General features: G+C 33.3%; 112 protein-coding genes and 2 tRNA genes (2 of these 114 cut by a window edge). 51 read left to right on the top strand and 63 right to left on the bottom strand.

From position 1 onward, the window contains the following. From mraY to mraZ, 6 genes are all read right to left on the bottom strand, one after another. Positions 1-1,084, bottom strand: the 5' portion of a protein-coding gene (gene mraY, locus BT156_RS08740; RefSeq protein ID WP_072409215.1) for a phospho-N-acetylmuramoyl-pentapeptide-transferase. Its footprint begins 158 nt before the window's first position; the window shows 1,084 of its 1,242 coding nt (coding positions 1-1,084); its start codon is at positions 1,082-1,084; the stop codon falls past the left edge of the window. Positions 1,085-1,163: 79 nt separating this feature from the next. Next, positions 1,164-2,624 carry a UDP-N-acetylmuramoyl-L-alanyl-D-glutamate--2,6-diaminopimelate ligase gene (locus BT156_RS08735; RefSeq protein WP_072409213.1) on the bottom strand — a complete coding sequence of 487 codons (1,461 nt, stop codon included), beginning with the start codon at positions 2,622-2,624 and terminating at the stop codon, positions 1,164-1,166. 18 nt (positions 2,625-2,642) lie between these two features. Continuing rightward, positions 2,643-4,634 carry a penicillin-binding transpeptidase domain-containing protein gene (locus BT156_RS08730; RefSeq protein ID WP_072409211.1) on the bottom strand — a complete coding sequence of 664 codons (1,992 nt, stop codon included), beginning with the start codon at positions 4,632-4,634 and terminating at the stop codon, positions 2,643-2,645. After that, entirely contained in the window at positions 4,618-4,986 is a 369-nt protein-coding gene (locus BT156_RS08725; protein ID WP_072409436.1) for an FtsL-like putative cell division protein, read from the bottom strand. The genes BT156_RS08730 and BT156_RS08725 overlap by 17 nt, the downstream gene beginning before the upstream one ends. An 89-nt stretch (positions 4,987-5,075) precedes the next feature. Beyond that, positions 5,076-5,969, bottom strand: coding sequence for a 16S rRNA (cytosine(1402)-N(4))-methyltransferase RsmH (rsmH, locus tag BT156_RS08720; RefSeq protein ID WP_072409209.1), 894 nt, complete (start codon positions 5,967-5,969; stop codon positions 5,076-5,078). 38 nt (positions 5,970-6,007) lie between these two features. Next, positions 6,008-6,466: a division/cell wall cluster transcriptional repressor MraZ gene (gene mraZ, locus BT156_RS08715; protein ID WP_072409207.1), complete on the bottom strand. Its 459-nt coding sequence runs from the start codon at positions 6,464-6,466 to the stop codon at positions 6,008-6,010. 272 nt (positions 6,467-6,738) lie between these two features. Here mraZ and BT156_RS08710 point away from each other — a divergent pair, with 272 nt between their 5' ends. The 3 genes from BT156_RS08710 to BT156_RS08700 all read left to right on the top strand — a co-directional run bounded on the left by BT156_RS08710 (position 6,739) and on the right by BT156_RS08700 (position 8,630). After that, positions 6,739-7,500 carry an alpha/beta fold hydrolase gene (locus BT156_RS08710; protein ID WP_072409205.1) on the top strand — a complete coding sequence of 254 codons (762 nt, stop codon included), beginning with the start codon at positions 6,739-6,741 and terminating at the stop codon, positions 7,498-7,500. Between the two features lie 64 nt (positions 7,501-7,564). Beyond that, positions 7,565-8,188 carry a ribosome biogenesis GTP-binding protein YihA/YsxC gene (gene yihA / locus BT156_RS08705; protein WP_066754178.1) on the top strand — a complete coding sequence of 208 codons (624 nt, stop codon included), beginning with the start codon at positions 7,565-7,567 and terminating at the stop codon, positions 8,186-8,188. Continuing rightward, positions 8,181-8,630: a GNAT family N-acetyltransferase gene (locus BT156_RS08700; protein ID WP_072409203.1), complete on the top strand. Its 450-nt coding sequence runs from the start codon at positions 8,181-8,183 to the stop codon at positions 8,628-8,630. The genes yihA and BT156_RS08700 overlap by 8 nt, the downstream gene beginning before the upstream one ends. 59 nt (positions 8,631-8,689) lie before the next feature. Here BT156_RS08700 and BT156_RS08695 read toward each other — a convergent pair whose 3' ends face one another. The 14 genes from BT156_RS08695 to BT156_RS21880 form a co-directional block, all read right to left on the bottom strand. Continuing rightward, complete coding sequence (locus BT156_RS08695) at positions 8,690-9,577, bottom strand: hypothetical protein (RefSeq protein WP_072409201.1); 888 nt, start codon at positions 9,575-9,577, stop codon at positions 8,690-8,692. A gap of 10 nt (positions 9,578-9,587) precedes the next feature. Further along, entirely contained in the window at positions 9,588-10,928 is a 1,341-nt protein-coding gene (locus tag BT156_RS08690; RefSeq protein ID WP_072409199.1) for a beta-carotene 15,15'-monooxygenase, read from the bottom strand. A 6-nt stretch (positions 10,929-10,934) separates the two neighbouring features. Then, positions 10,935-11,342: a hypothetical protein gene (locus tag BT156_RS08685; protein WP_072409197.1), complete on the bottom strand. Its 408-nt coding sequence runs from the start codon at positions 11,340-11,342 to the stop codon at positions 10,935-10,937. 7 nt (positions 11,343-11,349) lie between these two features. Continuing rightward, positions 11,350-11,748 (bottom strand): DUF6804 family protein, encoded by a 399-nt coding sequence (locus BT156_RS08680; protein ID WP_139255442.1) that lies wholly within the window; start codon positions 11,746-11,748, stop codon positions 11,350-11,352. Continuing rightward, on the bottom strand, positions 11,745-12,143 hold the full coding sequence (locus BT156_RS21760) for a hypothetical protein (RefSeq protein WP_083582323.1): 399 nt from the start codon (positions 12,141-12,143) through the stop codon (positions 11,745-11,747). The genes BT156_RS08680 and BT156_RS21760 overlap by 4 nt, the downstream gene beginning before the upstream one ends. A 391-nt stretch (positions 12,144-12,534) precedes the next feature. Next, on the bottom strand, positions 12,535-13,059 hold the full coding sequence (locus BT156_RS08665) for an SH3 domain-containing protein (protein WP_072409193.1): 525 nt from the start codon (positions 13,057-13,059) through the stop codon (positions 12,535-12,537). A gap of 11 nt (positions 13,060-13,070) precedes the next feature. Beyond that, positions 13,071-14,141: a type I restriction endonuclease gene (locus BT156_RS08660; protein ID WP_072409191.1), complete on the bottom strand. Its 1,071-nt coding sequence runs from the start codon at positions 14,139-14,141 to the stop codon at positions 13,071-13,073. 11 nt (positions 14,142-14,152) lie between these two features. Beyond that, positions 14,153-14,485, bottom strand: coding sequence for a YegP family protein (locus BT156_RS08655; RefSeq protein WP_072409189.1), 333 nt, complete (start codon positions 14,483-14,485; stop codon positions 14,153-14,155). Beyond that, entirely contained in the window at positions 14,436-14,783 is a 348-nt protein-coding gene (gene yidD, locus BT156_RS08650; RefSeq protein ID WP_072409187.1) for a membrane protein insertion efficiency factor YidD, read from the bottom strand. The genes BT156_RS08655 and yidD overlap by 50 nt, the downstream gene beginning before the upstream one ends. Further along, entirely contained in the window at positions 14,755-15,018 is a 264-nt protein-coding gene (locus tag BT156_RS08645; protein WP_072409185.1) for a hypothetical protein, read from the bottom strand. Before BT156_RS08645 ends, yidD begins: the two co-directional genes overlap by 29 nt. Positions 15,019-15,145: 127 nt before the next feature. Then, a complete protein-coding gene (locus BT156_RS08640; protein WP_072409183.1) occupies positions 15,146-15,811 on the bottom strand; it encodes a response regulator in 666 nt (221 codons plus the stop codon). 12 nt (positions 15,812-15,823) lie between these two features. Further along, complete coding sequence (locus BT156_RS08635) at positions 15,824-17,455, bottom strand: tetratricopeptide repeat-containing sensor histidine kinase (RefSeq protein WP_170857287.1); 1,632 nt, start codon at positions 17,453-17,455, stop codon at positions 15,824-15,826. 66 nt (positions 17,456-17,521) lie between these two features. Then, positions 17,522-17,719, bottom strand: a complete 198-nt coding sequence (locus tag BT156_RS08630) for a hypothetical protein (RefSeq protein WP_072409181.1) — start codon at positions 17,717-17,719, stop codon at positions 17,522-17,524. Between the two features lie 62 nt (positions 17,720-17,781). Next, on the bottom strand, positions 17,782-17,970 hold the full coding sequence (locus BT156_RS21880) for a hypothetical protein (RefSeq protein WP_139255441.1): 189 nt from the start codon (positions 17,968-17,970) through the stop codon (positions 17,782-17,784). A 378-nt stretch (positions 17,971-18,348) separates the two neighbouring features. Here BT156_RS21880 and BT156_RS08625 point away from each other — a divergent pair, with 378 nt between their 5' ends. Continuing rightward, entirely contained in the window at positions 18,349-19,137 is a 789-nt protein-coding gene (locus tag BT156_RS08625; protein WP_072409179.1) for a hypothetical protein, read from the top strand. Between the two features lie 72 nt (positions 19,138-19,209). On the opposite strand, the gene msrA is transcribed toward BT156_RS08625, so the two are convergent. The 9 genes from msrA to BT156_RS08580 form a co-directional block, all read right to left on the bottom strand. Further along, entirely contained in the window at positions 19,210-19,764 is a 555-nt protein-coding gene (msrA, locus tag BT156_RS08620; RefSeq protein ID WP_072409176.1) for a peptide-methionine (S)-S-oxide reductase MsrA, read from the bottom strand. A 483-nt stretch (positions 19,765-20,247) separates the two neighbouring features. After that, positions 20,248-21,216, bottom strand: a complete 969-nt coding sequence (locus BT156_RS08615; RefSeq protein ID WP_072409174.1) for an ROK family protein — start codon at positions 21,214-21,216, stop codon at positions 20,248-20,250. A gap of 87 nt (positions 21,217-21,303) precedes the next feature. After that, positions 21,304-22,512, bottom strand: a complete 1,209-nt coding sequence (locus BT156_RS08610; RefSeq protein ID WP_072409172.1) for a PepSY-associated TM helix domain-containing protein — start codon at positions 22,510-22,512, stop codon at positions 21,304-21,306. Between the two features lie 105 nt (positions 22,513-22,617). Then, the gene (locus BT156_RS08605; RefSeq protein WP_072409170.1) at positions 22,618-24,729 is read right to left on the bottom strand and encodes a TonB-dependent receptor; all 2,112 of its coding nucleotides are present in this window, start codon (positions 24,727-24,729) and stop codon (positions 22,618-22,620) included. After that, positions 24,729-25,934, bottom strand: coding sequence for a PepSY-associated TM helix domain-containing protein (locus BT156_RS08600; protein WP_072409168.1), 1,206 nt, complete (start codon positions 25,932-25,934; stop codon positions 24,729-24,731). The genes BT156_RS08605 and BT156_RS08600 overlap by 1 nt, the downstream gene beginning before the upstream one ends. A 40-nt stretch (positions 25,935-25,974) precedes the next feature. Next, a complete protein-coding gene (locus BT156_RS08595; RefSeq protein WP_072409166.1) occupies positions 25,975-28,152 on the bottom strand; it encodes a TonB-dependent siderophore receptor in 2,178 nt (725 codons plus the stop codon). A 149-nt stretch (positions 28,153-28,301) separates the two neighbouring features. Then, positions 28,302-31,373 (bottom strand): preprotein translocase subunit SecA, encoded by a 3,072-nt coding sequence (secA, locus tag BT156_RS08590; RefSeq protein ID WP_072409164.1) that lies wholly within the window; start codon positions 31,371-31,373, stop codon positions 28,302-28,304. 126 nt (positions 31,374-31,499) lie between these two features. After that, positions 31,500-31,721 carry a DUF2795 domain-containing protein gene (locus tag BT156_RS08585; RefSeq protein WP_034756280.1) on the bottom strand — a complete coding sequence of 74 codons (222 nt, stop codon included), beginning with the start codon at positions 31,719-31,721 and terminating at the stop codon, positions 31,500-31,502. Positions 31,722-31,863: 142 nt separating this feature from the next. After that, positions 31,864-32,886: a GDP-mannose 4,6-dehydratase gene (locus BT156_RS08580; protein ID WP_072409162.1), complete on the bottom strand. Its 1,023-nt coding sequence runs from the start codon at positions 32,884-32,886 to the stop codon at positions 31,864-31,866. 89 nt (positions 32,887-32,975) lie between these two features. On the opposite strand from BT156_RS08580, the gene BT156_RS08575 reads away from it, so the two are divergent. Then, positions 32,976-33,773: a DUF2797 domain-containing protein gene (locus BT156_RS08575; protein WP_072409160.1), complete on the top strand. Its 798-nt coding sequence runs from the start codon at positions 32,976-32,978 to the stop codon at positions 33,771-33,773. Between the two features lie 36 nt (positions 33,774-33,809). Continuing rightward, complete coding sequence (locus BT156_RS08570) at positions 33,810-36,473, top strand: AsmA family protein (protein ID WP_072409158.1); 2,664 nt, start codon at positions 33,810-33,812, stop codon at positions 36,471-36,473. Positions 36,474-36,490: 17 nt separating this feature from the next. On the opposite strand, the gene BT156_RS08565 is transcribed toward BT156_RS08570, so the two are convergent. After that, on the bottom strand, positions 36,491-36,841 hold the full coding sequence (locus tag BT156_RS08565) for a hypothetical protein (protein ID WP_072409156.1): 351 nt from the start codon (positions 36,839-36,841) through the stop codon (positions 36,491-36,493). A 173-nt stretch (positions 36,842-37,014) separates the two neighbouring features. Here BT156_RS08565 and BT156_RS08560 point away from each other — a divergent pair, with 173 nt between their 5' ends. Both BT156_RS08560 and BT156_RS08555 read left to right on the top strand, forming a co-directional pair. Beyond that, the gene (locus tag BT156_RS08560; RefSeq protein ID WP_072409154.1) at positions 37,015-37,209 is read left to right on the top strand and encodes a hypothetical protein; all 195 of its coding nucleotides are present in this window, start codon (positions 37,015-37,017) and stop codon (positions 37,207-37,209) included. A gap of 123 nt (positions 37,210-37,332) precedes the next feature. After that, positions 37,333-38,379 (top strand): PA0069 family radical SAM protein, encoded by a 1,047-nt coding sequence (locus BT156_RS08555; protein ID WP_072409152.1) that lies wholly within the window; start codon positions 37,333-37,335, stop codon positions 38,377-38,379. Positions 38,380-38,652: 273 nt separating this feature from the next. Here the strand turns inward: BT156_RS08555 and BT156_RS22055 are convergent, their stop codons facing one another. Further along, positions 38,653-38,814 (bottom strand): bacteriocin-like protein, encoded by a 162-nt coding sequence (locus BT156_RS22055; protein ID WP_164463259.1) that lies wholly within the window; start codon positions 38,812-38,814, stop codon positions 38,653-38,655. 71 nt (positions 38,815-38,885) lie between these two features. Next, a complete protein-coding gene (locus BT156_RS08550) occupies positions 38,886-39,836 on the bottom strand; it encodes an isopenicillin N synthase family dioxygenase (protein WP_072409150.1) in 951 nt (316 codons plus the stop codon). 86 nt (positions 39,837-39,922) lie between these two features. Here BT156_RS08550 and menD point away from each other — a divergent pair, with 86 nt between their 5' ends. Further along, positions 39,923-41,599: a 2-succinyl-5-enolpyruvyl-6-hydroxy-3-cyclohexene-1-carboxylic-acid synthase gene (menD, locus tag BT156_RS08545; RefSeq protein ID WP_072409148.1), complete on the top strand. Its 1,677-nt coding sequence runs from the start codon at positions 39,923-39,925 to the stop codon at positions 41,597-41,599. Here the strand turns inward: menD and BT156_RS08540 are convergent. Together BT156_RS08540 and BT156_RS08535 are read right to left on the bottom strand one after the other, a co-directional pair. Next, positions 41,596-42,222: an aminotransferase class IV gene (locus BT156_RS08540; protein WP_072409146.1), complete on the bottom strand. Its 627-nt coding sequence runs from the start codon at positions 42,220-42,222 to the stop codon at positions 41,596-41,598. The two genes, menD and BT156_RS08540, sit on opposite strands and share 4 nt — an antisense overlap. Beyond that, complete coding sequence (locus tag BT156_RS08535; RefSeq protein ID WP_072409144.1) at positions 42,206-43,183, bottom strand: aminodeoxychorismate synthase component I; 978 nt, start codon at positions 43,181-43,183, stop codon at positions 42,206-42,208. Before BT156_RS08535 ends, BT156_RS08540 begins: the two co-directional genes overlap by 17 nt. A 47-nt stretch (positions 43,184-43,230) precedes the next feature. On the opposite strand from BT156_RS08535, the gene BT156_RS08530 reads away from it, so the two are divergent. The 4 genes from BT156_RS08530 to BT156_RS08515 all read left to right on the top strand — a co-directional run bounded on the left by BT156_RS08530 (position 43,231) and on the right by BT156_RS08515 (position 46,127). Next, positions 43,231-43,953 (top strand): hypothetical protein, encoded by a 723-nt coding sequence (locus BT156_RS08530; RefSeq protein WP_072409142.1) that lies wholly within the window; start codon positions 43,231-43,233, stop codon positions 43,951-43,953. A 70-nt stretch (positions 43,954-44,023) separates the two neighbouring features. Further along, positions 44,024-44,761 carry a beta-carotene 15,15'-monooxygenase gene (locus BT156_RS08525; RefSeq protein WP_072409141.1) on the top strand — a complete coding sequence of 246 codons (738 nt, stop codon included), beginning with the start codon at positions 44,024-44,026 and terminating at the stop codon, positions 44,759-44,761. Position 44,762: 1 nt separating this feature from the next. After that, positions 44,763-45,854, top strand: a complete 1,092-nt coding sequence (locus BT156_RS08520) for an AI-2E family transporter (RefSeq protein WP_072409139.1) — start codon at positions 44,763-44,765, stop codon at positions 45,852-45,854. Between the two features lie 18 nt (positions 45,855-45,872). Further along, entirely contained in the window at positions 45,873-46,127 is a 255-nt protein-coding gene (locus BT156_RS08515; protein ID WP_072409430.1) for a DUF3820 family protein, read from the top strand. Positions 46,128-46,182: 55 nt separating this feature from the next. Here BT156_RS08515 and uvrB read toward each other — a convergent pair whose 3' ends face one another. Further along, positions 46,183-48,174 carry an excinuclease ABC subunit UvrB gene (gene uvrB / locus BT156_RS08510; protein ID WP_072409137.1) on the bottom strand — a complete coding sequence of 664 codons (1,992 nt, stop codon included), beginning with the start codon at positions 48,172-48,174 and terminating at the stop codon, positions 46,183-46,185. A gap of 289 nt (positions 48,175-48,463) precedes the next feature. Between uvrB and BT156_RS08505 the strand changes: the two genes are divergently transcribed. Beyond that, on the top strand, positions 48,464-49,681 hold the full coding sequence (locus BT156_RS08505) for a PQQ-dependent sugar dehydrogenase (protein WP_139255440.1): 1,218 nt from the start codon (positions 48,464-48,466) through the stop codon (positions 49,679-49,681). Between the two features lie 49 nt (positions 49,682-49,730). Here BT156_RS08505 and BT156_RS08500 read toward each other — a convergent pair whose 3' ends face one another. From BT156_RS08500 to BT156_RS08450, 11 genes are all read right to left on the bottom strand, one after another. Beyond that, positions 49,731-52,172: a TonB-dependent receptor plug domain-containing protein gene (locus tag BT156_RS08500; protein WP_072409132.1), complete on the bottom strand. Its 2,442-nt coding sequence runs from the start codon at positions 52,170-52,172 to the stop codon at positions 49,731-49,733. 235 nt (positions 52,173-52,407) lie between these two features. Then, positions 52,408-53,784, bottom strand: a complete 1,377-nt coding sequence (locus BT156_RS08495; RefSeq protein ID WP_072409131.1) for a tryptophanase — start codon at positions 53,782-53,784, stop codon at positions 52,408-52,410. 89 nt (positions 53,785-53,873) lie between these two features. Continuing rightward, positions 53,874-54,491: a DUF502 domain-containing protein gene (locus BT156_RS08490; RefSeq protein ID WP_072409129.1), complete on the bottom strand. Its 618-nt coding sequence runs from the start codon at positions 54,489-54,491 to the stop codon at positions 53,874-53,876. 21 nt (positions 54,492-54,512) lie between these two features. After that, complete coding sequence (gene miaE / locus BT156_RS08485; RefSeq protein WP_072409127.1) at positions 54,513-55,091, bottom strand: MiaE family protein; 579 nt, start codon at positions 55,089-55,091, stop codon at positions 54,513-54,515. Between the two features lie 85 nt (positions 55,092-55,176). Beyond that, positions 55,177-56,187 carry a grasp-with-spasm system SPASM domain peptide maturase gene (gene gwsS, locus BT156_RS08480; RefSeq protein ID WP_072409125.1) on the bottom strand — a complete coding sequence of 337 codons (1,011 nt, stop codon included), beginning with the start codon at positions 56,185-56,187 and terminating at the stop codon, positions 55,177-55,179. Next, positions 56,180-56,359: a hypothetical protein gene (locus BT156_RS08475; protein WP_072409123.1), complete on the bottom strand. Its 180-nt coding sequence runs from the start codon at positions 56,357-56,359 to the stop codon at positions 56,180-56,182. Before BT156_RS08475 ends, gwsS begins: the two co-directional genes overlap by 8 nt. After that, positions 56,356-57,285, bottom strand: coding sequence for a grasp-with-spasm system ATP-grasp peptide maturase (gene gwsG / locus BT156_RS08470; RefSeq protein WP_072409122.1), 930 nt, complete (start codon positions 57,283-57,285; stop codon positions 56,356-56,358). Before gwsG ends, BT156_RS08475 begins: the two co-directional genes overlap by 4 nt. Next, positions 57,282-58,202 (bottom strand): hypothetical protein, encoded by a 921-nt coding sequence (locus BT156_RS08465; RefSeq protein ID WP_072409120.1) that lies wholly within the window; start codon positions 58,200-58,202, stop codon positions 57,282-57,284. Before BT156_RS08465 ends, gwsG begins: the two co-directional genes overlap by 4 nt. Positions 58,203-58,258: 56 nt before the next feature. Further along, positions 58,259-58,402 carry a hypothetical protein gene (locus BT156_RS22050; RefSeq protein WP_170857286.1) on the bottom strand — a complete coding sequence of 48 codons (144 nt, stop codon included), beginning with the start codon at positions 58,400-58,402 and terminating at the stop codon, positions 58,259-58,261. Positions 58,403-58,535: 133 nt separating this feature from the next. Next, on the bottom strand, positions 58,536-59,627 hold the full coding sequence (locus tag BT156_RS08455) for an acyltransferase family protein (protein ID WP_072409116.1): 1,092 nt from the start codon (positions 59,625-59,627) through the stop codon (positions 58,536-58,538). A gap of 115 nt (positions 59,628-59,742) precedes the next feature. Further along, positions 59,743-60,630 carry a neutral zinc metallopeptidase gene (locus tag BT156_RS08450; protein ID WP_072409114.1) on the bottom strand — a complete coding sequence of 296 codons (888 nt, stop codon included), beginning with the start codon at positions 60,628-60,630 and terminating at the stop codon, positions 59,743-59,745. A gap of 183 nt (positions 60,631-60,813) precedes the next feature. Here BT156_RS08450 and rplU point away from each other — a divergent pair, with 183 nt between their 5' ends. The 3 genes from rplU (at position 60,814) to BT156_RS22295 (ending at position 62,268) form a co-directional block, all read left to right on the top strand. Further along, the gene (rplU, locus tag BT156_RS08445; protein WP_072409112.1) at positions 60,814-61,389 is read left to right on the top strand and encodes a 50S ribosomal protein L21; all 576 of its coding nucleotides are present in this window, start codon (positions 60,814-60,816) and stop codon (positions 61,387-61,389) included. A 12-nt stretch (positions 61,390-61,401) separates the two neighbouring features. Continuing rightward, on the top strand, positions 61,402-61,659 hold the full coding sequence (gene rpmA / locus BT156_RS08440) for a 50S ribosomal protein L27 (protein WP_034701234.1): 258 nt from the start codon (positions 61,402-61,404) through the stop codon (positions 61,657-61,659). A 423-nt stretch (positions 61,660-62,082) separates the two neighbouring features. Further along, positions 62,083-62,268 carry a bacteriocin-like protein gene (locus BT156_RS22295; RefSeq protein WP_072409108.1) on the top strand — a complete coding sequence of 62 codons (186 nt, stop codon included), beginning with the start codon at positions 62,083-62,085 and terminating at the stop codon, positions 62,266-62,268. A gap of 43 nt (positions 62,269-62,311) precedes the next feature. Here the strand turns inward: BT156_RS22295 and BT156_RS08425 are convergent, their stop codons facing one another. The 4 genes from BT156_RS08425 to BT156_RS08410 all read right to left on the bottom strand — a co-directional run bounded on the left by BT156_RS08425 (position 62,312) and on the right by BT156_RS08410 (position 67,580). Further along, positions 62,312-64,837: a DUF5686 family protein gene (locus tag BT156_RS08425; protein WP_170857285.1), complete on the bottom strand. Its 2,526-nt coding sequence runs from the start codon at positions 64,835-64,837 to the stop codon at positions 62,312-62,314. A gap of 175 nt (positions 64,838-65,012) precedes the next feature. Then, complete coding sequence (locus tag BT156_RS08420) at positions 65,013-66,494, bottom strand: hypothetical protein (protein ID WP_072409106.1); 1,482 nt, start codon at positions 66,492-66,494, stop codon at positions 65,013-65,015. A gap of 201 nt (positions 66,495-66,695) precedes the next feature. Beyond that, positions 66,696-66,769, bottom strand: a tRNA-Asn gene (locus tag BT156_RS08415). Between the two features lie 259 nt (positions 66,770-67,028). Further along, positions 67,029-67,580, bottom strand: a complete 552-nt coding sequence (locus tag BT156_RS08410; RefSeq protein WP_228430058.1) for a GNAT family N-acetyltransferase — start codon at positions 67,578-67,580, stop codon at positions 67,029-67,031. Positions 67,581-67,959: 379 nt separating this feature from the next. On the opposite strand from BT156_RS08410, the gene BT156_RS08405 reads away from it, so the two are divergent. The 5 genes from BT156_RS08405 (at position 67,960) to BT156_RS08385 (ending at position 73,585) form a co-directional block, all read left to right on the top strand. Continuing rightward, positions 67,960-69,210 (top strand): tyrosine-type recombinase/integrase, encoded by a 1,251-nt coding sequence (locus BT156_RS08405; protein ID WP_072409104.1) that lies wholly within the window; start codon positions 67,960-67,962, stop codon positions 69,208-69,210. After that, complete coding sequence (locus tag BT156_RS08400) at positions 69,207-69,740, top strand: transposase (RefSeq protein WP_072409102.1); 534 nt, start codon at positions 69,207-69,209, stop codon at positions 69,738-69,740. The genes BT156_RS08405 and BT156_RS08400 overlap by 4 nt, the downstream gene beginning before the upstream one ends. A gap of 136 nt (positions 69,741-69,876) precedes the next feature. Then, a complete protein-coding gene (locus tag BT156_RS08395) occupies positions 69,877-70,227 on the top strand; it encodes a helix-turn-helix domain-containing protein (protein ID WP_072409100.1) in 351 nt (116 codons plus the stop codon). A gap of 344 nt (positions 70,228-70,571) precedes the next feature. After that, positions 70,572-71,879: a BT4734/BF3469 family protein gene (locus BT156_RS08390; RefSeq protein ID WP_072409098.1), complete on the top strand. Its 1,308-nt coding sequence runs from the start codon at positions 70,572-70,574 to the stop codon at positions 71,877-71,879. A 173-nt stretch (positions 71,880-72,052) separates the two neighbouring features. Beyond that, positions 72,053-73,585: a DUF5131 family protein gene (locus BT156_RS08385; protein ID WP_072409096.1), complete on the top strand. Its 1,533-nt coding sequence runs from the start codon at positions 72,053-72,055 to the stop codon at positions 73,583-73,585. 41 nt (positions 73,586-73,626) lie between these two features. Here the strand turns inward: BT156_RS08385 and BT156_RS08380 are convergent, their stop codons facing one another. Further along, on the bottom strand, positions 73,627-74,583 hold the full coding sequence (locus BT156_RS08380) for a hypothetical protein (protein ID WP_072409094.1): 957 nt from the start codon (positions 74,581-74,583) through the stop codon (positions 73,627-73,629). A gap of 325 nt (positions 74,584-74,908) precedes the next feature. Here BT156_RS08380 and BT156_RS08375 point away from each other — a divergent pair, with 325 nt between their 5' ends. Genes BT156_RS08375 through BT156_RS08360 form a run of 4 tightly spaced genes read left to right on the top strand, consistent with a single transcriptional unit; the run spans position 74,909 to position 76,530 of the window. Further along, positions 74,909-75,331, top strand: a complete 423-nt coding sequence (locus BT156_RS08375; RefSeq protein ID WP_072409092.1) for a hypothetical protein — start codon at positions 74,909-74,911, stop codon at positions 75,329-75,331. A 7-nt stretch (positions 75,332-75,338) separates the two neighbouring features. Continuing rightward, entirely contained in the window at positions 75,339-75,686 is a 348-nt protein-coding gene (locus tag BT156_RS08370; RefSeq protein WP_072409090.1) for a hypothetical protein, read from the top strand. Further along, positions 75,686-76,297: a hypothetical protein gene (locus BT156_RS08365; protein WP_072409088.1), complete on the top strand. Its 612-nt coding sequence runs from the start codon at positions 75,686-75,688 to the stop codon at positions 76,295-76,297. The genes BT156_RS08370 and BT156_RS08365 overlap by 1 nt, the downstream gene beginning before the upstream one ends. 8 nt (positions 76,298-76,305) lie before the next feature. Then, entirely contained in the window at positions 76,306-76,530 is a 225-nt protein-coding gene (locus BT156_RS08360; protein WP_072409086.1) for a hypothetical protein, read from the top strand. 83 nt (positions 76,531-76,613) lie between these two features. Here BT156_RS08360 and BT156_RS08355 read toward each other — a convergent pair whose 3' ends face one another. Next, entirely contained in the window at positions 76,614-78,806 is a 2,193-nt protein-coding gene (locus tag BT156_RS08355) for a peptidase domain-containing ABC transporter (protein ID WP_072409085.1), read from the bottom strand. Positions 78,807-78,812: 6 nt separating this feature from the next. Further along, complete coding sequence (locus BT156_RS08350) at positions 78,813-81,794, bottom strand: thiopeptide-type bacteriocin biosynthesis protein (RefSeq protein WP_072409083.1); 2,982 nt, start codon at positions 81,792-81,794, stop codon at positions 78,813-78,815. Between the two features lie 70 nt (positions 81,795-81,864). Here BT156_RS08350 and BT156_RS08345 point away from each other — a divergent pair, with 70 nt between their 5' ends. The 5 genes from BT156_RS08345 to BT156_RS08325 all read left to right on the top strand — a co-directional run bounded on the left by BT156_RS08345 (position 81,865) and on the right by BT156_RS08325 (position 86,172). Then, positions 81,865-82,080: a hypothetical protein gene (locus BT156_RS08345; RefSeq protein ID WP_072409081.1), complete on the top strand. Its 216-nt coding sequence runs from the start codon at positions 81,865-81,867 to the stop codon at positions 82,078-82,080. A gap of 68 nt (positions 82,081-82,148) precedes the next feature. Further along, positions 82,149-83,324: a lanthionine synthetase LanC family protein gene (locus BT156_RS08340; protein WP_072409079.1), complete on the top strand. Its 1,176-nt coding sequence runs from the start codon at positions 82,149-82,151 to the stop codon at positions 83,322-83,324. A 16-nt stretch (positions 83,325-83,340) separates the two neighbouring features. Then, complete coding sequence (locus tag BT156_RS08335; RefSeq protein WP_072409077.1) at positions 83,341-84,168, top strand: carboxypeptidase-like regulatory domain-containing protein; 828 nt, start codon at positions 83,341-83,343, stop codon at positions 84,166-84,168. Further along, positions 84,158-84,931 (top strand): hypothetical protein, encoded by a 774-nt coding sequence (locus BT156_RS08330; RefSeq protein ID WP_072409075.1) that lies wholly within the window; start codon positions 84,158-84,160, stop codon positions 84,929-84,931. Before BT156_RS08335 ends, BT156_RS08330 begins: the two co-directional genes overlap by 11 nt. Before the next feature lie 710 nt (positions 84,932-85,641). Then, entirely contained in the window at positions 85,642-86,172 is a 531-nt protein-coding gene (locus BT156_RS08325) for an antirestriction protein ArdA (RefSeq protein WP_072409073.1), read from the top strand. Positions 86,173-86,316: 144 nt separating this feature from the next. Here the strand turns inward: BT156_RS08325 and BT156_RS08320 are convergent. The 3 genes from BT156_RS08320 to BT156_RS08310 form a co-directional block, all read right to left on the bottom strand. Further along, positions 86,317-86,390, bottom strand: a tRNA-Asn gene (locus tag BT156_RS08320). 80 nt (positions 86,391-86,470) lie between these two features. Next, positions 86,471-87,826: an RIP metalloprotease RseP gene (gene rseP / locus BT156_RS08315; protein ID WP_072409071.1), complete on the bottom strand. Its 1,356-nt coding sequence runs from the start codon at positions 87,824-87,826 to the stop codon at positions 86,471-86,473. 104 nt (positions 87,827-87,930) lie between these two features. Continuing rightward, positions 87,931-88,371, bottom strand: coding sequence for a DUF6646 family protein (locus tag BT156_RS08310; RefSeq protein ID WP_072409424.1), 441 nt, complete (start codon positions 88,369-88,371; stop codon positions 87,931-87,933). A 103-nt stretch (positions 88,372-88,474) separates the two neighbouring features. On the opposite strand from BT156_RS08310, the gene BT156_RS08305 reads away from it, so the two are divergent. Then, on the top strand, positions 88,475-89,227 hold the full coding sequence (locus BT156_RS08305; protein WP_072409422.1) for a nitrilase-related carbon-nitrogen hydrolase: 753 nt from the start codon (positions 88,475-88,477) through the stop codon (positions 89,225-89,227). A 148-nt stretch (positions 89,228-89,375) separates the two neighbouring features. Here BT156_RS08305 and BT156_RS08300 read toward each other — a convergent pair whose 3' ends face one another. The 3 genes from BT156_RS08300 to BT156_RS08290 are packed head-to-tail and all read right to left on the bottom strand — an operon-like array spanning position 89,376 to position 91,492. Then, entirely contained in the window at positions 89,376-89,675 is a 300-nt protein-coding gene (locus BT156_RS08300; RefSeq protein ID WP_072409069.1) for a thioredoxin family protein, read from the bottom strand. A 31-nt stretch (positions 89,676-89,706) separates the two neighbouring features. Further along, positions 89,707-90,072, bottom strand: a complete 366-nt coding sequence (locus BT156_RS08295) for a rhodanese-like domain-containing protein (protein WP_072409067.1) — start codon at positions 90,070-90,072, stop codon at positions 89,707-89,709. A gap of 10 nt (positions 90,073-90,082) precedes the next feature. Beyond that, the gene (locus BT156_RS08290) at positions 90,083-91,492 is read right to left on the bottom strand and encodes an MBL fold metallo-hydrolase (RefSeq protein WP_072409065.1); all 1,410 of its coding nucleotides are present in this window, start codon (positions 91,490-91,492) and stop codon (positions 90,083-90,085) included. A gap of 307 nt (positions 91,493-91,799) precedes the next feature. On the opposite strand from BT156_RS08290, the gene BT156_RS08285 reads away from it, so the two are divergent. The 11 genes from BT156_RS08285 (at position 91,800) to BT156_RS08235 (ending at position 104,566) form a co-directional block, all read left to right on the top strand. Then, positions 91,800-93,326 (top strand): helicase HerA-like domain-containing protein, encoded by a 1,527-nt coding sequence (locus BT156_RS08285; RefSeq protein WP_072409063.1) that lies wholly within the window; start codon positions 91,800-91,802, stop codon positions 93,324-93,326. Positions 93,327-93,642: 316 nt separating this feature from the next. Continuing rightward, a complete protein-coding gene (locus tag BT156_RS08280) occupies positions 93,643-94,866 on the top strand; it encodes a 3'-5' exonuclease (protein ID WP_072409061.1) in 1,224 nt (407 codons plus the stop codon). A 259-nt stretch (positions 94,867-95,125) separates the two neighbouring features. Continuing rightward, the gene (gene lysA, locus BT156_RS08275; protein WP_170857284.1) at positions 95,126-96,325 is read left to right on the top strand and encodes a diaminopimelate decarboxylase; all 1,200 of its coding nucleotides are present in this window, start codon (positions 95,126-95,128) and stop codon (positions 96,323-96,325) included. A 122-nt stretch (positions 96,326-96,447) separates the two neighbouring features. Next, on the top strand, positions 96,448-96,933 hold the full coding sequence (locus BT156_RS08270) for a hypothetical protein (protein ID WP_072409057.1): 486 nt from the start codon (positions 96,448-96,450) through the stop codon (positions 96,931-96,933). Between the two features lie 55 nt (positions 96,934-96,988). Beyond that, positions 96,989-97,744 carry an energy transducer TonB gene (locus BT156_RS08265; protein ID WP_083582320.1) on the top strand — a complete coding sequence of 252 codons (756 nt, stop codon included), beginning with the start codon at positions 96,989-96,991 and terminating at the stop codon, positions 97,742-97,744. A 98-nt stretch (positions 97,745-97,842) separates the two neighbouring features. Further along, entirely contained in the window at positions 97,843-99,291 is a 1,449-nt protein-coding gene (gene miaB, locus BT156_RS08260) for a tRNA (N6-isopentenyl adenosine(37)-C2)-methylthiotransferase MiaB (protein ID WP_072409055.1), read from the top strand. Between the two features lie 61 nt (positions 99,292-99,352). Next, a complete protein-coding gene (locus BT156_RS08255; RefSeq protein WP_072409053.1) occupies positions 99,353-99,784 on the top strand; it encodes a hypothetical protein in 432 nt (143 codons plus the stop codon). Between the two features lie 125 nt (positions 99,785-99,909). Beyond that, positions 99,910-101,202 (top strand): sigma-54 interaction domain-containing protein, encoded by a 1,293-nt coding sequence (locus BT156_RS08250; protein WP_072409051.1) that lies wholly within the window; start codon positions 99,910-99,912, stop codon positions 101,200-101,202. Positions 101,203-101,209: 7 nt separating this feature from the next. Beyond that, complete coding sequence (locus tag BT156_RS08245) at positions 101,210-101,908, top strand: DUF4013 domain-containing protein (RefSeq protein ID WP_072409049.1); 699 nt, start codon at positions 101,210-101,212, stop codon at positions 101,906-101,908. Between the two features lie 8 nt (positions 101,909-101,916). Beyond that, positions 101,917-102,432, top strand: coding sequence for an LptE family protein (locus BT156_RS08240; RefSeq protein ID WP_228414837.1), 516 nt, complete (start codon positions 101,917-101,919; stop codon positions 102,430-102,432). A gap of 1 nt (position 102,433) precedes the next feature. Continuing rightward, positions 102,434-104,566, top strand: coding sequence for a hypothetical protein (locus tag BT156_RS08235; RefSeq protein ID WP_072409045.1), 2,133 nt, complete (start codon positions 102,434-102,436; stop codon positions 104,564-104,566). 58 nt (positions 104,567-104,624) lie between these two features. On the opposite strand, the gene BT156_RS08230 is transcribed toward BT156_RS08235, so the two are convergent. From BT156_RS08230 to BT156_RS08215, 4 genes are all read right to left on the bottom strand, one after another. Then, the gene (locus tag BT156_RS08230; protein ID WP_072409043.1) at positions 104,625-105,233 is read right to left on the bottom strand and encodes a DUF4126 domain-containing protein; all 609 of its coding nucleotides are present in this window, start codon (positions 105,231-105,233) and stop codon (positions 104,625-104,627) included. A gap of 223 nt (positions 105,234-105,456) precedes the next feature. Continuing rightward, entirely contained in the window at positions 105,457-105,840 is a 384-nt protein-coding gene (gene rnpA, locus BT156_RS08225) for a ribonuclease P protein component (protein WP_072409041.1), read from the bottom strand. 149 nt (positions 105,841-105,989) lie between these two features. Next, positions 105,990-106,715 carry a tRNA threonylcarbamoyladenosine dehydratase gene (locus tag BT156_RS08220; RefSeq protein WP_072409039.1) on the bottom strand — a complete coding sequence of 242 codons (726 nt, stop codon included), beginning with the start codon at positions 106,713-106,715 and terminating at the stop codon, positions 105,990-105,992. After that, positions 106,708-107,334 (bottom strand): TatD family hydrolase, encoded by a 627-nt coding sequence (locus BT156_RS08215; protein ID WP_072409037.1) that lies wholly within the window; start codon positions 107,332-107,334, stop codon positions 106,708-106,710. Before BT156_RS08215 ends, BT156_RS08220 begins: the two co-directional genes overlap by 8 nt. A gap of 97 nt (positions 107,335-107,431) precedes the next feature. Between BT156_RS08215 and BT156_RS08210 the strand changes: the two genes are divergently transcribed. From BT156_RS08210 to BT156_RS08175, 8 genes are all read left to right on the top strand, one after another. Continuing rightward, complete coding sequence (locus BT156_RS08210; protein WP_072409035.1) at positions 107,432-108,061, top strand: TetR/AcrR family transcriptional regulator; 630 nt, start codon at positions 107,432-107,434, stop codon at positions 108,059-108,061. Positions 108,062-108,164: 103 nt separating this feature from the next. Beyond that, positions 108,165-109,160, top strand: a complete 996-nt coding sequence (gene bamD / locus BT156_RS08205) for an outer membrane protein assembly factor BamD (protein WP_072409033.1) — start codon at positions 108,165-108,167, stop codon at positions 109,158-109,160. A gap of 42 nt (positions 109,161-109,202) precedes the next feature. Then, on the top strand, positions 109,203-109,526 hold the full coding sequence (locus BT156_RS08200; protein ID WP_027378789.1) for a DNA-directed RNA polymerase subunit omega: 324 nt from the start codon (positions 109,203-109,205) through the stop codon (positions 109,524-109,526). Positions 109,527-109,646: 120 nt separating this feature from the next. Then, entirely contained in the window at positions 109,647-110,849 is a 1,203-nt protein-coding gene (gene coaBC / locus BT156_RS08195; protein WP_072409031.1) for a bifunctional phosphopantothenoylcysteine decarboxylase/phosphopantothenate--cysteine ligase CoaBC, read from the top strand. 36 nt (positions 110,850-110,885) lie between these two features. Then, positions 110,886-111,797, top strand: coding sequence for a type IX secretion system protein PorD (gene porD / locus BT156_RS08190; protein WP_072409029.1), 912 nt, complete (start codon positions 110,886-110,888; stop codon positions 111,795-111,797). Between the two features lie 75 nt (positions 111,798-111,872). Further along, a complete protein-coding gene (locus BT156_RS08185) occupies positions 111,873-113,522 on the top strand; it encodes a DNA repair protein RecN (RefSeq protein ID WP_072409027.1) in 1,650 nt (549 codons plus the stop codon). A 50-nt stretch (positions 113,523-113,572) separates the two neighbouring features. After that, complete coding sequence (locus BT156_RS08180; protein WP_072409025.1) at positions 113,573-115,039, top strand: DUF5687 family protein; 1,467 nt, start codon at positions 113,573-113,575, stop codon at positions 115,037-115,039. Position 115,040: 1 nt separating this feature from the next. Next, on the top strand, positions 115,041-115,343 hold the start of the coding sequence (locus tag BT156_RS08175; protein ID WP_072409023.1) for an ABC transporter ATP-binding protein. Its footprint extends 420 nt past the window's final position; only the first 303 of its 723 coding nucleotides appear in the window; it begins with the start codon at positions 115,041-115,043; its stop codon lies beyond the right edge, outside the window.

Raw genomic sequence — 115,343 nt, 5'->3', positions numbered from 1 at the left:
CGTATTTTCTTTTTCTAAATTTGAAAACCCAAACCTGAAGTATAACAGAAAGTAATTCAATTAAGAAAACTCCGCATAAAACGGGAATCATTAATTCTTTTCTTAAAATAATAGCTAAAACTGCAATGACTCCTCCCAGCATCAAACTTCCTGTATCTCCCATAAAAACCTGAGCAGGATAGGTATTGTACCAGAAAAATCCGATCACGGCTCCTACCATGGCGACCACAAAAATGGTGGTTTCACCCATGTTGGGGAGGAACATGATGTTGAGATAATCAGCAAAAATAATGTTCCCGGAAACGTAGGTGAAAAATGCCAATGCGAGCAGTATGACTGTACTTGTACCTGCTGCGAGACCATCAATTCCATCGGTGATATTGGCTCCGTTTGAAACGGCTGTTACAATAAAAATTACGATCGGGATGAAAACGATCCATGCCCATTCGTGAGCGTCTTTGTCATTCATCCAAAATAGAATTCCGCTGTAGTCGAACTCGTTATTTTTAGCAAAAGGAACGGTAGAAACGGTGATTTTTTCTGTAGGCATAAAGTTTTGCTCTACATTATTTCTGTTCACCACTTTCGCATCTGCATATTTTCTTTTAACGGTAATGTCAGGATGAAAATACATTGTAACTCCGACAATTAGCCCTAATCCGACTTGTCCTACAATCTTGAATTTTCCACTTAAACCATCTTTATTTTTCTTAACCTTTTTTAGATAATCATCTAAGAAACCAATTGCACCCATCCAAATAACAGAAACAATCAAAAGGACGATATAGACATTAGTAATTCTCGTGAATAGTAATACAGGAATCAATGTCGCCAAAATGATGATAAGACCTCCCATTGTAGGAGTTCCTTCTTTTTGTTTTTGTCCGTCCAATCCCAAATCACGAACCAATTCGCCCATCTGTTTCGCTCTCAGATAATTGATAATTCTTTTACCATAAACAAGAGCTATCGTCAAAGACAATAAAACGGCCATTCCGGCACGGAACGAAATGTATTTTAACATTCCGAGTCCCGGGATGTGAATTCCATGGTTGGTAAGATATTCGTATAGATAGTATAACATGTTTCTATTTTTTATAAATGATAAATGATGATCGATGAATGATAAAATCAATTATCATTTATTAATTATCGATTATAAATTACTTACTCATTAACTTCCAAAGCTCAATAATTACTTCTTTGTCATCAAAATGATGCTTTACACCATTTATCTCCTGATATGTTTCGTGACCTTTTCCGGCTACCAAAACAATATCTTTAGGTTCTGCAAACTTTATGGCCATCTTTATGGCTTCTCTTCTATCCGGAATTGAAGTGTATTTGCTGAAGTATTGAGGTTCAACGCCTGCTTCAATTTCCTTTATAATTGCTGTCGGATCTTCTGTTCTCGGGTTGTCTGAAGTGATGATCGCCAACGTTGATTTTTTGCTGGCAATATTTCCCATTTCAGGTCTTTTGGAGTGATCTCTGTCGCCTCCGCAACCGAAAACCGTGATCAGTCTTTCGTTTTTTGTTCTGATGTTGTTAATGCTGTCCAAAATGTTTTCTAAGGCATCCGGAGTGTGTGCATAATCTACGATGAAGAAGATTCCGCCATCTGATTTGAAGGTTTCAAATCTTCCGGAAACTCTTTTTAATTTACTGATGGCCTGAAGAATTTCGTCTTGTTCAAAACCAAGTTCAGAAGCAATTCCGAAAACCAATAATAAATTGTAAACATTAAACCTTCCCGTCAATGTTGTCCAGAATTCTTTTCCGTTAAAATTCAACAGCATTCCGTTGAAATCAATTTCCAATGATTTTCCATGGAAATCTGCCATCGTCTTCAAAGCATAAGACTTTTTCGCAGCCTTTGTATTTTGAAGCATCACCATTCCGTTTTTATCATCAATGTTGGTGATGGCAACGGCAGTATCCTGAAGTTCATCAAAAAATCTTTTCTTCGTTTTTAAATACTCATCAAAAGTTTTATGATAATCTAAATGATCGTGGGTAAGATTCGTAAATCCTGCCACTTTAAAATGCAGACCTTCAATTCTGTTTTGAGAAATTCCATGAGAACTTACTTCCATGAAAGCAAATTCGCAACCTTCTTCAACTGCCTGAGCTAATATTTTATTAATGGTAATAACATCTGGAGTTGTATGCGTTGCCGGAATTATTTTTTCTCCAATTCTGACTTCAACCGTTGAAAGTAAAGCGGAATCATACCCTAAATTTTTAAATACATCAAAAAGTAGAGTAGAAACAGAAGTTTTTCCGTTGGTCCCTGTAACGCCGATTAATTTTAATTTTTCAGAAGGATTTCCATAGAAATTAGAAGCCAAATGACCTAAAGCTTTAGAAGAATCTTTTACTTTAACGTAAGTGATATTTTCATCTAAATTTTCAGGGAACTCTTCACAAACGATTGTTTTTGCTCCCTTTTCAATTGAAGATGCAATAAATGAATGCCCATCCGCAACTGTTCCTCTCATTGCAATGTACAACGAGTTTTCCGTAACCTTTCTGCTGTCGAAAACCAATTCTGAAACCTCACGGGTGTTTTCACCGTGAATTTCTAAAGTTGGTATTCTATTTAATAATTCAATTAATTGCATTTTTTGATGCTTTATATTTTAATTCTGCAGAGACAAATAAATTCTCTGGTTTTTACTAATTGTTGTGCCTTCTAACGGGAATTGTTCTTTAATTCGCCCAACTCCTTTATAATCGACACGATATCCTAAATTTTCCAATTGTGGGATGATATTTTTACCGATCAATCCGACTACACTTGGCATTTGTTTATTGTTAACTGCTATTTTAACATTCGGTTCAACCATTTTATTAAGGTCGACCTTTTTGTTAACAAGCATTTCTTTTTCAACGTTTTGAGGTGTTTTTAAGAAAGTTTTCCCTGCAATTTCTTTAAACACTGGCGCTGAAACCGTTGCTCCGTAAAACCCTTTTGCCGTGTTCGGCTCACTGATCATCACATAGCACGTATATTTCGGATTATCAGCCGGATAGAAGCCTGCAAATGATGCACGGTATTTCATTGGGCCAGGCAGCCAATATTCAAACCTTGCTGTTCCTGTTTTTCCTGCCATTTTTAAATTTGGTGTGAAAATACTTTTCCCTGTTCCTTTTTCTACGGCTTTTGTCAATGCGCTGGTCATCATTTTAATCGCTTTTTCAGAAGCCATTTTATTGACGATAACCTCAGGTTTTGCATTGTACATTATCTTTCCGTCTTTCATGATCTTGTCGATGAATAGGGGTTTTAGCATTTTACCACCGTTCGCAACTCCGTTATAGAAGGTTGTTAATTGTAATAAATTGATGTTTGATGAGTATCCGTAAGCAATTGAAGCCAATGTTGCCGCATTCCATCTTTTATTATCAGGAGTTACAATCTTTGGTTTTGCGATCCCCGGAAGCTCGATGTCCATTTTATCAAATAATTTCCAACGTTTTAAGTGGTCAAGAAAAATTTGAGGCTTCTGTGCGTAATATTTTGTGATAAGCTTCGCTGTTCCAACGTTGCTTGATTTTGCTAACACATCACTGATATCATAAGTTCCGCCACCGTGACCGTCTGAAATTCTTTGTTTTGCGTATACCCAAACTCCGTTTCCTACATTTACAGTTGTATTTTCATCGATAAAACCGTCGTCCATTGCCGCCAACAGTGAAATGGTTTTGAATGTAGAACCCGGTTCGATGTTATCTTTTAAGGCATAATTGTAAGAATCTTCATAATCACCTTCTTCAGTTCTTCTCAAATTAACCATTGCACGAACTTTGCCTGTTTCAACTTCCATCACAATTACGGTTCCGTGTTTTGCTTCAAAATTTACAAGCTGCTTCTCCAAAGCGGAGTGTGCAATATCCTGAATTCTAAGATCTAAAGTCGTATAAACATCTTCTCCGTCAACAGGTTCCTGAACTTTCCAGAAGTCGATTGGTTTCCATTGAGAAGAATTGATTCTCTGTTCTAATCTTTTTCCGTCGCTTCCTGTCAGATATTTTGAAAAAGCACCTTCCAGACCTGCTTTAAGCTCGCCATTATCAATCCCGATAGTTCCGGCACCAATTTCTGAGGTTGCTAATTCTCTTTTATAATTTCTGTCAACGATGAAACCTCCTTTGTTTTTTCCTTTTTTGAAGATTGGGAAATTTCTTATTCTGTCGTATTCGTCAAAATCAAGACCTTTAACTAAAGCGTAATATTGATTTTTCTTTTTCTTCTGTTCGTCGAATTTTTGTCTGAAATCACCTCTCGATTTTCCAAACATTTTGCTTAAAGAATCTGTTAAAGCTCCGATGTTGTTGCTGTAGATCGTGTCTTTCATCGTTTTGAAATCCAGATAGATATCATAACGCATCACGGTTGTTGCAAGAATAGAACCGTCGGAAGCAAATAAATTTCCACGCGCAGCTTTTAGAGTTGCTTCGCGGTAATTTTTGTTAATGTAATCGTCTTTAATTTCCTGAACATTAGTGTTTTGAAGAATAACGATCCTTGTCAAAAACATTACAAACACGCACAAAGCTACCACTGCGAAGAGGTAGCCCCACCTTAAGGTTTTTTTACGTTTGTTGTCGTATTCATTTTGCTTTTGCATCTGTACTATCCAATTTTATTAATAACTTGTGAGGATGGTTTTCCAGTGTCATCAAAGAATCCCGGGCAACTTCTTTTCCCAATTGAGATTCCATTTTTACTTTAATCAGCTTACTTTGTGCGTAAGCGTTTCGAGATTTATATTCTTCTGTTTCTTCTTTTAATGCGTTGACAATTTTAATTTTCTTATTGACGAGATGATTACTGTAAATCATTGCCATCATTAAGATAAACAACAACAGAAAATACTTGTAATGTACTTTGATCTCATCACGGTTCAGGAAATTCCCTTTTATAATATCTATAAAAGTTAATCTCTTCTGAGGACGATTTGTTGTTGTTCTTTTTGTCACTTTATAATCAATTTGCTTTGCAGTGAATTCACTTTGTTCGTCAATTGTCAATTTTAAAAATTCACTATTGACAATTCACTCATTCACTTTTACACTTTAATTCCTGTTCTCATTTTAGCACTTCTGGCTCTTGAGTTTTCTTCAATTTCCTTTTCATCGGGAATAATTGCTTTGCTCTTTACCAATTCAAATGCTTTTTTATAATTTCCGTAGATGTCTCTTTGAGGTTCCCCTTCAAACATTCCGTTTTTCAAAAACCTTTTTACCAAACGGTCTTCCAGAGAGTGATAAGAAATTACGACCAGTCTTCCATCGGGTCTTAAAACATTGTATGCCTGAACAAGCATTTCTTTTAAAACTTCCAATTCCTGGTTTACTTCAATTCTTATCGCCTGAAAAAGCTGTGCATAAAATTTATTGATCTTATGCGGCGGAAGAAAATTGAAAAGCTTTTTCAAGTCTTCCGTTGTATTGATGGTTTTAATTTTTCTGTGGTGAACGATGTCTCTAGCTAATTTTCTGGATTCTCTTAATTCGCCATAGTAATAAAAAATATTCGCCAACTGCTCTTCTTCATAGTCGTTGATCACTCTTTTAGCATCAAGACCCTGCATTACATTCATTCTCATATCCAAAGGAGCATTGCTTCTTGTGGAAAATCCTCTTTCTGCTTCATCAAACTGATGAGAAGATACTCCAAGGTCGGCAAGAACTCCATCAACCTGAGAAACTCCATACATTAATAAGGAGTTTTCTAAGAATCTGAAATTCTGATTGATCAGAGTAAATCTCGGATCATCAATTGTATTTTTAAGAGCGTCTAAATCTTGGTCAAAACCGTACAGCTTCCCTTTATCAGAAAGTCTGCTCAGTATTTCTTTTGAGTGGCCACCGCCGCCAAAAGTACAGTCCACGTATGTTCCGTCTGGATTCGTCACCAAATCATCAACACTTTGCTTCAACAAAACGGGGTTATGATACATGTTTAATTGTGTTTTTTGTCGCTTTTTTAATTTAGCGGTTATTCTTCATCTAAAGAGCCCATTACGTCTTCGGCGAGGCTGGCAAAATCTTCTTCGTTGGTAGAGATCACTTTTTCGTAAGCGTCTTTGTCCCAAATTTCAAATAATTCTCCGGCGCTTGTAATCACAATATCTTTCTGAAGATTTGCGAAATGCGTCAGGTCTTTTGAAATCTGTAATCTACCGGCATTATCCAATTCTACAGTTTTTACTCCTGCCGTAAACATTCTAATGAAATCAGCATTCTTTTTAATGAATCTGTTTAATTTATTAATCTTGCCCATCAATTTATCCCATGCATTCATCGGGTAAACTTCGAGGCAAGTTTGGAACACGGATCTTTTGACTACAAATGCCTTGTCATCAAAGTCTTCCATCTGTTTGATCAGAGAAGAAGGTACTTTTAAACGGCCTTTGTCGTCAATTTTACACTCATATGTTCCAATGAAACTTTTCATTTGGGACAAATTTATATAATAATTTCCAATATTTCCCACTTTTTCCCACTTTTTGACTTAATGTTAATAAGTTTTATTAAAGATTTAATAATGTAGGTTTAAGTTATTGATATGTTGAGCCTTGTGAATTGTATTATTCAGGCCATAATAAAGAGATTTTCAAAAAAAGAGTTAAAAAGAGCTTTATTATATTATTTTTATTTTAAATTAGGCATATCAAAATATTTTTGAGGTTTAATTTGTATTTTTGCAAGGCTTTATTAAGGCGTTTTATGATATTTAGTACAAAAAAAGAAAAGAAATATACCTTTGTAGAGGCGGGAGAAGGACATCCATTAGTGCTATTGCACGGTTTAATGGGTGGTTTGAGCAATTTCGATAAGATGGTGAATTTTTTTTCAGAGAGAGGATTTAAGGTCTATGTACCTCAATTGCCTATCTACGATTTGCCGGTGCTTAATACTAATCTTACCACATTAGCAAAATATATTATAAAGTTTATAGAGAGTCATATTGAAGAACCTGTAACCATTGTTGGAAACTCAATGGGAGGTCACATTGGGCTTATACTAACTTTGGCAAGACCGGATCTGGTCAATAATCTGGTTTTAACCGGGAGTTCAGGATTATATGAAAGAACATTCGGAGACAGTTTTCCAAGAAAAAATGACAAATCCTATATAAGGAAGAAAACTGAAGAGGTTTTTTATGACCCTGCTGTGGCAACTGAAGATCTTGTAGACGAGGTTTTTGGGGTGGTGAATGACAGAATGAAGGGAATAAAAACCGTAATGCTTGCAAGAAGCGCCATCAAACACAATATGTTGCATGATCTTCCTAAGATTTTAACCCCGACTTGTTTGATCTGGGGGAAACAGGACAATGTAACACCTCCTGAGGTTGCGATCGACATGAATAAATTTATTCCGAATTCGGATCTTTTCTGGATTGATAAATGCGGCCACGCAGCAATGATGGAAAAACCGGATGAGTTCAATGAGATTCTCTACAGTTGGTTAAAAGATAAAGTTTAAAAAAATAGATTAAACCATTAAGAGCTTTTCTTAATGGTTTAATTTTCTAAAAAATATTCGAGAAATGGTTATTAAAACAGCAGAGTTTGTAAAGAGTAGCGGAAAATGGCAGGAATGTCCGGAACCGACGATCCCAGAATATGCTTTTATAGGAAGATCAAATGTTGGGAAATCTTCATTGATCAATGCGATGATGAACAGGAAAGATTTGGCTAAAACTTCCGGAACTCCAGGGAAAACTCAGCTTATTAATCATTTTATCGTCAATGAAAACTGGTATCTTACCGATTTACCGGGGTATGGTTATGCAAAGGTCTCAAAGGTTTTGAGAAGGGATTTTGAGAAACTGATCAACAATTATATTCTGAACAGAAAAAATCTTGTGAATCTTTTTGTTTTGATTGATTCAAGACACAGCCCTCAAAAAATAGATCTTGAGTTTATTGAATGGTGCGGGGAAAGCGGTGTTCCGTTTTCAATTGTTTTCACTAAAGTTGATAAGCTGAAACCCAATATCGCCATAAAAAATGTAGAAGACTATAAGGCTGAGCTTTATAAGACATGGGAAGATCTTCCCGAGTTATATGTAACTTCTGCTGAGAAGAAAGAAGGATGCGATGAAATCCTGGACTTCATACAAACAACCAACGACTTTTTAAATAATAATAACGTTAATTTCGATGAGTAATATTATCTGGAAAATTAAAACATTTGAAGAGTTTACAGTTCCTGAGTTATATGCAGTTTTGAAAGCTCGTATCGATGTTTTTGTGATCGAGCAAAATTGTCCTTATCCTGATCTGGATAATTACGATCAAAAAGCAATTCATATTTGGGCAGAGGAAGATGGTGATGTATTGGCGTATTGTCGCGTTTTCGATAAAGGAATTAAATATGATGAAACTTCTTTAGGCAGAGTTTTAACAACAGAAAAAGCAAGAGGAAAAAGCTTAGGAAAACTGTTGATAAAATATGCTGTTGAAACGATAGAAAACCGTTTTCATACTTCTGAGATCAGAATTTCTGCACAGGATTATCTATTGAAGTTCTACGGAGAATTTGGTTTTGTAGATACCGGGAAAAAATATTTGGAAGATGACATTCCGCACACGGAAATGATCAGAAAATAAAGAAAAGCGAAGAAATTACTCTTCGCTTTTTTTGATAATTAAATATATGGAGTGTTTTTTTATTTTCCTGAAATGGCTTTTAAAATAATAGGTTCAAGATTAGACGGCAGATCTGCTGATTTTATCTGATAGTTTTTAATCTTCATTTCTTTGAACCAGCTTTCCCAGTATTCTTTGATGACACCCTCTTCAAAAGGATTCCCTTTTTCGGGATTGATTCCTAAGACAACGACTTCTAGATTACTCAAATTATCATTAGCTTTCACAAAACCCAGCTTATTTTTTTCAATCGTATTTTTAAAATCAGAAGTTGTAAGATTGTTTGATTTTATCAATTTTGAAGTTAAATAGGATGTCTTTTTTTCCTCTTCAAACTTAGTGTTTTGGTGATACATATATCCGTCAGTCAAAATAAAAAGAATATTTCTGTGATCATCTTTGATGCAATAGTCTTTAACTTTATTTTTGAAAAATTCCCAAATATCCGAGCCAACATATTTCCCATCTTTAATAGCAGATTGATAGATATTTGAGGGCAATTCAGAATATTTTTTTTCAACAGAGCTGAAATAATCTTTACCAGTATTTTTATCAAAAGAGATTTTAAGTTCTCTTGTAAATTCATTCATTTTAGGATCAGAGGGTTCCGGATTAAAGAAAACCTGCATCTGATCATTAAATGTGATGATTCTTTTTGTTTTAATATGATTCAAAAAACCTTTTTCTATGGCTTTAATGTATTCCGTATCTCTTTGGAAATATTCCATTGTAGGATTAGGATGAGTTTGAGGATCAATCCTGTCTGATAAATCAATTAAAATGCTGACATTGATGTTGTTCGGATCAGGAGTAATTGAATCTGCTTTAATGGGATCTATTTTTTCAGGTTCTTTTTTACAACAAGAAACCAAAGATATGATCAATAATAAATAAAATATTTTTTTCATTAGAAGAGATTTATAGTGCAGATAAATAAACAAGATTTTGATTGTCCGAATTGGCCCCAACGTTTTCCAGATTGGTAGTATAGGTTTCAATACAGCTGTCGATCATGGTTTGTTTCTCGGTTCTTGAAACTGCTATTTTTTCGCCAATAAATGTCACCCAGCCCTGAACATATTCGGAAGCATACAATTTGTAATCTTTTGTTGGAATGATCACTCCGTCAATGATATTTTGAAGTTCTTCAATTCTTCCTCGTGTTTTTATAACAAGTTCTTTTGTGCTTCCGATGTTTGCGAGGATCTCTTCAATTTCTTTTTTAAGAACATTGATTTTTTCTAAAAGAAAAAGAACGTTTTTCTGCCTGATTTCCTGTTCGTTTTTGATCTTATCTTTTTCTCTGTGTTCCTTCATTACAAAGTCGAACACCAATCCCCAAATAATATAAACGATGAATCCTGCGAAAATAATTCCCCAAAACTGGTTTTTAGTAAAGGCAATTTTAAGGTCGAATGGGGGAGATTCAAAAGTTTTGTTTAGCTCATATAATTTAGATTCGATTTCATAGGCTAAAATGGCATCAAAAATAAATGTTACAACAAATAATACTCCTAGTTTGACATAATTTACCCAGCTTTTATTTTCACTAAACATATGGATCAGAAATCCTAATCCTAAGAATACAAATGGGATGAGTGTAACAAATGCGCCTTCAATTAAACCTTCATTCCATGCTTTATTAAGAGCTTGCGCATCCAAAACACTTTGTATAACAGTAATTTTGGCATCAAAACTTTTAAAAAAAGCTGAGTAAGAAGTCGAAATATAAAATGTAAGCAGATACAATGTTATAGGAACTAAAAGAATTGCGCCGATCCAAAACTTGGTAGAAGCTCCCTTCGTTGCTTTTACATTATGTTTTTCCGGATTCCTCGGGAGATCAAGAATTTCAGCTTTTAACATTTCAATCGTATTTTGATGATTTTCAATGTCTGTGTTTTTGTTTTTTAATTGTTCTTCCTTGGTCTCCAATGAAACAGTCAGGGCTTTGATCTCAGTTTCCCTGTTTTTTTGCTCGTTGACGTAGGATTCTTTGAGTTTCTGCTGTTTTTCAACCATTTCTTTTTCCTCATTCTGGAATTTTGAATAAACGGCATCAAGACAAATAGATAATGTGGTATGATTTCCGTTATTTCTGGAGCTGTCTCTGTAACCTCCTTCATGGTAGGTGCGTTTTCTACTTTCTTCGGGAGATTCTTCGTTGGAGTCGATCTCCGCTTTAGGAGATTCTTCTTTCGGAGTTTCAATCGGAATTGACTTTAATTTAAATAAGTTTTTTATACTTGTGGTATCCATAGTGTGTTAGTTTTTTAATTCATATAAAATATCTGTTTTGTTCTTGCCGATTTTTACAGCTTCGATGAGATAATCGACGATCGCTTTTACGTTTTCATCTAAAAAACCGAACATTATAACATATTTTTCCATTGCAGAATATTCATTTGGAGAAACAATGCCGTCTGCCCAGATCATCACCGTGAGATCGTACAGATAATCTACTTTTTCTTCAATAGTTTGAGGAACGAGAGACTTAATATTGATGGGATTTAATAGTATTTCGTCCAGATTTTTAGATGAAATACCTCTTTCTTCTGCACATTTATAAAGCATCTTCAGTTCTAAGGCGCTGAAATCATCATCACAAATCGCCATTTGATAAAGTCGTAGAAAATGAGCTTTAAGATTTTCCGTAATTTGAATATTTTCCATGGTTGGCTTAGTCTTCTTTTGGTTTTTTAGGATTAATAATGATGTCTCGAGGGTATGCTCTCGGTTGTTTGAAGTGTGTTGAAGTTTCTTCTGTATTTTCTTCTTCCTCCTTTTTTTCTTCCGGTTTTTGGGCAAAGGCAATCAGTAAAAACAAAATTCCTGTAATGGTGTCGACAGGGATCCATAAGCTTTTTCTGTATAGATAAACGGGAAAAATGGGGTTGAAAATGATAAGTATGATGATGAATATTGTACTCCAGTTATATTGTTTATTGCTTAAAAAATTATAAATAATAATGAGTGCTCCAACGGAAACCAACACTCTGAGAAAAGTATAATATTCTATAGGAAGTCTGAAAATACCAACGAAACAACTTATAGCACAGAATATAAGGAAGGGTTTCACTGTATTCTTTCTTTAGCTTTGATCTGTTCTTCGTACCAATATTTCTGTGTGCTGAAATCCAATGGCCAATCTCTTTGAGCTTGTTTTTTTATTGAATTGTCATCTATTGTTTCCATATAATCATATGCCTCAATTTCTTCATTAATCCAATACTCTTGAGTGGAATAATCATTTGGCCAATCTTTTTTAGCTTTTTCTTTTAGTTTAGCAATTACAGCATCTTTTTTAGGATCTGTTTTTACTTCTATTTCTTGAGGATGAATATCAGAAGCTTCCTGAGCTTCTATACCTGTATAAGATGGAGTTTTATTTTTTTTATCATCCATACTGCCGAAAGCAATGAGGATGAAAAATAAAAATAAACCGGCTGAAATTATGTGTTTAAAGTTTTTCATAGTTTTTAATGTTTAAATTTTTTTTTGTTATATAAAGAGAGGGAATTATCCCAATTAAATAAAAACCAACATCAATGACATCAAAAGTTCCCGGAATAATTTTAAAAAGTTGGAAAAATTCTGATAAAATTGCGGCTAATGGAATATCTCCAAATCTCTAATGAGAGTGTGGTGTAAGAAAATATCCAAAGTCCATCTGGAAGACTATAAACAAGCCAAGGTGGAAAAGAATAAATATTTCTTAAATTCTGTATGATATTAATTTCATTAGAAATACTTAAATATTTAAACCAACGGAACATTATAAGACTTTCAGGTCTGAAAATAATATAAATAAATCCACCCAATATTACTGGAAGAAATAAAATAATTATTCTTAAGTTTCGAATCATTATTTCACATCTTTATAATAAACATATCCTGTTTTTCCGGATTTCTGGATCTTTATTTTATACCAGGGTGCTTGCGTTGAAAGCTGAATTAATTTTGAATTTTTGGAAACTTTCTCTATTATTTTAGAGGTAAGAGAAGGTTTTTCATATACATTGGTGACTGAAATTCCTGCGATATATCTGCCAGAATTGATATTTATTTCATTAACAAAAACTGACGGAGCTTTGTTTGATCTTCCTTTTTTTGAAATGTAAGAATCTGATTCTCTTGATTTTTTAGCTTTACTTTTCTTCGGGGATGATCGATGTGAAGATGATTTATTTTCGGAAGATCCACCTCCACAGACTCCGCAGGTTCCGCCACCACTGCAATGTCCGCAACGAGAACAGTTTGAGCAAGCTGTGCAATAGGCAGAACCTGTGCATCTTCCGCCATGGTCTGCATCTGGAGTTTTTGAGAATGAGAAAGAATCAGAAACAAATGCGCCGATGCAGATTATTACTATAGAAATGAAAGTTTTCATGGTTTTTAGTTTTAAGAATAATTTTCTAATGTTTTATGAAGCTCTGATTTGTAATTGTAAATTTCATCAAGGTTATTGAGTAAAACTTTTTCTCCTGCTTCTTTGCCATTGTGAAATGTTTCCAGATATTTATTTGCGGTATTAAAATGGAATCTACATAGAGGTTTTCTATTATTGTCGTCCAATAAAACGCCGAAATAAGACAGGGTATCTCTATGCGCAATCCTTTCAGAAGGTATTTTCTCTCTTAAAATAGCTTTTACAATTTGGAAAGCTTCCAATTCCTCTTCAGTTGTAACGATCTTGGAATCATTGTTTTCGTCAATAGGCTGAGAGCTTTTTGCAGTATCATCTTGTTTTTCAATTTGTTCGTTAATGCTTAAAGCCGATTTAAGTCTGAAACTGATTGATTCATTGATAGATGTGGTTAGGGCTTTCTTCGTATATTCTTTAAAAGAAACCATTCTGTTGGCGGTCATTGGCTTCTCAAAAAACCTGCTTACTAAAAGTTTTACCAATTCGTCAGATGGTGTTTCAATTTCTTTTTCAAATTCTTTTCTGATGGCTTTGATATATTTTAATGCCTCTGCAGAATCTAAAATACTTTCAAGATTGTAGTCTTTTTTAGTAAAACTTTCAAGAATTTTAATCGAACTGTCTTTCAGATCTTCAATATTAATAGAGAAAAAAGGCTTTTCATCCATAATATTTGGCTTTTCCAAATCAGTATAAAAGTTGTAAACAATACCGTTCGTAAGTACACCAAACCTTGTTTTTGAAACATGATAATAACGGTGAAGCTGTGAATTATGTGCATCGGCACTTTCTTTCCAGTGTTTGCATTCAATTATGAAAATCGGGTTGTCATTATGCTTAATCACGTAGTCTACTTTCTCTCCCTTTTTCGTCCCGATATCACAAATATGCTCCGGAATAACTTCGGTTGGATTGAAAATATCATAACCTAGAATCTGTATAAAAGGCATGACGAATGCATTTTTCGTAGCTTCCTCGGTGCTTATCTGATCTTTTAAGCCGACTACTTTCTGATGTAATTGTTCAAGTTTAATTTTAAGATCCATAGTGTTGGTTTTTAAAGAGTTTCATCAATGGTTTCGGAGGTTGGAGCATTGTTTTTAAGAGAAGCAATTCCGCTTTCCATAGACGATTTTGAACTGTAATATTGGCTTTTACCAATAATTTCTCCGTTTCTTGCCTTTAAGACAAAGTAATCTTTATCATTCACCGCAACTCTTCGGTCATATCTTGCATCATCTTGTGAATTAATTTTTACAGATTCTATTCCCTTTTGACACGATGCTTTTTGAACATAACCTTCGCTGGTTAAAATAATTTCGCCATTTCCGGCTTTAAGATTAAATTGATACTCGCTGTTTTTTCTTTTTGTGATAACAAATTTCCCCATGATTAATTTTTTTTTCCCGATTAATTAAATGTTTTGAAATTTCTTCTTCATTAAGAATTTGATTTCCAGGTAAAATGATTTGATACTTTCTTGTTATTGGATTTTCAATAAGATGGGCTCCGGATCTGCAATTTTGAAATCTATATTTGAATGCTTTTAATCCTGGAATAAAACCTTCATTTATTGTTTTTTCGTAAACATATTTAGAGCAACTTATTCTGAAAATACATTTCCTCCTTTTTTGTGCAGGAATAATGATCCAATAAGTTCTAATTAATAGAATCAGTATATGTTTCATTTTCTTCTTTTGTAAAGACAGCCATTTGATATGATGTCATATAACCTTTTTGGGTTTCAGTACCAAAACAACCTTTAATGGGTTGAACATAAGTAGAAACACTTTCTAATCTTACATAATTCCAGCCTTGATCGGTCTGAACTTTTATTAAATTTTCTAATTGTTGAGCAATATTGCTCGAACTCATATTTTGCTGGTTTGCAGTTGCAACAAACGGGATTACTTTATATTCCATAATTGTTTTTGTTTAACACTCCAAAAGTAGGTCACTAATAAAAACGAGCATTACGGCTTCCCGTAAAACGCAAAAAAACCTTCCAAAAAAATTGAAAGGTTTGATGAAATATGTTTTAGAAATCTCGTTAAATAATCCCTAAGTCCTTACAAAAAGCAACCAATTGCTCATTGCTGGTAACTTCGAGGGCTTCTTTTAGGCTGTTTAATCTTTTTTCAACACTGCTTAAACTATTCGGTTTGATGTCGTTGTTTTGAAGATACACAGGGATGTTTTTTTGTAAAACGCCTTGAGAAAGAAGAGAGACTAGAGTAATGTCATAAGCAGAAAACTCATAATTATTCAGTTTTTTTACCTCTTGTTTAAGGTCTAATGACAAGTAATTTTCATTAACGTAAACGGAAGCAATAGCCTTTTTTAATTCTTTTGAATCATTTCTAGCCTTACGGACATAGCCGTTGATTTTAGATTCTGTGAAAAGAGAATCAATAATTCCCGATCTGTGTTCGGCGGAAAAAACGATCACTTTTAACGAAGGCTGAATTTCGCGCAGCTGCTGTACCAGTTCTATTCCGTCTTTAATGTTTTGCTGACGATGATCTTCCTCATAATAAAGGTCGGTGATGAGCAGATCATAAGTGTCATTTTCGCGGACAGATTTTTGAACTTTGGCTAAAGCATCATCACAATACGAGACGTAATCAACAGTCGGAACATTCAGTTCTTCAAGCGTTTTTTGTACAGAAATACTGATGCTTTCGTGGTCTTCGGATATTAAAATTTTTTTGAACATTGTTTTCTTTTTTTAAATAGGAAATGAAATGGTGATCTTCAGTCCTTTTTCGATTTCGGTATCAAAAATAATTTCTCCGCGGACATTCTCAATACGGGAAACCGTACTCGTGAGCCCATTTTTATAAATTAATTCTCCAGAGATGCCTACACCATTGTCTGTGTAATGAATTGTGATAAAATTATTTATTCTTTCAAACTTTAATACAACTCTGTCTGCCTGACTGTGTTTTTTCATATTAACCAAAAGCTCTCTAATGATCTGATAAACTTCTTCCTGACCAGATGATTTCAGATCTTTCCAAATGGTCTCATCATTTCCGGCAACATAGGTATTTACTGTTTCATTTTTAAAGGTGGCGATAAGCTTAGATATTTTCTTGCCGAAATCTTCCTCATCTTCTTTTAAATCTATTTTTTCATAAGAAATGTCTCTTGATTTTTCATAAACGAATTCCAGCTCATCCAGCATTTCATTTTTATCAATATTTTCCTGATTTTCAATTTTGGTTATTACCTGATAAATACCATTGGCAACCACATCGTGTACTTTTTTTGAGAGTTTGAGTTGGTTGTTTTTTATTTTTAATTCGTTTTCTTGTTTTAATCTTTTTTGCCTTCTTCGATACCAAACTATAATGATTATTAATGCTAAAGCTAGTAACGCTACGAGAAAATATTGTTTTAATATTTGATTTTGATTTTGAGCATTTTCGGTTTTAAGTTTTTCTGAATCAAACCTGATAAGAGCAAATTGGTTTTTTGAATTATTCCGAGCTGTTTGTAAGCTGTCACTAAGTGATTGATATACTTTAAAATAGTATAAGCGTTTATCAGCATCTAAATTAATTAACTTTTTTAAAGCTTCTGCCTGATCATCGGCACTTTTATTAAGTTTAGACAGTTCAAGCATTTTCTTAGAATGAAATAATGCTTTTTCGGAATTTTTATTCATGAAGAAATCTGCAAGATGAGAATGACTTGAGTTTTGTCCCCATAGATCATTTTGAGATTCTCTTATCTGTAATGCTTTTAAAAGCTCTTTTTCGGGGTTATAAAATGGATTTGATTGCCATTTAGTCGTCGCAAGATTTGTTATTACTGTTGAATAAGTCTTCGGATTTTTAGCTTCTTTTAATATTTCTTCATAAATTTTTATTGCCGGATTATATTTTTTTTGTTCTTTGTATGCGTTACCAATATTATTAAGGGCAATTAATTTATAAGGTGTATCATCTGTAAACTTGATTGCCTCATAATAGAATCTTATTGCATTTTTATAATCTTTCAGATTGTTACTAGCTATTCCTAAATTGTTATAATTTGAACATATATCAGCAAATTGTTGTTTGTCATTTTCGTCAAAAAATTTAGATGCTTCAATTGAAATTGATTGCCCTCCATAATAATCTCCTTTATCGGTTGATATTATAGCCATATTAACAAGACATTTTCCTGCTTTTGCATTATTATTTTTTTCTACAAAAATATCTTTTGCCTTGTCAAAGTAAACATAAGCACTATCCTTGTTTTTTTTCTCTAAAAACTCAAAAGCTTTATCGTAGAAAATATTAGTATCACTATCAATTTTTTTATTGCAATTGAACAGATTAATTAATAGAAATATGGAGAATAACTTTTTCATGGTATTAGTTTTCGAGTGCAAAATAATAAAAAAGAGCAGATTAATATAATCTGCCCTTTTCATTTTTTAAGGATTAGTAAAAGGAGGAGGTAATTGTCCTGTATTTCCTCCTACTGGCCCTCCGTCTTCTCCGGTTCCTGTAATCGGATCAGTCGTTCCGTTTTGCACAGTTACGGGATTTCCGTTGTTATCGTTACACGTTGTCGTATTTGCACTATTGTTGGAGAACGCTAAACCTAATAGCATTAAAATAAAGTTAATCATGTTCTTATTATAATTTAGAACAAAGATATAAAAAGGAGAAATTGCTTCCTCCTTTTATTTAACTATTTTTTAGGTGGGATTTGTATTGTATCTCCTCCCGTGTCACCTTCTAAACATCCAGGATCTAAACTACTTCCCGGATTAGAACTTTGCACAGTTACGGGATTTCCGTTGTTATCGTTACACGTTGTCGTATTTGCGTTGGTATGTGAGAATGCTAAACCTAATAGCATTAATATAAACTGGATCATGTTTTCAAAAAATTTGTTGTTAAAGCATTCGTGTTCTTCCCTGCGAAACAGATCGCAGATAGTTTTACACGTTTAAAATTTCGAAGCGCTTCTTAAATTTTTTGGGAAGTGAACCTTCAAAAACGGAGGAGAAACATCTGCTTCCCAACCCGGAGTTTTCCTCCGTTTTATCTGGTGATTTTGAAATCAGTTTTGTACATTTGTTTTTTGTAATGTTTTGTTTCTCACTGATTTCTATGGCAAATTAACGACGAATGGTAAGGCGAGTGTTAGAAAGTTTTTGGAAAGTTTTTGGAAAGTTTTTTTCGGTGAGGTGTACGGGAAACCGTAATAGATTTAGCTCAAAACTCATTAATTTTCGCAATAATATCCATGATTATGTCAAAATTTTTATCTGAAAAAAAGAAGTTAATAGAAGATGTATATGAAAAAGCATCAAGCCAAACCACAGAAACATCCTTTAATGGGATTATATTGCATCTTGAACAGGTTTTAAATGATGAGTTTGAAGGTTTGAGCTATAAGTCTTTTGAGAATTATTATAAAGCTTTGGTAGAAAATGATGAAGATTACAATATTAAAACTTCTATTTTAGATAATCTGAGTAGATATTTAGGATATGATACATTCAAAGATTATTGTTCTGAATGGAGAACTGTAGAATACTCAATTCAACAAGCAATTTCTAAAATTGTAATAACTATTATTAATAAACCAATTCTTACAATGCCCGAATTCATGAAGAAAAACGGGATGGGAATTATGGAAATGGCTTTGGTGATCTGTCTTGTCACCGGAAGTGTTGTTTTTTCGCATCCAAAGAATAAAACGTATGGTTTTGCCGGAATGTCACCATCAATGGAATGTATGTATTGGGATGGAAGCGAATATAAACTGGTAGATTGCAATGATAAGAATCCTAAATTTGATAAGAAAATTCCTATGGATGAAGATAATTTACAGTTTTTTAAAAGAATTTTGCGAAAAGATACATTGACCTATAAAAATGCAGTTGGAAAGACATGGTATTCGAAGTATAACGGTGAAGTAGAGTTTTTTACGAAAGACGGAACAGATCCCGACACGGGGAGGGAACTGAGAAAATCAACCGCTCTTATGTTGCAAAAATATGCTTTTCAGCAATCAGATTCCATAGAAGTAGAATGATAAATTTTGGACATAAAAAAACCACAAAAGCATTGTAAACTCTTGTGGTTAAAAATAAATTTTAATTAATTTTTATTCTGCATTCAACATTCCCAGTTCTCCGAAATGTTTTTTGAATTTCTGAATTTTAGGACCTACAACTGCGCTACAGTAAGGCTGAGTAGGATTTTCATTATAATATCCTTGGTGATACTGTTCTGCTGACCAGAATTTCTCGAATTTTGTGACTTCTGTAACATAGGTTCCTGACCATCTTCCTGACGCTTCAGAAGTTTTGATAGCTTCTTCGGCTTTTACTTTTTCAGTATCATCTTTATAATAAATTACAGAGCGGTATTGCGTTCCGATATCATTTCCCTGTCTGTTTAATTGAGTAGGATCGTGAAGGAAGAAAAATACATCCATTAATTGCTCATAAGAGATTATTTTCGGATCATAAGTGATCTGTACAACTTCTGCATGACCGGTTTCTCCTGTGCAGACTTCTTCATACGTCGGATTATCTTTATGACCTCCGGAATATCCTGAGATTGCAGATTCAACTCCTTTCAGCATATTGAAACAGCTTTCCACGCACCAGAAACATCCGCCTCCGAAAGTAATTGTTTCTAAATTATTGTTATCCATTTTAGGTTGATTATTGTATTAAAAAAACTAATCAAAAGTAAGAAAAAGTTTTTCATTTTATATTGAAAAGAGGGTTTTAAACACAAATTGCACTAATAGATTTCACAAATAATCACGAGAAAAATATAACATAAACATTCACGTAATTTGGAAAATCAGAGGTAGGTTTTTAAACGCAAAGCTTAATCTTTACAATGTTTTTACTTTAGGGAGCAAAGAAGAATCAACAAGTTGATTGGATTAAGCACAGGTCCAAGCTTCGCGCAGCAAATTTATTTGCCTTTCCTTTCTAGAATTAAAAGTTTAAATAATTAAATCTTTACGTTTAAACTTTAAACACTAGTTACGCAAATGCTTTTCACAAACAAACACAAACCAAATAAAACGCAAACATCTGTGCAAATCTATGAGATCTGCGGGAAAAACGAAACAAAAAAAGCACCCTCAAAAAGGATGCTCAATTATATTTAATATGTTTTTCAATTATTTTTCCCAAACCAAAGCACTTGCTCCTAAAATAGCTGCATCTGCTTCGTCCAGTTCACTGAAAACCAATTTTACTTTATTTCTAAAAATCGGAAGAAGGTTTCTTTCCATATGAAGCTTAGCGGGTTTCAGAATAAAATCTCCGGCTTTAATTACTCCTCCAAATAAAAGAATAGCTTCCGGGGAAGAGAACATCACAAAATTTGCCAATGCTTCCCCTAACTTCTGACCTGTATATCTGAAAACCTCAATAGAAATGGGATCTCCTTTCAAAGCACATTCGTGTACCGTTTTTGAGTTGATTGATTCTTCAGGAAACTGACTCAACATAGATTCCGGGAATTCGGCTCTCATCTTTTTTGCTGTAATTGCGATTCCTGTTGCAGAGGCGTATGCTTCCAGACTTCCTTCAGATCCTGTACTCCAGTGTTTTCTTCCACCTGGTTTTACAATCGTGTGTCCAAGTTCACCTGCGAATCCATCATGTCCGTAGATCAATTTACCACTTGAAACAATTCCGCTTCCTACGCCTGTTCCCAATGTGATCATAATGAAATCTTTCATTCCGCGAGCTGCTCCGAAAAGCATTTCGCCAAAAGCGGCTGCATTAGCATCATTAGTTATTGTAGTAGGTAAACCGAACTTTTCAGTCATTAATTTACCAAACGGGATCACGCCTTTCCATGGTAAATTGGGAGCCTGCTCTATTGTTCCGGTATAGTAATTTCCGTTGGGAGCGCCTACACCAATTCCGTCAAAGTTTTTTTCTTTTCCGTAGCTATCAATCAGCGGATGCACTTTTTCGTACAATGCGTCTATGAATTCTTCAACTGTCGCGTATGCATCAGTGCTTAGATTGCCTTTTTCAAGAACTTCACCTCTGTGGTTTACAACACCGAATTTGGTAGTTGTACCTCCAATATCAATTCCTAGGGCAACGTGTTTTGATAAATCTATTAATGACATTTCTATTCTTATAAATTCTAAAGGGTTAAAAATATAAAAAAGATTGTATTAATGAATTATTAACTCAACATTTATTGCAATTTTTTTTTAAGCAGTTTTTACCGTTTTCTTTTTTCTTCTTCCCCACCAAACAAGGAAGCCAGTAACTGGTAATGAGGCACATATCAAACTTACAACGAAGGCAATGATCTTTGTAGGTAACCCTAAAATAGATCCAACGTGAATGTCATAATTGGCTCCAACCGTTTTTTCTCCAAAATTTTTGTCTTTCATGTCGTGAGTATGAAGCAGTTCACCTGAATTTTCATCAAAAATAAGACTGCTGCTTTTATGATAAGAGTAAGATAAATGTTTTACATAAACCTCGAAATTAGGGTGTTCGTGATCATCCATGTGCGGATGCCCAAGGTCAAGTGCAAAACCATAAGAATCAGGATATTTGGCTTTAACGGCATTACTGATCTTGTCTAATGTGGTTTCTGTTCTCAACTCTATCGGAGCTTTTGTTTTGATATGGGAGAAATCCGGATATTTTGTTTCTCCTCCTGAGAAAATCACATAGATAGCTGCCTGAACGACAAAAAATGCGTAAAATAATCCTGTAATTGAGAAGATTAAAGCAAAAATTGATGCATAAAACCCTAAGATATTATGAAGGTCATAGTTCTTTCTTTTCCAGCTTTTGATATTCTTCCATTTAAATGAAAAACGTTGCTTTCTGGCAGCTTTGTTTTTAGGCCACCATAAAACGATTCCTGATATAAGCATGATGACGAAGATGATAACAGGGATTCCCACGACATATGTTCCCCAATCCTGCTTTAACAAATAACTCCAGTGGATCATTTTTACAATCTGGAAGAATCCGTTTTTTTCGTCGTAAGTTCTTAGAACTTTTCCGTCATAAGGATTGACGTAAGCAACTTTATAGATAGGAAATTCATCAAAATAATTCCACGCATCGGTATTATGCTCGTACCAATAGAATTGATAGGACATCTTTTTGTCGATAGGAATATTTACCCAGTGAATTGGATATTTTTCTTTAACCTGAGCATCCACCGATTTTTCTAATACACGGATCGGAAGAATCTGCTTTTGATCGATATTTTTTTCGTTGTGATAGATGACATCTTTTCTGGTAATATTCTCAACTTCATCTTTAAAAACATATAATGCACCGGTAATGGAGATAATGAAGATCAAAAACCCAATACCTAAACCCAACCACAAATGCAGTTTTCCTGTCCATTTTTTAAATATATTTGGCTTCTTTTTGTGGTGTTTCTTCTTCATAATTTCTTAAAGTTCGGCAAAGACAAGACTTTATTTTTATTTAGAATACTTATAATTAGTGGGCTTTTAATGGAAATTTTCTTAATGTTTAAGTTTTAAACTTAATTAAAATTTATACTCAACCATGAACATCCCTCTCATTCCTAACGAGTTGGTGAAATCAGCATCTCTTGCTCCCCACCATGCAATTGCAGGCTGATAGTTTTTGTTGAAAAGGTTTTCGATACCTAAAGAAACTTTCCAGTTTTGGTTCACTTCATAGCTTGATTTTAGGTTGAAAACAGTGTAATCAGGAACCTTTCCTTCTCCGTAGGCATATAAACCTTTGGCATTAGGCTCGAATCTGTTCTGTGCAAAAGCATGTAACATATCAAGGCCAACAGATAAAGATTGTATTGGTCTTACCTGAACATAGGCTAAAACTTTTGGTGCAGAAATTCTGCTGTTGTTGATTTTAGCTGAATAATCTCCGTCATCTTTTATAGAGGTAATTCCTTCCATCCAACTGTAGCTTCCTCCAAAATTAATCCATTTGGTAGGTGTGAAATGTAAAAATCCTTCCACACCATACACCACTTCGGGTGATCTTTGAATCGTTAACGCTCTGTCCGGACTTTGAATAAATGTAGCGCCCAGTTTTGAAGTACTCACATAAGAAGTGATTTCATAATTGATCCATTTTGAGATCTGTCCTGTAGCCCCAAATTCATAGTTGTTGACAATGATTGGCTTTGTTTCAAGATTTTGGATCGTTCCCTCTGTTGAGGTTCTTAAAATTCTTCCCAATTCGTTGATCGAGTAGGCCTGAGAAAAGCTTCCGAATAAATTGATATAATTTTCGATATTGTAACGGACTCCGACGTTTCCAACTAAGGCATTGTATTTTAGATCTCCGCCTGTTACAAAAATGCTTTTGGTGAAAGTTCCGTCACTTTTAACGGTAGAAAGTGTGTTGAAGTCACCAACTTTTACGGCAATGTTTTCATATCGCAAACCTCCTTTTATCGTTAATTTTTTCATTAAATCAACTTTAACCAAAAGGAAAGGCGCGATGTTGGTCATGTTCATGTCAGGAGTCCAGTAGCGGCCGTCTTCCAGTTTTTGAACGGTTTGATCATTCAACACATCTAAACCATAGATCATTTCACCCTGAGAATTTTTAGCATTCCATAATTGGGTGTCGAAATTGGCTCTTGCTCCTGTTTTTTTTGAAATAACATTCGATTGTCCGCCATTCAGGAAAGTATCGCTGTATCCGTAAACGGTTCTGAAATCCTGTAAGTAAAGGTTTACGTTTAATGAAGTTCCTTTCCACAGGTTTTTATTGTCATAGCTTACTTTGAAATTGTGGTTTCTTGGTGTTCCCTGCGGAGTTGTTTCCAGATTTTTTCCTTCTCCTTCTCCGATGGTTGGGATAACTCCGTATTTTCCTGTTTTTAAACCTAAATTTAAGTCAGATTTTGAAGCATAACCGATGTAGGAAGCTTCAATTCTTTGATTATCATTGATGGAATAACCTAATTTCAACATTCCGTTGTAATTGTTCATTTTGGCTGTGCTGTAGGTCGGGCTCAGATTTACGCCATCTGCGTCTTTCATATACCCTGTTTTTTCATAAGCCAATGAAACTACATAATCAAACTTACTGATCTTTCCTGATAAAAGCTGACTTGCTCTGTAGCCTAATGTTCCTCCATATTGCTGACCGGTAATTCCAAACTGTGAAATTCCCGAGATTTTCTTGTCGGATTTGCTTCTTCTTGTGATATAATTGATAATTCCTCCGTCGGCGCCATTTCCGTAGATGGATGAAGCTCCTTTGATCACCTCAATTCTTTCAATCACAGAAGGATCAATAGATCTTAAATCTCTTGCACCGTTTCGAAGCGGAGTAGACTGTGGAATACCGTCAATTAAAACCAAAACCTGACGCCCACGAAGGGTTTGCCCTGTATTGGAGGTTTGTCCTGAGCTTGTTGCCAAACTCGGAACGGTATATTGTAAAATGCTTGTAATATCTGAATTAACAGTCAATTGTGACTGAACCTGTTTCTCTCCAACGATAGTTATTGAGCTCGGTATTTCTTTAATGTTTTCTCTTTTTCTGGATGCCGTTAAAACAACCTCATCCATATCTTTTGTATTGATGCTGTCTTTTACCTGTCCAAATGCTGAAATGGTAGCTAAACAAGCTACAGATAGCGTTAATTTTCTCATTATAGTGTCTTAATTCCTTTTTTCTTTTGTTTTCCAAGCCATACTAAAAACCCTGTAACAGGCAATGATGTGCAGATAAGTCCTGCGATAAACCAGATAATTTTCCCAAACAGTCCAAAGTATGATCCTGTGTGAATGTCATAGTTGGCGTTGGCGTATTTTTCTGCGTTGCTTAAGTTTTGATGAGGTTTATTGGCTAATAATTTCCCTGAATATTTATCAAAAACCAATTGATTTCTGATGGCAAATTTTCCGTCTTCACCATACACGGAAACCGGAATGTTTTTTAATTCTTTTCCTTTTTTATTTTTTCCGTTTAATGGAATTCTGAAACTTGATGAGGTTGAGTATAATTTTCTTGTTTCCTCTGCAGTAAGATCGAAAACTGCATTGTTTTTTGCTAAAAGCGAGTCGGGAGATTTTATTTCTTTCTCTTTTGGAAGCTCAATGGAGCCGGATAATGCAAAATTGAATGTGTTTTTTATCCAAGGATAGGCAAAGTAAATTCCTGATAAACTTAGTATTAAAGCAATAAACGAAGCATAAAACCCTAAGATATTGTGAAGGTCATAGTTCTTACGTTTCCAGGTTTTTACGTTTTTCCAATCGAAAGAGAAACGTCTTTTTCTCGTTTTTTTGTTCTGCGGCCACCAAAGAATAATTCCTGTGATCAGCATGATGATGAATAAAACGACGGGAATTCCGATTACATATTTCCCCCAATCTGAATTTAACAGTAAGCTCCAATGGATGGCCTTTAAAATAGGGAAGAGGTCATACTTTTCATTATAAATCCCAAGAATCTGACCTGTGTATTGGTTTACGTAGATTAATTTGTTGACTTTTACTTCATCAAAATAATTCCATGCCTTTTTATCCTTTTCGTAATAAAGAAATTCATAAGATTTGTTTTTATCTAAAGGAATTTCAACCGAACTGATCGGATATTTTTCATTGATCTCCAAAGCAACTTTTTCACGAAGAACCTCAATTGACAAAGGTTGTTGAGAAATTGTCTCAGCTTTTACAAAAATGTCATCTTTTCTAAGCTGACTCTGAATTTCTTCTTTAAAAATATACATCGTTCCCGTCAAAGAAACAATGAACACAATAAGCCCAACGGACAAACCAAACCACAAATGCAGTTTGGCAGACCATTTCTTTGTTGAAGAAACCTTCTTCTTATGATGATGTTTTTTCTTCATATCAAAAAGTTAACCTTTTGAGGGGCTAATTTTTGTTTATTTAAAATTTGTATCCTATTGAAAGTCTCCAGTTTCTAGGAGCGTTGTAGATCCAGGCGTATGAACCGTCATCGTTTCTGTATCCACTATATAATTTTCTGTTTAGAACATTGTTTAAAATTAGATTGACATCGAATTTTTTAGCGGTATAAGAAATTCCAAAGTTCGTATCAAAGTAATCTTCAAGAGTCTGATCCTGCTTTGCTGAAGTTCCAAACCAAGATTGTCTTCCTCCCTGATATTGATATCCTGCAGAAATTCCAAATCCATTTAACATACCATTTTCAAATCTGTAGCTTAACCATGTATTTTGCACATTTTTAGCATTTCCCGGAGATTGTTGACCGATTCTTGCAGCATCATTGTCTTTTACCGTTTTTGCGTCTGTATAAGCATAGTTGATGACAACATTTAATCCTTTTACAATCTCTCCTTTAATATCAGCTTCAAAACCTCTTGCTCTTTGTTCTCCGGTTGCTACAGAAAATCCTGAAGTTGAATGTACTGGGTCAGCTGTAAAGATATTTTGTCTTGTGATCTCATAAATAGCAAAAGTTGAATTCCATTTACCGCCAAACCAATCTTTTTTAATCCCAACCTCTAAGTTCTGACCTTTGAAAGGAGTAGTAAGAGGTTCTCCTTTAGGATTAGTATCAGAATATTGTATTGCAGATTGTGGAACAAATGTTTTATCAAAAACTCCGTATGCCGAGAAATTTTCATTGAAAGAATAACTTACCCCAACTCTAGGTGTAAATTCTCCAGCAGTATCAGGTTTAACTTCACCTAGATTAGGATAGCCTGCATATGTTTTACCACTTGTATATCTTCCGGCTAATGTAAGACGCAGTTTATTATCGAACATTTCTATTTGATCCTGAGCGTAATAAGAAGTGTATTTTACTCCCTGGTCATTATAGAAAGGCGCTGCAGTGCTTAATGTGTAGAAACTATCAGCAGGAAGAGTAGACGGATCTACGCCATATTGAGGATTGTGAATATTAATTGGATAAATTGCAGTCTCTACTCCGTCTGCAATTTTTGAATATCCTGAAAAATCTGCGTTGTATTTTCTGTCTCCGTAATCAAAACCGGCAATTACTTTGTGAACAATATTTCCTGTTTTTAAGCTACCTCTTACATACGTTTGGAAAATGTGATTTTTCCCAACAGCCTGCCAGTTGCTTAATGTTCTGTTGAATATGTTGCTGTTATTTGTATCAAAACTTCCCCACCAAGAACCACCGTCGTAGTTCATATCCATGTAGGCATATTGGGTACTCCAAGTCCAGTCTTTGAATAATTTTTGATCTAATGTCAGGAATAAACTTTGATCTTTCACTTCAGTTTCCTTGAAGTTTTTGTCATTAAAGTTGGTATGAACATTTAATGATGCATATCCGTCCTTAGACATTAAATAGGCTCCTGGCTGAGAAAAGTTTAAGAACTGATAATTATATTGAGCCGTTAATGTCGTAGTTTTTGTTGGTCTGAAAGTTAAGGATGGAGCAACAATTATCTTTTTTGTTTTGTCATTTTCTACCCAAGACCCATTTGTGCTACCCATTAAGTTTAAACGGTAATCCAGCACTCCATTTTTTACAATGACGCCGTCTAGATCTGCTTCACCTCTGAAAAGATTATAACTTCCTGTTGTAAATCTTACAGAATTCTGAAATTTCCCTGTAGGTTTTTTAGTTACAATGTTATAGAAACCAGCCGGATCTCCCATTGAACCCATAAAACCTGCCGGACCTTTTACAAATTCTATTCTGTCGATAATTGAAGCATCAGGATTGATCGGACCCCAAGTTGAAGAAACGTTCATCCCGTTCATATAAGTTGCAATACTTGCTCCTCTCATGAATACGTTAGAATATACGTTATCCCAGTGTTCTACTTTTCTGGCTCCACTTACGTTTCTTACAATTCCTTCAGACATATTTAATGTAATCTGATCTGCTAATACTTGCGAACTGATTGATTGTACGTTCTGTGGAAGCTCCATAATTGGAGTCTGTAATCTTAAAGAACCTGAAACTTCATTCAGTTTATATTTTTGATAGTATTTTCCGTTGACTACAACTTCTTCAATATCTTTCGATTTTGTAGAATCCTTTTCCTGCGCATAAGTCAGCATTGAACTCAACAATGAGGCACAGATCAGTACATTTTTCATGAAAGTCTAATTTTCTGCAAATATATTGTTTTTAATTATTCTAAATAAATTATAAGATTGATATTTATCATACCTATATTATCCACTAAATAACAAAAAACCGCTCCAAGCAGTGCTGGAGCGGTTTTTATTCTATAATTAATTATTTCTTAAGCAGGAATTTCTCCTTTGTATAAGAATGAAATAATTTCTTTATTTAATTTATCAATCATTTCGCTGAATAAGTGGAAAGATTCTTGTTTGTAAATTACAAGCGGATCTTTTTGCTCATAAACAGCTCCCTGAGAAGATTTTCTTAGATCATCCATCTCACGAAGGTGAAGCTTCCAGTTTTCATCGATAATTGATAAAGTGATATTCTTTTCAAAATCGTTGATCAGACTTTCACATTGAGTATCATGAGCTTCTTTAAGATCAGCTACGATAGTCATTGTTTTGTGTCCGTCTGTGAAAGGAACCTGGATCATTTTAAACATTGAACCCTGATTTTGATACACATTCTCAATAATAGGGAATGATTTCTCTTTCAATAAGTTCAGTTTCATATTGTAATCTTCCTGAGCAGCTTTGAATAAGATATTCGTTAATTCAGGAACTTGTTTGTTGCCAAAATCACTTTCAGAAACAGGAGAAGCCATTGTGAAATGTTTGATTACTTCAAATTCAAAATCTTTATAACTTCCGTTTGCTTTTCCTTTCGTCACGATAGAATTAGCAACATCGAAAATCATGTTGGTGATATCGTATTTCAAGTGATCCCCGAATAAAGCGTTCTTTCTTCTTTTGTAGATTACGTCACGTTGTTTGTTCATTACGTCATCATACTCAAGAAGTCTCTTTCTTGTTCCGAAGTTATTTTCTTCTACTTTTTTCTGCGCTCTTTCGATAGATTTACTGATCATTGAATGCTGAATAACTTCACCATCTTTATGACCCATTCTGTCCATCATTTTAGCAATTCTTTCAGAACCGAACAGACGCATTAAGTTATCTTCAAGAGATACATAGAACTGAGAACTTCCCGGATCTCCCTGACGTCCCGCTCTACCTCTTAACTGTCTGTCAACACGTCTAGAATCGTGTCTTTCAGTACCGATAATGGCTAAACCTCCGGCTTCTTTTACTTCTTTCGTAAGTTTGATATCCGTACCACGACCTGCCATGTTGGTTGCAATCGTTACAACTCCAGGCTGTCCTGCTCCTGCAACGATTTCTGCTTCCTTCTTATGAAGTTTCGCGTTCAATACCTGGTGCGGGATTTTTCTTAACTGAAGGGCTTTTGAAAGCAACTGAGAAATTTCAACAGACGTTGTACCAACCAATACAGGTCTTCTTGCTGCTGTTAATTTTTCAATCTCTTCAATTACCGCGTTATATTTTTCTCTGTTAGTTTTGAAAACTAAATCCTGTTTGTCGTCTCTTAAAATAGAACGGTTTGTAGGAATTACCACAACATCTAATTTGTAGATTTCCCAAAGTTCTCCTGCTTCAGTTTCAGCAGTACCCGTCATTCCCGTAAGTTTGTTGTACATACGGAAGTAGTTTTGAAGCGTTACAGTTGCAAAAGTTTGCGTTGCAGCTTCAATTTTTACGTTTTCTTTAGCTTCAATCGCCTGGTGCAGACCGTCTGAATAACGACGTCCTTCCATGATACGACCTGTTTGCTCGTCAACGATTTTTACTTCACCGTCAATTACTACATACTCATCATCTTTTTCGAATAATGTATATGCTTTCAATAACTGACTCATTGTGTGTACACGCTCAGATTTTTCAGCAAAATCAGAGAATAGTTTTTCTTTAGCTTCGAATTCTTCTTCTTTCGTTAAATTTTTAGCTTCAACTTCAGCAATTTCAGTTCCGATATCCGGAAGAACGAAGAAGTTTTGATCGGAATTTCCTTGAGACATGTATTCAACACCTTTGTCTGTAAGGTCAACCTGATTGTTTTTCTCCTCGATCACGAAATAAAGATCTTTATCCACGATCGGCATATCACGGTTGTTATCCTGCATGTACTGAGCTTCTACTTTTTGAAGCAATGCTCTGTTTCCGCTTTCAGATAAGAACTTGATTAGCTGTCTGTTTTTAGGCAAACCTCTGTAAGACTGAAGTAATTTAAATCCTCCCTCCTTAGTATTTCCTGCAGCGATTAATTTTTTAGCTTCATTAAAAATTGCAGAAACGGTTTTCTTTTGAACTTCAACGATTCTGTCGATAGAAGGTTTAAGAACATCAAATTCCTGTCTGTCTCCCTGAGGAACCGGACCAGAAATGATCAATGGCGTTCTTGCGTCATCTACCAAAACAGAGTCAACCTCATCCACGATAGCAAAGTTTAATTCTCTTTGTACCAATTCTGAAGGTGAAGTTACCATGTTATCTCTCAAATAATCGAAACCGAATTCGTTATTTGTTCCATAAGTAATGTCTGAATTGTATGCTTTTCTTCTTCCGTCTGAGTTCGGCTGATGATTATCGATACAATCGATGCTCATTCCGTGGAACTGATATAATGGCCCCATCCAGGCGGAGTCTCTTTTTGCAAGATAATCATTCACCGTTACAACGTGAACCCCTCTTTCAGGAAGTGCATTTAAGTAAATAGGTAATGTTCCTACCAAAGTTTTACCCTCACCGGTTGCCATTTCGGCAATTTTACCGCTGTGAAGAATAACCCCTCCGATAAACTGAACATCATAGTGGACCATATCCCAGACTACAGGAGTTCCGGCTGCATCCCATGAGCTTTTCCAAACGGCTTGATCTCCCTGGATTTCAACGAAATCTTTAGTTGCAGCAAGTTCTCTGTCCATTTGAGTGGCAGCTACACGGATCTCTCCGTTTTCTGCCCATCTTCTTGCTGTTTCTTTTACTAATGCAAAAGCTTCAGGAAGAATCTGGCTAAGAACTTTCTCCTCGATTTCGTATGAATCTTTTTTGAGAGACTCAATTTGTGAGAAAAGAGCTTCTTTTTCATCAACATTGGTCGAATTTTTTATCTGCTCTTTAATCTGTTCTATCTGCGCTGTGATGTTACTTGTTGCTGTTTTTATTTTATTTTTAAATTCAGCAGTTTTCTCTCTTAAGCCATCATCAGACAATTGCTGAATATTTGGTTCAACAGCTTTGATTTTTGTTACAACTTTTTTTACTTCCTTTAGGTCCTGCGCTTTCTTGTCTCCCAAAAACCCTTTAAGAACTTTGTTTAAAAAACTCATAAATTTTTACTTTATGCCTAAAGCGATATGCTTTAAGCGTTTTACTAAATACGCTTACTGCGCAAAAATTGATATTATAAAAAGGGAAATAAGCTTTAAGCCTATTGCCTAAAGCTCATGCCTTATTTAATATTCGTCTTCGTTCCAAAGATAATCTTCGTCCGTAGGATAGTCCGGCCAGATCTCGTCGATGGCTTCATACATTTCTCCTTCGTCTTCAATAGCCTGAAGGTTTTCCGTTACTTCCATTGGTGCACCAGTTCTGATTGCATAATCAATAAGCTCAGCCTTTGTCATTGGCCAAGGTGCGTCACTTAGATATGAGGCTAATTCTAATGTCCAGTACATAATATTCTATTTTTTTTGCAAAAGTATAAAATTAGCTTATATTATACGCTTTTTTATACTTGATTTTCAATTCTTTTTATTAATTTTTTACTCATTGCACGTCACAGACTGTATTACAGCTATGTCAGCAACTTGTTCGATGTCATTTTCTCAAAAACCATTCCACAAATTTTTTTATGCCATTTTGGAAGTCTGTGGTTGGTTTATAATCGATTAATGTCTTCGCTTTTCCTATATCAGCATTGGTTTTTTGTACATCTCCGGGCTGCATTGGCAGAATTTTTTTGATGGCAGTTTTTCCGAGAGCCCGTTCAATTGTGGAAAGCATTTCAGTAAGATTAATTACCTGACTTTCCCCAAGATTGATGATCTCGTATACTTTTGAATGAGTTTCTAAATAGCCGATGGATTTAGTAATTCCGTCAATAATATCATCAACGTAAGTGTAATCTCTTGCTGTATTTCCATCGCCGTAGAAAGGGATTTCCTGGTCTTCAGAAATCAACTTTGTGAATTTATGTATGGCAAGATCGGGTCTTTGTCTGGGGCCGTAAACCGTAAAGAACCTTAACTGGATCATGTCAATATGATATAATTGATGATAAACATGACCTAAAATTTCTCCGCATTTTTTTGTTGCAGCATATGGTGAAATAGGATTGTCTACATTGTCTGTCTCTGCAAATGGAATTTTTTCATTATTACCATAAACGCTTGATGAAGAGGCACAAACGAATTTTTTAATATTGAATTCTTTACACAGTTCCCAAAGATTCATTGTGCCACGAACATTCACTTCTTCATATTCCAAAGGTCTTTCAATAGAAGGGCGAACTCCGGCAAGTGCGGCCAGATGAATGATCAGATCAATCTTATGATTTTTAAATATTTCTTCAAGACTGTTTTTATCCCGAATGTCCTGATAATATAAAATGTAATTATTTGATTTTGAAAGAGAAATTAAATTTTTAATATCAGTTTCTTTATCAGAAAAGGTAAATTCAGAATTTTTATTAATTGATTCTAAAGTATTTTTAATTTTTATCTGATAATTGTAGAAATTATCAAAATTGTCAATGTTTATGACAGAATGTCCTTCTTTCAATAATTTTTCAACCAAATGAGAACCAATAAATCCGCTTCCTCCTGTTACAAGATATATCATCAATGTTTTTTTATGAGTACAAAAATATAAATTTCCTTTGGGAAAAATATAATCATTAAATTTACTTAAAATAGTAATATAAAATTAATATGCAGTTTCAAGGGCAAATTTTAAAGATGACGAGTTACGATGCTCAGCCAATTCAGTATTATCTTAACCTTTCGGGTGATCTTATTCACATGAACGAATTGTTTGGAAAAGAATTGACGATAAAGCATACAGGGTTCCAATGTGTGAATTGTGGAAAAAATAAGCCTGTTTACAGAATGGGATTTTGCAAAAGCTGTTTTTTTGAAAGCCCTTATGCCAGTGATACAATCATTCGTCCGGAGCTTTCTACGGCACATCTTGGCGTTGGAGAACGTGATTTGGAAGTGGAAAAGCAAATTCAGCTTCAACCGCACACGGTATATTTGGCGTACACTGGAGATGTAAAAGTGGGGGTTACAAGGAGTTCGCAAATTCCTACAAGATGGATCGATCAGGGAGCAACTTTTGCTTTGCCGATTGCCAGAACAGAAAATCGTTACGAGGCTGGAATGATAGAAGTTGCTTTAAAAGATCATTTGCCGGATAAAACAAATTGGAGAAAAATGCTTCAGGATGATTTTGAAGGAGAAATAGATCTGGCTGATTTTCAACAAAAAATAAAGGAATGTTTTCCTGAAGATTTCCAAAAATTCTACAGCGAAGGTGAAAATGTGTGGAAATTTGATTATCCTTTTGAAAAACCTGAAAAAGTAACGTCATTCACTTTAGACAAAAAGCCTGAGTTTACAGGGAAATTACTTGGAATTAAAGGACAGTATTTAAGCTTCGAAGGCGGAGATTTTATTAATGTAAGAGGGCATGAAGGGTATGTTATAGAATTGGATGTTAAAAATTAGGCATATATTTAGATAGGGTTAAATTAAATCGTAAATATGAAAAAATGGGTTAAAAAGTTACTAATTGGCTTCGGGGTTTTGATGGTGATTTTCTTGCTGGGAAACTTCGGCTTAAATTTCTGGCTTAAAACCCAACTTCCTAATTTTATTAAAAAGAATACTGATTATAAAGTTTCCTATAAAACTTTAGATGTAGATCTCGGTACAGGAAATATCCTTTCAACCGGAATTACAGTAAACAGTAAAAACCCTCAAAATACCAATGTTATAGGTCTTCAGGGGACAATTGATACGTTAAAGATCAATCGTTTTGGAATTTACGATGCCATTTTTAATAAGCAAATAAGTTCATCCGATTTGTTGTTAGGAAGCCCTAATTTGAATATAATTCTCGCAAAACCGGCAAGTAAAAAAGGCGGCAAAAAAAAGAATCCGGTATTGTTTGAAAATATCAGGATTAATAACGGGACTATTAATGTTTTCAGAGATACAAAGCAAAAATTTTTATCTGTTCAAAAGCTTGATCTGTTTGTTGAAAATTTACAGATGACAGAAGAATCTGTAGAAAATAAATTACCTGTTGTTTTTGACAAATATCAAATCAAGGGAGAGAATTTTTTCTTCCGTCCGGATAATGTTTATGCTTTAAAAATCAGTAAAATAACTACAACGAATGGGCAGGTTTCTATTGAAAGATTTAGACTGATTCCGTTGTTGACGATTAATCAGCTTAAAAGATTTTATCCAAAAAAAGCGAAACTTTTTCAGTTTGATATTCAAAAAATGAATTTCAAGGATATTGTTTTAAAAAGCAATGTTGTTTCTCTTGCGAATGCTGATTTTCAGGATCCTAAACTTTTAGTTTATACGACCAATGCAGCTCCTGTTAAAGCCGTGAAACCTCTTAATTTTGAGCTTAATCTTGAAGGTTTAAAATTAAATAATGCGACCGTAAATGTTGTAAAACCTGATGGAAGCAATCTTTTATCTGCAAAAAACCTTAATTTAAATGTCAGTCAATTAAAGTTTAACAAGGATACAAGAGAAGAGGTAATTCCTGTCGGTTACAAGAGTTTTCAGTTCTCCGGAAAGGATATTTTATACTCAAATCATCAGAATTATGTTGTCGGAAGTATTGCCTTGAATCCTAAAAGCGGGGAGTTAAGAAATATTACCGTCACTCCAAATACATCAGATCCGGGGAGGCGATCGATGACTTTAAAAGCAAATCTTGCCGCGTTTAATATCAATAAGTTAGAATTTATAAATAAAAAATTAAATCTTGATATAAAAGACGTTCTGGTTGATAATGTAAACGGAATTATCAGCGCTGGAGAAAATAATATGAAAAAAGCGCCGAAAGAGAATAAAGTAAACTCAATTCTTATCCGGAAATTTTCCTTTAAAAATTCTAATATCACTTACGACAAAGGAAATGAGCCACTTATTTTTAATGACCTGAATGCAACGATCAACGATATTGAAATTAAGTCTAAACCCAATAATCAAGGGCATACTTTTAAAGCAAAAGATTATTTTCTGACGACCAAGAATTTTGCCTACAAAACAAGGTTCTACAACATGAGTGTAGGACTTTTAAAATTAAATAAAAACAAAGTCCAGATCAGTAATTTCGCGATGAAGCCTCTCATTTCGAGAGCTCAGTTTATCAAAATGATACCTGTTGAAAGAGATTTGTATGATTTGAAGGCAAACCAAATAACAGCCGAAGGAAATTGGGACTTATTTTCACAAAATAAATTCATTAATGCTTCAAATGTTGTGATTCAATCTGCGGATGCCAATATTTTCAGAAGTAAAATCCCGAATGATGATCCGAAAGAAAAACCTTTGTATTCCAGACTGTTGCGTTCTATTAAGATTCCGCTTTACGTTAATAATTTAGATCTGAAAAATTCCATTTTAGTATATGAAGAAGATACCCCGGAAAGTGCCGGGCCAGGAAAATTAACATTCGCTAATTTTAATATGAATGTTAAAAATTTAAACTCAGCCAAAACAAAAGGAAAACCCACCAAAGTTGATATTAAAATCAACTGCTCGTTTATGAATCTTGCTCCGCTGTCTGTCAATTGGGGGTTTGATGTTGCTAATCAGAGCGATGTTTTCACGATTTCGGGCAGAGCTGCCAATCTTCCTGCTAATGGAATTAATCCGTTTATCAAACCGTATCTTCATGTGATGGCGACTCAAGGAACAATTCAGGAAATGCTTTTTAATTTTAAAGGAAATCCGAAAGGGTTGAACGGAACTTTTAATTTGAAACATAAAGACTTGAAAATCGCGGTTTTAAATAAAGATAACCAGCAGAAAAAAGGAATTTTAACAGCAATTGCCAATCTTGTTGTGCGTTCAGATTCCGGAAATCTTCCTCAGTCTGTAGATGTGAAAGATGTTGAAAGAGATCCTACAAAATCGTTCTTTAATCTCTTCTGGAAAGGGATTGAACAGGGTTTGAAGAAAACTTTGATAGGAATAAACGTTGATAAAACAGAAAAGAAAGTGAAAAATGCAGTCGCTTCTGTAAAGGAAATGAAAAAATCTGTCAAAGAATTAAAACAGGAAATAAAAGGCTCCGGAACTAAAAAAGAAGAGTCAAAACCCGCTGAAGAGAAGAAGGAAAAGAAAGGATTTCTAAAGAATGTCTTTAAGAAAAAAGAAAAACCCGAAACAGAATAATTTCGGGTTGTATATATTTAAAAATTAAATTCCTCGCTTTCCTGAACCGGAATATCTCTCAAAAATTCATCAAACTTCTCTCCGGTATAATTGCTGTCTGCTCCGTAAGAATCTATAATCATTCCTCGGTTTCCGGCAGCGTCTTTTAAAACGTATAAAACGGCATTGTCGTCAGGATTGCTGTCGCCCTCAAAACGGTATGTCTTTAAGATGGTTAAATCGGCAGGTTGATAGTTTTGTTCAGAATTATCAAGCTTCATTTCACAACTGTCATTCATCCTGAATTCACGGTGTATGCCTCTCTCAGAAAGCTTTGTCATCACTTGGCTTAAAGTCGTCATTTGATCCATGTTGTCTGCGTTTTCCATAATACTATTTTTCTTTGTTAGTACAATAATTAAACCATTAATTTACGAAAAGAGGAAGACTGAGGAATTATATTTTGCTTAAAAAAGAAGTGTAATGTTAACAAAATTTATAATTGAAAAAAATAAAATAGGTACACTTTTTGCAATATCGTCATTAATAAATCGGACAAAATATGAAAAAAGAAGTCGGAGTTTTACTAGCAGGAGGTGTTGGGCTTTTGGCAGTATTAAGTTTTATAGGGATAAAAAAAGTATTAGATAAAAAAAATAAAAAATACAGTGATTCTTACTCAGACCATCACAGACACTTTGATGCTAAAGATCATGAGGATGAGTATCACGGAGTAGAATTTTACGCATTGAAGTAGTAAAAATATATAAATTATGTTTTTGATATCCAACGCTTTTTTAAGTGTTGGTTTTTTTTGTGGAAAACTTTAGTGTTAAAACTAATTTTTTTAAAGCCATTCCATTTTACATTTACATCAGAAATGCAGAACGAAAATATCATAAAAGGTCAGGGTGCTCAGCGAAATGTTATCAACCGTTTCGACCGATACACCTATGAACCTGATGATGAAGATTTTGAATCTGTAAAAACAACGTTTACGGAAATTTTCCCGAAAACAATTGTAAATCAGGTAAAAAGCGAAGATTTACCGATGGAATATTCAATGAATCCTTACCAAGGCTGTGAGCATGGATGTTCCTATTGTTTCGCCAGACCAACTCATGAATATTGGGGATACAGTGCCGGAATTGATTTTGAAAGAAAAATCATGGTCAAGAAAAATGCACCGGAATTATTGGAGAAATTCTTCCAGAAAAGAGGCTATCAAGCTGCTCCAATTTTACTTTCAGGAAATACAGATTGTTATCAGCCTGCAGAACGACAATTTGAGATCACGAGAAAGCTACTGCAAGTTTGTCTTGATTACAGACATCCTGTCAATATTCTGACAAAAAATGCGATGGTTCTGAGAGATTTGGATATTCTGAAACCGCTTGCGGAGCAGAATTTGGTTTCCGTTTCTTTAAGTATTCCTACAATTAATGAAGATTTGCGAAGAAAGATGGAGCCGAGAACGAGTTCTTCCAAAAATAAATTAAAAGCTATTGAAGTTTTATCTGAAAATAAAATTCCTGTGCATGTGATGGTTGCGCCAATCATTCCGGGACTGAACAGTGATGAACCTTTGAATATTTTAAAATCAATTTCAGAAGCAGGCGCTCAAAGTTTCGGGTATACTTTGGTGAGATTGAATGATACGGTTGAACCTGTTTTTGTGAAATGGATCGAAACTCAGTTTCCGGACAGAGCGCAGAAAGTTTTAAACTTAATTCGTTCCATGCGAGGCGGGAAATTAGGCGAAAAAAGATATTTCGACCGACAAAGAGGTGATGGAAATATTGCTGAAATGATTCATAATACTTTTAAAATAGGAAGAAAGAAGTTTTTTGATGGCAAAGAATTTCCAAAATTGACAACCGCTAATTTCACAGGAGCAAAAGATCAGCAATTGAGATTGTTTGACTGATTTTTTTATCCCACAGATCATATAAATGGTTGTTTTTTTTAACGAAAATATTTAATTAATCAATTTTCAGTTTAGAAAGGCAAAGGCAAATAAAATTTGCTTCGCGAAGCTTGAATGATAGCTTCTTCAAATCAACTTGTTGATTCATCTTTGCTCCTTAAATATGTATATTAGGAAATAAGACTTTGCGTTTAAAATTTATAAATTCTTATTTGAGAAACAGAAAACCGCTCCAAAAGGAACGGTTTTCTTATAAATGTTTTTGAATTTCAATTACATCGAATCATCCGGACATGTAAATTTATCACTACACGTTGCGCAAATGACAACTCCATTGCAGTAATACATACAAAATTCAGGTTCCGGAAGTTTAATTCCTCCTGCTCCGGAAATACTTTTTAATTGGCCTTTACTTAGTTTTTTTAAATTTTTCATATTGTTTTAATTAAAAATTTGATAGTAAAGTAAAGATAATTAAAAAAATATATATCAAATTGGGTTTTAAATTATTTTTTTATTAAACCTAATTCAATTAATCTTTCATGTAAAAATTCTCCTGCTGTTGTATCTTCATATAACTTAGGATGGTTTTCGTCAACACAGTTTTCAAGAGCATTCAATGACATTCCGCTTACGGGATGCATAAAGAAAGGGATTGAATATCTTGAAGTTCCCCACAATTCTCTTGGCGGGTTGACCACCCTGTGAATCGTAGATTTCAACTTGTTGTTGGTATGTCTTGATAACATATCTCCAACGTTGATTACTAATTCATCCGGTTCAGCAATCGCATCGATCCAATCACCGTTGTGGTTTTGAACTTGAAGTCCTTTTCCTTGAGATCCCATCAAAAGAGTAATCAGGTTGATGTCTCCGTGAGCAGCTGCTCTTACCGCATCATCAGGCTCCTGAGTGATTGGCGGATAGTGAATTGGTCTTAAAATAGAATTTCCTTCTGCGATCTTGTCGTCAAAATAAAACTCATCAAGATCAAGATACAATGCCAATGCCTGCAAAACAGATTTACCAGTTTTCTCAAGCATTTGGTAAGTTTCTTTACCTACTTCATTGAATTTTGGAAGTTCGTCAACGATCACATTGTCAGGGTACTCTTTTTTGTATTTTGAATCATCAGACACGTATTGTCCGAAATGCCAAAACTCTTTCAAGTCTCCTTTTTTGAAACCTTTTGCAGTTTCTTTACCGAATCCGACATAGCCTCTCTGGCCACCGATTCCTGGAATTTCATACTTTTGCTTCGTTTCTGTGGGAAGTTCAAAAAAGTTTTTTACTTCTCCGTACAGATCCTCTACTAATTGGTCATTAAGGAAGTGTCCTTTTAGGGCTACAAAACCAATTTCTTCGTAAGCTTTTCCGATTTCATTTACAAATTTCTGTTTGCGTTCCGGGTTACCCGAAAGGAAATCACGCAGGTCTACACTAGGTATTTTATCCATTTTTAGAAATTTAACGTGGTGCAAAATTACATCTTTTTTGAATTAAATTTTTTTAGAATTAAGGATTTATAAGTTAAATTTGTAATATGAAAAAATATTCTTCTAAGAGAAGTATCCAAATACTTGCGCATCTTCTTCAGCAGTACGGAATTTTAGATATTGTTATTTCACCGGGATCCAGAAATGCTCCGTTAGCGATTCATTTTTCGGAAGTGGATGGCTTTAATTGTTTCAGTATTGTGGATGAAAGAAGTGCGGCTTTTGTAGGAATTGGGATGGCGAAAAGCGAAAAAAGACCTGTTGCCATTACTTGTACAAGCGGTTCTGCGGTGGCTAATTATTATCCTGCCGTTACAGAAGCGTTTTATCAGAATGTTCCTCTTTTGATTTTAAGCGCAGACAGACCAACGGATTATGTTGATATTTTTGACGGACAGACGATTAGGCAGAATAATATTTTTCATCAGCATTCTTACGGCGATTTCCAACTCTTAGAAGATAGTAAGGATGATGCCGAAGAAATTAATTTTGACATTATTAAAAAAGCAATCGAGCTTTGTTTTGAAAAACAAGGTCCGGTTCACATTAATATTCCGTTGGAAGAGCCTTTGTATGAATTGGTTTCTGAGCTTCCGACTTTTCCTACGGTTGAAAAAACAATTAAGCAGAAAGAATACGAAATTCCTTCCAACTTAGTGGCAGATTGGAATACTTCACAAAGAATTCTTCTTTTGGTGGGAACAAGAGATTATAGCCCTGAATTGGAAAATCAACTTTCTCAATTGGTTAAAAATCATTCTGTTGTGGTTTTAAGTGAAGTGAATTCTAATTTGCATCACGAAAAATTTTTCAAACATATTGATCGATATATTTTTAATTTTACAGAAGAAGATTACAAAACGTATGCTCCGGATCTGTTAATAACGATCGGGCAGAATGTTGTTTCCAAAAAAGTAAAACAGTTTTTAAGAAGTGCCCGCCCAAAACAGCATTGGCATCTGGATGAAGTTTGGCAGCCGGATACCTATTTTTCTTTGACTGAAAAAATAGAAACTAAACCCGAAATTTTCTTTTCTAAATTATTGAAATTCATTAATCTGGAACCTAAACCGTACTTTAATCTTTGGGATGTTTTAAGAGATAAAAAAGATGCAAAACACGATAAATTTCTAAATATGGTGGAGTTCTCTGATTTTTATTTCTTTAATAAAGCTTCCCAAACAGTTCCTGAGAATTATAATATTCATGTCAGCAACAGTTCGGCAATCAGATATGCTCAGCTTTTTGACTTTGGAAAGAGAAAAATCTATTGCAACAGAGGAACAAGCGGAATCGACGGTTCTACTTCTACAGCGATGGGATTTGCCATTAAAAATGCCAATCCAACCTTATTGATTACGGGAGATTTAAGTTTCTTCTATGACATCAACGGGCTTTGGAATCAATATATTCCGCCTTTTGTAAGAATTATGATCTTCAATAACGGAGAGGGAAATATCTTTAAAATTATTCCCGGGCCTGGAAATGCCAACCCGAATACTTTAGACGAATTTATCGCTACAAAGCACAAGAAAAACGCTGAACATCTTGCCAGGCATTTCGGGTTTTCTTACACAAGAGTAGAAGATGAGCCGACGCTTGACAGAGTTTTAGATAATTTCTTCAAGCCGGACGCACAACCTAAAATACTGGAAGTGAATACTCACGGTAAAAATAGTGCTGATGTTTTAAAGGCTTATTTTAATTTCATGAAAGAAAATTAAAGATCCAAATATTCTTCATTACCCGGTAGATTGATAATTCGGTCTATTGGGTAAATGAACATATCATCAAAATCATTCATTGCGTTAATCAATTGAAAATGTGAGAACTGCTTTATGTTTTGTAAAGTAATCTCAGTTTCCTTAATTTTTTTCTGCTTCAAAAGATTTTGTCTTTGAACGCCATTCAAAAGATAAGTTGTGGGAGTGAACCAATCTTTCCCTTTTTGAAATAAAAGATTAGAAAATGAGGTATCTGTGATATGATTATTTTTTACAATAATGATTTCCTCAGCTTTGGATTTCATTTTCATTTTTTCCAGCTCTTTTCGGTCTTCAAACTTGAAAGAATAATCGAAACTGTTGTTTTCAACTAATTGAAAATCTTGTATTTCAGGAATTGCGTAAGGAATCATTTGGGTACGGATCTTTTTGTCCAGATCATAAGAGATTCTTAGTTTGTACATTCCGTCTTCATCATGTTCCAGATGTTTAAAAATTTTAGCCAAATCAATTGAGCCTTCTTTCCCGAAATGGGCAAAGGTTTGATTAACACGCTTTTGGTGAAGATCTAACAAGAAAACTTCCTGATCTTCTACTTTAATACTTTCAATGAATTGGGACATAGATTTTATTTTTCATTTCCTGATACTCGTCTTCTAATTTACTCATGTGTGTTATTCCGCCGCCGCTTTTAAAATAAAGCTGATCTCCTTCCTTCTCAATAAACCGGATCATCACGCAACTGTCGAGATTTTCACCATCAAACCAACCGCAAACTCCCGTGTAGTAACCTCTGTCATATCCTTCGGCTTCGAGGGTAATTTCCAGTGTTTTTGGCTTTGGTGCTCCTAAAATAGATCCTGCAGGAAGTAATTTTTTCATGATACTTCCTATTTTTCCATCAAATTCAGGCTTTAAATTCCCTGAAATCTCTGAACTCATGGCATACAAATTTTTTTGCTGAGTTTTGATGAAATCAATGTGTTGAAATTTATCAACTTTCACATCGTCTGCAACCATGCTGAGATCATTTCGAAGCAAATCAACAACGGTATAATGCTCGGCTTTTTCTTTTTTATCGTTCTTAAGGATTTCTGCTGCATTTTCTAAAGACGCATCAATAGTACCTTTCATAGGATAAGTGAGAATTTTTCCGTCAATGATCTTCACAAAAGTTTCAGGAGAAAAAAATACAAAAAAATCTTTATAAAAAACCTTGTATTTTGCATTTGAATGATAGAAAATTTCTTCGAGTGTTAAATTAGTCTCAATTTTAGTTTTTCTGGTATAATTTACCAGATAAGAATTTCCTAAACGAATATTTTTCTGAACTTGATCAAAACCTGATTTAAAACTTTCTAACGTTTCGGGGGATGATTTCCATTCGATTTTTTTTGTTAGTTTATGCTTGTTTTTTGAGCTTTTAAAATTTTGAAAATCAATTAATAAGCCTGATTTTTGAATTTCATTTTCTCTGTAAATTTCTACATTGTCAACGAGGAAGTCGATGACGAAAAAATAGGGAACCTTCCGGAGAGAAAGTTCGTCCATTTCCATAAATTTTTGATGATTCACTGAAAACATTCGACAAAAGTACTTATTGATGTTTACTTTTGCACAAAATATTTTTAATGCAGAACAAATATCCTCAGAAACCGGGAATTGACTTTATACTAAAACAGGCTTTTTTTTACTGGAATAAAACATTGATTTTTCAATTAATGTTTTCCATCATATACTTTGCTGTATTTTTTACATCAATTACTTTTTTTGCTGCCAAATATGGGATGTTGGAGCAAAATCAGGCTTTGATAGAAGCTTTCAAAATAAGTACGGATGCTTATATGCAAAAGATTGCGGAATTGTCTGCTACAGATAATTCGCGTTATTTCAGTTATGCTTTTTTTGCAACGATTGTTTTTCTGTATCCTTTAAATCTTGGATTTTTTCAGATCTACAGAAAAATTGATTTAAACGAGAAAATAGTAATCGGAGATTTGTTTGCAGGCTATAACGGGCTTAATTTCTTCAAATATATAGGCTATTTTGTTTTCTGGTTCTTCATTTATCTTTTTACGGTTCAAACCATAATTCTTGCTGTGGCTTGGGTTATCATTACGATTTTCGTTGCTCCGCTGATGTTTTTTACGGATAAAAGAATTTTTGAAGCCATTTCATTAAATTTTAAAGCCCTGAAAATGTACTTTATAGAAATATTTGTCTGCGTTATTGTGGCTACATTCTTTAAGTATTTGGGCTTTGGTCTGTTTTTGGTTGGAGGCTTATTTACATTTCCATTTTGGAATGCGATGATTTATGCTCTTTATAAGACTATTTTTGCTGAGAAAAGTTAAATTTTAAATTGTTTACTATTTTTTTATCAAAATAAAGTTAAATTTGGTAAAATCATAAAATAATTTAACCATGTCTGAATTTGACGAGTTTGACCAACAAGGTTCTGTTCCCAGCAAGGAAGCAGGATCCATTATTTCTCATGCTTTTGAAATGTATAAAGGGATTTTTCTCTATGCATTAGTTTCAATGATTATCTATATTATAGGAGATTTTATCCTACAATCTATTACAGGATTTAATTCCTGGAGTGGTTTTAGTGACTTTAGAGATCTTGATGGTGATTATGCGAATTACGAGTATTGGAGAAAGCCAGGGTTTTCATTATACTACTCTTTTTCGAGTATTTTGGGAATTTTACTTTCGCCTATTTATGTTGGATTAATTTATATTGCTAACAAGTTTAATACTAAAAATACGATAGAATTTTCAGACCTTTTTATTGGATATCGTCAGAATGTGGGAAATATTTTGTTGTACAGTTTAATTACAACGATCATTTTTGGAATTGCTGCTGCGATGTGTGGAATTCCGTTCTTTTTTGTATTTCCGCTTTTCCTTTTGGGGTATCCTATTCTTTTGTTTGAAAATGCAACTGCAATGGATGCTGTCAGCAAGACTTTTAATATTGCAAAAGAAAACTATGGTCTGTTTTTGGGAGTAGCATTATTAGGATTATTGATCAGTATTTCGGGACTTGTATTATGTTGTATCGGAATTATCATTACTGCGCCATTCATTATGATCGTAATGTATTCCACGTATTGTGCATACCTAGGAAAGCCGAGACAAATCATGTTTAAAAAATAAAATATTGAATAAAGATAAACAAATAAGCAGTGTAGTAATAAAGCAGGTTTCATTATTGGCTATCATTTTGGTGTTGGCGGGATTGATCTGTTTTAACCTTGCCCTTTTTATACCATCGGTTTTGGGTGCAATTACCCTTTATGTTCTTTGCAGAAAATATAACTTCTATCTGCAGGAAGAAAAAAAATGGAAGCCATGGCTTTCATCACTGATACTGATGCTTGCGAGTTTGATTATCCTTATTTTACCGATCTATTTTATTGGGGATCTTTTAATTGAAAAATTAGGAAATGCACAAGCTTATATGACTAAGTTTAATGTGTTCCTGGAAAAAATACATACTTATATTTTTTCGAAAACCGGTTTCGATATATTAAGTAAGGAAAATATGGATAAGCTGAAGAGCTCCGTAGGTCAAGTTTCGACTAAAGCTGTTAGCGGAACCTTTAATACGCTTACTGTGATCATGTCCATGTATTTTATTCTTTATTTTATGTTGAATAAGCCGAGGTTTTTTGAAAGAATTCTCGCTTTTTCTGCGCCTTTGAAAAGAGCCAATGTGTCTTTGATAGGCGAAAAGATGAGAAAGCTCATCATGGCCAACGCCATTGGAATTCCTGTTGTGGCTCTCGGACAAGGTTTAGTTGCTTTGATTGGCTATTTTATTTTTGGAGCTCCGAGTCCGATTCTGCTTTTTGCATTAACGGCAGTGGGTTCTATGATTCCGATTGTAGGAGCAGCGATTGTTTATATTCCGATCTGTATTTTTATGATTGCAGAGGGAGATACGGGGCACGGTCTTGGTTTAGCAGCTTATTGCTTGGTTGTAGTTGGATTAACAGATAACTTGCTACGATTTACATTACTTAAAAAATTAGAGGATATTCACCCGCTAAATACCGTTTTCGGAATTATTATGGGAATGAATCTGTTTGGATTTATGGGATTGATCTTCGGTCCGATTCTGATTTCTCTTACTCTTCTTTTGATTCAGGTATATAGAAATGAGTTTTCTGATGAAGATACACCTCCGGAACTACAATTGTCTGATAAAGAAAACGAAGCTGAAAATAAAATTGATTTAATAGTTTAAAATAAAATGGTAGAAGGAATAAACCCTGAAATATTAAAAGAAATTTGTGTTATGAAGATGCCTTTCGGGAAGCATAAAGGGATAATTCTTGCAGATCTGCCGGTAAGTTATCTTGAATGGTTTCACAGTAAAGGAATGCCGCCAGGAAAATTGGGAATGCAGCTTTCAACGATTTACGAAATAAAAATAAATGGTTTGATGGATCTGCTGACGCCACTTCGAGGTGGAACAGTGAATTATGATAAGATAAAAAATAAAACGTATAAATTTTAGGATAAAGTTTCGGCGGCACCTTTGGTGCCGCCGAAACTATTTATTTTAGATATAATTACTCTTTTAATGCTGTAATTTCATCTCTCAGCTTGGCTGCTTTAATGAAATCAAGATTTTTGGCGGCAGCTTCCATTTCTTTTTGCTTCTGAACGATCATTTTTTCAACGTCTTCGCTTGCGTAGGTTGCTTTAACTTCTGCAACTTTTTGTAAGATCTGTTTTTGAGTATATTTTTCATCAGGGAAGTCTTTGCTTCGTCCGACTAAATTCTCAGATATTTTCTTATTTAAAGCAGTTGGTACTTTGTTGTTATCTGTGTTATATTGAATTTGTTTTGTACGGCGATACTCTGTTTCGTCTATCGTTGCCTGCATAGATTTGGTCATTTTATCGGCATACAAAATAGCTTTACCGTTAAGATTTCTTGCGGCACGACCAACTGTCTGAATCATTGATCTTCTGCTTCTTAGCATTCCTTCTTTGTCGGCGTCTAGAATGGCAACTAAAGAAACTTCGGGTAAATCCAAGCCTTCTCTTAGCAAGTTTACCCCGATTAAAACATCAAAAAGTCCGACACGCAAATCATGCATGATCTGAATACGCTCCAAAGTTTCAACATCAGAGTGAATGTATCTCGTTCTGATACCGAATTTTGTGAAGTATTTAGTCAGTTCCTCGGCCATTTTTTTGGTTAAGGTAGTTACTAAAACCCTTTCGTCAAGATCTGCTCTTTTCTGGATTTCCTCCATTAAATCATCAATCTGATTTTGGCTTGGTCTTACCTCAATAACAGGATCTAAAAGCCCTGTTGGACGAATGATCTGTTCAATATATGTTCCACCGGATTTTTCTAATTCATAATCAGCGGGAGTTGCAGAAACATAAATTACCTGATTTTGTATCGATTCATATTCTTCAAACTTCAAAGGTCTGTTATCCATTGCTGCAGGAAGTCGGAATCCGTATTCTACCAGGGCTTCCTTACGGCTTCTGTCACCTCCATACATCGCATGAACCTGTGGAACGGTAACGTGACTTTCATCAATTACCATTAAATAATCTTTAGGGAAATAGTCCAATAAACAGAAGGGTCTTGATCCCGGAAGCCTGCCGTCCAGATAGCGAGAATAGTTTTCAATACCAGAGCAATAGCCTAGTTCTTTGATCATTTCTAAATCAAGTTCCGTCCTTTCCTGTAGTCTTTTCGCTTCTAAAGGTTTTCCTATTTCACTAAAGAAATCAACCTGTTTTACCATATCGTCCTGAATAGATTTAATGGCTCCGTTCAAAGTTTCTTTTGATGTAACAAAAAGGTTGGCAGGATAAATTTGAATTTGATCAAAACTCGCCGTAACATTCCCTGAAACAGGGTCAAAGCTCTGAATTTTTTCAATTTCATCTCCAAAAAACTGAATTCTTACTGCATTATCTGCATACGCAGGAAAGACATCAATAACATCTCCCTTTACTCTGAATGTACCTCGCTGAAAGTCTGCTAATGTTCTGGAATATAAAGCATTAACTAAAGAGTGTAAAAGCGATGTTCTTGTTATTTTTTCTCCGATTGCAAGGGAAATTAGAGACTTGTGAAACTCTGCAGGATTTCCCACACCATAAATGCAGGATACAGAAGCTACGATTAAAACATCACGCCTTCCTGAAAGTAAACTGGCGATGGCAGAAAGACGTAATTTCTCAACTTCCTCATTGATACTCAGGTCTTTTTCGATATAAGTTCCGGTTGTGGCAATATAGGCTTCGGGTTGATAATAGTCGTAGTAACTTACAAAATATTCCACAGCGTTGTCAGGAAAGAATTCTTTGAATTCCATAAAAAGCTGTGCGGCCAACGTTTTATTGTGAGCCATAACAATCGTTGGCCTTTGTACGTTTTGAACAACATTGGCAACGGTAAATGTTTTCCCGGAACCGGTAACACCCAATAAAGTCTGGTATTTCTCACCGATTTCGATTCCTTCAGTAAGTTTCTCAATAGCTGTAGGTTGGTCGCCGGTTGGTTTATATTCTGATTGAAGATTAAAATTCATTGAAAATTTAGTGTATATACAAAAATACGAAAGATATTATTAGTCTCAATGAAAGTGGTAGGAATTTCAATGATTAAGATTTTCAATTGATTTACAAATATTTAAGAAATTTTGTCATTACTACTATCAATGTTATTTGATATATTAGATTTTTTATAACAAAATATTGGAAAGTAAAAAAGCACTAAAAATTTAACGTTTTTTGTTGACTGAAAGATCATTGTAATTAAAGTATTGCCTTTTATGGCACTATTTTTCTATTCTAAGTATAATAACTAATTACATGACTATGAAAATCAATAAATTCTATGTGCCGACTTTAAGTTTGTTTTTAATTTTATCCTCGTGCAAGGAGAATAATGCTAATGCTCAACAGGTAGGTAAGGATGGAAGTGTAGAAACAGAAAAGCCAAATTCTAATTATAAACCTGCATTTGCGGGGCAGACAAGAATCAAGGCGGTGAAAACGTCAACAGCATATAATGTAGAAGTATTAAATAAAGACCTCGGAAAACCGTGGGGAATTATCAATTTACCGGATGGAAAATTTTTAATTACAGATAAAAGAGGCTACATGAATGTTGTTTCAACGGACGGAAAACAAATTTCTAAAATCGAGGGATTTCCAAAAGTTGATGACAAAGGGCAGGGCGGAATGCTGGATGTTGCTCTCGATCCCGATTTTAAATCCAACAATATCATTTATTTTAGTTTTTCAGAACCTTTTGGTGATGGGAATTTAACCTCTGTTGCCAAAGGAAAGCTTTCATCAGATTTAAAGAATATATCGGAGGTAAAAGTTATTTTCCGTGCTGAGCCTTCTTATGATGGCGACAAACATTACGGAAGCAGACTGGCATTTGATAAAGACGGTAATTTATTCGTAAGTACAGGAGAAAGATCAGATAAACAGACAAGAGTGTATGCTCAAAAAACAGATAATTATTTAGGTAAAATTTTAAAAATAACAAAAGATGGAAAGCCGGCTTCAGGAAATCCATTCGTCGGAAGGGCCGGATTTAAGCCTGAAATCTATGCTTACGGGATAAGAAATCCACAAGGATTGGCGATTGATCCTAACGGAAATCTTTGGGATGTTGAAATGGGACCGCGAGGAGGTGATGAGATTAACTTAATCAAACCCGGGAAAAATTATGGTTGGGGAGATGTAACGTATGGAATTGAATATTCAGGTGCGAAAATAAATAATGGAACAACAAAAAAGGAAGGAACAGAACAGCCTGTTTATTATTGGGATCCTGTGATCTCGCCAAGCGGAGTGACATTCTATACAGGAAATATCGATGAATGGAAAGGAAACCTAATCATTGGCTGTCTGAGCGGTGAACACATCAACAGAATCGTAATGAAAGATAATAAAGTAATAGGAGAGGAGCGTCTTTTGGCCGATCAGAATGAAAGATTCCGAGATGTTTTGGATGGCGCGGACGGAAGTCTTTATGCAGTAACAGACAGCGGAAAACTCTATAAAATATCTAAAAAGTAAAAACATAATGCTTCTGAATTTCAGAAGCATTATTGCTTAAAATATAATGTTAAAATTTGAAATTAAATTTCGCAAAAGCCTGTCTTCCTGCAAATCCCATCTGTACGGGATCGAAAATTCCGCCAGATTCGGTATTTCCGTCAGAAACAGCAGTCTTTTGTAAAGTAGGATATCGGTTGAATAAATTCTTACTTCCAATCGTTAAGCTAACGTTTTTAGTAAAATCATATCCAAAAGATAAATCGGTGGTCACTTTTGGGTTATAGGTCTGATAATCATCTGCGCCATTATAACCGATCAGAGTCACTTTGTCGAATCTAACGATCTGTAGATTTGCATTAAATTTACTGATCTTATAGTTTAAATTTAAATTGATCTTTGTTTTCGGAGCGGAGGCAAGAATAAAGGCTTTTTCCCTTGCGCTCATGTAAATATCTTCTTTTCCTGCTAACTGTTGAGAGGTATGGATTTTTGTAATTTCCATTTCATTGTAATTTCCGGCTAGAGTGGCTGTCAGTTTTCCGTTGCCAATATTTTCATTATAGCTTAGAATAACATCAACTCCTTTTGTACGGGTATCAATAGCGTTAGAAAAGAATTGAGCCTGATCTATAAAAGGATATTCGTTTTGAGCTTCCAATGGAAGATCAGATTTTGCGAAATTACCAGTCAGAACAATTCTGTCTTTTACTTTAATGTAATATCCGTCAATTGTGGCTGTGAATTTTCCTGTGTTAAAAGTAAATCCGGCACTTCCATTAAGTGAAGTTTCTTGTTTTAATTGTGGAATTCCGGATACTTTAGCCAAATTACTGTCATTGGAAGCAAGTTGAATAGCAACTAATTCTCCTCCCTGAAAATTAGTAAACTGCAGACTATAATATTTCTGAGCTAATGATGGCGCTCTAAAACCTGTAGAAGCAGAAGCTCTAAAAGCAAGCTGAGGGGTAATTGCGTATCGCGTTGCAAATTTTCCATTGAGGGTACTTCCAAAGTCATTATAGTTCTCAAATCTTCCGGCAATACTTATCATCCATTTTGTGGTAATATCCAATTCGGTGTCTACGTAAGCTGCAAAATTGTTTCGGCTTTTACTTACGTCCTGAGAATACCCCGGAAATCCCTGTGATCCTCCCGGTCGGTAACTTATTGGATTTGACCCGGGAACAGTTACTAATAAACTGGGGTCAGTGTTGGCTGTTACAACGTTACCGTTGATGTCATACATGGCGTATGAAGCTTCTTCACCTTTAATAATATTAAATTTTTCATATCTGAATTCAGATCCGAAAGCGATATTTAAACCTTCTAAAACATTAAATTGCTTTGAGGCATTAAAACCTGTAGTATTTTGTAAAAGCGAGTGTCCTCCGGCATTAAAACTTGTCGGAGAATTTACTCCTAATGTTGCATTGATCGTATTATCGATCTGATAAGTAAATCTATTACTGCCAAAAGCGTTGTAAAAATCTACATCCCAGTCGGCTACTTTAAATTTTAAACCATTATCGAATGTAAAATCTGTAATACTTGTATTTTGAATCGGATTGAAACCATTTGGATAAACTTCAGGAATATTTCCGTCCGCATCTGCGGTTCTCGTCCATGCGTACGCGTTGGTTTCTCTGTGTGAAAATCCTTGACGGGAATAGAATTTCAGATTATCAGACAAAGGAACTTCGATGTTTCCAAAGAAATAGATATTTTGAGATTTTGCATCGCCAAAGCGTTGTCTTGGTGCTTCATAAAATTCCGGGTTGGCATTTCTGATAGAATATTCTTTATTGATGAATTCTACAGTAAAATTTCCGAAACCGCCTTTTGAGCCTATTTTAGTTCCTAAATTTCCATTAAAATCAAAAGTAATTCCGTCTACTTTATGATCCGAAACTACATCTTTACTTCCCGGACTTTTAAAAAGATTCATTCCGTAGAAAGCATTTCCTTCAAAGCCTTTGTCGCGGTCGTTCAGAATAACGTTGATAACGCCTGCAATAGCATCGGAACCATATTGTGCTGAGGCTCCATCACGAAGAACTTCCACTCTTTTTATTGCTCCGATCGGGATGGTATTCATATCCGAGCCCGTATTTCCTCTCCCTTTTGTTCCGAAAAGATTGATCAATGATGATTGATGGTATCTTTTACCGTTTAATAAAAGTAAGGTTTGATCGGGCCCCAGACCTCTTAATGTCGCAGGATCTACAGCATCAGCTCCATCTGATCCGGATTGTTTATTAGAATTAAAAGAGGGTGCCGCAAACTGTAAAAGCTGATTGACCTCTACTTGTCCGGTAGACTGACTGACCTGTTTAATATCAATCACATCAATAGGAACGGGTGTATTGGTTACGGTTCTTTTTTTATTTCTACTTCCTGTAATCGCAACTTCCTCTATTTTAGCTTCTTTAGAAATCGTATCATTAATTTCCTGAGCGTAAAAAAATGATGTTGCGCCAAGAAAAAAAGCGCTCACGTATCTTGCTTTCATATGTAATGAGTTTCTTTAATTGGTAATTATTCCAAATGTATTGAATTTTGTTTTTAATCCAATAAAAAAAATCACTATTGTTTGAAAATTTATTAATGAACTTGTGTTTTTGGTGGCTATTAGGAAAAGTTAAATCATAATGTATTATTGAAGGATTATTTTTAACTAAAAAATGAATAAAAACTTTCGTTAGGAGAAATAAAAAAACCGAGAACGAATCTCGGTTTTAATTTTTTTATGCTTCTTCCAATTGCACTGTGAAGTGTCTCAGAAGTTCCGGTTCCCATGTTATTTTGTAGCCTTTTGCGATGTCATCACGTCTTTCGTAAACATTTTTGATCGCAGCTGCAATATAATCCATGTGATTGTTTGTATACGTTCTTCTAGGAATTGCTAAACGAACCAATTCCAACTTAGGATAACGGTTTTCTCTTGTCTCAGGATCTCTGTCGGCCAATAAAGTTCCGATTTCCACAGTTCTGATTCCTGCTTCTTTATAGATCTCAAGACCTAAAGTCTGTGCAGGAAATTCTGAACGGTCAACATTGGGCAAGAAATTTAATGAATCAATAAAAACGGCGTGTCCACCGATTGGTTTCTGAACAGGAATTCCGTATTCAATTAATTTATGACCAAGATATTCAACCTGAGAAATTCTGCCTTCCAAATAAGCAAACTCTGTTGCTTCATCAAGACCAACTGCCAAAGCTGCCATATCTCTTCCTGCCATACCACCGTAAGTGATGAAACCTTCGTAGATAATGGTGAAGCTGGATGCTTTTCTGAAAACCTCTTCGTTATTTAAAGCAATGAATCCTCCGATATTTACCAGTCCGTCTTTTTTAGAACTCATCGTCATTCCGTCTCCGTAAGAGAAAACTTCTTTACAGATGTCTTTGATCGTTCTGTTTTCCTGTCCTTTCTCTCTTTTTTTGATGAAATAGGCATTTTCTGCAAATCTTGCTGAGTCGAAGAAAACAGGAATTCCATATTGATTAGAAAGTTCTCTTACTGCTTTCATGTTTTCAAGAGATACCGGCTGCCCTCCTGAAGAGTTACATGTAATGGTAATTAAACAGAAAGGAATCTTTTCTTTTGGATGACTTTTATAAACTTCTTCCAGTTTTTCAAGATTAATATTTCCTTTGAATGGATGTAAATTATTAATATCAAAAGCCTCATCAATCGTACAGTCTATTGCGTGCGCTTTTCTTAATTCGATGTGTCCTTTTGTCGTGTCAAAGTGAGAGTTCCCCGGAACTACATCGCCATCTTTTACTAAAACCGAAAACAAAACATTCTCAGCAGCTCTTCCCTGGTGAGTCGGTAAAAGATATTTGAAACCTGTGATATCCTGTACTGTTTGGTGTAATTGTTCGAATGAACGAGAACCGGCATAGCTTTCGTCTCCTGTCATCAATGCTCCCCATTGTCTGTCGGACATTGCTCCGGTTCCTGAATCTGTTAAAAGATCAATATAAACCTGCGAAGATTTTAAATTAAATAAATTATAGTTCGCATCTTTTAGCCACTGCTCTCTCTCTTCTCTGGTTGATTGACGGATTTCTTCAATCATCTTAATGCGGAAAGGTTCCGCGTACGGTAAATTCATGAGTTAATTATTTTATTAGATTGTTTGTAAAGAAAAATTGTTTGAAATAAATTCAAATTCATCAAGTATTTTTAAATGGAATAAAAGAATTATTCCGGTGCCTTAAAAATATTATCGTCTGAATGGAAGCCTGCTACACCACCACTTACGGCAAATTTCATTGCCGAAGCTGCGGTCATTCCCACTACAGGTTTGATGTTTTTTTCTTCAGTCACAATTACCCAACCGGAAATAGCGTAAGAATGAGGAAGATATACGGCAACATAATTGTGTTTGTCTACGTCTTCCATTTCTTTTTGCGTTAAAAATCCGATTCTCCAGATCTCTGGGTTTTCATTGGTTTTTACCCAAACAGGATCATTGAATTTCTTCTTGTCTCCTACAAATGAAGACATTACGTCTTTGGTTGGCGTGTAGATATGCTTTACGCCGGGAGTTTTTTCAAGTAAGCGATCCACTAAGTCGAAAAAGAATTTTCCGATAACGAATTTATTCCCTAAGAATCCCAGAAGAGCAGTAATTAAAATCGTTGAAATAAAAACCAATCCCGGAATTTCTTTGGCAACGGACGGGATAATATTATCAACAGACGTGACAACATACCAAATAACAAAGATGGTAAGTCCGATTGGGCCAATAATCACCAATCCCTGAAAGAAATTTTTCAGAAAAAAATTAGTGATATTCTCGAGAGTTAATTTTTTCAACGTTTGTTTACTGTATTTATTTTAACCGTGTATTGTTTCTTTGTTTCCGTATGATTTGATGATGTTGGCTTCATATTCCAGCCATTCTTCCCAGCGTTTGTTTACTTTTTCAGGATCTCCCAATTGTCTTGCAAATCCGATGAATGTTGTATAATGGTTTGCTTCTGAGATCATTAGCTCTCTGTAGAAAACGACCAGTTCTTCGTCTTTAATATTTTCTGTAAGCACTTTAAAACGTTCACAGCTTCTAGCTTCAATCATCGCAGCGAAAAGTAATTTATCAACAATCAGGTCTTCTCTGCTTCCCTGAACGACAAATTTAGCCAATTCATTGACATAATCATCTTTTCTTGCTTTCCCGAAAACAAATCCTCTTTTCTTAATGATCTCGTGAACCTGACTAAAATGGTCAAGTTCTTCCTGGGCAATAGCAATAAGTTCCGTAACAATTTCCGGATGTTCAGGAAGCATATTGATCAGGCTGATGGCGTTTGTTGTAGCTTTTTGCTCACACCAAGCGTGATCGGTCAAAATTTCTCCGAGGTTTCCTTCTGCAATATTAGCCCATCTTGGGTCGGTAAGAAGTTTTAACTTGAACATTGTATAAATTTTTTGTAAAATTAAAATAAATTCAAGAATTCTAATACTTAATTTTAATAAGCTTTATAATATTTGAGAAATAGTATTATAATTCAGCCCAATCATTTGTATATGGGTCATATTCGCATTTAGTTTCGAAATACCATTGTGAGTTTTCAGTTTTTAATGGCCGTCTTTGATCAATACACATATATCTGTGCTCGCAGTCTTTGCAAATAAGGATGTTATCTTTTGCTGTATTCCAATATTTTTGAAAAGAATTTGTTGTGACAATATTTTTCAATTCACAGGTATGGATATTTCCAAAAGATTCATTGTCGTACGGGCTATTTTTTATTTCTCCGTCTTTTCCAATATAGATTTTTTTGTTGTAAAACGTGTTTTTGTGCTGTGCTTCGGTAAATATTTTGGAGTTTAATACGAAGTTTTTTTTATAGTTTTCCTGATGTCTGCCTTGCCTAAAAGAAATGGGATGAACTAAATCATCTTCTGCATTTTTAAATGTTTCCGGAATTTCTTCAACAATTATATTACTTATATAGTTAAACTTTTCAATTAATTTTTTCAGTTTTTCTAATGAAAATGAATGATGATATGTTAATACTAATTGAATAGAGAATATAATATTTCCGTTAAACATTTCTAATGTTTCTTCCAAATAATCTAGATTCGCATCTACCTGAATTCTCAGCAATACATAATTGCAGCTAACGCTTTCAAGTTCTTTTATGATTTTTGGAAGATGTGAATTTGAAGATAGATCAATAACGGCATTTGAAATTATAGAAGGAGAGTCAAATTCCAGGCTCATTGGAGGAAAAAGTTTTTCATCAAGGTTATCGATGGAAAAAATGTATTCTTCTTCCAATAGAAAATCTACATATTCATTGAATGCATCTATTGAATCGGGTTCATTTTTGTAAAGAGAATAATATTCCGTACAGTCAATGACGCCTCGGTTTTGAGTTAAAATAGAATAAAGGTCATTGGGAATATAATTGTAATCGTATCGCATTAAGTCGTAAATAATACTTCTTTTATACCCTTTTACAGGGATACAATTACTGAAAAGCATATACCTTTTGTGCTTAGTCATAGTTTAATATACTTTTGTAGAAAGGATAGCAAAGAAATTTTTTCGTTTGATATTTTTTAATGCTTACTGCTGGTTCTTTCTTTTGATTTATTTCATTTATTACCCAATGCTGGCTTATAAAAGGGAGATTTTTTTTATTTTCAATTATTTTTTTTATTTCTTTTTCATTCATAATAATTCTTCAGCAATTTTTCTTTCTAAATAGTAATTGCAAGGCCCTGAAACCTGAGCAAATTGACCGATAGGATTTACCTCAAGGAAATAATATTTTGAATCTTTTGATAAGATCAAATCATATGATCCTGAGTTGATATTTAATTTTTCATTTAAAGTTTTTAATTTTTCTTCAATTTCCTCCGGAAGCTTGAAGGGGGCAACTCTGTTAGGTTTTGTTCTATTGTAATCTCTGAAATCAATGGTTGTCTGCCCGTCATTCTGAGAAAATATTGCGGATGAGTAAAAGGTGTCATTTATAAAAAAGCTTCTTATTTCAATTTCTTTGTCGATATATTCCTGAAATAAAGAATGACTGAAATTTTCTTCAAAATTAATGATATCTTCTGTTTCTACGATCTTAGTGAGTGCTCCCATCATATAATTTTCAATCTTGAAAAAAGGAAGCCCCTGTATATGTTTAGTGATAATTTTTTGATGCTTTTCTTTGAATTCCAGTAGATCTGATTTATTATTTGTAATAATATAATCGGGAACATCCAATCCGCATTTTTCTGCTAGTTCGGAAACGATAAGTTTATTAACGTTGTCGTATTTGTAATTTCCAATATGTTTTTTATCTAACAATTTTAATTGTAATAATTCAAAAGCATCTTCATTTTCTGTTTTTAAAAAATTATTCAGGCTGTTCTTTTCATTTTCTTTTGTCAAAAAAAAATGTCCTCTTCTATACCAAAATGATTTTATTTTATTGAAATCAACTTCTTCGCCATTCAGCACTAAAATAATATGATGCCTGTCTAATCTTTTTATTTCTACAAAAGTATTGTCATCAAGTCTTAAAAAATCTTCACCAAAAAAAGAGAGCCACTGAATAACACTTTGCGTTGAGGCATCATTGGCACTTGTTTGAATAATAATCATTTAGAGATATAATTTTCCGGAAGTTTTACATTTTTGATTTTCGCATATCTTTTCAAATCAATTAATCCAATGGAAGCTCTCAGACTATCAACTTTTTCGGGATATTTTAGAGGATAGATTTGTTTTGTTTTCCAATTAATATGATAACCATAGATTTGTTTTTCCCCTTTATCTACAACCATTTGCATATTGTCAACAAATTGAGCGTAATTAGTTGGGCCGTATGATGTTCCTGAACATAGCTCTTCTCTAAGTTTTCTTTCGAAGAAGTTGTAATTTACGGTATCTATTGAGTCTTCTCTTGTATGATGCAATAGCATTACTTTTACAGGCATTAATTCTAAACCTAATTGAGAAGGTTGAGGTAGAAGGCCATTGTTTTCTTTTTCAACGTATTCTCTGAGTGATGTAAGGTTATTTTTAAAGATCATTTTCCTTATAGGATGTTGTGCGTTTCTGCCTCCCCCAATATTTTCTTTCGCGAAATATTGATCCGGGTTATACCAATAATATACCTTTTGGTATAAATTATAATCTATTTTACCAAAAAAAGCACCTCTTAATTCATGAGACTTTTTAATTAATACTAAACTATCCTTTTGGGATAGAGAAGAATAAATTTCCTTATCAAAATCATTTATATTATAGCCATTACTCAAAGCCTTTTCTAGAAATTGTAATGCTTTTTTTTTGTTTTCTAATTTTAAGTAAAGTTTGGCAATAGAATAATCTAAATAATCAACATTGTATTGTTTTAGTATTAAATTATACTGTTCAATTGCTTTTTTATAATTCTTTTCTACGGTAGCTTCATAGTTTGCTTCGTTTTCTAAAAAGTATAAATCTTGGTTTTTGCATTTGATTTGAGAAAAAAACGAAGCGGGTAATAATAGAAAAAGTATGATGATTTTATCCATGATAATTAAAAAAGAGGTTATTGCTAACCTCTTTGTACATTTTTAAATGAATATAACTAAGGAGCTGGAACACTCGCCGTATCACCACAAGGATCATTATCTTTTGCAGTACATTTGTCCGGATTATCTACACATCCTGTTTCCGGATCTGTTCCAAGACCAAATGAAGCAGCTAGTTTCCCACCTTTAATTAAACTCATTTTTTCAAATTTCTTTGAATTTAGTTTTTCTAATTTTTTCATGTATTTAGTTTATTTATACTTAGACAAATATAATATTATTGATTAATTATATCTGAAAATGTATAAATTTTAACTATTTTTTGATATTATGTTAACTATTTCTCGTTTTTCTTCTTAAAATCTCTAAAAAATTCCATCCAAAATTGTCAACTTTTTTCACTCCTGCTGAAATAATAAAGGCTAACATAATATTAATAACATAAATTAACACCATCAAAATCCACCAAGAGATGTTTTCTTTCAACGGTACAACGAGAAAATATACGATTGATGAACTTAATCCTTGAGCAAAATAAAAAAAGATGGCATTTTTTCCGATATAAGTAACAAAATTTTCTTTCGTAATTTTTAATCTATTGTAGAAGATGAATAGGGTAGCCAAAGAAAATAGAGTCCATATTATATAAGGAATCTTCGGAGGGAATTTATTTTTATTGATTTTATAAAATACTTCGCTTCCATAATACCAAAACATCCAGGCTAATGCTGCGGCAACAATTCCGTAAAGAACGGGAATCATCTTAGTTGGAATTTTTTTACCACGCATTCTGTTGGCAATTAAGAAAATGGCCATATAAAAAGCGACATAACCAACTTGTCCGGTCGGGTAAAACCACGGGAAAATATTAAATAATAGGGTTAAAGCAATGCAAATCCCAATAAACCAATTAATATGTTTTGGGAAGAATTTTAAAATTAAAACTCCAAAAATTGTTAAAATAAAATACACTTTCAAATACCAGAAACTCCCCATTACAACGGGAAAAGTGTCCGCATTTGTATATTGATGAAGATACCAATTTCCGAGATTTTGCCATTGTGGAACTGTAGAAATACTTGTTGTGGAATATTTTGAACCAAATGTTGAGTAGAATTTCTGTAGCCATTCTAATGAGAAAAAACTCAGCCCCAAAACTTTAAAAAAGTAATCAAGAAAGAATAAAAATGTCACAAAGATCATGTAAGTGATCTGCAATTTTAATAATCTGTAAAAAGTTTTCTCAATATTTGAACCTGAAGTAATTCCACTTAAAGCATAGAATAAGGCAACATCAAAAACCAGAGAAAATACTCTTACCTCGGCCGGAATATAAAACTGGCCAGACCAGAATGCGGTATGAATAAATATAATAGAAAGCGTTGCCAGCCCTTTTGCAAAATCAATGTAGAGATCTCTGTTCATTATAATAGATGGTAAACTTCAAAAGTAAATAAAGTTTAGGAATTATTTCAAATAAATAAAAAGAGGTAAAGCGAATCGTTTACCTCCTTTCTTTAAATATACTAAAAATGAATGTTTACTTAAGATCTTTGAATTCCTCAGCTGAAATTTCTCCAGTCTGAATTTTTCTTAACTCATCAATATATTGACTCATATAAGCATCAATTTCAGGGTTTCTGGTGTTTTTTGCCTGTTTGTAAGTTCCATTTAAAACTCCTTGATAATAATAGAAGAAGTTATAATCGAAGTCGGCGGCTGAAAGATTATACTGTCCTAAGAGAAATCCTAAACGAACTGCAGATCTTCTCTGTGGCGGAGTTCCGTGGTGTCCCGCGCTTGTTGTCTGGTAGTCTCCGATGCTTTGAGCAAATTCATAAGCTGCTGCAATTTGCGCAAATGTTGTTTGATTGTAACCGTTCGGTCTTCTCAGATAGTATCCTGCGAAACCGTCAGCTTCCAGTTCATTTGGTCTTGCAGTAGATTCACTCACAGAAGGTAGATTGTAACGATACTGAAGCTGGTGGCCATATTCGTGGGCAAGAATCATCGCATTTACAATGTCTCCGCCTTTTGCTTTTGCATCATAATAAATGGCGTATCCATAATAGATCTTTCCATTTGAATATGAAATTGCATTGTACGTTGAATTTGGGTTTGATGCATCATCCACAAATCTGAAAGTTAAACTTGTTCCGCCCCAAAGACTGATGATCTTGGTCATTTGAGCATTCATGAAATTGGTGTCAGTTGTAGTTTTAAGTCCTGTTTTCAACACTGCAGTTGAGCTCCAATACTGATCAACGTAAGAACACTGTCTTTGCAAAGTTCCTGGCTGTTCGATTTTTGAAGTTTCGGTTTGAGATTCCGGAAGAACGCTGTCTTCCATTTTGTCGTCGTTACATGCTGTAAGTGAGAATGCAGCAATGGCTCCTGCTATTAAGCAGAAATTAAAGTTCATTTTCATATAAAATATTTTTTGGTGAAAACGAAGGTATAAAATAATCTGTTATGAACGAGCAAATTAATGTTAAAAATTATTCAAAGCATAGTGAAATGATTGTCGTGTAAAAAAGATTGATTTGATTATAAGGTAATTGAAAATTAATTCTTATATTTGCACCTCGAATTAACTAAAAATTTATAAACAATGTTTGCAATTGTAGAAATAGCAGGGCTTCAATACAAAGTTGAGCAAGACCAGAAGTTGTTTGTAAACCGTTTGAAAGGAGAAAAAGGAGATAAAGTATCTTTCGATAAGATTCTTCTTACTGTAAACGGTTCAATCACTGTTGGCGCCCCAGCTGTAAGCGGTATCGTAGTAGATGCTGAAATTTTAGATCATGTAAAAGCTGATAAAGTAATCGTTTTCAAAAAGAAAAGAAGAAAAGGTTATCAGGTAAAAAATGGTCACAGACAATCTTTAACTCAAATTCAAATCACTGGTATCACTGGTTTTGAAGGAGCACCAAAGAAAGCTGCTAAAAAAGAAACTGTGAAAGCTGAAGTTCTTTCAGACAACGCAACTGTTAACTTTAGTGAAGATCACGAGCTGAACTATCACTTGAAGAAAAACAACTTGTCTCAGTCTAAAGAAAACAGAGAAACTTTAATTACTTTAGGTAAAGCAGTTAAAGTTGAATTAGAGAAAACTGTTCTTACTCACGAAGAAGTAGATGCTGCTATCGTTAAGAACATTGATCAATTTAAAGCACTTAATAAATAATACTGTAATAAAATGGCACACAAGAAAGGAGTCGGTAGTTCCAAGAACGGTAGAGAATCTCACTCTAAAAGATTAGGTGTGAAGATCTTCGGAGGACAAGAAGCTATTGCCGGAAACATTATTATCAGACAAAGAGGTACGCAACACCACCCAGGTACTAACGTGGGAATGGGTAAAGACCACACTTTGTTTGCTCTAGTAGACGGTAAAGTAGTTTTCAGAAAGAAAGCAAACAACAGATCTTTCGTATCTGTAGAACCAAACGCATAATTTTAAGCGTTCTATAAAAATGTAATCCTCGGCCTTTGGTCGGGGATTTTTTTTGTTTGAAGATTTTTGGCTTCGTTGAATTGCATCTTCATTTTTTTGAGGATTTGATTATATCGAAAAGCAATTTTATTTGAAGCTTTTTCCTGCTTTCCGCACTCGCTATTTTTAATGTTTCGGCTGCGGCGGCGAAGCCGCCGCAGCCGAAACATTAAAAAATGAGCTCAAACAAATGCTCCAATCAGGGCTAGGGTTGTTGCCGTGTTTTTAAACATTTGTAAAATCTGCAAAATTTGTCATTCTGTAAGAATCCGGATACAAGTACTTTTCAGTTTGTTTTCTAATGTTTTTTACTCAATTCTGTAAAGAATATTTTTCTTAAATTTCCAATGTTTAATTAAATCATCAAACTAAAAATTAATCATTATGAAAAATTTAAAGAAAATCAACAGAGAAGAACTTAAAAATGTAATGGGAGGAGCGCTTCCGGTAAAAGATTGTTTACCATGCGATGTGTATTGCAAAATCCCGGAAGGTGAGAGACCTTCTTGTAATGTTGTCTATATTGTAGCTCATTGTAACAGCTGCAAAGATTATCCGGCAGAATCTTAATGAAATAAAAAACTCCTTGCTCAATGAACAAGGAGTTTATATTTTAAAATCCAACCTGGAATCCTGCTTTGATACCGAATTTGGAAATATCCGGCCGGTCAAGATAATTTCCTCGCCAGTTAAAATCTACTCTGAAAATTCTTAAGTTTCCGAAACCGATGTTCTCGATCCCAAAACCATATTCGTAATAAATTTGTTCACTTGGTGCAGAATATTTGAAACCTTCAACATTGATAGATTTTGAGGCATCACTTAAAGTTCCGTAAGCTCCTCTAATGAAAGCGACTTCTCTCAATTTAAGCTTTTTAATTAAAGGAATATAAGAAAGTATCTTTCCGTTAAAATGATGCTCTAAATGTAGGGTTGTATAAGTATCTGCAACAAATTCATAATAATTAAGCTGTGCAAAAGTATTTCCAACCAAGCTGTAAGACTGGTTTCCCGGAATAACATTCTGTAAAGCCAGCGGTACGGTATCGAAATTTTTACCTGCTTCAAAATTAATTAATGTTTTACCCCAGCTTCCGATCAAAACGGGCTTGTAGAACATGAATTGAAGCTTATTGTAGTTGAAATCTGCATTAAACAGACCTTCGATACCTCTGGTATATTTTAAAACAATCGTTGGTGCTAAAGTTCCGTGTTCGTATCTGTCGACTCCGGTTTGTGAGAATTTTGCTCCCGGCCTTGCGATCAAGCTAATAGTAACATGAGAATCGTTAACGGTTTTTCTCAGATCACCATTTCTGTAATACATCAGGTTAAATCCGTCAGGGTTAGCAGACTTAATACTTTGCATGGTTCCGTCAACGCGAATCTGGAAATTTTTCCAGGGCTCGATAGACGTGAATATATTGGTTTGATTTAATGAACTTAATGAAGCGTTTTCACCTCTCGCAAAAACTGTTGATGAAGCAAATGAACGAGCCATGATGCCGTCATCAGTTGTTAACTGTACTCCAAGCTGTAAGATGTCTCTTCTATTTCCGGCTCCAATCATGAATCTGTTGACTCTGTTGAACATGTATCGACCTTCAACACCATATTTAACCTGTTGATCTTTAAATCCGTAAGCAGTATAAAACTGAACTCTCCAAGGATCATTCTGGGTGAAATAGGTTCTTGCACCTAATCTTATTCTGTCGCCTTCTACTTCATTTTTCCCGTAAATAGAGAATATTGGGCCAATATCTATTCCTTTGGTAACGTTATAATATCCGGAACCTAATGTTTCGTATAATTTTACAAGACGGTTGAATTTTGGTGTTTTTTGAAGCTTATCAAGCATATCATAAACGCCCTGTTCAGATTTGGATAAAGAATCCGGTCGGGCTTTCATCCAATAGGCATCGTCTTTATCTACAAATTTATTGTCATACTCTTCTTCTCTTCGTACAAAGACTTTATCTTCAAGAGGTTTGTTGAAGTCGTAGTCGGAATAATCAACAGATCTTTTAGCAATAATACTTTTTGAAGTCTTCTTTTTAGAAAAAGGAGTCATTTCAATTTCCGTAACAAACTTTTTAGGTAAAAAAGTATTCTCATCGGGATTATCATATTCCAACTCGGTTGAAATAGCGTTAATGAAATTAACGTTGATCTTTTGTGTTGATTTTAATGTAGCCCCTAGAACCGCATAACTGTCGGTGTCAATATAAAGATATCCCTGAAATGCCAAAACCTCAGTTCTTTTTGGCTGATATCTTATTTTGTAGGCATTTTCTCCATTTATGGAAATTGTATCAACAAGATTATAATCGTAAGTACTGAAACCATTTCCTCCAACTGGACTTGGAAATCCGATGTCGAAATAATTTAAAGTATTATCATAAATATTAATATCACGATAGAGGTTTTTAGCCGTTAAAGTTATAATCTGATTATCCTGAAAACCTGATGTTTTTTGGGCAATTAAAAGTCTTTTTGTCTTTTTTGCGGGTTTATTTTCTCCAAAATTGGTGTAAACAGCTTCGTTGAGGAAAATAGGAAGTGCCATTTTTCCGCTTGCTGTAGAATCTGCATAATCAAATATGAAATCTAGCTTATTGAAGATTTTCTTCTTCATAAAGGTGCTGTCCAGGTTGTTGGCATCAAACTGAATTTTTTCGTATTCCTTATAAGTGTAAGTGTCGAATTTATCTAAACCGTTGTTTCTCTTTCTTTTCCAGACCTCTTGCATAATTGCGTAAGCCGGATTTTCTTTTTTATTCTTGTATTTTGTTTTTTCGTTATGAATAACAACTTCTTGAATACTTTCTACTTTTTCCTGAGATAATTTTACGAAAAGACTGTTAGCGTTTTCAGGGGTAACGGTTATGTTCTCTAACGCATAGTTTTTTCTCAGAAATTTTAATTTATAAATAATGCTGTCCGACTGTACACTGAAATTTCCTGTCGTTGTAGTTAAAGCCGGATTGTTGTTATCATTTATGAAAACGTCTACACCTGTGATTTCTTTATTTGTTTTAGCATCTAAAATTTTGCCGTTTGCTGTGTTTTGAGCGCAGATAAGGCTGGTTAAAAACAGAAAAAAAGAGAAAGAGTAATATTTGGAATTATTAATTGACATTTGTTGTTTCTTCAGGCATTAGCATAAACAAAAAGTATGCTGTTTATTTATAAAATAGTAAAATTTAAAAAGATTTCCGTAAATAAATACAAAAGTGCAAAGTTAACAAAATAACACCATCAAAATGACGGTGTTATAGTTATTAATTTGTTAAAATGATAAATACTTAAAAGGCCTATCTTTGAAGCTCTACAAAAATATATCCCAGGGCTCCAAAACCTAAGCTGTCGCCATCTGCAATATTTACATTAACTCTATAAAAAGTTCTGTCTGTATAAGAGAAAAAATTGAATTGTGCGTGGCTGTCCTGTACGCAATTTAATGGAAGTGATGTAATATCGGCAAAAGTTGGTGTAACCGTTATCGGTGTTGTATTAACGAAAGAGGAAGTGTTTTGTGCTGTTAGAAACATTGCGTGCTGTACTCCTAAATTATTAGCTCCGCTTGTGGATCTTACCTGAATATATGTTTGGGTTGTAGTACATGTCGTTGTTGGATATCGAAACTCTAGTGATCCGATGGTAATTAATGAACTTGTAGCAGAGCTTGCATTAATACTGAAAGATTTAAAATTTGTAGTTAAAGGAGCGGTATTCTGTACTACAACATTTCCGGTGGCGTCTACTCCTAAGGCTGCAGCATTCTGTGTAGTGGCTGTTGTATTGTTTATATTGGTGAATTTTAATCCGGAAGTTCCTGTTGTGCCAGATGCTACCTCAAGCCTTGCTGTAGGAGCAGAAGTTCCGATACCTACATTTCCTTTAGGTGTGGCTAAAGTTCCATTTACATCTGTTCCGAAAATAATATTGCCAATATTCATTTGATTATTTGCTGTCTGGTCGGGAAGACCTGTGTTTATTCCTAACATTAGATTTCTGGATCCGGTAGTAATTCCTACGCCAGTTCCTCCTGCGTTTGAATCAAAACCGGCTTGATAGCCTATTCCAATATTGTTGGAACCAGTAGTTAAAGAGCGTAGTGCTAAATAACCTATGCCGGTGTTTGCTCCAGCGGTTGAGTTTGTTAATGATTCGTACCCAATTGCTGTATTTTGATTTCCAAGAATATTACTATTTAAAGCGCTGGCTCCAATGGCGGTATTACGATTTCCTGTCGTATTTGCGCTAAGTGCCTGGAATCCAAAAGCTACGTTGAGCGGACCTGTAATATTATAAGCAAAAGTATTTAGTCCAAAACTTGTGTTAAAAAATGGAATACTACTGAGTGTACCGGCATTTGTATTATTTATTTTAAAAACAACCGGTTGGTTGTCGCTGGTTCCTATGAAGTTGTTGGAGGGATTTGTTCCTGTATTTCCTGTCAAGTGCCAATCATTGTTGTTATTGGATGTTATTACTGCTGTCCATTTTGTGCCGTCAAAGTAGTAAAAGCCTGTGGATGTAATGTCAACAGCAATTCCTGTGGCTGTTCCTATTGAAATGTCATTTACATAAATAAGTGTAGATGTTGGAACTGCTGTCATTAACTGTGCTCGCTGAAGGTTTACTCTGGGAATCAGCATACCGTCTACATTTGTTGTGGCGCCTGTTGAAGCTTGGGCTGTAATGTCTAAGGTAGACGTTGGGGTGCTGTTGTTAATACCAACCTGAGAAAAAATAGCAGAAGGTATTAATGTTAATAAAATTAGTTTTTTCATGAATTCATTTTTTAATTATTCACAAATTAATGATAAAAAAATAATTAAATGCGTTATTTGTCTTTAAATTATCAATATATTTTAGATATAACTTACTGAAGGGTGGGTGTAAACGAATATTGTGAAGAAATCAATAATCAAAACTTGAAAAAGAGAACTATTAGAAACAAAAAAATCCATCAGAATTATCTGATGGATTTGCTCCTCCTCTTGGGCTCGAACCAAGGACCCTCTGATTAACAGTCAGATGCTCTAACCAACTGAGCTAAGGAGGAATTTTCCGTTGTTTTTGGTGATGCAAATATAATATGAATATTGATATGAAGCAAGTGTTTAAAGCAAATTATGGCAGAAAAAATGAATTCCTATTCGATGATTTTTATTTTTTGTAATGATGAAAAAAGTCTGACGTTTTTATCTGTCTATTTTTCAGTATTTTGAAGTTTAATCTAAAGATGAAATTATAAATCAGAAAAAATAAAATATTTTTCAAATTTGCTTAAAAATAATTTTTCAAATCGACTTTTTTGCCAATTAAACGATAAAAACGACCAATTGAAATGCCTCGTCTTTATAATTAAAAGGATTTAAAGGCACCATTCCTAAACCTTCAACATGAGCAGAAAGAGAATGTGGATTTTTATCGTTGATGAAAGCTGCTCCCAGATCATAATTTTTTTTAGTGAAATCTTTCACGGCGGAAAATAGTTTCTTTAAAATTCCTTTTCCTCTCCAATTAGAATTTACTAAAACAGGACCATAAATAAACACTCGATATTCTGGCAATTTTCTGTCATTAAATATTTGTTGAGGAAAACTTTCATACATTGCTTTTACAACAGGATGTCCCGGTAGAGGATTGGTTGTTGCAAGACATACGAACCCTGCTAGTTTACCATCTTCAATAGCAACTAAAACACCTAAGTTTTTATTGATATCATCTAATGTTTCTTCAGTCATACTGGAAACCACGAATCCCTGCTTTTTTTCCTCTTCGGTTAATTGATCCGGTGTGTTGGCGTTTTGTAATTCGATAATAGCTGAATAATCTTTCGGTTCAGCTTGTCTTACAATAATTGAGCTCATTTTTTTTATTTGCAAGATATTGTATTCTAAGATCTTTTAAAAATAAAGAGAAGTGAGTTTGTCTATTTTGAGTATTGAGGAGATTTCAGATATATGCAAAAAAAAGAGTTACAAAATGTTTTGTAACTCTTTTAAGCTTTTGCTCCTCCTCTTGGGCTCGAACCAAGGACCCTCTGATTAACAGTTAGAGGTGATTGAATATTTTATTATGTGTTTATTTATTTAATACTCTTATTTTGTTTGTATTATAGCCTATTTTTAAGTGTTATTATATGTTTGTTATGCTTTTGTTTTATGCAAATTTATATAATTTTTATGCAAATTTTGTGCAAATGGTTTTTTATTTCCATAAATTTGCACAAACAAAATATTAGAAGATATGGAATATAAAATATCAATTGTGCATGATGCAAGGAGGGCAACGGCTGACGGTTCATTTCCTGCCAAATTGAGAGTATATAGTACGTTGCGTAAATCTGCAAAACTTTACAACATCAATAAATATTATACAAAAGAAGATTTTGAAAATATTACAGATAAAAGACCTGCAAAAAGGTATCAGGAAGAAGCTATTGCATTAAAGAGTATAGAAGCAAAGGCGGAGCAGATAGCAAAAAATTTAGAACCTTTTAATTTTCCTGATTTTGAATCCCAGTTTTACGGCAACCTTATAGACAAGAGCAATATATTTGATTACTATAAAGAAGCTATTGAAGGCATGAAAGGAGAAGATAGAATCAAAACTGCAAGTAGTTATAATAGTAGTTTAAAATCATTGAAAAGATTTCTCAACCCCGCCAATCCTGATGCTGTAAATAAGCTCCATATTATTGACATCAATAAAGCATGGTTAAATAAATATGAAAAATATATGCTTGATAATGGTAAATCCTATACCACAATAGGAATTTATTTAAGACCATTGAAAGCTATGTATAATATTGCAATGTCAGAAAATCCTGCTTATGAGAAACATTATCCTTTTGGTAAAGGTCAGTATGAAATTCCTGCCACCGTTAAAGTGAAGAAGGCATTAAAAAAGGACAACTTAAAAATACTTTTTAAAGCTGTTCCTAAAAATAAACTACAGGAAAAAGCAAAGGATTTTTGGTTTTTGTCATACATTTGTAACGGAATGAATATGAATGATATAGCTAGACTCAAATTCAAGGATATATCATTTGAGGAAAATAAACTTACTTTTTACAGAGGGAAAACACAGAGAACAAAAAAAACAAATCTTAAAGAAATTTCTGTTTTACTTACGTCTTTTTCTAAAGTTGTCATAAGTAAATATCAAAAAAAGGAAACAAGCCCTGAAGACTTTGTTTTTAATATTATTTCAAAAGAAGATACAGCCACAGAAAAAGTAAGAAAGATTGAAAACTTTACGAGATTTGTTAATGACCATATTAAAAATCTTGCTAAGGCTAATGAAATTACAGCAGAAATTTCAACTTATTGGGCAAGACATAGTTTTTCTACAATGGCTTTAAATTCTGGGGCTAATATAGAGCTTATAGGAGAGTATTTAGGGCATAGTGACATAAAGACTACAAAGAATTATTTAAGTGGTTTTGATGATGCTAATAAAGAAGCAATCATTAATAAAATCACTGACTTTTTATGATAGTCGGCTATCATTTTATAAAAGTTCCTGATGAAAAGCTTTGTATTAGTTTGTTAAAAGAAATCAAAGAAAAACATGGTATTGTTTGTAGGCGGTGTGACAGTTCAGAGTATTACTGGAAGCAGGATAAAATGGTATTTGAATGCAAAGAATGTAGATTGAGAACATCTTTAAAGGTTGGAACTATTATGAACAGGAGTAGGCTCCCTATTCATTTTTGGGTTGTTGCTGTTAATTGTATTATAAGTGGTTCATTCAAACTCACTATAAAAGATATTCAAAGAAAACTAGAGCATAACAGGTATGAACCCATTTTAGAAATGTGTAATACCATAAAAATGCAGTTGGAAAGGCTAAAGCCTGAAAGAAAATCAGGAACATCATTAATATCTTTTAATGAAATGCCTTTATCTGAACAACATTTTTTTACATGGGCAGAATGTCAAAATGAATCTCATAAGAAAATAGACCAAAAATTGATAATATTATATCTTGAATGGTTGTCAAAAAGTCCTCAAATTTACTATTAGTTTTAGGTGCTTAAACGGATTTAGTAAATTTTTCAAAATATTAATTTTCCCATTTCTATTAGGCTATTTTGTATAGATGTGTTAAAATAATTTTAATGCTTTTTAGCACCTCAAAAATGTGTAATATCTTAGCATTATGAAAGAAATAACAATGCAATTACAGCACAATATTTTTGAAGAATTAGTAGAAAATATTAAAAAGACATTTAAAGAAGAATTGGAAAAAATCAAAGAATCATTGAGCTATTCCAAAGATGAAGAATTATTTTATACACTGGAACAAACCGCAAAGATTTTAGGTATTAAAAAAGAAGCCTTATATGGCATGAACTCCAAAAATGAAATTCCTTACTGCAAGAGATTTGGAAAATGTTATTATCTCAAAGTAGATATATTGAATTATATTCAGGAAGGCAGAATAAAATCTAAATCTGAAATAGAGAAGGAGGCAATAAGCTCTTTAATTAAAACAAGAAAGTATAACTAATATTTTCTTATTGCAAGATCCAACTCTTGCGATCAATCAGGTGACAGTTTGCTTAGAGTGTACATATAAGCTGCTGAAACTATTCTTTTTCAATCCTCAATTTTAACAATAACAAACAAGACATAAACCGTAGTAAAGGTACTAAGGGGAGCTATTGGTATGTCTAAATTTTAAATAAAATATTCAATATTATACAAAAAACAAAAATTCAATGGATAGAAGTCACTTAGAATCTCAAATAACAGCCCAAAAATCAACTAAAATTTTAAAACAATACAAACCCTCAAAAAGTATAGCAAACAAGCTGTATGAGCTATCGCTATACCCTTATTTTAGACAATAAAATGATTAATAAAATAAATAATTGTAAAAACAGAGCTGTCGTAAGCTCATTTAATGACATTGAAGAAGTGGTAAATTTCATTAAATCTCCACCCCAAGAACATATTGAATATGTGGGAAATGCAAGAACCTTAGAAAGAAAATCTAAAGAATACAACTACATTAAAATTCATAAGCTACCTGCAATAACAATTAACTTTAGTTTTTCAAATAATTATATCTCAGGAAAAAACGTTTCAAATCCTACAGGTTATCTTTATTTTGATGTTGACGGAATGACTGAACAGGATTTTGAGATCAATACAACGTATGTATGTGCTTACTGGAGAAGTTTATCCGATACAGGAATGACATTGGTTGTGAAAGTAGACGGATTAACTCCAGATAACTTTAAAGAAGCCACCAAAGAAGTAGCCAGATTGCTAGATATACCTTATGACGAAAAAGCCGTATCAATTGATAGACTGACAATTCTTTCTTATGATTCAAATGCGTATTTTAATGATAATACAGAAGTTATTCCATTATTTCAATTATTATCACCTGATTTGACAGTTTCTGATGAAAAAGAAGCTGCAAAAAATACCCACTACAATAGTATTAACACTAACAATATTAAAAAACTGTCTAAATACGATTGTAATGGGTATAAAATTAGATTTGACAATTTGGATGAACTCTTAGAATCTAAAAATATCAAATATGATGAAAATGGATTTTATGATTTTGGAAAGGACAGCAAATTGAGATATGCTAAAGTCTTTATTCCTTTTACAACTATAGAGTCAGATAGAAGATATTACATACTAGAAAAAATAATTCTTCAATTAGTAGCATTAAATAAAAAAATACCTAAAAAAATTATTCATGCCTGTATTAATAAAATTAACAACAACAGAATGATTCCTCCTATAGAAAGTCAGGCTGTTGAAGATCTTTTAGATAAGACGTATAAAAATATAAAAAACATTGAACCTCATTTTAATGAAGAAAGAAGATTCATTTATGATAAAACAAAAAACCTCACTACAAAAGAAAAAAGAAGTTTAAATATGAAGCAATTGGGAAAAGATAAGTCCAATAAGTCCAAAACAGAATTGTTTAATGTAATGAAGGAATGGGATTTCACCATATACGGCAAAATAACAATCAAAAACCTTTCAAAAACAGCTTCAAAAAACAAAAAGACTGTCCAGAAGTACTATAAAGAATTAAAGGCTAAATTAGCCTTTATAAGCTTAAACACTTTAAAGAATTCTAATACTCTTGAGAAAGAAATAAAATTTAATGATTTAAAAAACTATATTTAATCAAATACTTAGCCTTGACCGAATTTGGTCAAGGTTATTTTTATTGATGAAATGACGAAATCTGAATGAATTATGTTGTTTCTGTACAATATTATAATCAAAATTGAAATAGATTTATTGCTTAAATTAGCCTTTGCCAAATTTGATAAAGGTTAAAATCAAAATAAATAATCATGGAAAAATCAAAAAACAAAACTTTTACAAAATGGAACATTCTTTTTGAATTTTTCAATAAGCAAGGAGGAAAACACAATAAAAAAGAATATGACAACGAAAAATTTAACCAGATTCTTAACGCTCCCTATACATGGGAAGATGACAGATTGGTTTTCATGGACAAAAAATTAGATTTGTTTAATTCTTTACTCGCCCTATTGCCTATTCCTAATGGTAAGATTGATGAAGTAAAAGCTTTCATGGAGATATTTAAGGTGATGAATGATACACCAAAACACACTTATTATGTCATCATCAAACATTTTAAAGAAACCTATTTACAGTACACAGATCTTATTGATTTTTCAGATAATATAATAACAGGATTACTTATTGATAGAGTTGCTTGTCTTCATGATATAGACAGTTTTTTGCAAATACCCTCAAAATACAAATGCTTATATGTCGATTATATAAATTATATTGAACATATTGACTTTGATAAATTTGATAACAAAATAGATTGGGTAGAGATAAATTGGAATGAAAACAAACCAATTACTGAAGATAGTTTGCAAACTATAAAAAAACTAAAGCAAGATTGTGAGAATTATAATATCCCTTTCTACTTTAAAGGTTGGGGAAAATCTGAAAACAATCCCAATCCTGACGATCCAACGTTAAATCCCGCACACAGATATTATAATAAAGCAGGTTGTATGCTTGATGGTAGGATTTATTACTATGATCCCATTACAAAAAAAGCTGCCTCAACAATAAAACTGTTTGAAGATGATTATTACATTATGGAGGAATACAACGGATTACATACCATTTGGGAACTAAAATCATATTTACCTTTAATGAAATCAGAACTATTTGAACTCCTGAAAGAAAATATCTCGAAAAATGGTTTAAATGATCCTATTTTGTACTATCTCACTTCGGACAATAGAAAGATTGTAATTGAGGGGCATACTCGTTTAAAAGTCTGTATTGATCTTAGCATTAAAGATTTTCCAACTAAAGAAATAACAGAGGATTTTAACAGTTTGGAAGACATTCAACTATGGATGCTTAAACACCAATTCCAAAGACGTAATCTATCAAGTATTGAAAGGTTAGAACTAGCATATCAATCGAAAGATATTATTGAAAAACGAGCTAAACAGAATCTCAGCAAAGCAGGTAAAAAAGATACCATTGTTTCTATAGATACTAATTTAGAAATAGCCAATTTAGCAGGTGTAGGAAAAACTACAGTTGTGAGTTACAGTAATGTCATAAAAAATGGTTCTCCAAAAATCATTGACAAAATGAAAAAGGGTGAGCTTACTATATCTGGTGCTTTTAACAGAATAAAGGATAAGCCATCAAAAACAGACAAAATAAATACTGAAATCATCTATTTAAAATCTTTTGATGAAGGTATGGAGTTTATAAACAATAAGATTATTGAAGGAATTATTGTTTTAAAAACAGAAGATCAGATTAATAAATTAACCTCAATCCAGAAGGCTAAATTTGGAATTTTGATATTGCACCAATAAACCTTGACCGAATTTGGTCAAGGCTGTTTATATCAGTATTATTAATTCACAGGAGTGAATTTCTCTTTTAGTCGTTCATATAAATAGGTTTTCTCATAATCTTCTTCACTCATATTCCATTGAGAAATATTACTTTTACCAAAGTTATAACCATGTACAAAGGTTAAAGCATCGGAAGAAAGAATATCAATTATATTATGATCATTTAAAAGATCAATAATATTATTTTTAGGAAAAAAAGAAAATATTATTGAAAGCGCTGTGCTGGTATTATTATTGGAAATGAATATTTTTAATTCATTTTTATATTCACTATAATTATAGTAAGAAAAAAATTTGAGACAGTAGTACATTGTACTGTTTGCTTCTTGAGATGTGTTTAAATATTCAATAAAATATTTTTTCAAATTTTCATTTTTTTCATTGACTATACAACCAAGTAGTTGAACTAAAAAATTTTCATCATTATTATTGTTTATAATATTTATGATTTTTAAGACTTGGTCTTCATTTAGTCCTTGATGACTATTATACGTAAGGAAATTTAAGCTATTGTTTCTTATGTGATTATCTTCACTTTTCAAATTTTCAATAGCATTGTCAATTTCTTTTACTCTCCTTTCCTTTAAAAAATTATTGAATTTAGCTTCGGATTTTTCCTCAAATTCCTTTAAAGCATCTCTGGACGGTTTAATTCCAAACTGATAAGTCAAAATAGGTAATACGACCCCTATAAAGGCAAGAATAATAGTAATGACAGTATATAAAGTTCCAAATGATGAAATCATAGAACTTTGATTTGTGATTGTTTCTGTAGCTTGATTAATTCGCTCTTCTAAGATTTTAGTTTTAACACCATTTTGTTCAGAAATTAAAGAATCAACTTTTTTATTCAATAATTCAATTTTCTTGTTTTGCTGATTATTGGAGGTATCCGTTTGTGAAAAAGAAAAAACAGAGGAAATTAGAAATAATGTCAGTAATATTTTTTTGAACATGGTGTTTTAATAATTTTTCAAATATAATAACTTTGATATTGGAAGGAACAATTTTTGATAGTAAAAAACGGATTGCAAAAATTTATATCTTTGCAATTCAAATTTTATCGAAAAAATAAAGCGTTAGCTTTTATTGTGTTTATAGAAATCTGACAGTTTCATTTGTACTGCACAATAAATAGGTGATGCTCATGCCATAGGCGTGGGCTTCCTATTTGTAGTACAAGGTTTTGTCAGAACCTCTATAAGCAAATATGGTTAAGTTCCACGCTGTTTGCATTTATAACCTTTCACTTTGGGACTGAGTGAGTAAAAATATTCACTTATGAAAAAACTATTATTCACAGTTTTTACAGTATTATCATTTATTGGTTGTTCAAATCACGATGATGAAAATACACAAACAACAAGCAACCCAGTAACAACCCAGTATTTTCACCCTCCAACGTGGATTCAGGGGAAATGGCAGAAAGACGGAACATCATTGTATAAATTTACTAATGATGATTTTTATACTATTGCGGGAAGTATAGAAACAAGCTACAAATCAATATTACAGCAAGGTGCAAGTTTAGGAGCTACTTCCAGTGTTCCCGAAACTATTTCTGAGACAGTCTATGAGTTTACAATAAAGTCAGGTTCTACGAATGCAGAATATAAATTCAAAAAGATCAATTCTACAAAGATTGAGTGGGTAAATTATCCTTATGCTTCGACTGTTGGTGCATTTTATTTAACTAAACAATAATACTATCATGAAAAAGTTTTTAACAGCAGTAGTGATAGTCGTTTCAACAATGGCTTTTGCACAACAAACAGAAAAAGACAGTAAATGCGATTTACCTAAAGATTATCAGGAACCAAAACCAGACAAAAAAATCCAATCTTGGTTAAAACGTGGAGATGCTACAATTGAAGACCTGAGAAAACATATAGCGGTTGAGAATGATTGTAGTGAGAAAGATGTAGTCTTTTTGAGAATTTCGGAACAGAAAGGAAACGGAATGTATTCGGTTTGTGTTTCAGGAAAGGCAATGAAGTATAAGCGCATGGGGACAGTTTTTATGGGTGCAGGAGAAAATCCTTTTGATGTGGCAAAGTAATGGAACATAATGCCGAATTACAGTTAAAGGAAACGATCAGCCAAATGGTTGAGAAGTGTCTTGTAGTGGATCTACAGGAAATTTTTATGGGTAAGAAAAATTATAAATCTATCCTTGAACTCATTTTAGATTATGAGAAGTATTGGAATACCTCGGTTAATGAAATTTCAATGACTGCCAAAATTTCTAAAATCAGAATACAGGCTATTATCAGTGAAACATTTCAAGCTATTAGAAAAACTTACCCTCAACAACCTTTATATAGTGATTTAAGCCATATTAGAGACAAATATGTTAATAAATTAAGCTCAGATCTCTATCATACAGTTTCTGATTATTTAAAAGAAGATACAAAAACAATAAAATATAAGAACTCTGATGATTTGAAGTTTATTTATGAAAGTATGATTAACCATTATTTCATAAAAACCCTGAATGTGAAAGAAAAACTTGCTAAGGGCTATATGATTGAAGAAAATCTTACAGAAAAGGTTATTCACAATGTTTTTTATCAACTTAACAAAACATATACTGAGGAGGGCAATTCAAATAATTTGGATTTACAAAGTCTTCTATTAAAAATGGAAAATTTAAACACTAAAAAGAATTAGAATATAATATGAAAAATCACAAAATCCATTTAAAGCAAACAGACAGCCAATTTCCAACTGATAAAGAAATCAGAATGTCACTCCGAAAGTTAGGATTAAAAGATGTTGTTTTCTCAATATTAAAAACTGTTGAGTTTGCGGAATTATCTGAAAAAGATTTAAAAACCGTCATTACGAGCAAACCCCAAAATCCTTTGGAAGAATTATTGAAAAATTCTTTATTAAAAGAATAAATTGTAAATAAATAATACTTAATCTGGATTATATTACATTTCAGATTAAGTATTGACTAATTCATATTAATAATTCATATAAATTAATTTCCTAATTCTAATTGATTCTTAACTAAATTAAAATAGTCAGCTTTACTATTTACTAATTCGTTGTGATTGCCTTTTTCTACGATCTCACCATTTTTAAGAACAATAATTTGGTCAGCACTCTTTACAGTAGAAAGCCTATGAGCAATAATGATTACAGTTTTACCCTTAAAAAATTCTTGCAGATTGTTATGGATTACTTTTTCGTTTTCAGCGTCTAGCGCACTGGTGGCTTCATCAAAGAAAAGATAATGTGGATTTTTATAAATTGCCCTTGCGATTAAAATACGTTGTTTTTGCCCTCCTGAAAGTCCAATTCCTGACATTCCAATTTTAGTTTTGGTTTTTAAGGGTAATTTCATTACAAAATCTAATATATTAGCAATTTGCATTGCATGTCGAAGTTTATCGAAGTTAATATTATTGTCATTAGTAGCAATATTACGCTCTATAGTATCTGAAAAGATATATCCATCTTGCATTACTACACCGCAATTTTCTCTTAGTGCTTTTGGGGAAATATCTTTAAGATTATCATTATTTATTGTAATCTCTCCAAGTAGAGGTTCATAAAACTTTAATAATATTTTTAATAATGTTGTTTTACCGCTTCCACTTGCTCCTACTATTGCCGTTATTTTTCCTTCGGGAATATCTAAACTAATATTTTTGAGTATATAATCAGAATCAGAACCCTCATATTGGAAATAAACATTTTTTAAGGTAATGCCTTTTTCTTCAACATCATTTCCTACGGAAAGTTTCTTTTGGTTTGTGGATTCTTCCTCTTTATGGTTTTGAACCTCGTCCAATCTGTCTAAGCTCAATCTTGCATCTTGAAGAGATCTAAAAAATGTTATAATTTGATTTATAGGAGAATTCATTTGACCAATAATATAAGATACGCTTAATAGCTCACCAATAGTCATGTTCCCCTTAATAACAAAGTTAGCAGCAAGAAATGTTACAACAATGTTTTTTAATTGATTAATAAAATCAAAACCTGATAGTTGAACTTGGTCAAGTTTTAAAATACGAACATTTATTTTAAATAATTTTTTTTGAATTTTCTTCCACTCTGATATTTTAAAACTTTCATATTGATTGAGTTTCATCTCTGAAATCCCATTGATTATTTCATAAATAGCTTCTTGGTTTTCACTTTTCTGTCTAAATCTAAAATAATCTAAAGACTTTCTTTTTTTCATCCAAAATAAAGACCATAATATAGATAGAACGGTTAATAACAAATAAGTTAAAAGAATAGTGATGTTATAATACCACAAAATTCCGAAAAAAACGGAAAAAGTTATCAATGAAAACAAAGTCATTAGGCTATTGGAAGTGAAAAACTGCTCAATCCTATCATGATCCTGAATCCGTTGATTAAAGTCCCCCAAAAGTTTTGTATCAAAAAACTTAATTGGTAGTTTTACAAATTTCATTAAGAAATCAGATATAACATCAATATTTATTTTTGTTCCAATGTTTAATGCAATCAAATTCCGAAATACTGAAAATACCATATTCCCAATAAAAAGGAATAATTGAGCTACCAAAACAAAAAATATGACATTAACATTCTTTTTGTCAACGCCATCGTCTATAAGTTTTTGAGTTAATATTGGAAAAGCTAATGTAGAAACTGTTCCCAAAAGAAGAAATAAAAACATATAAAATAGTTGTCTTCTATACGGTTTTATATATTTTATCATATCTTTTAAAGAACTTGATTTTTCCCCATGAACTTCTTGTTCGTATAATTTTTCTGTTGGCTCAAAAAATACAGCAATTCCCTTTTCCTCATCAGATAGCCAAGCACCCTTAAACTTATCTTCTTCAAGAGATATTAAGCCGTGTGCGGGATCAGCAATTTTATATGTTTTCTTGTTATTAAAATAACTTTTTGATATTCTATATAAAACAACAAAATGATCTTGATTCCAATGTAATATACATGGCAACATATCATTTTCAAAACTATCTGTTGTTAGTTTTCCAGTAATAACTTCAAATCCTAAATTTTCTGAGGCTTCTCTTATTCCTGAAAGTGATACACCTTCTCTGTTTACAAAACATTTCTCCCGAAGATAATTTACACCAAAGCTTTTACCATAATGATTACATATCATTTCTAAACATGCGGGACCACAATCCATCTGATCACGCTGAAAAACAAAGTTGAACATTAGCTTCTATATTTTGGTTTTATTATAAACTACCTCACTTAATTTTTTATCTAAAATTGAATAAACTAAAAATTCATAAAGTATATTTTCTTTATTGGAAACTCTTGTAATGTGCATGTGAATCATATTCCCAATATAATACTTTGGAGTATAGGTGTTTGAAAACTGAAGCTTTAAAAATTGATTTCTAATTTTTTTTCTAAAGACAACTGGAATAACAGCATCATCCGTAAAAACATTTGTAATATTTTCAGAATTACTCGAATATTTTTCATTTACCCATTTTGTTTTATTTGAAATTCTATCACCTAAATGATTCTCCAAATTATTTTTCATTTCCCTGACAAAGGATAATTTATCTGTAATTTTTTCATATACCAAGTCAATGTAAAAGTCGACTAATTTAATACTATATGTCCAACTTTCTATTTTATTTGTAAAAGAAAGATTAATGAACTTCATTGATTCTTCTGAATCTGTATGGAAAATTGCCTCAATTACATCTATGTTAGTAGCTCCATATCTTTCTATTTCCCGAACATAAGTATCAATTAGTACATTGTTTAAATAGAGTTGTTCAACCAATGAACTAAGGAAATATGACAGTTTTTCATTGACATTACTATAATATTCTCTATTAATATTTATTCTTAACCTTATATGAAACTCAGAATCAATAAACATTAAATAAAAAAACCTTTTAATCTCTCCACTAGTCACCATTTTTCTTAATTTATCTGAAAGAAGAATAAGAAACTTTGTAGAATATTCTTGATTTATGTAAATCTTATAATACAACCATTCAGAACCAGGAATAAAAAATCTTTCTTTCCTACTAATCTTTGAAATATTGAAAACTGGCTTATTATTAGATGCAGTAAAATCATGATTTTTAAAAGGTATAAAAAATTCATTATTATGAGGCTCTCCATTATCAGAATAAATAACCGAATCAAAGCTTTTTGTCAATACCTCATACAGTAGCATTTCTTTCCTTTTATTCAACTCAGTAAGAAATATTCTAATCATTTTTTCATTTTCACTGTCAATATAGGTTTCTATATCATCAATTACAAATTCAAACCAACGAGGTATTCCAATCTTTTCTCTCTTTGTATTAAATATTTTGACTGCGTTGTCTACATCTTTTTTATTGTATTCATTTTTTATATTATTCTCATATAAGAAATCATGTACATTCACCTGCCAACTTTCTTTACTTAGTATTATGTTCTTATACATAATTCTTGGAATGTGCTTATAATATTTATGATATTTTATTATATTAAGGAAACCAATAGTATGATTAAATTGGCTATAATAGTAATCAACCAAAAATTTAATCATTGGTAATATATCTGATTTATCTAAATCTATTGCGGTTGAAAAACAAGGGATTATTATTTTTTTCAATTTTTTAGATACAATTACTAATTCTCCATTTTGTATTTTTAAAAATAAATCATTTATTGGAATACAATACTTTGAATTTTCTTTACTGTGTATAATAATTCTATACTTTCTAAATCTGGATCTGTTTAAGATATTCCCTTGGTAAATATTAGGTAAAAAATCAAGTTCGGCTAATATAGTTTCAGAAAACTCATTATCTTCATAATTAGCTATTTCCGAACATAGTGAGTGTATCTCTTCATTAGAATTTGTAAACCGTGATAAAATTCTTGTAGGACTATGGGGAGACAGGGATTTTATATAAATAAAATCAGAATCAATTTCTTTATACAAACTAACTCTTGCACATCCTGTCGGACTTCTATCTGTTTGATGGGTTTCTTTAAGTTTTAATATTTGGTTTAATTCAGTATCATTTATTTGGGCTATTTTATTACCGAGATTCTTATTTATTTTTTTTAAGAAAAAGCTATCAATTAATTCAAAATTATTTTCATCTGATTTGTTATTTGAATATAAAATACCTTTTTCTGGATCTAAAGCATCTAAAATTGAAACGGGTTCTCCTTCAAACCTTCTTTCAAATTTCTTCTTGAAATCATTAATGTTAATCGCAAAAAATTCATCCTGCTTGAATCTTATTAGAAATTGATTGAGAATATCAATTGACTGTTTTATCAGTGAAGTTTGTTTATTGGAAAAATTACCTTCAGACGAAAAAAAAGTATTAACATATAGCAAATTGTCGTTTTGAGAAATATTCCCCTTTTCTGTTTGCTTTTTTTGTATATTATATTGGATCTTGATCCTATCATTAAAGTTAAGATTATCAATTTTACCCAAAAATTTATTGATTTTATTGTTACTTTTCTGTAAACTATCAAAGCCTATTGTTGAAGGTTCAAAATCGGATATAAGTATTTTACTTTCAATAAGCTCATTTATGAAATCATTAGCATCTTCATACTCTATAGCCTCATCAACTATTGAATAAATGACTTCTTTAATAGTTTTCCCCTTGTTCATTAAAGCAAATATCTTTTTGATATAAGTGTTGCTATCAAATGATGTATAACTATAATTGAGGTTACCATTGGTATCAACCTTAAAATCAACATACCTATATTTTCCTTTATTATATTTAACAGTTGGATTTACACTAAATTTACAATCTACATAATTTGTGTTCGATGATAAATAAATATTTCTTTTGTATGAGAGGCTTAAATCAAGTAATGATTTAGTGTATTTATCTATAATTGTAAATTTTCCGTTATTATTTTTATCATATTTTGTCTTTATCAATCCTACTCCTGAAAAAACACCAAATGGAATGGTTCTATATCCAATTCTACTAATATATTTTGTTAATGTATCTTTCAGTTTTTCATTTTCATTTTTTTCATTGATTAATTGAAAATATAAAGAAGGAGAAGATAAATATATAGAATATGTTAAAAATTTATCATCAATAACGTTATATTGGTTGCTTTTATCCTCTATTAGTGAGTTTAGTTTTAACAAAGAATAAGCTGGTATTCTAAAGATATGATAAGAAAAAAACGATATTTTCATTTATTTTTCTTGCGAATTTAGAAAAATATTATACATTTGTCAAACTAATTTAAACTAAAAATTTCACAAAATGAAACAACAGAAAAAATTAAAAAAATTGGTGTTGAACAAAGAAAAAATTGACACCATTGTAAAAGGAGAAGAAAAATCAATTAAAGGAGGTTTTTTTGGATCAAGAGTGCTTTGTACTCAAACTAATGCAGATGTAGGGTGTACGAGCCACACAAGTTGTAATGGTAGCGGACATAGTCCAGGAAGTGGAACGGTATTTTGCGATGTATTTTAAGTTTACCGCTAAAAATTATGGGGTGCTATATAAATATTGTATAGCACCTTTTTTTTTAATAATTCACAATGGAAAATAATCAGAAAGTAATAGATTCAATACAAATTATTAAAGATTTTGTTATAGATGTACAAGACCCAGATGATTTCTCAATTGGTTCAGGTCTATCAGCTAAAAATCTTTTCTTATATAATTATGCTTTAACTTTTAAAGACGATGACGTATTAGAGTCTGTAATTAGTAGTTTTGAAAAAGTATATGAATCTTTAGAAGATAAGCTTAATAATTCTGGGCTTATTAGTGGTTGTACAGGAATTGTTTGGTTCTATCTGTATTTATGTAAGCATGGAGCCTTCGAACTAGACTCAGATCTTGTAGATTTTTTCGATGAATTTTTTATAAAAAGTACATTGCTCGAAAAAGAAAATGGGAACTATGATTTATTCTATGGCTTTTTAGGGTATGCTGTTTATTTTTTGCAAAAATCTAAAATGGGAGTATCTAAAAATAATAATCACCTTAATTTTTTTGTAGATTCTTTAGAAGAAATTGCTCAAAAAGATGAAAATGGAGTTTTTTGGGTAGATAAATATGATAGTACTACCATAAATTTAGGTTTAGCTCATGGAATCCCTTCCATAATATCCTTCTTGGGAAAGACTTACTTGCAAACAAAATATGAAAAAGCAAAAGTACTAGGTGAGCAGAGTGTAAAATGGCTTCTTTCTCAAAAGACTAGCAATAATGATTATTGCTATTTTCCAAGCAAAATTAAAATAGACAATACTTCTGATACAAATCACAATGGATCACGATTAGCTTGGTGTTATGGAGATTTGAGCATAGCCCATTCTTTAATTACTTTTGGAAAAAACGTTGATAATGGATATATTCAAAAAGAAGGAGAAATTATTTTGCTTAAAACATTAGATCGAAAAGTTTCTGATGAAAATTCAAGTATTAATGATAAAGGGTTTTGTCATGGTACATCAGGAGTTTTCTATTTATATAAAAAAATAAATGAATCCTTAAATAAGTATGATATTACGGAAAAATATTGGAAGGATGAGTTAGTTAAACAAACAGACTTAGAATCTTTTTATAGCTATATTTTTTATGAAAATAATTATAAGTATGCACCTGATATAGGATTAATAACAGGATTTTGTGGTATCGGTCTTGCATTACTTAGTATCATAAATGAAAAGCAAGACAATAGCTGGGAAGATATTTTTATGATATAATTAAATAGTAAAATTTATGAAAATTTGTTTTTTTTCTTTCTTTCTCTGTGTATTTTTAAATGCACAAACAATAACAGGCAAGGTATTATCTCAATACGATAATAATCCTGTTCCTTATGCAAGGATTGGTATTAGCAGTGAAGAAAACGGTACTATTGCTGATGAAAATGGCAATTACACACTTGATTTAAGTAGTGTAAATAAAGATTTAAATTTAAATGTACATGTTGGAGGGTTTGAAAAATTTTCAGTATCAATTAATAACTTTTTACAAAATAGCAGTCATAATATTCTTTTAAAAGAGAAAGTAAGGGATATTGCAGAAGTTGTTATTACCCCTAAACAGTTTAAAGATAAGCATTGGGGAGTAGACTCTAAATCGAAGAAAATTTTGTTTGCGACATATCCTGAAAGAAAAAAGGAAAAAGAAGAGCAATCTCGTGAATTGGCAATTAAATTTTCAAACAACAAAAAGGTAAAGATTCAAAAAATAAACCTGAATATCTCTGATTTTCAAACAGATGTACCTGTTAGGTTGAGAATTAATGTATATGATGAAAAAAATGGTATTCCTAATCAATCTGTTCTATACAAGGATATTACAGCGGTTGTAACAAAAGATTCAATTGTAAATAATACATTTATTCTTGATGTGAGTGATAATGATATTTACGTAAATAGTGATTTTTTTGTTAGCATACAATTTATGAATTTTTTTAAAGGACATATTTTCATTAGTGGAGCGTTCTTTAAAACTGTATTTAAAAGAAAGTACTATGGCAGTTGGGAAAAATCAACGATAGCTTCTCCTGCTATTAATATTGATGTAAAAGTTGAAAAATAAATATCTCATTTTCTTTTGTTTTATATTTTTATGTATTGCAAAAACAGTATATGCTCAATCTTTTGTCAATGGCACAGTATTATCGGAAGATGGTTTTTCTATTAGTAATGTATTAGTCTATAATATTGCCAATCAAAAAAAAACTTATACCGATTCGGAAGGGAAATTTAATATTGAAGGAAATATCAGTGAGGAGCTTAGATTTATTAAAGATGGATATGAACGAAAATCCGAAAAAATTGGGAATTCATTTGCTTTAAAAGTTTTACTTATAAAGATGCCTTTTGAAATAGAAGAAGTAAGACTAAATAATCTTTCAGGCAATTTGCTAACGGATTCCAAACGGATGAAAATTGATAATTCTAAAGAAAAATTAGAAAAAGATATTGGGCTTCCAAAACTCAAAGGAGTCCAAAGGGAAAGAGTGCCTACAGTAAGCAATGATGTTATTGTACCTCTTTTATTTGGATCAATAAAAGTCGATGCTTTATATAAATTAATTAGTGGTGATGCTAGAAGAATGAAATCTTTGTACAAATATCAAGATTTACAAGAAAAGGTTAAATGGATTAGAGAAAGAATTGAAAATGATTATTTTGTGAGATATAAAATTCCAGAAGAGAAAATAGGTGAATTTTTAGAATTTGCTATTCAAACTAATCCTAATATACTTTCAAGCATAAAATCAAATAAAATTGAGACAGTTCGTTTTGAATTGAATAATTCTATTGATTTGTATAGTTCAAGATTAAATAAAAAGTGATGATAGTTTTCGCTAAACTTAATCAAGCTCTTTATCACCATAATAAATATGGCAAAGAGTACTGTTATACCGTACATCATGAGTGTTTTCCTTACAATTTGACAGTTGATTTATACTGATATATAACAATAATCGACTGAAAAGGTATACATCATATTATTTTGAATAAGCAAATAAGATGGTGAATCCCAGTGCTCAAAAGTACCCCCACCTAATCTCTCTAAAAAAATCAAATGCTCCTTATAGTAGAATTTATAACAAATTAACACCAAAAAATATAATGAGTGTACAGACGTAACCTACTATCTCTAGTCAGCATCCCTCCGAAGTTCTTTTTTGGGTAGCCCCTACCAGCTGTCAAACTTTTTCTCATACAGTTGTTTTGCTATGTTTGGTTTTTGTAGATCTGGTTTTATTTTCCGCTTACTCTTTTGTACTGATAATACTCTTCAAACTGTATGTTTTATTGTTAGCTTTTGTGACAGTTTTTTGTTTGTGCGGTTTGTGTTTAAAAATATTTTAAAAACTTTAATTTCAAAGTTAAAATCTCTGTCAATTGGCATGAATATTGACTTTGTTAATATGTCAAAGAATTGTTTCAGGTTCTTTTTTCTGTATAGATTCTCACAATAATATATAAAAAATGCCTAAAGTGCTACGAACACGATAGGCAACATCAATAAATTTTAAAATACCTAAAACTTATCAACATGACAAATTTACAAAATTGTCTTGATTCTTGTAGTATCTATGTAGGAACTTATCAGAAGTACAACAACGGAAGCCTTTATTGCAAATGGTTAAATCTTTCTGATTATTCAGACTATGATGAACTACTTACAGCGATGTATGAACTACATTCTGATGAATCTGAGCCAGAATTTATGTTTCAGGATTATGAACATTGTTCTTTTTTTGAAAAATTAGGATTAATTGGAGAAAGTTATATTTCCAAAGAGATATATGAAATAGCCGAGCAAATAAACGATTCTAGCTATGATATTGAAGTTTTTGAATCTTATGTTGATTGTGTTGGGAAAATGGATTTTTCAAGTGTTTGTGATGGTGTAATGAACTATTATGTGGGTGAGTATTCAGACGATGAAACATTTGCCCAATATATGTTAGAAGAAAGTATTCCAGAAAGCCTGCCGAACTTTATTTATATTGATTGGGAAGCTACAGCAAGAAATTTAATGTATGATTATTATTCGAGTGATGGATATTATTTCCGAGCTTAAACAAAAAGTAAAATTTTGGACTTTGTGCAAGGATTATGCAAATAGAATATGAAGAAAAATATTAAAAATGCTAAATTTTTATGCAAATTTTGTGCAAATAAAAAAGAGTTACAGTTTTCGATTCTGTAACTCTCTGATTTTCAGCTCCTCCTCTTGGGCTCGAACCAAGGACCCTCTGATTAACAGTCAGATGCTCTAACCAACTGAGCTAAGGAGGACTGTCCTTATTTTTAAGTGGTGCAAATATAGGACTGATATTTATACCATGCAAGTTTTTTTAAAAATATTTTAAATATTTCTATAATTTTCCCGTGAATACTTTGAAGATATCACTTCCGAAAATCAGTAACATTAAGCCTAACAGGAAGATAACACCAATCATTTGTGCATTCTCTAAAACTTTTTGTGGTACTGGTTTTCCTACAATAATTTCATATAAAGTGAAAATTACGTGCCCACCATCTAATCCAGGGATAGGAATTAAGTTCAGAAATGCTAACCAAACAGAGAACATTGCTGTAAAACTCCAGAAAGCCGGCCAGTTGATCCCGATACTTCCGTCCGCTGCTTTATTTACAGGCATGTTTTTAACGATTGCAATTGGTCCTCCAACATTTTTATACCCTTGAACCTTAGAGTTAAACATGATTTTGAACTGCTTAACCTGCATTGTTAATGCTTCAATAGTTCTTGTGAATCCTCTAGGAATAGATTCTCCGAAAGAATATTGTTTATTGGTAGTAATTGATTTAGCAAGATTTTTAGCGTCAATTTTTACACCTAGTTTTCCGTTTTTATCAACAGAAACTGTAGGAATTGTTTGAACTGCTCCGTTTCTTTCAACATCAACAGAAATTGTTTTTCCTTTATTTTGACTTAAAACAGAACTTACCTGATCAAAGAAAGAAACTTTTTGACCATTAATTCCAACAACTTTATCACCAACAGCCAAGCCGGATGCTTTAGAAGATGGAGTTGCCAAAGAATCAATAACCATTGGGATTCTTGGGCTGATGTATAATTTTGCTTCTTTTTGTTTAAGAACTTCTGCAACACCGTCAGTATTTACAGGGAAAGTAACTTCTTTACCATCTCTTAAAACAGTTACATTATCACCTAAAAGGATGTTAATAGAAGCATTTTCTAGTCTTTCATTTGGTTTTCCGTCGATACTGATGATTTTATCACCATTTTGGAAGCCCATTTTTCTACCGGCTTCTGTTACTTCAACTCCGTTTTCAAATTTTGTAAGGTCTGTATACGTTTCTCCGTTAAAAAGAGATAGACAGGTGTAAATTAACCAAGCCAAGAAAAAGTTTACCGTAACTCCGCCCAACATGATGATCAATCTCTGCCAAGCCGGTTTTGCTCTGAATTCCCAAGGTTGAGCTGGTTGCTTCAATTGCTCGGTATCCATACTTTCGTCTACCATTCCGGCAATTTTCACATAACCTCCGAAAGGAAGCCATCCGATACCGTATTCTGTTTCACCGATTTTTTTCTTTGCTATTGAGAACCATGGATCAAAAAACAGATAGAATTTTTCTACCTTGGTTTTAAAGTATTTTGCGGGTAAAAAGTGTCCAAGCTCATGAAGAACCACTAAAATAGAGATGCTTAAGATAAACTGGAAAATCTTGATTGCTAATTCCATTAATAAAATTTAGATTTAATTTGCAAAGGTAACAATTATCAAAACTATGCCAAATAAAAAAGCCCCCCGAAACGAGAAGCTTTGTCATATATTCAGACTATTTTCTACAAATTGAGCGAAACTCCGAGACTGCCATTGTTTCCTACTTCTGCAAATACCCCGATTTTCTCTGTGAAAAAGTATCTTGCGCCAATGTGAGCACCGATTCCAAAGTCTTTTCCGAGAACTCCGACATCTACACCGGGATAAATATCCAGTTTTTCTGGCAGATCTAATGCTTCACGCAGGTGAAAATTTAATCTTCCGAAGATGAAAACACGGTTGTCTTTATCATCGTCTTTATATCCATTAAAATAGGCGTTCAAACCTCCCCCAACTGAAATCAGTTTGTTTAAACCATAATCATAAGTTCCTGTAACTCCTGTTCCATATCCCCAAGCACTCAATCCCAATTGGATTTTCTGATCTCCTTTTCCGGTGTAGGCCTGCGCGTTCACTAAGGCTCCACCCAATACTAACATAAACATAAAAACCAATTTCTTCATAAATTTTACTTTTTCGATGTTATTACTAAAAAATATCCGCATCAAAAATAGAACCGAAATCAACGGAAAATCGTATTTTTATGGAAGTTATTTAACAAAGTTTATGAAGATTACAGGGTTAAATTTAGATATCATCTGGAAAAATAAAGATGGAAATTTTCAATTGATTGAAAAGGAATTTGAAAATATTGAAGCCGATTTATTTCTTTTACCGGAAATGTTTCCAACAGGTTTTTGCATGGATGCTTCTGAAGTTTCAGATAGAAATGGAGAATCTTTAGCATTTTTAAAGAAATTGTCTAAAGAAAAGAATGCTGCATTTTGCGGAAGTGCTCCTGTGGAAGAGGACGGGAATTTCTATAACAGGATGTATTTCGTTAAGCCGGATTCTGAGGTTGTTTTTTACGATAAAAGACATTTGTTTTCCTTTTCTGGAGAGGATAAAGTTTATACTCCCGGAAAGGAAAGGATTATTGTTAATTATAAAGGAATTCGATTTTTGTTGCAGGTTTGTTATGATCTTCGTTTTCCGGTTTTTGCAAGAAATAATGATGATTATGATGCCATTTTATATGTTGCGAATTGGCCTGAAAAAAGGGTAGGAGCTTGGGAACATCTTCTAAAAGCTCGTGCTATTGAAAATTTATCTTTTGTTTTTGGTTTAAACAGAATCGGGACAGATGGTAATGATTTGTTTTATCAGGAAAGTTCGCATTGTTTTTTTGCGGATGGAAAAGAAATTTCTGTGAAGAATGGAAATATCGTTTCCGCAGAATTAGATATGAATGAATTAAATGATTTTAGAAAACATTTTCAGTTTTTGAATGATAGAGACTCTTTTTCAATTGAATTTTAAGTTATTATGACCACAGATTTTCACAAATTCACACAGATATTTATGTATATTTTTAATAAACAAATAATTAAATACTAAAGCGCAAACATCTGTGTAAATCCGTGTAATCTGTGGTTTAAAATAAAAAAAACTGTGAAAAGTCACAGTTCTATTCATATTGTTTTAAAAGTTGAGTCAACGTATTCACATCATGCACGCCACTTTCTTTCCAAAGCAATTCTCCGTTTTTGAAGATGGCTAATGTCGGAACTCCACGCACTCCGTATTGAGAGGCAATAGCAGGATATTGATCAACATCTATTTTTATAATTCTGGCTCCTTGGCCTACATTTTCTTTTACCGTATTTAAAACCGAAGACTGAACTTTACATGGTTGACACCAGGTTGCAAAAAAGTCTATCAATACCGGTCTTTCGGATTCAATAAGTTCTTGAAATTTTTGTGACATAGTTTTTGGTTTTAGTTCAACGTTTAAATATTTAAAGACTAGAGTCCTGGATGCCTTTTACATTTTTCCAACTCGTTCCGTCATAAACTTCAACCCCATTTTTCTTTAAGATCTTAACGGCTTCATCGGCTTGTACTCCTTTATTACAGAAAACAACTACTTTTTTGCCTTTCAGAGATGTCGGATTGCTTATAATTTCAGCTAAAGGAATGTTGATGGCGTTGTTTGCTGATCCTCCTGCAAATTGTTCCGGCGTCCTTACGTCAACCAAAGTAACATCCGGATTGTTAATTATTTTTCTGATGCTTGTGTTCGAAACGTCTGCGGTTGCTGCTGTTTTACATGCAGTTAATGCAAAAATTGATATAATAATTAATCCGAGAAATTTATTTTTCATATTTAAAATCTTACAATGTTTTTGATTGACAAACGAAGTCTGAAGTTGGAAATTTTTCAGTTTTTTTGATTCCGTTGAAACCTCCTTCTATTTCAGTAAAGTTTCTGATTCCGTGTGAATTAAGGATGCTTGCTGCGATCATGCTTCTGTAACCTCCTGCACAATGTAGGAAGAAATGTTCAGAATCATCGATTGTACTTACCCAATCACTGATGGTATCTAGTGGTTTGTTGTAAGCGTTGTCAATATGTTCCGCAGAGTATTCTCCAAGTTTTCTTACGTCGATTACTTTTGTTTTTTCATTAAATTGCTCAGCAAATTCGGCAGGTGAAATTCTTGTTACTTCATCAATTTCTTTGTCTGAGTTTTTCCAGGAATCAAAACCTCCTTTCAGATATCCTAAAACGTTATCAAACCCAACTCTGCTTAGCCTTGTGATTACTTCTTCTTCCGTTCCTTCATCAGAAACCAATAATAAAGGATGTTTTACATCTACGATCAAAGTCCCGACCCAAGGCGCGAAATCTCCTTTTAATCCGATATTAATAGAATTTGGAATAAATCCTTTCTGGAAATCGGCAGCCCCTCTTGTATCTAAAATTAAAGCGCCCGTTTCTTCTGCAAAGCTTTCGAAATCTTCTACAGAGACAGGGGTTAATCCTTTATCCATAACATCATCAAGGCTTTCGTAACCTCCTTTGTTTAAGGCTACATTCATTCCGAAATATTTTGGAGGAGCAGTTAATCCGTCTAAAACTTCTCTGATAAAAGATTCTTTATCCGGCTGATTTAGTGCGTAATTGGTTCTTTTTTGATTCCCCAAAATATCAACCGTCTCTTTCTGCATATTTTTCCCACACGCTGAACCTGCTCCATGAGCCGGATAAACTGTAATGCTGTCGTCTAATGGAAGTATTTTGCTGTGTAAACTTTCATATAAAATTCCGGCAAGATCTTCCTGAGTAAGACTGGTTGCTTTTTGAGCCAAATCAGGTCTTCCTACATCTCCTAGAAATAATGTGTCTCCTGTGAAAATTGCAGTTTCAACACCATTTTCATCAATTAAAAGATAGGTTGTGCTTTCCATCGTATGACCAGGAGTGTGTAAAGCCTTGATTTTTACTTTTCCGATCTCGAAGACCTGATTGTCTTCTGCAATGATCGCTTCAAAATTGGGATTAGCAGTCGGGCCGTAAACGATTGGAGCTCCCGTTTTCTTACTTAGATCCAAATGTCCTGAAACAAAATCTGCATGGAAATGGGTCTCAAAAATATATTTTAAAGTTACATCGTCTTTTTCAAGGCGATCCAAATAAGGTTTAACTTCTCTTAATGGATCTATAATTACAGCTTCATTTTCTGATACTATATAATATGCCCCTTGAGCAAGGCAGCCTGTATATATTTGTTCAACTTTCATCTTAATTTTTTAACAATTTTGTTGTTATTATTCAATCTACAAAAATCGTGTTTTATTTTTAAAAAACAGGATAAAATAAAATATCGATAATAATAGAGTAAATCTATAAAGTTTTTATTTAGTCTAATTTATAAAAAATCATAAATGGAAATTTACTTTTAATAAATACTCTGTCTGATTTTCTTCATTAGCATGACTAATTTAAGGAAAATTTACAGAAATTTGAAGCTGAACTAAATCATGAATATTCTTTAGATGATTAAAAGTTTTATAAAAAATTTTATATTTATAAGTTAAAAAAGAACAAATGGCAGATAAAGCAAAATTTATTGAAGAATTAACACCCAGATATACCCCAAAAGGTGAACATATTATACTAGGAAAAGGAATGCTGGAGGGCGAAGTGGTATCAGAAATAAACGTTACCATTCCTTTAAAAACAATCAACAGACACGGACTTATTGCGGGAGCGACTGGTACGGGTAAGACCAAAACATTGCAGGTTTTTGCAGAGCAGCTTTCTCATGCGGGAGTTCCGTCTCTGGTTTTGGATATCAAAGGTGATTTCTCAGGGATTGCAGAAGCAGGACAAATGAATCCTATTATTGAAGAAAGATATGCTAAAACGCAGCTTCCGTATAATCCACAAGCTTTTCCGGTAGAATTGATGACAATTTCAGGAGGAAAAGGAGTGAAGCTGAGAGCTACAGTTACAGAATTTGGTCCTGTTTTATTAAGTAAAATTTTAGAATTAAATGATACTCAGCAAAGTATCATGTCAATTGTTTTTAAATATTCTGACGACAAAGGATTGCCTTTAATTGATCTTAATGATCTGAAAAAGGTTCTGCAATATGTTACAGATAACGCGCAAGGGAAGGCGGAACTAGCTGCTAATTACGGTTCAATTGCTCCGGCTTCTTTGGGTGCTATTTTGAGATCAATTGTTGCTTTGGAGCAGCAGGGAGCAGCAGATTTCTTCGGTGAGCTTAGTTTCGATGTTCATGATCTGCTTGAAACCAGAGACGGGAAAGGTGTTGTAAATATTTTGAGAGTGGCTGATATTCAAAATAAACCGCAATTATTTTCAACTTTTATGCTTTCTCTTTTTGCTGAGATTTATATGACGTTCCCGGAAGAGGGAGACAGCGGGAAACCGAAGTTGGTTTTATTCATTGACGAGGCTCATTTGATGTTTGATGAATCTTCAAAAGCTCTGCTTTCGCAAATTGAAACGATGGTAAAATTAATTCGTTCTAAAGGAGTTGGTATTTATTTTATCACTCAGATTCCGGGGGATGTTCCTGAAAGTGTACTTTCTCAATTAGGGTTAAAAATCCAGCACGCATTGAGAGGTTTTACAGCAAAAGATAAAAAAGAAATATCAAAAGCAGTTGAAAATTATCCGACAACAGAATTTTACAATGCTTCCAATTTAATTCAAAATCTGGGAATTGGTGAAGCGTTTATTACCGCTTTAGATGAAAAAGGAATTCCTACACCGTTGGTTCATACCTATTTAATTTCCCCAGAATCCAGAATGGATGTATTAAGTGATTCTGAAGTTGCTGATTTAGTGAGTAATTCTAGTTTAGCTGCTAAATATCAGGAAGATATAAACAAGGAGTCTGCCTACGAAATGTTGACAAGCAGAATGGAACAGGCTGCCCAAAATTCTGCTCCGACCCAAAAATCAAGACCTGTAAAAGAAGAACCTGGAATGTTCGAGCAAGTCTTACAAAGCCAGGCGGGAAGAACTTTCACCAGTACTTTGATGCGTGAAGGGGCAAAAGCTATTTTAGGAATGTTTGGTTTGGGAGGAAGAAAAAGATAATATTTATTGGTTGATTTTGTCAATTTCAATATGATTATAGATAGTTTAAATTCAATATTTACTTTTTTTTGACATAATTTTTGTTAATTTAGCAGAACTGCCCCTGTTCATCGATAAAAAATAGATGTATTCGTTGTTTGGAAGGTTGATTTTCAGCAATTAATTTTTACATAATGTGAGGGTGTATCAGGAAGGTTAGATAAAATCCTTTTTATTTATGGCATAAGTTATGTAGGTAGTTTATTGGCTACTTTAGGGATTTTGATGGAAGTAATTATTAGTATTAATCATAAAATTAGCTGTATAACAGATTATAATGTATTCAATAATAGATATAGAAAGTAATGGTGCAGGTTACAGAAAAGAATGCATTATAGATATTGCTGTCTACCGTTATGATGGTCAGAAGATTGTCGATCAGTTTATTTCTTTGGTAGATCCTGAAGGAGAGATCACGCCTTTTGTTCAGAAATTGACCAATATTACCCCAAAAATGGTCAAAACGGCTCCGAAATTCCATGAAATTGCAAAAAGAGTGATCGAAATTACTCAAAATACAACGTTGGTTGGGCACAATATCGATTTCGATTACAGAATGCTTCGTCAGTCGTTTGCAAGGCTTGGTTATGACTTCAGAATCAATACTTTAGATACGATTCCTTTAGCTAAAAAACTGATTCCTGATGAGGTAAGTTATTCTTTAGGAAAATTGGTAAAATCTCTGGGAATTCCTTTAACAAATCATCACAGAGCGGATGGTGATGCACGAGCTACGTTAGAATTATTTAAACTTTTGGTGTCAAAAGATACTAAAAACGAGATCATTCAGGAACAGCACGAAGAAACAAATGCCAATACTTATATCAATAAGATAAAGGAGTTAACGCAAGATCTTCCGAACGAAAAAGGCTTTGTTTATTTTCAAAATGAAAGCGGAAAAATCATCTTTTCAGATTATGTTCAGGATATTAATAAATTTTCGAAGAAAGTTTTTAATTCTAAATCTAAGCGATGGGAAGAAATTCAGACGGGAGTTACGCAAATTAATTTTGAGCTCACAGGAACAGATATTATCGCCAAGTTGATATTGAATTCTAAAAATATCAAAAAAAGAGAAGTTTATCCTTTCGGACTTTATTTTAGAAATAATAAATACATCGTTGAGAAAAATCAACTGAATAAATCAGAAAGGCCAATTCTGAAGTTCAAATCTTTTACTCAGGGTACAAAAGCGGTTCAGTTTATTGGAAGTTTTGAGGAATATAATGATATTAATATCTTCAAAAAGAAAATAGATTTCAAAAAAAGGAACGAGCTTTGGTTGGGACAGGGGAGGAAGTTGGGCGAAAAACTATTTTTAATCATAGAAAACGGAAAAGCTGTTTCTTACGGTTTCTATGAACTTTTCACCCAGATCCAGACATTAAGTATGATCTCTAAATTAAAAATAGATCTGCCTCTGTCAACCGCGGATTTAAATAACGATTTGCAGTTGGCGTTACTTCGCGGTGATTTTGAAACGCTGCCATTGCCAAAATAAAAGAACATTTTACAACGTATTAATTTTTATCAGAAAGAGAATGCTTTTCAAACAATTTTCTTGAAATAAAAAAGAATTAGTATTTTTGTAAAAAATAAAACAAAGCAATGCACAATTTTAAACAAAATAAAGCTGGAAAAAAAGGAACTGTAAAGTTTTCTAAGGTTTGGAATGTTTAAAAGAGTTGCCTTGCATAAAAATAATACTTTGGCAGACTCTTTTTCGGAAGAATCTGCCTTTTTTATGCTAAAATAAAATTATGAATTCAAAAGAATTATTAAAGATTGCCAATGAGTTTGGCACACCGGTGTACGTTTACGATGCAGAATCAATTAAAATTCAATACGAGAAACTTACATCTTCTTTTTTAAAACACACAAGGTTCTTCTACGCAGCGAAGGCGTTGACAAATATCAACATTCTGAAGTATGTCAAGAACTTGGGTGCTTCTTTGGATTGTGTATCAATTAATGAAGTGAAGCTTGGTTTAAAGGCAGGATTTACGAAAGACAAAATATTATTCACTCCAAACTGTGTTGATTTAGCTGAAATTGAAGAAGCAATGACGCACGGAGTTCACATTAATATCGATAACATCTCTATTCTTGAGCAATTTGGAAACAAATACGGGAATACTTACCCAATTTTAGTAAGAATCAACCCGCATATTTTCGCAGGCGGAAATTATAAAATCTCAACAGGCCATATCGACAGTAAATTTGGTATTTCTATTCATCAGGTTCGTCATATCGAAAGAGTGATGAAAAGTACAAACCTGAATGTTGAAGGTCTTCACATGCATACAGGAAGCGAGATTAAAGATCCTGATGTTTTCCTGCAGGCTTTAGATATTATGCTGGAACTTTCTGAGCATTTTCCAAATCTGAAATATTTGGATATGGGAAGCGGGTTCAAAATTCCTTATCAAGACAGCGAAGAAGAAACTGATGTGAAAACATTAGGAAAAAAAGTGGAGAAAGTAATCTCTGAATTCTCGAAATCTACAGGCAAAAAATTCGAATTATGGTTCGAACCCGGAAAATTCCTGGTCGGAAAAAGCGGATATCTTTTAGTAAAAGCGAATGTGATCAAGCAAACAACGGCAACCGTTTTTGTTGGAGTTAATTCCGGATTTAATCATTTGATTCGTCCAATGTTTTACGATTCTTATCATCAGATTGAAAATCTATCTAATCCAAAAGGGGCAGAAAGAATTTATACCGTAGTTGGAAATATTTGTGAAACAGATACTTTCGCGTGGGACAGAAAATTAAATGAAGTAAGAGAAGGCGATGTTTTGGCTTTCCATAATGCAGGAGCTTACGGTTTTGAAATGAGTTCAAACTTTAATTCAAGATTGAAACCGGCCGAAGTTCTTTTCTTAGACGGAAAAGCACTCTTAATTCGTAAAAGAGATGAATTCGAAGATTTATTGAGAAATCAGATTGAGGTAATCTAAATAATATCAAGAACTCACTTCATAGTTTTTACATTAAAATTTAATTAAATATTTTAATCATGCTTTACACTTTTGTGTGAAGCTTTTTTTTGATGTAATTTTGCTTTAATAAAAATATATTCATGAAAACTTTAGCATTATTCATTGGACTTTTGATGGCAAATTTTGCTTTTGCACAACAAGATGTTGAAGAAAGAGACGATACTTTTACTTCGGAAAGCAATAAAAATCTTTTAAAAATAGATATAAAAGAACCATTATTACAGATTGCAGCGAAAAACTGTAATGACTTTAAAGCGGCAGCTTTTGAGGGCGGAGTATCGGTTTATAAAGAAATGTTGAGAAAATACATGTTTGACTATCTCAATTCTGATTTTTATGTATTAAATGGTGATTTTAATTTTGTATTAACGATAGACCAGACAGGAAAAGTGATCAAAATTGAAGGATCTCCAAAAGTTGCCAACAGTGAAGTTTTCTTTGATGATATGAAATATGTGGTGAGAAGAATCAAAAAAAACTGGATTCCGGCGTCTTGCAATGGTCATTCAATAACTTCTCAGGTTAAAATAAAAATGAATCTGTCATCAATCTCAACAGATATTTAGTGAGGAGATTTATTTAAATTAAATATGTATTAAAAACTAATTTCATTAAACATTTATGATCATAATTGAAAAATTATTGTTTGCAATTTCTTTATTGCTTTTCTCATTTCAAATATTTGGACAGACTATAATGAATAAATATCCAGTAGGACAAAATTCGTATGAAGGAGGTGATGTTCAGTTTTATAAAGATTTTCATCAAATTCTTATAGATAAAAAATTAAAACCATGTGAAAATAAAAATGAATTTCATGTGCTTAAATTGGTTGTGTACGAGGATGCTTCCGTAAAGTATGTTAAAGATGAATTAAATGCAGATGCTGCTATTAAAAATAAATGTACTTTTGACTTGAGCTTAGAGGTTTTAAGGTATATGGATAAATGGAAGCCTGCAACTTTTGATGATATTAAAAAACCTACTATAACATGGTTTATTATTTTTCCTGATGCCTTGTTTGATAAATATAAGGAAGGTTATTTACCTCAAAATTTTGAAGAAAGAGCAGGATTCGATAAGAAAGATGGACTGCCGGGAGGGATCAACTCTTTTAGAGCAGAGGTTGTAAGAAATGTTGACTTAAGAGGTTTCAAATGGAGCGAGCCATTTAAATTGGTAGTGACATTTGTGGTTAATAGAGAAGGGAAAATAGAGCAACTTAAATTGGACGAGTCATCCGGAAATGATGAGTTTGATGAAAGAATTCTTGATGGAATTCGAAGTATAAGAAAAAGATGGTCCCCTGCAAAAATTCATGGAGAGCCTATTAACTATAGATTTAGGCTTCCTTTAAACTTTTCAGCATCAGAATAATTTCCTGCCATTCTGGCACAATATTTTGTATCTTTGCAAACTAAACTATTTTTAGCATTGATTTAAAACCCAATATCTAAAATTTAATTTCTACAAAAGTGCAGGAAAAATATATAGACGAAACCAAGCAGGGAGAAGCTTTTGCTATTGCTGAAAGAGATGGAAATTCTAAAAAATTATTTTTAGAGAGCTATGGTTGTCAGATGAATTTCTCTGATTCTGAGATCGTTGCTTCTATTCTTAACGATCAGGGGTATAATACCACTCTTAAAGTAGAAGAAGCGGATCTTATCCTTTTAAATACATGTTCCATTCGTGAAAAAGCCGAGCAGACGGTGAGAATGCGTCTTGCTCAGTTCAAAAAGCTGAAGAAAGAAAAACCAAATATGACGGTTGGTGTTCTGGGCTGCATGGCGGAGAGATTAAAAACAAAATTTTTAGAAGAAGAACAATTGGTTGACCTTGTGGTTGGCCCTGATGCTTACAGAGATTTACCCAACCTTTTAAAAGAAACCGAAGACGGAAGAGATGCTATTAATGTAATTCTTTCAAAAGAAGAAACTTACGCAGATATCAACCCGGTTCGCTTGGGCGGAAATGGTGTTACGGCTTTCGTTACGATTACGAGAGGTTGTGATAACATGTGTACATTCTGTGTCGTTCCGTTTACGAGAGGTAGAGAAAGAAGTCGTGATCCGCACTCAATTCTTGAAGAATGTAAAGAGCTTTGGAATAACGGTTATAAAGAAATTACTCTTCTTGGACAAAACGTAGACTCTTACCTTTGGTACGGTGGCGGTCCTAAAAAAGATTTCGCCAAAGCTTCTGAAATGCAGAAGGCTACGGCAGTTGATTTTGCGCATTTGCTTGATCTTGTAGCTAAAGCCGTTCCGGATATGAGAATAAGATTCTCAACTTCTAATCCTCAGGATATGAGTTTGGATGTGTTCAGAATTATGGCCAAACATGATAATATCTGTAAATACGTACACCTTCCTGTTCAAAGTGGAAGCAATAGAATGTTGGAAGCGATGAACAGACAGCATACCCGCGAAGAATATTTAGATTTAATTAAAAAAGCTAAAGAAATTGTTCCGGATATTTCTTTTTCTCAGGATATGATCATTGGTTTCTGCGGAGAAACGGAAGAAGATCACCAGGATACTTTAAGTTTAATGAAAGAAGTGGAATATGACTACGGTTACATGTTCTCTTATTCAGAAAGACCGGGAACTCCTGCTCACAAGAAAATGGAAGACGATGTTCCCGCGGATGTTAAACAGAGACGTTTGGCGGAAGTTATTGATTTACAGAGAGAATTATCCAGACAACGAATGGAAGGATATGTAGGACGTGTTCACCGTATTTTGATCGAAGGTGTTTCCAGAAAAAATCAAAATCAGTGGAAAGGTAGAAACTCTCAAAATGCCGTTTGTGTATTTGATATGCTTGAAGGGCAAAAATTGGGTGACATTGTGGATGTTTTCGTTTACGATAACACGCAGGGCACACTTTTAGGGAGAAAAATTGAACATACACTGAACTAATTTGTTCTTCAAAGAGAAAATAGATATTCAAGAATAGATAATTATCAATAATAAACAGACAATGGAAAAATTTCATAAATATTGCCTCAGTGTTTTATTGGTAATCATTTGCAATAATATTTCAGCCCATGTCAGGAACGGAACCGTCGAAAGCGATGACTGCAAAAGACTGTGGGAGGTTTACAGTAAGTTTTTAGGAACCCAGGATTGTGAGCAGTCATTGGAGTTTTTAACTAAGAAAAAAGAAACCTATTATTGCGCTTTAAGTCAAAAACAAAAAGCTGTTGATGCAATTGGAGAAAATATTTTCCGGATCCAGCATCATAACTTTTATAATGATTTTGAATTAAATTATTCTCAGAAGAACAAACACAATAAAAATTTAGAAAATTTTGAACGACAGGTCAAGCAATATGATTTTGTTGAAAACATATATTTTACAACTAAAGTTTCAAAAGTCAGAAACAAAGATTACTTGGATTTAATAAGTTAGAATTAACAATTGTGATGAAAATAAGCTTTAAAAGTTTATCTAATCGTTTTAAAAATCAACAACGTTTACAGAAGATAAATTAAGTTCTGTAAGCGAAAATTAAATCAATAATCAAAAATTTACTTATGAGTAACGAGTTACAAAATATAAAGAACCGCTTCGGAATTATCGGAAATTTTCCGGCTTTAAACCGTGCTTTAGAAAAATCTATTCAGGTCGCACCAACGGATATTTCTGTGTTGGTGATTGGTGAAAGTGGAGTGGGGAAAGAATTTATCCCGAAAATCATCCATTCAGAATCCAAAAGAAAACATCAGCCTTATATTGTCGTAAACTGTGGTGCCATTCCGGAAGGAACAATTGATTCAGAGCTATTCGGACACGAAAAGGGAGCCTTTACGGGAGCTACAGCTACCAGAAAAGGATATTTTGAAGTCGCAGACGGCGGAACAATTTTCCTTGATGAGGTTGGTGAACTTCCTTTACAGACGCAGGTTCGTTTGTTGAGAGTGCTGGAAAGCGGTGAATTCATGAAAGTGGGTTCTTCACAGGTTCAAAAGACCAATGTAAGAATTGTTGCGGCTACCAACGTCAACATGATGAAGGCAATTCATGACGGAAGATTCCGTGAAGATTTGTTTTATCGTTTGAATACCGTACAGATTGATATGCCGCCTTTGAGAGAAAGAAAAGGTGATATTCATTTGTTATTCAGGAAGTTTGCAATAGATTTTGCCGAAAAATACAGAATGCCGGAGCTGGAATTGGAGCCCAACGCCGTTCATTATATCGAAAATTATACTTTTCCGGGAAATGTTCGCCAGTTAAGAAACCTGGTTGAACAAATGACTGTGGTAGAGCGTGACAGAAGCGTAACGGTAGAAAAATTATCAGAATATATCCCAATGGAAACGCATCTGCCAATGGTGGTAAATGCTCCTAACGCTCAGAAACAGAATGATTTCGGAAGCGAAAGAGAAATTATGTATAAAATTCTCTTCGATATGCGTAACGATATTAATGATTTAAAATCCTTAACTTCGGAACTGATAAAGAACAGAGGAACAGCAGATCTGAGCAACCAGGAAAAAAATCTGATCAGCAGAATTTATACTACTGAAACTCAACAGGCAGCTCCCGCAAGCTCTTTATTATATTTTGAGAATAATAATAATCCAACTGTTCAGACGCCGACAATTATATCAAATACTGATAATGATGATAGTTATGAAGATTTTGAAGACATTGAAATTGAGGAAAATAAGCCTGAATCTCTTTCTCTTCAAAACAATGAAAAAGATTTGATTATCAAAGCGTTGGAGAAGCATAAAGGACGCAGGAACAAAGCGGCCGATGAGTTGGGTATTTCACAGAGAACTTTATACAGAAAAATAAAACAATATAACCTAGAAGACTAAAAGAATCATGGATTTTGACTTAATTATTAAAAGAGGATACAATTTTAACATCGGAAAATACGTTTCGGACGGATTTGAGCTTTTCAAAAAAGATATTGGAGGATTTATAGTGGCCACAATTCTTGCAATTGTAATGTGTATTATTCCTTTTTGCGGATTATTGGCATTAGGAAATTTTTATAAAATTTGCAGAAAAGTAGACGGAGGAGAAAAAGTTCAGGCGGGTGATATTTTTGATTTTACAGATTTTTGGGTGTATTTCAAATTTATGATATTGCTTTTTGTGGCAATTTTCATATTGATGATTCCTATTCAAGTGTCTATGGTTCCAATGATTATGGCGGCAAAATATGGAGAAGGTACAGGTGATGTTGGTACGGCATTATTTGCAAGCGGGATGGGAGTTTGGATGATTTTGTTCATGTTATTGATATTTGCATTTGCAATTTCTTTTTACTTTGTGCAGCCGTTAATTTCAATCTACAGAGTGCAGAGCGTAAGAAAAGCCTATTCACTTTCTTGGAAGATTGCTAAGAAAAATTTCTTAATGATATTGGTTTTCAGCCTAGTTGTTGGAGTAATTTCAGAATTAGGAATCATTGCCTGCGGAATCGGAATAATTTTCACAATCCCAATCGGAATTTGTATTAAATATGTCAGCTTTAAAGATATTTTAGAAACGCAAAATCAAAAGCAGGGTTTATGATAAGTAAAATGAAAATTATATTTGGATTTGTAATTCTTACATTGTTTCAGCAGTGTTATTCATTTACAGGTTCATCTTTAACGGACGAAAAAACGGTACAGATCAATGAATTTCCCAACAATGCGGCATTGGTGAATCCTGCCTTGTCACAGCAGTTTTCAACGGATATTCAGAACAGATTTTTACAGAGAACGACGTTAAAGGGGACCAAAGAAAATCCGGATATTTTGATCGAAGGAGAAATCTCAGATTATTCTATAACGCCGACCACGATTGGTTCTAATTCAACAACCAATCAGACGACGGGAGGAATTGTTCAGGATTCTCAAAATAAATTAACAATCACAGTGAAAGTACATTACGAAAACAAGATCCATCCTGATTCAAGTTTCGACAGAACATATTCTGATGAAGCGGTTTTCAACAGTAATTTATCACAATCAGATATAGAGGCTTCACAGGTGAAGATTGCAACAGATAGAATCATTAACAAGATATTTAACGATATTGTAGCGAATTGGTAAAATGAATCCAAGAGTTTTAGAATTATTAAAGAACCCCAAAAATATACAGTCAGAAGATCTTAATCTTTTGAAAGAGGAGATCAATTCTTTTCCTTATATTCAAAATATCAGAGCTTTACATCTGTATGGGATTCATCTTTATGATAAAGAAAATTATCAGAAAGAGCTTTCTACAACGGCGGCTTATACAACGGATAAGAAAATTCTTTATCAGTTGATTAACGGTAAGATTAAGCAAAAGCCAAAACCGGAAATTATTGAAGAGCAAAAGCCTTTGGTTTCTGCAAATACCTTCAAATATATTTATAAAAGCAGCAGTTTTCCTATTAAAAGAGAGGAAAAAGAGCAACAGCAGATTGCCAAAGAAGAGCAGATTGTTAAAGATAAAAAGCATGAGGAAGCATTTCTTCTTCAGGCTCAAATTATACCGGAAATTAAGCATCTTCATGTAAATGGTGAAAGAAACCGTATCTTATTTGAAGGTGAAGAAAACTTTCTTAATGACGATACTTTGGAAACGATTGACTTAGAATCTACCTTAGAATCAGGATCTATTGTTACTCAAAAAGCTGAAAAGAAAGAAGTAGAAGAGGTAATTGATGAGGTTGAAAATATTCAGGAAGAACCCATTTCTGAGGAAGTTCAGCAGGAAAATCATGTTGAAGAAATTGCAGAATTTACTCCTGAAACCATCATTAATGAAGAGAAAATAGATTCAGAAGCAGAGGAAGAAAAAATTGATAATGAAGCTAATCTCAGCTTCCATGAAATAGAACCTTCTTTAACTGAAAATGAGCCTAAAGAAGACCATTCAGTTGAAGAAATCGAGTCGGTTTCTATTGATAATGAAGAGATTAATGAGGTTGATGCTAAAATAGAATTTACTCCCGAAGAAATCATCAATGAAGAAGAAATTACTTCAGAAAGCGAAACAGAAAAGGTAAATAATGATGCTGAATTAAGTTTCCACGGAACAGATTCTTTCCTTCCTGATGTTAAAATTCAATCCAATATTGTTGAAGAAACTGTAAGCGAAGAAATTCCTCAATCAAACATCAACAAACATGAAGATGAAATGAGACGCTTGATTGAAGAGGTTGAGAAAAAAATGAAAACGGTAAAAGTTTCTTCTGAACAAAAAGAAACCGAACCTGAAATTTCAGGACATGAAATAAGTTTTGCAGAAACTCAAAGTTTTAATGTTGAAGAACCTACGAAAGAAATTATTGAAGAAAAAACGGAGGAAGAGAAACCCGAATTAGTTGAAAATATATCTGAAGAGATTGAAGCGGTTGAAGAGACTGTAAACGAAGAACTTCCAGAAGAAAAACCTGTCGCAGAGGCTCCGCAAGAAGTGAAATCTGCTTGGAAACCAATGAGCCTTGAGTCTCACGTTCCGGATTCTTTAATTAATAAATCAACAGAAACTCCTCAGCCAAAAGTTGAAGAGGTAAAAGAAGAATCTCCAAAACAGGAAGAGATTATTCAACAAGTAGAAGAAACAGAAGTTGCGAAAGAAGTTGAAACGATTGAAGAGCCTGTTATTGAAGAAAAAATTAACGAGCCCGAAACTGTAGAAGAAGACGAGGAAGAAGCTCCGGCATTGAATGTTTCTTTCTTTAATTCAGATATTATATCAAGCTGGGCAGTTGATGCAAATAAAGCTAAAGAAGAACAGCAAAAAGAAAAAGAAGAGACTACAGAGACTCCTGCCGAAACGATAAATTCTATAGACAGCAATGTTCCCGGATTTATCAATACGTGGCAAAGCTGGCTGAAAATTGATAGACAATCTGACGAAACAGAAGAGACGGTAGAACAGATTCAGAAAGTAGAAGAAGCAGAGCCTGTAGATAAAATAAAAACTGAAATTAAAAATAAGGTTATTGAATCTTTCATAGAAAATAATCCTAAAATCTCTCAGCTAAAAGATGAAGTTAATTTCGTTGTGAAAGAAAAAACGGATGATATTTCGCATTTAATGACGGAAACTTTGGCGACTTTGTATTTCGAACAGAAATTGTACACAAAAGCGATTAAAGCTTTCAATATATTAATAACCAAGCACCCTGAAAAGAAAGAATATTTCGAAGGAAAAATTCAGGAAATCAAGGATATCCGAGGAAAGAACTAAGTTTAAAAAAAAGGAAAATATAAAAAATGCTGAGTCGGATAGATTCAGCATTTTTGTTTTATGTATTGTTGGCGACATTTTTTTTACTTCTCAATTTTCGCAAGGCTTTTCGTCCGTAAACAATAACAAGAATAACTAAAATTATAGCAAATATACCTGCTAAAATTGGCATAGCCATCGCTAAAACGGTCATAATTCCCGCTCCTGCAGTTTCGGTGGTTCCAACAACTGAGTTTCCGAGACCGCCCGTTGTTGCTGTAGAAGCAGCCCGCAGCCCTGCAAAGCCCGAACTTATGGTTGCCGCCGTTCCTCCTCCCGCGATCAAAGCCAAAGCCCATTGTGGAAATGTTCCTAAATCAGCAAACTGACTCGCAAACAGGACAGAACCAGCCACAGTTGCCATCGGAATAGAGATTGTGTCCAATAAATGATCAATAAACGGAATATAATAAGCGAGAATCTCAGCTACCGTAGCAATTCCGGTTGTGATAAGCGTCGGAAGACCGGAAAGCCATTCAAAACTCTCATTCGTCGGAATCCAGTGAAGATATGAAGCGAGACTTACTGCGAACATCGGCAGAAAGACTCTAAAGCCAGTAGCGGCAGCCAATCCGATGCCGATAAATGCACTCAGAACATAAGGCAAAAAGGGAACATGATCTAACATTTTAATTTTCAGATTAATTGTTTCCTATAAAGTTACAAAAAGTATGCAAAGATCTTAATGAATTTTTAATTCTCAGCGAATCAGAATAAAGCACAAGAAAGTATCACACAATCATCTGTGTAAATCTCAGTAATTTGTGGTAGAAAATAAATAATTATAACTACAGATTTTCACAAATCTCCACAGGTCTTTACTCTTTATTTATTCTGGTGAAATAGAAAGATTAAGATTTTTTCTGAGGCTGGTTAGACTGACAAAGCTTAATAAACTGCGCTTCCACATCCTGAAATTTAGCAGGCATTTCAGGCGAAACCCAAAACATCATCGCAATCGTTTTTTCACCAAAAGATTCCCTGAAAAGATCTTTGTTTAAACGATAACATTCTCGTAATAATCTCTTTACACGGTTTCTGTGAACTGCTTTTTTGAAATAACGTTTAGAAACAGAAACTCCGAATTTTAAAGTTTCTACAGGTAAAGAAGGCTTATCTTTTAGAATAATAATTCTCAAATTTCCACAGGTTTTCCATTTACCTTTCTCAAAAAGTAAAGTGATCTCATTGTTTTTTTTGAGTTTTTCGGCTCCGGGATATTTGAAATTTGTCATTTACAGAGTGTAAATATAAGGTATATTTTGTTTGTTTGAGATGCATCGACTCCGCTCAGCATGACAGCGCTAAAAATATACTGTGAAAAACAGCTAGTATTAGAAATGTCATGCTGAGCGGAGTCGAAGCATCTTTATTATGAATTAAATTAATCTTTTTTCACTAAATGATTAATAACTTCCGAAGCAGTATACAAACCAAATATTGCAGGCATATAACTTATCGTTCCGTAAAAAGATCTTTTATAATTGCTTCCGTCTGTCATTTTCAGACTTTCTTCATCTTGGATATCGTTAGCAAAAACGCAACGAACGCCCTTATCAATTTTCTCTTTTTTCAATCTTTTTCTTACTTGTCTTGCAAGATGACAGTGCTCGGTTTTGCTGATGTCTCTTACCATTACCTTACTTGGATCGGTCTTCCCTCCGGCTCCCATTGAGCTTACGATTTTTATTTTTCTTCTTTTTGCAGCGATGATTAAATAAACTTTTGGCGTTATACTGTCGATACAATCTAAAACATAATCGAATTTTGCAGAGTCCAGGACTTCGTCCATTCTTTCCGGATTTAGAAACTCATTGATTTTGGTTAAATTAAGTTGAGGATTAATATCTAAAAGTCTTTCCGCAACAACCTCTACTTTATGTTTTCCAATTGTTGAGTGTAAAGCAGGTAACTGCCTGTTAATATTTGTAATATCTACCGTGTCGCCATCTACGATCGTCATAGTTCCGACTCCCGCTCTTGCCAGAAATTCTGCCGCGAAAGAGCCCACTCCGCCTAATCCGACAACCAGAACAGTCGCTTTATTTAATCTTTCCAAACCTTCTTCTTTGATGAGAAGTTCCGTTCTCTCCAACCAGTTTTTATCCATTTTTTATCGTCTCTAAATTTTCTACAATTTGTTCGTTCAGTTTTTCTAAAGAAATTCCCTTGAGTTCTGAAGTTTTTTGATATAAATCTTCAATGTTAAAATATTCATTATCAGTTTCTAAAAAGATTTTGTCTAAAGGGGTAATTTTCAGAATATTTTGCAAAGATAAATTATACAAAACCGCTTTTCCAAAACTCAGATAAAAATTATTTTTAAGCAGGTCTTCAGCAATGCTTTGTTTTTTATTAAAACCATGAATGATCATCGCCTGTTCTGCCCTTTTTTTAAAGGAAATCACTTCGTAAAATTTTCTTACGCAATGAATAATTAATGGTTTTTTTACTTCATTCGAAATTTTTATCTGGCTTAAAAAAACGTCTTCCTGAATTTTCTGATCGATCTCGACAAAAGAATCCAGTCCGCATTCTCCAATTGCAAAACAATTTTCGGTGATATTAGATTGTAGCCAATTGATTTGATTATCAATTGATTCAATGCTAATATCTTGAGGGTGAATCCCAATAGAATATAGAGAATCGGGCGGAATATTATTTATGTCTAAATTATAAATTCCGTAGGTCACATTTTTCTTATGATGATGAAAATCAAAAAAATCCATCTACAAAAATACTAACTATTTAGAATTAATATAAAATTCTTAAACGAACGTTTATAAGTATGTTAAAAATTTCTTAACTTTACTCAAACTACACTTTATGAAGAAAAAATTTACAGAAAAACAAATCCATATTTTAGACATCGCCGAAGAGCTGATTGCGAAAAAAGGATACGAAGGAACATCAGTGAGGGATATTTGTTCCAAAGCCAATATTAATGTCGCAATGATCTCTTATTATTTCGGTTCTAAAGAAAAAATGATGTCTTATCTCTATCAGTACAGGGTTTTAAAGACAAGGGAAAACTTTTCGGAATTTGCAGACACGATCAAAGATGGGAAACCGGAGATGCAGATGAAGGAGATTATTAAATATATTGTCTCTCAGTTATTTAAATATAATTATTTTCACGGATTTGTTACGCAGGAACTTCGACATACAGAAAATTTAAAGGACGAACTTCTCGATTTTTATCAGTTATTTGTAAAAAAACTGGATGAAGTCATAAAAAAAGGCGTTACGTCCGGAGTTTTCACTTTTACTCCAAAACCTGAAGACGTTTTGACCACAATTATTGGCTCAACACTGTTTGTAATTCGTAATAAAAACTTTTATGAGCTTTATGTTCCGAGTAAAAACGAGGAAGCATATGGTAAAGAAGCCGAAAAAAAGGTAAGAATGAATCTTTTGATGAGTGTTTTTGCAATTTTGGGATACGCTGCAGACTAAAATTACGTTAAATATTCATAAAAAAAAATCTATTGACAAAAAAGTTATATTTTTGCAAATTAATAGATCGGTCATGTAATCCGAAAACTGTTGAATTTTTTATATGAAAAAATATATTTTAGGTCTTTTTGCTGTAGCTGTGGTATCTTCATGTGTGAGTCAGCAAGATAAAGCGATGAAAAGTGCTGATAAAAACTACATCTTAAAGGTTGCAAATGAGAACTTTGCAAAAAAGAAGTGGAAAAATTCACTGGCTCTTTATGACAGGTTGGCTAATTTGGTTGCAGGTACGGATGATTTCCCTAATGTGGGTTTCAATACGGCGTATGCAAACTATTATGATAAAAATTATAAGTTGGCTGGGCATCAGTTCAAAAACTTTGCAGTAAGTTTTCCAAAGGATCCCAGAGCAGAAGAGGCGGCATATATGTCGGCTTTATGCTACTATGAAGGGTCAATGGATTATAATTTGGATCAGTCTAGTACAGAATTGGCAATTAATGAGTTACAGGATTTCTTGAATAACTACCCAACTTCTGAAAGATCTAAAAATATCACAACGCTTATTGATGAGCTGTCTTACAAGCTAGAGTTCAAATCTTACGAAAATGCAAGACAATACTTCAATATGGGCGATTATAAAGCTGCAAATACGGCTTTAGAAAATGTATTGGAAGATTTCCCAAGTACAAAACTTCGTCCGAAAATTTATGATTATATGATGAAGTCACGTTACTTGTTGGCTCAGAAATCGATCTATGATCTTAAAGACGAACGTATTGAAAGTGCCTTGGCATTTACAAAGCAGGTTGAAAAAGATCTTCCGAATACAGAATACTCTAAAACGGCTCTTGATCTTAGAGAGAAATTAGAGAAAGAAAAGAAAGATTTCGCAGTTGTAAAAAAACAGACCGAAGCTAGAATTGCAACATTAACTGCGAGACAGAAAAAAGAAGTAGAAAAGCTGGCCGAAAAGAACAAAACCGAAGAGCAGATTAAAAATCAGGTAGATGCTGAGAAGAAAGCAATGCAGATCCAGAGGGACAGTGCGAAGCTTCAGACACCTCCACCGGCAGCGACTTTCAAAATCCAAAGATAATTCGTAAATTTGCCACCTTATAAATAAATTAATTTTCTCAAAATGAGTGTAAAAGATACAAAAGCAGAAGTAAATACTATTACTTACGATAAAGACAAGATTGAAGATAAAGTAGGTTCAATCTATGAAGCTATTGTTATCATGGGAAAGAGAGCGGAGCAGATCAATGCAGAAATTCGTACAGAATTGCATAACAAATTAGATGAATTTGCTGTTCACAACTCTACATTGGAAGAAGTTTTCGAAAACAGAGAGCAAATTGAGATCTCTAAACATTACGAAAAACTTCCAAAACCAACTTCTATCGCGATCGAAGAATGGTTAAACGAAGATATTTACTTCAGAAAAACTGAAGAAAGAAAATAAAAACCGTTTGGTTTTTAATAGATGAAGGTCATAAAGGAACTATTTCTTTTATGACCTTTGTTGTTTAAATGGTTTGTGAGAAAAAATAAGTATTTTAGTGTTTTAAAAAATTAAAACTAAATGAGTATTTCCGGGAAAAAGATTCTTATTGCCGTTTCTGGAGGAATTGCAGCCTATAAAATTCATTTTCTGATAAGAGAGTTTATAAAGAAAGATGCAGAAGTTCAGGTAATTATGACTCCTGATGCTGAGCATTTTGTAACGAAGCTGAGTTTGTCTACGCTGTCGAAAAAACCTGTTTATACAGATTTCTACAACGAAAACGGAACATGGAACAGTCATGTTGAAATGGCATTGTGGGCAGATATAATGATCGTTGCTCCTTGTACAGCAAATACTTTGGCAAAAATGACGCACGGAATGTGTGATAATTTGGTCATTGCAACCTATATGTCAGCAAAATGCCCTGTTTTTATAGCTCCTGCAATGGATTTGGATATGTATGCGCATCCTTCCACAACGCAGAATTTAGAATTGGCCGAAGATTTCGGGCATTTTATTATTCCTGCGGAAAATGGTGAATTGGCGAGCGGATTGATTGGCCAGGGAAGAATGGCAGAACCGGAAACGATTGTTAAAGAAGTTGAAGGTTTTTTTAATTCAAATCATAAAAAAACTTTGGAGGGCAAAACGGTTTTAATTACGGCCGGACCAACTTATGAAGCCATTGATCCTGTAAGATTTATAGGAAATCATTCTTCGGGAAAAATGGGATTTTCGCTGGCTGAAGAAGCTTCAAAAAGAGGCGCAAAAGTCATTCTGATCTCGGGGCCGACTTCCCAGGTGATGGGTGATAAAAATGTTGATGTACATAAAGTTACTTCTGCAAAAGAAATGTTGCAAAAAGTATTTGAGTTTTATGATACAATTGATATTGGAATCGCAAGTGCCGCCGTTGCAGATTATGCTCCAAAGGAAATTGCGAAGGAAAAGATTAAAAAAAATGATGATAGCTTAACGATTGAATTAATTAAAAATCCGGATATACTCAAAACAATGGGTGAAAAGAAAACCCATCAGTTTTTAGTAGGTTTTGCCTTAGAAACTCAAAATGAAGAAGAAAATGCCAAGGGAAAACTGGAAAAGAAAAATCTTGACATGATTGTTTTAAATTCTCTTCGTGACGAAGGCGCAGGATTTAAAAATGATACCAATAAAATAAAAATATTCACCCAAACGGAGAAAAAAGAGTTTGAACTGAAATCTAAGGACGATGTTGCAAAAGACATCCTTAATTTTGTTGAGTCTCAGATTTTAAAATAATTTTAATAAATTTCCGTTCTCAATTTTTAATAGATAATGAAAAAATATATAAGTTTATTTTTACTGCTTTTCATATTTAATCTTAGCTTTTCTCAGGAGTTGCTGGCTACCGTTCAGGTAAATGCTCAACAGTTGGGGGGAAGTAACCAGCAGGCGTATAAAGCTCTGGAAAAAAGTCTTAGAGATTTTATCAATAATACAAGCTGGACGGGGAAAAAGCTTCAGAATTTTGAAAAGATAAAATGTAATTTTGCTATTGTTCTTACAGAAAGTCCCGGGAATAATAAATACAAAGGAAGTATTGTTGTTCAGGCGGTGCGTCCGGTTTATAATACAAATTATGAATCTACATTAATAAACCTTCAGGATCAGAGATTTTCTTTTGAATATATTGAAAATGAGAATCTTATTTTTAACGAAAGACAATTTTCCGGTAAAAACTTAATCGATATGATCAGTTTTTATGTTTATGTAATTTTGGGATATGATGCAGACAGTTTCCAGTCTTCGGGCGGAACTCCATGGTTTCAAAAAGCTCAACAAATTGCTCAAAACGGAGAATCTCAGAATAATTATGAAGGATGGAAGCAAATCAATGAGCCGAGAAACCGTTCTCAGCTGATCAGAGAGATTATGAGTCCTAATATGGTACAGTTAAGGTCATTATTTTATACTTATCACAGAGCTGGCTTAGATAATCTGTTCAATCAGGATCAGACACAGGCCAAGAAAGTTATTTTTGATGGTTTGTTACAGTTGAAAACATATGAAAGCAATTTTACCCAGAATTATTATTTAGATCTTTTCCTGACAAATAAAGCGGATGAGATTTTTAATATTTTCAATTCTAATAATAATGGAGGAATTGCATTGGGTGATCTGAAACAATTATTGATCCTCATGAATCCGAAAAATACAGACGCTAAGTGGAGTCAGTGGAAACAATAAAAAACTGATTTTTTCAGTCTTGAATTCTGAATTTTAAAGTTCTATATTTGCATTACCTAAAGTAACGCTACATCAATGCTTTCGAGAATTTACATTAAAAATTTTGCCTTAATTGATACGCTTGATGTATCATTACATAATGGTTTGCAAGTAATAACCGGAGAAACTGGTGCCGGTAAATCTATTATTTTGGGGGCTCTAAGACTTATTTTAGGCGAGAGAGCAGACGTAAAATCAATTTCAAATGCAAATGAAAAAAGCATTGTAGAAACTGAATTTAATCTAAATAATCAGTTTAAAAAATTCTTTATAGAAAACGATCTCGATTATGAGCATCAAACCATTATCCGCAGAGAAATTTCTCCCGCAGGAAAATCCAGAGCGTTTATTAATGATGTTCCGGTAACGTTGGATGTTTTAAGAGAATTGTCTTCGCAACTTATCGATATTCATTCACAGTTTGAAACTTCAAACCTTTTCACATCAGAATATCAGTTTAAAATCATTGACGGACTTTCAGAAAATAAAAAGATCGTTGAAGAATATCAGCATGAATTTTTAGAGTTTCAGAGCTTAAAAACTCAGCTTAAAAAATTACAGACTCAACTTTCAGAAAGTAATAAAGAAAGTGATTATAAGCAGTTTTTATTGAATGAACTGGAAGATTTGAATCTGGATGATGTTGATTATGAAGAATTAAAAAATCTGCTTTCTGTTCAGGAAAATGCAGGAATGATTTCCGAAAATCTGGCTCAGGTTTTATCAAGATTTCATCAGGAGGAAATCGGGATCTTATCTTTCTTTAATGAAGCTAAAAATAAATTGTCAAAAATTTCCGAGGTTTCAACCAGCTTTGCTGAGCTTGACCAAAGATTAGAAATATCTTTTGTAGAATTAAAAGACATTATTTCCGAATTGGAAAACGAGTCTGAGAAAATTGAAATTAATCCCGAAACTCTTGCTTCACTTTCTGAACTGAATAATAAACTCAATGCTTTGTTTATTAAGCATAATGTTTCTGATGTTTCTGAATTGAAAGAAATCAGAGATCAGTTAGCAGGAGAACAGCAAGGGGCATCAGAACTAGAATCAAATATTATTGAAATTGAAGAAAACATTTCTAAAAAGGAAAAATCTCTTCAATCTATTTCCGAAAAGCTTTCAAAAAACAGAAAGAAAAGCGTTCCTGTTTTTATTAAAAAAGCAGAAAGCTTACTTAAAAAATTAGGTCTTGAAAAAGCTAAAGTTGACATTGAGCTTCAGGATACTTCAGAATTTAATCAATTCGGGAAAGAAAATATTCAGCTGTTGTTTCAGGCGAATTCAGGTTTTCCTTTAAAACCCATTCAAACAGCAATTTCCGGCGGTGAAAGATCGCGAGTAATGTTGGCTGTCAAAAAAATTATCGCAGAAAGTGATGAGCTTCCAACGCTTATTTTAGACGAGATCGACAGCGGAGTTTCAGGAAAAGTAGCCGAAGAAATCGGAAATCTCATGCGTGAAATGTCTCAGGACATGCAGTTGATCGTTATTTCTCACTTGGCGCAGGTTGCCGCAAAAGGAAATAACAATTACAAAGTAGTAAAACAGGACGTTTCAGGAAAAACACAGTCTACGATTGTTCCTTTAAGTGATGAAGAAAAACTCAACGAAATTGCCCAATTACTTTCCGGGAGTAAAATTACTGAGGCGGCTTTGGCGCAAGCGAAAGAATTAATTGGCTAAAAATCTGTAACATATTTTGCATTCCACTTACTAATGTAAAAAAGTAAGATATGTTTGTAAAGTTCCTAAGGTTAGAAATAAAAAGTTTTTTTCGCGGTACTTCTGTCGGGGTAAATTTGGCCATGAAGATCTTACGTTTTATGGGGATTCTTTATTTTATGGCATGTTTGGTGGGAGGTGCTTTTGCTGTTTTCTACCTGGTTCAGGACAAAATGAATGCCGATCCTTTGAAGGTAGTTTCAAAATTCATGATTATTGTCTGGGGGGTAGATTTGATTGTCAAATACATGTGGCAGGAGATGTCTACCCAAAATATCAAACCTTTTCTTACCCTGAATATTTCTAAGAAAACACTGGTCAATTATATGTTGATCAAAACATTTTTATCGGCTTTCAGTTGGCTTAATTCTTTATTTTTCATCACGTTTTCTATCGTCGCATTATTCAACGGATATGGTTTTCTGGAAGTTTTATCTTGGTTTATAGGAGTTTCATTACTTTTCTATCTTAATAATTTCATTAATATACTTTTCAACAATAAAGAAACGATTGCTATTGTTGTCGGCTCTATCTTCATTGGATTAGGACTTTTGACGTATTATCATATCATTCCGCTTCTGTCTTATTCAGAAATTTTTTTCTATGGTTTTTATACAAAACTTTATTTAATTTTAATACCGATTGTTTTATTTTCTGGACTTTGGTGGATTTGTTTTAAACATGTTTATCAGGAGTTTTACTTAGATCAAGGGTTGGAAGCAAAAAAAGAGATCGGAAAAACAGAAAATATTGCTTTCTTAAATAAATATGGCGTCCTCGGAACGTTTATTAACAATGATATTAAACTGTTAAGACGTAGTAAAGTGGCTAAAGGAATCATTTTAGGGAGCTTTCTGTTTATATTCTATGGAATGCTCATGTTCAGCTCCTCAGTCTATAAAACGCCTTACATGATGATGCTTATGGGGCTTTTTGTCACGGGTGGTTTCCAGTTTTTGTTTGGGCAGAGGGTTCCGGCTTTCGACAGCTCTTATTATCCTTTGATGATGACCTTAAATGTTCCTTACAAAGAATATTTAAAAGCAAAATGGTGGTTAATGAATATTGTAACCGGAGTTTCCATGATTATCGCTCTATTTTATGCTTATTGGGGCTGGGAGATCTACATTACTTTCTTCGCGGCAGGATTATATAATATTGGAGTTAATTCGCAATTTACGTTATGGTCAGGAGCTTTTAATAAAACTCAGATAGATCTAAATTCCAGAGAAAAAAGAATTGGACAGAAAAACAGTTTCAATATGAAAGCTTTGCTATTATTAATTCCAAAAATGCTTTTACCGATGGCTGTTTTCGGAATTTTAAAATATTTCTTCGGAATGACTGCCGGAGTGGTAAGCATTGCTATTTTAGGATTAATTGGATTTTTATTGAGAGAAAAAATCTTCGATACCATCGTAAGACACTATAAAAAAGAGAAATACAGTACGTTAGAAGCATTCAAAAACAAAGATTAATATGATTACTATAAATAATTTATCTAAAACATACGGAACTGCGACTGTTCTGAATATCGAAAATATTGAAATTCCTAACGGCGAAACTTTCGGTCTTGTCGGAAATAACGGAGCCGGAAAAACAACGCTATTCAGCTTAATGTTGGATCTGATTCAGGCTACAACAGGGTTTGTAAGTATTGACGGAATTAAAGTAAGTGAATCCGAAGCCTGGAAAAGCAAGGTTTCGGCTTTTGTGGACGATACTTTTTTAATTGGTTACCTGACTCCGGAAGAATATTTCTATTTTATCGGTGAACTGAGA

Source organism: Chryseobacterium limigenitum (genome assembly GCF_900114875.1).
Classification (GTDB): Bacteria; Bacteroidota; Bacteroidia; order Flavobacteriales; family Weeksellaceae; genus Chryseobacterium; species Chryseobacterium limigenitum.
Note: the sequence above shows the minus strand (reverse complement) of the source record. Positions and strands in the feature narration are given on the sequence as shown.

Coding starts and splice junctions, on each gene's coding strand:
- BT156_RS08395 (WP_072409100.1), top strand. CDS start 69,877: ATGAAAGAAATAACAATGCAATTACAGCACAATATTTTTGAAGAATTA.
- BT156_RS08410 (WP_228430058.1), bottom strand. CDS start 67,580: ATGAGCTCAATTATTGTAAGACAAGCTGAACCGAAAGATTATTCAGCT.
- BT156_RS08290 (WP_072409065.1), bottom strand. CDS start 91,492: ATGAAAGTTGAACAAATATATACAGGCTGCCTTGCTCAAGGGGCATAT.
- BT156_RS08540 (WP_072409146.1), bottom strand. CDS start 42,222: ATGTCCCAATTCATTGAAAGTATTAAAGTAGAAGATCAGGAAGTTTTC.
- BT156_RS08350 (WP_072409083.1), bottom strand. CDS start 81,794: ATGAAAATATCGTTTTTTTCTTATCATATCTTTAGAATACCAGCTTAT.
- BT156_RS08475 (WP_072409123.1), bottom strand. CDS start 56,359: ATGAATGAAAAAGAAATAAAAAAAATAATTGAAAATAAAAAAAATCTC.
- BT156_RS08505 (WP_139255440.1), top strand. CDS start 48,464: ATGAAAATCAATAAATTCTATGTGCCGACTTTAAGTTTGTTTTTAATT.
- BT156_RS08255 (WP_072409053.1), top strand. CDS start 99,353: ATGGAAAAATTTCATAAATATTGCCTCAGTGTTTTATTGGTAATCATT.
- BT156_RS08240 (WP_228414837.1), top strand. CDS start 101,917: ATGAAAATTATATTTGGATTTGTAATTCTTACATTGTTTCAGCAGTGT.
- BT156_RS08200 (WP_027378789.1), top strand. CDS start 109,203: ATGAGTGTAAAAGATACAAAAGCAGAAGTAAATACTATTACTTACGAT.
- rsmH (WP_072409209.1), bottom strand. CDS start 5,969: ATGTATCATAACCCCGTTTTGTTGAAGCAAAGTGTTGATGATTTGGTG.
- porD (WP_072409029.1), top strand. CDS start 110,886: ATGAAAAAATATATAAGTTTATTTTTACTGCTTTTCATATTTAATCTT.
- coaBC (WP_072409031.1), top strand. CDS start 109,647: ATGAGTATTTCCGGGAAAAAGATTCTTATTGCCGTTTCTGGAGGAATT.
- BT156_RS08730 (WP_072409211.1), bottom strand. CDS start 4,634: ATGCAAAAGCAAAATGAATACGACAACAAACGTAAAAAAACCTTAAGG.
- miaE (WP_072409127.1), bottom strand. CDS start 55,091: ATGTTCAAGTTAAAACTTCTTACCGACCCAAGATGGGCTAATATTGCA.
- rseP (WP_072409071.1), bottom strand. CDS start 87,826: ATGGAATTAGCAATCAAGATTTTCCAGTTTATCTTAAGCATCTCTATT.
- BT156_RS08185 (WP_072409027.1), top strand. CDS start 111,873: ATGCTTTCGAGAATTTACATTAAAAATTTTGCCTTAATTGATACGCTT.
- BT156_RS08400 (WP_072409102.1), top strand. CDS start 69,207: ATGATAGTCGGCTATCATTTTATAAAAGTTCCTGATGAAAAGCTTTGT.
- mraZ (WP_072409207.1), bottom strand. CDS start 6,466: ATGAAAAGTTTCATTGGAACATATGAGTGTAAAATTGACGACAAAGGC.
- BT156_RS08210 (WP_072409035.1), top strand. CDS start 107,432: ATGAAGAAAAAATTTACAGAAAAACAAATCCATATTTTAGACATCGCC.
- BT156_RS08500 (WP_072409132.1), bottom strand. CDS start 52,172: ATGAAAGCAAGATACGTGAGCGCTTTTTTTCTTGGCGCAACATCATTT.
- BT156_RS21760 (WP_083582323.1), bottom strand. CDS start 12,143: ATGAAAAACTTTAAACACATAATTTCAGCCGGTTTATTTTTATTTTTC.
- BT156_RS08420 (WP_072409106.1), bottom strand. CDS start 66,494: ATGAAAAAACTAATTTTATTAACATTAATACCTTCTGCTATTTTTTCT.
- BT156_RS08325 (WP_072409073.1), top strand. CDS start 85,642: ATGACAAATTTACAAAATTGTCTTGATTCTTGTAGTATCTATGTAGGA.
- BT156_RS21880 (WP_139255441.1), bottom strand. CDS start 17,970: ATGATCCAGTTTATATTAATGCTATTAGGTTTAGCATTCTCACATACC.
- BT156_RS08295 (WP_072409067.1), bottom strand. CDS start 90,072: ATGAAAAATAAATTTCTCGGATTAATTATTATATCAATTTTTGCATTA.
- yihA (WP_066754178.1), top strand. CDS start 7,565: ATGGTTATTAAAACAGCAGAGTTTGTAAAGAGTAGCGGAAAATGGCAG.
- BT156_RS08630 (WP_072409181.1), bottom strand. CDS start 17,719: ATGATTAACTTTATTTTAATGCTATTAGGTTTAGCGTTCTCCAACAAT.
- BT156_RS08450 (WP_072409114.1), bottom strand. CDS start 60,630: ATGAAAATGAACTTTAATTTCTGCTTAATAGCAGGAGCCATTGCTGCA.
- BT156_RS08180 (WP_072409025.1), top strand. CDS start 113,573: ATGTTTGTAAAGTTCCTAAGGTTAGAAATAAAAAGTTTTTTTCGCGGT.
- BT156_RS08455 (WP_072409116.1), bottom strand. CDS start 59,627: ATGAACAGAGATCTCTACATTGATTTTGCAAAAGGGCTGGCAACGCTT.
- BT156_RS08360 (WP_072409086.1), top strand. CDS start 76,306: ATGAAAAATCACAAAATCCATTTAAAGCAAACAGACAGCCAATTTCCA.
- BT156_RS08365 (WP_072409088.1), top strand. CDS start 75,686: ATGGAACATAATGCCGAATTACAGTTAAAGGAAACGATCAGCCAAATG.
- BT156_RS08550 (WP_072409150.1), bottom strand. CDS start 39,836: ATGGATAAAATACCTAGTGTAGACCTGCGTGATTTCCTTTCGGGTAAC.
- BT156_RS08585 (WP_034756280.1), bottom strand. CDS start 31,721: ATGTACTGGACATTAGAATTAGCCTCATATCTAAGTGACGCACCTTGG.
- BT156_RS08610 (WP_072409172.1), bottom strand. CDS start 22,512: ATGAAGAAGAAACACCACAAAAAGAAGCCAAATATATTTAAAAAATGG.
- rplU (WP_072409112.1), top strand. CDS start 60,814: ATGTTTGCAATTGTAGAAATAGCAGGGCTTCAATACAAAGTTGAGCAA.
- BT156_RS08605 (WP_072409170.1), bottom strand. CDS start 24,729: ATGAGAAAATTAACGCTATCTGTAGCTTGTTTAGCTACCATTTCAGCA.
- BT156_RS08385 (WP_072409096.1), top strand. CDS start 72,053: ATGGAAAAATCAAAAAACAAAACTTTTACAAAATGGAACATTCTTTTT.
- BT156_RS08615 (WP_072409174.1), bottom strand. CDS start 21,216: ATGTCATTAATAGATTTATCAAAACACGTTGCCCTAGGAATTGATATT.
- BT156_RS08710 (WP_072409205.1), top strand. CDS start 6,739: ATGATATTTAGTACAAAAAAAGAAAAGAAATATACCTTTGTAGAGGCG.
- BT156_RS22050 (WP_170857286.1), bottom strand. CDS start 58,402: ATGAGTTTAATTAAAGGTGGGAAACTAGCTGCTTCATTTGGTCTTGGA.
- BT156_RS08345 (WP_072409081.1), top strand. CDS start 81,865: ATGAAACAACAGAAAAAATTAAAAAAATTGGTGTTGAACAAAGAAAAA.
- BT156_RS08600 (WP_072409168.1), bottom strand. CDS start 25,934: ATGAAGAAAAAACATCATCATAAGAAGAAGGTTTCTTCAACAAAGAAA.
- yidD (WP_072409187.1), bottom strand. CDS start 14,783: ATGAAACATATACTGATTCTATTAATTAGAACTTATTGGATCATTATT.
- uvrB (WP_072409137.1), bottom strand. CDS start 48,174: ATGAATTTTAATCTTCAATCAGAATATAAACCAACCGGCGACCAACCT.
- BT156_RS08530 (WP_072409142.1), top strand. CDS start 43,231: ATGCAGAACAAATATCCTCAGAAACCGGGAATTGACTTTATACTAAAA.
- rpmA (WP_034701234.1), top strand. CDS start 61,402: ATGGCACACAAGAAAGGAGTCGGTAGTTCCAAGAACGGTAGAGAATCT.
- BT156_RS08230 (WP_072409043.1), bottom strand. CDS start 105,233: ATGTTAGATCATGTTCCCTTTTTGCCTTATGTTCTGAGTGCATTTATC.
- BT156_RS08285 (WP_072409063.1), top strand. CDS start 91,800: ATGGCAGATAAAGCAAAATTTATTGAAGAATTAACACCCAGATATACC.
- BT156_RS08310 (WP_072409424.1), bottom strand. CDS start 88,371: ATGAAGAAATTGGTTTTTATGTTTATGTTAGTATTGGGTGGAGCCTTA.
- BT156_RS08685 (WP_072409197.1), bottom strand. CDS start 11,342: ATGGAAAATATTCAAATTACGGAAAATCTTAAAGCTCATTTTCTACGA.
- BT156_RS08335 (WP_072409077.1), top strand. CDS start 83,341: ATGAAAATTTGTTTTTTTTCTTTCTTTCTCTGTGTATTTTTAAATGCA.
- BT156_RS08355 (WP_072409085.1), bottom strand. CDS start 78,806: ATGTTCAACTTTGTTTTTCAGCGTGATCAGATGGATTGTGGTCCCGCA.
- BT156_RS08635 (WP_170857287.1), bottom strand. CDS start 17,455: ATGAAAAAGTTATTCTCCATATTTCTATTAATTAATCTGTTCAATTGC.
- lysA (WP_170857284.1), top strand. CDS start 95,126: ATGAATTCAAAAGAATTATTAAAGATTGCCAATGAGTTTGGCACACCG.
- BT156_RS08425 (WP_170857285.1), bottom strand. CDS start 64,837: ATGTCAATTAATAATTCCAAATATTACTCTTTCTCTTTTTTTCTGTTT.
- BT156_RS08665 (WP_072409193.1), bottom strand. CDS start 13,059: ATGAAAACTTTCATTTCTATAGTAATAATCTGCATCGGCGCATTTGTT.
- BT156_RS08640 (WP_072409183.1), bottom strand. CDS start 15,811: ATGTTCAAAAAAATTTTAATATCCGAAGACCACGAAAGCATCAGTATT.
- BT156_RS08465 (WP_072409120.1), bottom strand. CDS start 58,202: ATGGATAAAATCATCATACTTTTTCTATTATTACCCGCTTCGTTTTTT.
- BT156_RS08700 (WP_072409203.1), top strand. CDS start 8,181: ATGAGTAATATTATCTGGAAAATTAAAACATTTGAAGAGTTTACAGTT.
- BT156_RS08645 (WP_072409185.1), bottom strand. CDS start 15,018: ATGGAATATAAAGTAATCCCGTTTGTTGCAACTGCAAACCAGCAAAAT.
- gwsG (WP_072409122.1), bottom strand. CDS start 57,285: ATGATTATTATTCAAACAAGTGCCAATGATGCCTCAACGCAAAGTGTT.
- BT156_RS08565 (WP_072409156.1), bottom strand. CDS start 36,841: ATGGAAAACGCAGACAACATGGATCAAATGACGACTTTAAGCCAAGTG.
- BT156_RS08380 (WP_072409094.1), bottom strand. CDS start 74,583: ATGTTCAAAAAAATATTACTGACATTATTTCTAATTTCCTCTGTTTTT.
- BT156_RS08570 (WP_072409158.1), top strand. CDS start 33,810: ATGAAAAAATGGGTTAAAAAGTTACTAATTGGCTTCGGGGTTTTGATG.
- BT156_RS22295 (WP_072409108.1), top strand. CDS start 62,083: ATGAAAAATTTAAAGAAAATCAACAGAGAAGAACTTAAAAATGTAATG.
- BT156_RS08655 (WP_072409189.1), bottom strand. CDS start 14,485: ATGGGGAAATTTGTTATCACAAAAAGAAAAAACAGCGAGTATCAATTT.
- BT156_RS08340 (WP_072409079.1), top strand. CDS start 82,149: ATGGAAAATAATCAGAAAGTAATAGATTCAATACAAATTATTAAAGAT.
- BT156_RS08390 (WP_072409098.1), top strand. CDS start 70,572: ATGATTAATAAAATAAATAATTGTAAAAACAGAGCTGTCGTAAGCTCA.
- BT156_RS08735 (WP_072409213.1), bottom strand. CDS start 2,624: ATGCAATTAATTGAATTATTAAATAGAATACCAACTTTAGAAATTCAC.
- bamD (WP_072409033.1), top strand. CDS start 108,165: ATGAAAAAATATATTTTAGGTCTTTTTGCTGTAGCTGTGGTATCTTCA.
- BT156_RS08560 (WP_072409154.1), top strand. CDS start 37,015: ATGAAAAAAGAAGTCGGAGTTTTACTAGCAGGAGGTGTTGGGCTTTTG.
- BT156_RS08300 (WP_072409069.1), bottom strand. CDS start 89,675: ATGTCACAAAAATTTCAAGAACTTATTGAATCCGAAAGACCGGTATTG.
- BT156_RS08695 (WP_072409201.1), bottom strand. CDS start 9,577: ATGAAAAAAATATTTTATTTATTATTGATCATATCTTTGGTTTCTTGT.
- BT156_RS08250 (WP_072409051.1), top strand. CDS start 99,910: ATGAGTAACGAGTTACAAAATATAAAGAACCGCTTCGGAATTATCGGA.
- BT156_RS08370 (WP_072409090.1), top strand. CDS start 75,339: ATGAAAAAGTTTTTAACAGCAGTAGTGATAGTCGTTTCAACAATGGCT.
- msrA (WP_072409176.1), bottom strand. CDS start 19,764: ATGGATAACAATAATTTAGAAACAATTACTTTCGGAGGCGGATGTTTC.
- BT156_RS08405 (WP_072409104.1), top strand. CDS start 67,960: ATGGAATATAAAATATCAATTGTGCATGATGCAAGGAGGGCAACGGCT.
- BT156_RS08555 (WP_072409152.1), top strand. CDS start 37,333: ATGCAGAACGAAAATATCATAAAAGGTCAGGGTGCTCAGCGAAATGTT.
- BT156_RS08625 (WP_072409179.1), top strand. CDS start 18,349: ATGTCAAAATTTTTATCTGAAAAAAAGAAGTTAATAGAAGATGTATAT.
- BT156_RS08305 (WP_072409422.1), top strand. CDS start 88,475: ATGAAGATTACAGGGTTAAATTTAGATATCATCTGGAAAAATAAAGAT.
- rnpA (WP_072409041.1), bottom strand. CDS start 105,840: ATGACAAATTTCAAATATCCCGGAGCCGAAAAACTCAAAAAAAACAAT.
- BT156_RS08575 (WP_072409160.1), top strand. CDS start 32,976: ATGCAGTTTCAAGGGCAAATTTTAAAGATGACGAGTTACGATGCTCAG.
- BT156_RS08215 (WP_072409037.1), bottom strand. CDS start 107,334: ATGGATTTTTTTGATTTTCATCATCATAAGAAAAATGTGACCTACGGA.
- BT156_RS08280 (WP_072409061.1), top strand. CDS start 93,643: ATGTATTCAATAATAGATATAGAAAGTAATGGTGCAGGTTACAGAAAA.
- BT156_RS22055 (WP_164463259.1), bottom strand. CDS start 38,814: ATGAAAAATTTAAAAAAACTAAGTAAAGGCCAATTAAAAAGTATTTCC.
- gwsS (WP_072409125.1), bottom strand. CDS start 56,187: ATGACTAAGCACAAAAGGTATATGCTTTTCAGTAATTGTATCCCTGTA.
- BT156_RS08690 (WP_072409199.1), bottom strand. CDS start 10,928: ATGGATACCACAAGTATAAAAAACTTATTTAAATTAAAGTCAATTCCG.
- BT156_RS08535 (WP_072409144.1), bottom strand. CDS start 43,183: ATGTTTTCAGTGAATCATCAAAAATTTATGGAAATGGACGAACTTTCT.
- BT156_RS08235 (WP_072409045.1), top strand. CDS start 102,434: ATGAATCCAAGAGTTTTAGAATTATTAAAGAACCCCAAAAATATACAG.
- BT156_RS08595 (WP_072409166.1), bottom strand. CDS start 28,152: ATGAAAAATGTACTGATCTGTGCCTCATTGTTGAGTTCAATGCTGACT.
- BT156_RS08265 (WP_083582320.1), top strand. CDS start 96,989: ATGATCATAATTGAAAAATTATTGTTTGCAATTTCTTTATTGCTTTTC.
- BT156_RS08270 (WP_072409057.1), top strand. CDS start 96,448: ATGAAAACTTTAGCATTATTCATTGGACTTTTGATGGCAAATTTTGCT.
- BT156_RS08220 (WP_072409039.1), bottom strand. CDS start 106,715: ATGGATAAAAACTGGTTGGAGAGAACGGAACTTCTCATCAAAGAAGAA.
- BT156_RS08660 (WP_072409191.1), bottom strand. CDS start 14,141: ATGGATCTTAAAATTAAACTTGAACAATTACATCAGAAAGTAGTCGGC.
- BT156_RS08245 (WP_072409049.1), top strand. CDS start 101,210: ATGGATTTTGACTTAATTATTAAAAGAGGATACAATTTTAACATCGGA.
- BT156_RS08580 (WP_072409162.1), bottom strand. CDS start 32,886: ATGATATATCTTGTAACAGGAGGAAGCGGATTTATTGGTTCTCATTTG.
- BT156_RS08495 (WP_072409131.1), bottom strand. CDS start 53,784: ATGAATTTACCGTACGCGGAACCTTTCCGCATTAAGATGATTGAAGAA.
- BT156_RS08525 (WP_072409141.1), top strand. CDS start 44,024: ATGTCTGAATTTGACGAGTTTGACCAACAAGGTTCTGTTCCCAGCAAG.
- BT156_RS08375 (WP_072409092.1), top strand. CDS start 74,909: ATGAAAAAACTATTATTCACAGTTTTTACAGTATTATCATTTATTGGT.
- menD (WP_072409148.1), top strand. CDS start 39,923: ATGAAAAAATATTCTTCTAAGAGAAGTATCCAAATACTTGCGCATCTT.
- secA (WP_072409164.1), bottom strand. CDS start 31,373: ATGAGTTTTTTAAACAAAGTTCTTAAAGGGTTTTTGGGAGACAAGAAA.